The 100899-nt window shown below is 42.2% G+C and carries 111 protein-coding genes, 3 pseudogenes and 1 riboswitch; of the genes and pseudogenes, 25 read left to right on the forward strand and 89 right to left on the reverse strand.

What is annotated here, in order from left to right:
* The first annotated feature begins 157 nt into the window (after positions 1–157).
* Complete coding sequence (locus CU635_RS15865; protein WP_101578363.1) at positions 158–361, forward strand: hypothetical protein; 204 nt, start codon at positions 158–160, stop codon at positions 359–361.
* 153 nt (positions 362–514) lie between these two features.
* Here CU635_RS15865 and CU635_RS15870 read toward each other — a convergent pair whose 3' ends face one another.
* Together CU635_RS15870 and CU635_RS15875 are read right to left on the reverse strand one after the other, a co-directional pair.
* Complete coding sequence (locus CU635_RS15870; protein ID WP_101578364.1) at positions 515–958, reverse strand: DUF6376 family protein; 444 nt, start codon at positions 956–958, stop codon at positions 515–517.
* Positions 959–1112: 154 nt separating this feature from the next.
* Positions 1113–2006, reverse strand: coding sequence for a YitT family protein (locus CU635_RS15875; RefSeq protein ID WP_101578365.1), 894 nt, complete (start codon positions 2004–2006; stop codon positions 1113–1115).
* Between the two features lie 304 nt (positions 2007–2310).
* Between CU635_RS15875 and CU635_RS15880 the strand changes: the two genes are divergently transcribed.
* Together CU635_RS15880 and CU635_RS15885 are read left to right on the forward strand one after the other, a co-directional pair.
* Positions 2311–3375, forward strand: a complete 1065-nt coding sequence (locus CU635_RS15880) for a DUF3900 domain-containing protein (RefSeq protein ID WP_101578366.1) — start codon at positions 2311–2313, stop codon at positions 3373–3375.
* A gap of 41 nt (positions 3376–3416) precedes the next feature.
* Entirely contained in the window at positions 3417–3707 is a 291-nt protein-coding gene (locus CU635_RS15885) for a DUF6509 family protein (protein WP_101578367.1), read from the forward strand.
* Between the two features lie 119 nt (positions 3708–3826).
* On the opposite strand, the gene CU635_RS15890 is transcribed toward CU635_RS15885, so the two are convergent.
* From CU635_RS15890 to cspD (CU635_RS15905), 4 genes are all read right to left on the reverse strand, one after another.
* The gene (locus CU635_RS15890; RefSeq protein ID WP_101578368.1) at positions 3827–4036 is read right to left on the reverse strand and encodes a cold-shock protein; all 210 of its coding nucleotides are present in this window, start codon (positions 4034–4036) and stop codon (positions 3827–3829) included.
* A gap of 340 nt (positions 4037–4376) precedes the next feature.
* Positions 4377–4577 carry a cold-shock protein gene (locus CU635_RS15895; protein WP_101578369.1) on the reverse strand — a complete coding sequence of 67 codons (201 nt, stop codon included), beginning with the start codon at positions 4575–4577 and terminating at the stop codon, positions 4377–4379.
* 99 nt (positions 4578–4676) lie between these two features.
* On the reverse strand, positions 4677–6107 hold the full coding sequence (gene cshA, locus CU635_RS15900; RefSeq protein ID WP_425427544.1) for a degradosome RNA helicase CshA: 1431 nt from the start codon (positions 6105–6107) through the stop codon (positions 4677–4679).
* A 363-nt stretch (positions 6108–6470) separates the two neighbouring features.
* Complete coding sequence (gene cspD, locus CU635_RS15905) at positions 6471–6671, reverse strand: cold-shock protein CspD (RefSeq protein WP_101578371.1); 201 nt, start codon at positions 6669–6671, stop codon at positions 6471–6473.
* A gap of 470 nt (positions 6672–7141) precedes the next feature.
* Between cspD (CU635_RS15905) and CU635_RS23405 the strand changes: the two genes are divergently transcribed.
* On the forward strand, positions 7142–7318 hold the full coding sequence (locus CU635_RS23405) for a hypothetical protein (RefSeq protein ID WP_180956498.1): 177 nt from the start codon (positions 7142–7144) through the stop codon (positions 7316–7318).
* A gap of 53 nt (positions 7319–7371) precedes the next feature.
* Here the strand turns inward: CU635_RS23405 and CU635_RS15910 are convergent, their stop codons facing one another.
* The 5 genes from CU635_RS15910 to ku all read right to left on the reverse strand — a co-directional run bounded on the left by CU635_RS15910 (position 7372) and on the right by ku (position 13382).
* Entirely contained in the window at positions 7372–9051 is a 1680-nt protein-coding gene (locus CU635_RS15910; RefSeq protein WP_101578372.1) for a glycerol-3-phosphate dehydrogenase/oxidase, read from the reverse strand.
* 140 nt (positions 9052–9191) lie between these two features.
* Entirely contained in the window at positions 9192–10682 is a 1491-nt protein-coding gene (glpK, locus tag CU635_RS15915; protein WP_101578373.1) for a glycerol kinase GlpK, read from the reverse strand.
* Between the two features lie 30 nt (positions 10683–10712).
* Entirely contained in the window at positions 10713–11537 is an 825-nt protein-coding gene (locus CU635_RS15920) for an MIP/aquaporin family protein (RefSeq protein ID WP_101578374.1), read from the reverse strand.
* 219 nt (positions 11538–11756) lie between these two features.
* On the reverse strand, positions 11757–12305 hold the full coding sequence (locus CU635_RS15925; protein WP_101578375.1) for a glycerol-3-phosphate responsive antiterminator: 549 nt from the start codon (positions 12303–12305) through the stop codon (positions 11757–11759).
* A 246-nt stretch (positions 12306–12551) separates the two neighbouring features.
* The gene (ku, locus tag CU635_RS15930) at positions 12552–13382 is read right to left on the reverse strand and encodes a non-homologous end joining protein Ku (RefSeq protein WP_101578376.1); all 831 of its coding nucleotides are present in this window, start codon (positions 13380–13382) and stop codon (positions 12552–12554) included.
* Positions 13383–13524: 142 nt separating this feature from the next.
* On the opposite strand from ku, the gene CU635_RS15935 reads away from it, so the two are divergent.
* Entirely contained in the window at positions 13525–15357 is a 1833-nt protein-coding gene (locus tag CU635_RS15935) for a DNA ligase D (RefSeq protein ID WP_101578377.1), read from the forward strand.
* Positions 15358–15399: 42 nt separating this feature from the next.
* Here CU635_RS15935 and dapF read toward each other — a convergent pair whose 3' ends face one another.
* From dapF to CU635_RS15975, 8 genes and pseudogenes are all read right to left on the reverse strand, one after another.
* On the reverse strand, positions 15400–16383 hold the full coding sequence (dapF, locus tag CU635_RS15940; protein ID WP_101578378.1) for a diaminopimelate epimerase: 984 nt from the start codon (positions 16381–16383) through the stop codon (positions 15400–15402).
* A 146-nt stretch (positions 16384–16529) separates the two neighbouring features.
* Complete coding sequence (locus CU635_RS15945) at positions 16530–17786, reverse strand: EAL and HDOD domain-containing protein (RefSeq protein ID WP_101578379.1); 1257 nt, start codon at positions 17784–17786, stop codon at positions 16530–16532.
* 207 nt (positions 17787–17993) lie between these two features.
* Positions 17994–19229: an NCS2 family permease gene (locus CU635_RS15950; protein ID WP_373270859.1), complete on the reverse strand. Its 1236-nt coding sequence runs from the start codon at positions 19227–19229 to the stop codon at positions 17994–17996.
* Between the two features lie 324 nt (positions 19230–19553).
* A complete protein-coding gene (gene ribH, locus CU635_RS15955; RefSeq protein ID WP_101578381.1) occupies positions 19554–20018 on the reverse strand; it encodes a 6,7-dimethyl-8-ribityllumazine synthase in 465 nt (154 codons plus the stop codon).
* 31 nt (positions 20019–20049) lie between these two features.
* Positions 20050–20667: pseudogene (ribB, locus tag CU635_RS15960) on the reverse strand (3,4-dihydroxy-2-butanone-4-phosphate synthase); the annotation flags it as partial.
* Positions 20668–20685: 18 nt separating this feature from the next.
* Positions 20686–21339, reverse strand: coding sequence for a riboflavin synthase (gene ribE / locus CU635_RS15965; RefSeq protein ID WP_101578383.1), 654 nt, complete (start codon positions 21337–21339; stop codon positions 20686–20688).
* 133 nt (positions 21340–21472) lie between these two features.
* Positions 21473–21619, reverse strand: a riboswitch (FMN riboswitch).
* A 179-nt stretch (positions 21620–21798) separates the two neighbouring features.
* Entirely contained in the window at positions 21799–22374 is a 576-nt protein-coding gene (locus CU635_RS15970) for a TlpA disulfide reductase family protein (protein WP_101578384.1), read from the reverse strand.
* 161 nt (positions 22375–22535) lie between these two features.
* The gene (locus CU635_RS15975) at positions 22536–23324 is read right to left on the reverse strand and encodes a hypothetical protein (protein ID WP_101578385.1); all 789 of its coding nucleotides are present in this window, start codon (positions 23322–23324) and stop codon (positions 22536–22538) included.
* A gap of 140 nt (positions 23325–23464) precedes the next feature.
* On the opposite strand from CU635_RS15975, the gene CU635_RS15980 reads away from it, so the two are divergent.
* Positions 23465–23959: a GNAT family N-acetyltransferase gene (locus CU635_RS15980; RefSeq protein WP_101578386.1), complete on the forward strand. Its 495-nt coding sequence runs from the start codon at positions 23465–23467 to the stop codon at positions 23957–23959.
* Positions 23960–24139: 180 nt separating this feature from the next.
* Here CU635_RS15980 and CU635_RS15985 read toward each other — a convergent pair whose 3' ends face one another.
* Positions 24140–24472, reverse strand: coding sequence for a DUF4870 domain-containing protein (locus tag CU635_RS15985; protein ID WP_101578387.1), 333 nt, complete (start codon positions 24470–24472; stop codon positions 24140–24142).
* A gap of 165 nt (positions 24473–24637) precedes the next feature.
* Here CU635_RS15985 and CU635_RS15990 point away from each other — a divergent pair, with 165 nt between their 5' ends.
* The 3 genes from CU635_RS15990 (at position 24638) to CU635_RS16000 (ending at position 27424) form a co-directional block, all read left to right on the forward strand.
* On the forward strand, positions 24638–25420 hold the full coding sequence (locus CU635_RS15990) for an undecaprenyl-diphosphate phosphatase (protein ID WP_101578388.1): 783 nt from the start codon (positions 24638–24640) through the stop codon (positions 25418–25420).
* A gap of 24 nt (positions 25421–25444) precedes the next feature.
* Positions 25445–26569 carry an amidohydrolase gene (locus CU635_RS15995; protein ID WP_101578389.1) on the forward strand — a complete coding sequence of 375 codons (1125 nt, stop codon included), beginning with the start codon at positions 25445–25447 and terminating at the stop codon, positions 26567–26569.
* A 294-nt stretch (positions 26570–26863) separates the two neighbouring features.
* Positions 26864–27424 carry a GNAT family N-acetyltransferase gene (locus CU635_RS16000; RefSeq protein WP_101578390.1) on the forward strand — a complete coding sequence of 187 codons (561 nt, stop codon included), beginning with the start codon at positions 26864–26866 and terminating at the stop codon, positions 27422–27424.
* A 107-nt stretch (positions 27425–27531) separates the two neighbouring features.
* Here the strand turns inward: CU635_RS16000 and CU635_RS16005 are convergent, their stop codons facing one another.
* The gene (locus CU635_RS16005; RefSeq protein ID WP_101578391.1) at positions 27532–27684 is read right to left on the reverse strand and encodes a YflJ family protein; all 153 of its coding nucleotides are present in this window, start codon (positions 27682–27684) and stop codon (positions 27532–27534) included.
* Positions 27685–27896: 212 nt separating this feature from the next.
* Here CU635_RS16005 and CU635_RS16010 point away from each other — a divergent pair, with 212 nt between their 5' ends.
* A complete protein-coding gene (locus CU635_RS16010) occupies positions 27897–29261 on the forward strand; it encodes an MATE family efflux transporter (RefSeq protein WP_101578392.1) in 1365 nt (454 codons plus the stop codon).
* 39 nt (positions 29262–29300) lie between these two features.
* On the opposite strand, the gene CU635_RS16015 is transcribed toward CU635_RS16010, so the two are convergent.
* Complete coding sequence (locus CU635_RS16015) at positions 29301–30077, reverse strand: SDR family oxidoreductase (protein ID WP_101578393.1); 777 nt, start codon at positions 30075–30077, stop codon at positions 29301–29303.
* A gap of 167 nt (positions 30078–30244) precedes the next feature.
* Here CU635_RS16015 and CU635_RS16020 point away from each other — a divergent pair, with 167 nt between their 5' ends.
* Positions 30245–30724: an Hsp20/alpha crystallin family protein gene (locus tag CU635_RS16020; RefSeq protein ID WP_101578394.1), complete on the forward strand. Its 480-nt coding sequence runs from the start codon at positions 30245–30247 to the stop codon at positions 30722–30724.
* 97 nt (positions 30725–30821) lie between these two features.
* On the opposite strand, the gene CU635_RS16025 is transcribed toward CU635_RS16020, so the two are convergent.
* The 3 genes from CU635_RS16025 to CU635_RS16035 form a co-directional block, all read right to left on the reverse strand.
* Entirely contained in the window at positions 30822–31340 is a 519-nt protein-coding gene (locus CU635_RS16025; RefSeq protein WP_308303486.1) for a GNAT family N-acetyltransferase, read from the reverse strand.
* 172 nt (positions 31341–31512) lie between these two features.
* Positions 31513–32295 (reverse strand): CAP domain-containing protein, encoded by a 783-nt coding sequence (locus tag CU635_RS16030; RefSeq protein WP_101578395.1) that lies wholly within the window; start codon positions 32293–32295, stop codon positions 31513–31515.
* Between the two features lie 512 nt (positions 32296–32807).
* A complete protein-coding gene (locus CU635_RS16035; protein ID WP_101578396.1) occupies positions 32808–33083 on the reverse strand; it encodes a hypothetical protein in 276 nt (91 codons plus the stop codon).
* Positions 33084–33184: 101 nt separating this feature from the next.
* Here CU635_RS16035 and CU635_RS23860 point away from each other — a divergent pair, with 101 nt between their 5' ends.
* Positions 33185–33430, forward strand: a complete 246-nt coding sequence (locus CU635_RS23860) for a DNA alkylation repair protein (protein ID WP_101578397.1) — start codon at positions 33185–33187, stop codon at positions 33428–33430.
* A gap of 88 nt (positions 33431–33518) precedes the next feature.
* On the opposite strand, the gene CU635_RS16045 is transcribed toward CU635_RS23860, so the two are convergent.
* From CU635_RS16045 to CU635_RS16075, 8 genes and pseudogenes are all read right to left on the reverse strand, one after another.
* A complete protein-coding gene (locus CU635_RS16045) occupies positions 33519–34343 on the reverse strand; it encodes a hypothetical protein (RefSeq protein WP_101578398.1) in 825 nt (274 codons plus the stop codon).
* A gap of 121 nt (positions 34344–34464) precedes the next feature.
* The gene (locus CU635_RS23410) at positions 34465–34641 is read right to left on the reverse strand and encodes a DUF2188 domain-containing protein (RefSeq protein ID WP_483860571.1); all 177 of its coding nucleotides are present in this window, start codon (positions 34639–34641) and stop codon (positions 34465–34467) included.
* A 110-nt stretch (positions 34642–34751) separates the two neighbouring features.
* Positions 34752–36251 carry a lmo1851 family serine protease gene (locus CU635_RS16050; RefSeq protein ID WP_483860570.1) on the reverse strand — a complete coding sequence of 500 codons (1500 nt, stop codon included), beginning with the start codon at positions 36249–36251 and terminating at the stop codon, positions 34752–34754.
* A gap of 343 nt (positions 36252–36594) precedes the next feature.
* Positions 36595–36742, reverse strand: a pseudogene (locus CU635_RS23865) (PadR family transcriptional regulator); the annotation flags it as partial.
* Between the two features lie 165 nt (positions 36743–36907).
* Positions 36908–37795 (reverse strand): M15 family metallopeptidase, encoded by an 888-nt coding sequence (locus CU635_RS16060; protein ID WP_101578399.1) that lies wholly within the window; start codon positions 37793–37795, stop codon positions 36908–36910.
* A 220-nt stretch (positions 37796–38015) separates the two neighbouring features.
* The gene (gene deoD / locus CU635_RS16065) at positions 38016–38720 is read right to left on the reverse strand and encodes a purine-nucleoside phosphorylase (protein ID WP_101578400.1); all 705 of its coding nucleotides are present in this window, start codon (positions 38718–38720) and stop codon (positions 38016–38018) included.
* Between the two features lie 180 nt (positions 38721–38900).
* Positions 38901–39209 (reverse strand): YodL domain-containing protein, encoded by a 309-nt coding sequence (locus CU635_RS16070; RefSeq protein ID WP_101578401.1) that lies wholly within the window; start codon positions 39207–39209, stop codon positions 38901–38903.
* Positions 39210–39629: 420 nt separating this feature from the next.
* Entirely contained in the window at positions 39630–39803 is a 174-nt protein-coding gene (locus CU635_RS16075; RefSeq protein WP_101578402.1) for a YozD family protein, read from the reverse strand.
* A gap of 169 nt (positions 39804–39972) precedes the next feature.
* Between CU635_RS16075 and CU635_RS23415 the strand changes: the two genes are divergently transcribed.
* Positions 39973–40143, forward strand: coding sequence for a hypothetical protein (locus CU635_RS23415; protein ID WP_180955691.1), 171 nt, complete (start codon positions 39973–39975; stop codon positions 40141–40143).
* Between the two features lie 9 nt (positions 40144–40152).
* Here CU635_RS23415 and CU635_RS16080 read toward each other — a convergent pair whose 3' ends face one another.
* The 10 genes from CU635_RS16080 to CU635_RS16125 all read right to left on the reverse strand — a co-directional run bounded on the left by CU635_RS16080 (position 40153) and on the right by CU635_RS16125 (position 49607).
* Positions 40153–40827: a hypothetical protein gene (locus tag CU635_RS16080; RefSeq protein ID WP_101578403.1), complete on the reverse strand. Its 675-nt coding sequence runs from the start codon at positions 40825–40827 to the stop codon at positions 40153–40155.
* A 106-nt stretch (positions 40828–40933) separates the two neighbouring features.
* The gene (locus tag CU635_RS16085) at positions 40934–41161 is read right to left on the reverse strand and encodes a YozE family protein (protein WP_101578404.1); all 228 of its coding nucleotides are present in this window, start codon (positions 41159–41161) and stop codon (positions 40934–40936) included.
* A 184-nt stretch (positions 41162–41345) separates the two neighbouring features.
* The gene (locus CU635_RS16090; protein ID WP_101578405.1) at positions 41346–41627 is read right to left on the reverse strand and encodes a YokU family protein; all 282 of its coding nucleotides are present in this window, start codon (positions 41625–41627) and stop codon (positions 41346–41348) included.
* On the reverse strand, positions 41627–43081 hold the full coding sequence (gene kamA / locus CU635_RS16095) for a lysine 2,3-aminomutase (protein ID WP_101578406.1): 1455 nt from the start codon (positions 43079–43081) through the stop codon (positions 41627–41629). Before kamA ends, CU635_RS16090 begins: the two co-directional genes overlap by 1 nt.
* A gap of 138 nt (positions 43082–43219) precedes the next feature.
* The gene (locus CU635_RS16100) at positions 43220–44611 is read right to left on the reverse strand and encodes a sigma-54 interaction domain-containing protein (RefSeq protein WP_101578407.1); all 1392 of its coding nucleotides are present in this window, start codon (positions 44609–44611) and stop codon (positions 43220–43222) included.
* A 60-nt stretch (positions 44612–44671) separates the two neighbouring features.
* Positions 44672–45550, reverse strand: a complete 879-nt coding sequence (gene ablB, locus CU635_RS16105; protein ID WP_101578408.1) for a putative beta-lysine N-acetyltransferase — start codon at positions 45548–45550, stop codon at positions 44672–44674.
* Positions 45551–45619: 69 nt separating this feature from the next.
* The gene (locus tag CU635_RS16110) at positions 45620–46891 is read right to left on the reverse strand and encodes a peptidase (RefSeq protein WP_101578409.1); all 1272 of its coding nucleotides are present in this window, start codon (positions 46889–46891) and stop codon (positions 45620–45622) included.
* 38 nt (positions 46892–46929) lie between these two features.
* Complete coding sequence (locus CU635_RS16115; protein WP_101578410.1) at positions 46930–47574, reverse strand: 3-oxoacid CoA-transferase subunit B; 645 nt, start codon at positions 47572–47574, stop codon at positions 46930–46932.
* Entirely contained in the window at positions 47559–48251 is a 693-nt protein-coding gene (locus CU635_RS23420; RefSeq protein WP_101578411.1) for a 3-oxoacid CoA-transferase subunit A, read from the reverse strand. The genes CU635_RS16115 and CU635_RS23420 overlap by 16 nt, the downstream gene beginning before the upstream one ends.
* The gene (locus CU635_RS16125; RefSeq protein WP_101578412.1) at positions 48252–49607 is read right to left on the reverse strand and encodes an aspartate aminotransferase family protein; all 1356 of its coding nucleotides are present in this window, start codon (positions 49605–49607) and stop codon (positions 48252–48254) included. It abuts the gene before it with no gap.
* 428 nt (positions 49608–50035) lie between these two features.
* Between CU635_RS16125 and CU635_RS16130 the strand changes: the two genes are divergently transcribed.
* The gene (locus tag CU635_RS16130) at positions 50036–51472 is read left to right on the forward strand and encodes an LVIVD repeat-containing protein (protein WP_245917494.1); all 1437 of its coding nucleotides are present in this window, start codon (positions 50036–50038) and stop codon (positions 51470–51472) included.
* A gap of 344 nt (positions 51473–51816) precedes the next feature.
* Here the strand turns inward: CU635_RS16130 and CU635_RS16135 are convergent, their stop codons facing one another.
* Positions 51817–53280, reverse strand: coding sequence for an NAD(P)/FAD-dependent oxidoreductase (locus CU635_RS16135; protein ID WP_101578414.1), 1464 nt, complete (start codon positions 53278–53280; stop codon positions 51817–51819).
* Between the two features lie 346 nt (positions 53281–53626).
* A pseudogene (locus CU635_RS24370) lies at positions 53627–53704 on the reverse strand (YjcZ family sporulation protein); the annotation flags it as partial.
* Positions 53705–53982: 278 nt separating this feature from the next.
* On the opposite strand from CU635_RS24370, the gene CU635_RS16145 reads away from it, so the two are divergent.
* A complete protein-coding gene (locus CU635_RS16145; protein ID WP_101578416.1) occupies positions 53983–55071 on the forward strand; it encodes an SGNH/GDSL hydrolase family protein in 1089 nt (362 codons plus the stop codon).
* A 77-nt stretch (positions 55072–55148) separates the two neighbouring features.
* Here the strand turns inward: CU635_RS16145 and CU635_RS16150 are convergent, their stop codons facing one another.
* From CU635_RS16150 to msrA, 3 genes are read right to left on the reverse strand one after another with little or no spacing between them, the layout of a single operon-like run.
* Entirely contained in the window at positions 55149–55646 is a 498-nt protein-coding gene (locus tag CU635_RS16150) for a PTS sugar transporter subunit IIA (RefSeq protein ID WP_101578417.1), read from the reverse strand.
* 27 nt (positions 55647–55673) lie between these two features.
* Positions 55674–56114, reverse strand: a complete 441-nt coding sequence (gene msrB, locus CU635_RS16155) for a peptide-methionine (R)-S-oxide reductase MsrB (RefSeq protein ID WP_101578418.1) — start codon at positions 56112–56114, stop codon at positions 55674–55676.
* Between the two features lies 1 nt (position 56115).
* The gene (gene msrA / locus CU635_RS16160) at positions 56116–56595 is read right to left on the reverse strand and encodes a peptide-methionine (S)-S-oxide reductase MsrA (RefSeq protein ID WP_257985643.1); all 480 of its coding nucleotides are present in this window, start codon (positions 56593–56595) and stop codon (positions 56116–56118) included.
* Between the two features lie 286 nt (positions 56596–56881).
* Here msrA and CU635_RS16165 point away from each other — a divergent pair, with 286 nt between their 5' ends.
* Positions 56882–57631: a DUF4397 domain-containing protein gene (locus CU635_RS16165; RefSeq protein ID WP_101578419.1), complete on the forward strand. Its 750-nt coding sequence runs from the start codon at positions 56882–56884 to the stop codon at positions 57629–57631.
* 62 nt (positions 57632–57693) lie between these two features.
* Here the strand turns inward: CU635_RS16165 and CU635_RS16170 are convergent, their stop codons facing one another.
* From CU635_RS16170 to CU635_RS16190, 5 genes are all read right to left on the reverse strand, one after another.
* Positions 57694–58272, reverse strand: a complete 579-nt coding sequence (locus tag CU635_RS16170) for a YpmS family protein (RefSeq protein ID WP_101578420.1) — start codon at positions 58270–58272, stop codon at positions 57694–57696.
* The gene (locus tag CU635_RS16175; protein WP_101578421.1) at positions 58269–59108 is read right to left on the reverse strand and encodes an SGNH/GDSL hydrolase family protein; all 840 of its coding nucleotides are present in this window, start codon (positions 59106–59108) and stop codon (positions 58269–58271) included. Before CU635_RS16175 ends, CU635_RS16170 begins: the two co-directional genes overlap by 4 nt.
* Positions 59109–59233: 125 nt before the next feature.
* Positions 59234–59812 carry an SCO family protein gene (locus CU635_RS16180; protein ID WP_101578422.1) on the reverse strand — a complete coding sequence of 193 codons (579 nt, stop codon included), beginning with the start codon at positions 59810–59812 and terminating at the stop codon, positions 59234–59236.
* A gap of 117 nt (positions 59813–59929) precedes the next feature.
* On the reverse strand, positions 59930–60904 hold the full coding sequence (locus CU635_RS16185; RefSeq protein ID WP_101578423.1) for a nucleoside hydrolase: 975 nt from the start codon (positions 60902–60904) through the stop codon (positions 59930–59932).
* Between the two features lie 74 nt (positions 60905–60978).
* A complete protein-coding gene (locus tag CU635_RS16190; RefSeq protein ID WP_101578424.1) occupies positions 60979–62607 on the reverse strand; it encodes a sensor histidine kinase in 1629 nt (542 codons plus the stop codon).
* A gap of 201 nt (positions 62608–62808) precedes the next feature.
* Here CU635_RS16190 and CU635_RS16195 point away from each other — a divergent pair, with 201 nt between their 5' ends.
* Positions 62809–63333 (forward strand): PCYCGC motif-containing (lipo)protein, encoded by a 525-nt coding sequence (locus CU635_RS16195; protein WP_101578425.1) that lies wholly within the window; start codon positions 62809–62811, stop codon positions 63331–63333.
* A 45-nt stretch (positions 63334–63378) separates the two neighbouring features.
* On the opposite strand, the gene CU635_RS16200 is transcribed toward CU635_RS16195, so the two are convergent.
* The 5 genes from CU635_RS16200 to ilvA form a co-directional block, all read right to left on the reverse strand.
* Positions 63379–64221 carry a DegV family protein gene (locus CU635_RS16200; RefSeq protein ID WP_101578426.1) on the reverse strand — a complete coding sequence of 281 codons (843 nt, stop codon included), beginning with the start codon at positions 64219–64221 and terminating at the stop codon, positions 63379–63381.
* 138 nt (positions 64222–64359) lie between these two features.
* Positions 64360–64611, reverse strand: a complete 252-nt coding sequence (locus CU635_RS16205) for a DUF2535 family protein (RefSeq protein WP_101578427.1) — start codon at positions 64609–64611, stop codon at positions 64360–64362.
* 235 nt (positions 64612–64846) lie between these two features.
* The gene (gene tatC / locus CU635_RS16210; protein WP_101578428.1) at positions 64847–65596 is read right to left on the reverse strand and encodes a twin-arginine translocase subunit TatC; all 750 of its coding nucleotides are present in this window, start codon (positions 65594–65596) and stop codon (positions 64847–64849) included.
* Positions 65597–65660: 64 nt separating this feature from the next.
* A complete protein-coding gene (locus tag CU635_RS16215; RefSeq protein ID WP_101578429.1) occupies positions 65661–65855 on the reverse strand; it encodes a twin-arginine translocase TatA/TatE family subunit in 195 nt (64 codons plus the stop codon).
* A 167-nt stretch (positions 65856–66022) separates the two neighbouring features.
* Positions 66023–67291 (reverse strand): threonine ammonia-lyase IlvA, encoded by a 1269-nt coding sequence (gene ilvA, locus CU635_RS16220; RefSeq protein WP_101578430.1) that lies wholly within the window; start codon positions 67289–67291, stop codon positions 66023–66025.
* A gap of 168 nt (positions 67292–67459) precedes the next feature.
* Between ilvA and CU635_RS16225 the strand changes: the two genes are divergently transcribed.
* Positions 67460–67702 (forward strand): hypothetical protein, encoded by a 243-nt coding sequence (locus CU635_RS16225; RefSeq protein WP_101578431.1) that lies wholly within the window; start codon positions 67460–67462, stop codon positions 67700–67702.
* A 28-nt stretch (positions 67703–67730) separates the two neighbouring features.
* On the opposite strand, the gene CU635_RS16230 is transcribed toward CU635_RS16225, so the two are convergent.
* The 3 genes from CU635_RS16230 to CU635_RS16240 all read right to left on the reverse strand — a co-directional run bounded on the left by CU635_RS16230 (position 67731) and on the right by CU635_RS16240 (position 69774).
* Positions 67731–68216 carry a dihydrofolate reductase gene (locus CU635_RS16230; RefSeq protein WP_101578432.1) on the reverse strand — a complete coding sequence of 162 codons (486 nt, stop codon included), beginning with the start codon at positions 68214–68216 and terminating at the stop codon, positions 67731–67733.
* Entirely contained in the window at positions 68213–69007 is a 795-nt protein-coding gene (locus CU635_RS16235; RefSeq protein ID WP_101578433.1) for a thymidylate synthase, read from the reverse strand. Before CU635_RS16235 ends, CU635_RS16230 begins: the two co-directional genes overlap by 4 nt.
* Positions 69008–69072: 65 nt before the next feature.
* Positions 69073–69774: an anthrax toxin lethal factor-related metalloendopeptidase gene (locus tag CU635_RS16240; protein ID WP_101578434.1), complete on the reverse strand. Its 702-nt coding sequence runs from the start codon at positions 69772–69774 to the stop codon at positions 69073–69075.
* Between the two features lie 37 nt (positions 69775–69811).
* On the opposite strand from CU635_RS16240, the gene CU635_RS16245 reads away from it, so the two are divergent.
* Both CU635_RS16245 and CU635_RS16250 read left to right on the forward strand, forming a co-directional pair.
* Entirely contained in the window at positions 69812–70201 is a 390-nt protein-coding gene (locus CU635_RS16245; RefSeq protein ID WP_101578435.1) for a GIY-YIG nuclease family protein, read from the forward strand.
* A 235-nt stretch (positions 70202–70436) separates the two neighbouring features.
* Positions 70437–70697 carry a hypothetical protein gene (locus CU635_RS16250; RefSeq protein WP_101578436.1) on the forward strand — a complete coding sequence of 87 codons (261 nt, stop codon included), beginning with the start codon at positions 70437–70439 and terminating at the stop codon, positions 70695–70697.
* 53 nt (positions 70698–70750) lie between these two features.
* Here CU635_RS16250 and CU635_RS16255 read toward each other — a convergent pair whose 3' ends face one another.
* From CU635_RS16255 to CU635_RS16315, 14 genes are all read right to left on the reverse strand, one after another.
* The gene (locus tag CU635_RS16255) at positions 70751–71539 is read right to left on the reverse strand and encodes a TerC family protein (RefSeq protein ID WP_101578437.1); all 789 of its coding nucleotides are present in this window, start codon (positions 71537–71539) and stop codon (positions 70751–70753) included.
* 122 nt (positions 71540–71661) lie between these two features.
* Positions 71662–72264, reverse strand: a complete 603-nt coding sequence (locus CU635_RS16260; RefSeq protein WP_101578438.1) for a YpjP family protein — start codon at positions 72262–72264, stop codon at positions 71662–71664.
* A 573-nt stretch (positions 72265–72837) separates the two neighbouring features.
* A complete protein-coding gene (locus CU635_RS16265) occupies positions 72838–73620 on the reverse strand; it encodes a class I SAM-dependent methyltransferase (protein WP_101578439.1) in 783 nt (260 codons plus the stop codon).
* Between the two features lie 55 nt (positions 73621–73675).
* Positions 73676–74110 (reverse strand): BrxA/BrxB family bacilliredoxin, encoded by a 435-nt coding sequence (locus tag CU635_RS16270; RefSeq protein WP_101578440.1) that lies wholly within the window; start codon positions 74108–74110, stop codon positions 73676–73678.
* Positions 74111–74191: 81 nt separating this feature from the next.
* On the reverse strand, positions 74192–75901 hold the full coding sequence (ilvD, locus tag CU635_RS16275) for a dihydroxy-acid dehydratase (protein ID WP_101578441.1): 1710 nt from the start codon (positions 75899–75901) through the stop codon (positions 74192–74194).
* Between the two features lie 206 nt (positions 75902–76107).
* Positions 76108–77256 (reverse strand): conserved virulence factor C family protein, encoded by a 1149-nt coding sequence (locus CU635_RS16280; RefSeq protein ID WP_101578467.1) that lies wholly within the window; start codon positions 77254–77256, stop codon positions 76108–76110.
* A 133-nt stretch (positions 77257–77389) separates the two neighbouring features.
* Positions 77390–79276 (reverse strand): ABC-F family ATP-binding cassette domain-containing protein, encoded by a 1887-nt coding sequence (locus CU635_RS16285; RefSeq protein WP_101578442.1) that lies wholly within the window; start codon positions 79274–79276, stop codon positions 77390–77392.
* Positions 79273–79917 carry an HD domain-containing protein gene (locus CU635_RS16290; protein WP_180956496.1) on the reverse strand — a complete coding sequence of 215 codons (645 nt, stop codon included), beginning with the start codon at positions 79915–79917 and terminating at the stop codon, positions 79273–79275. The genes CU635_RS16285 and CU635_RS16290 overlap by 4 nt, the downstream gene beginning before the upstream one ends.
* A gap of 233 nt (positions 79918–80150) precedes the next feature.
* Positions 80151–81005 carry an amidohydrolase family protein gene (locus CU635_RS16295; RefSeq protein WP_101578444.1) on the reverse strand — a complete coding sequence of 285 codons (855 nt, stop codon included), beginning with the start codon at positions 81003–81005 and terminating at the stop codon, positions 80151–80153.
* Between the two features lie 10 nt (positions 81006–81015).
* The gene (locus tag CU635_RS23425; RefSeq protein WP_180956495.1) at positions 81016–81162 is read right to left on the reverse strand and encodes a hypothetical protein; all 147 of its coding nucleotides are present in this window, start codon (positions 81160–81162) and stop codon (positions 81016–81018) included.
* Positions 81163–81218: 56 nt separating this feature from the next.
* The gene (locus CU635_RS16300; protein WP_245917495.1) at positions 81219–81377 is read right to left on the reverse strand and encodes a hypothetical protein; all 159 of its coding nucleotides are present in this window, start codon (positions 81375–81377) and stop codon (positions 81219–81221) included.
* 226 nt (positions 81378–81603) lie between these two features.
* Complete coding sequence (locus tag CU635_RS16305) at positions 81604–82080, reverse strand: glutathione peroxidase (RefSeq protein ID WP_101578445.1); 477 nt, start codon at positions 82078–82080, stop codon at positions 81604–81606.
* Between the two features lie 63 nt (positions 82081–82143).
* Positions 82144–82671, reverse strand: a complete 528-nt coding sequence (locus tag CU635_RS16310; protein ID WP_101578446.1) for a hypothetical protein — start codon at positions 82669–82671, stop codon at positions 82144–82146.
* 20 nt (positions 82672–82691) lie between these two features.
* On the reverse strand, positions 82692–84380 hold the full coding sequence (locus tag CU635_RS16315; protein ID WP_101578447.1) for a formate--tetrahydrofolate ligase: 1689 nt from the start codon (positions 84378–84380) through the stop codon (positions 82692–82694).
* A gap of 338 nt (positions 84381–84718) precedes the next feature.
* On the opposite strand from CU635_RS16315, the gene metA reads away from it, so the two are divergent.
* A complete protein-coding gene (gene metA / locus CU635_RS16320; protein WP_101578448.1) occupies positions 84719–85627 on the forward strand; it encodes a homoserine O-acetyltransferase MetA in 909 nt (302 codons plus the stop codon).
* A gap of 47 nt (positions 85628–85674) precedes the next feature.
* Here metA and CU635_RS16325 read toward each other — a convergent pair whose 3' ends face one another.
* Both CU635_RS16325 and CU635_RS16330 read right to left on the reverse strand, forming a co-directional pair.
* Complete coding sequence (locus CU635_RS16325) at positions 85675–86367, reverse strand: AIM24 family protein (protein ID WP_101578449.1); 693 nt, start codon at positions 86365–86367, stop codon at positions 85675–85677.
* A gap of 14 nt (positions 86368–86381) precedes the next feature.
* A complete protein-coding gene (locus tag CU635_RS16330; RefSeq protein WP_101578450.1) occupies positions 86382–87065 on the reverse strand; it encodes a class I SAM-dependent methyltransferase in 684 nt (227 codons plus the stop codon).
* Positions 87066–87369: 304 nt separating this feature from the next.
* Between CU635_RS16330 and CU635_RS16335 the strand changes: the two genes are divergently transcribed.
* The gene (locus CU635_RS16335) at positions 87370–87570 is read left to right on the forward strand and encodes a DUF3892 domain-containing protein (RefSeq protein WP_101578451.1); all 201 of its coding nucleotides are present in this window, start codon (positions 87370–87372) and stop codon (positions 87568–87570) included.
* A 96-nt stretch (positions 87571–87666) separates the two neighbouring features.
* Here CU635_RS16335 and mntR read toward each other — a convergent pair whose 3' ends face one another.
* The 4 genes from mntR to CU635_RS24375 form a co-directional block, all read right to left on the reverse strand.
* Positions 87667–88089 (reverse strand): transcriptional regulator MntR, encoded by a 423-nt coding sequence (mntR, locus tag CU635_RS16340; RefSeq protein ID WP_101578452.1) that lies wholly within the window; start codon positions 88087–88089, stop codon positions 87667–87669.
* Between the two features lie 84 nt (positions 88090–88173).
* A complete protein-coding gene (locus CU635_RS16345) occupies positions 88174–90339 on the reverse strand; it encodes a DNA topoisomerase III (protein WP_101578453.1) in 2166 nt (721 codons plus the stop codon).
* Positions 90340–90484: 145 nt separating this feature from the next.
* Positions 90485–90772, reverse strand: a complete 288-nt coding sequence (locus tag CU635_RS16350; RefSeq protein WP_101578454.1) for a hypothetical protein — start codon at positions 90770–90772, stop codon at positions 90485–90487.
* Positions 90773–90946: 174 nt separating this feature from the next.
* A complete protein-coding gene (locus tag CU635_RS24375; RefSeq protein ID WP_425427545.1) occupies positions 90947–91114 on the reverse strand; it encodes an HD-GYP domain-containing protein in 168 nt (55 codons plus the stop codon).
* A gap of 211 nt (positions 91115–91325) precedes the next feature.
* Between CU635_RS24375 and cspD (CU635_RS16355) the strand changes: the two genes are divergently transcribed.
* Positions 91326–91526: a cold-shock protein CspD gene (gene cspD, locus CU635_RS16355; RefSeq protein ID WP_101578455.1), complete on the forward strand. Its 201-nt coding sequence runs from the start codon at positions 91326–91328 to the stop codon at positions 91524–91526.
* 55 nt (positions 91527–91581) lie between these two features.
* On the opposite strand, the gene CU635_RS16360 is transcribed toward cspD (CU635_RS16355), so the two are convergent.
* Together CU635_RS16360 and CU635_RS16365 are read right to left on the reverse strand one after the other, a co-directional pair.
* Complete coding sequence (locus CU635_RS16360; RefSeq protein WP_101578456.1) at positions 91582–91758, reverse strand: zinc-finger domain-containing protein; 177 nt, start codon at positions 91756–91758, stop codon at positions 91582–91584.
* A 31-nt stretch (positions 91759–91789) separates the two neighbouring features.
* Positions 91790–92446 carry a ribonuclease H family protein gene (locus CU635_RS16365; protein WP_101578457.1) on the reverse strand — a complete coding sequence of 219 codons (657 nt, stop codon included), beginning with the start codon at positions 92444–92446 and terminating at the stop codon, positions 91790–91792.
* A gap of 298 nt (positions 92447–92744) precedes the next feature.
* Between CU635_RS16365 and CU635_RS16370 the strand changes: the two genes are divergently transcribed.
* Together CU635_RS16370 and CU635_RS16375 are read left to right on the forward strand one after the other, a co-directional pair.
* Positions 92745–93146: a reverse transcriptase-like protein gene (locus CU635_RS16370; protein WP_101578458.1), complete on the forward strand. Its 402-nt coding sequence runs from the start codon at positions 92745–92747 to the stop codon at positions 93144–93146.
* Entirely contained in the window at positions 93146–94099 is a 954-nt protein-coding gene (locus tag CU635_RS16375; RefSeq protein ID WP_101578468.1) for a DMT family transporter, read from the forward strand. The genes CU635_RS16370 and CU635_RS16375 overlap by 1 nt, the downstream gene beginning before the upstream one ends.
* 29 nt (positions 94100–94128) lie before the next feature.
* Here the strand turns inward: CU635_RS16375 and CU635_RS16380 are convergent, their stop codons facing one another.
* The 6 genes from CU635_RS16380 to CU635_RS16405 all read right to left on the reverse strand — a co-directional run bounded on the left by CU635_RS16380 (position 94129) and on the right by CU635_RS16405 (position 100756).
* Positions 94129–94410, reverse strand: coding sequence for a DUF6123 family protein (locus CU635_RS16380; protein WP_180955686.1), 282 nt, complete (start codon positions 94408–94410; stop codon positions 94129–94131).
* Between the two features lie 31 nt (positions 94411–94441).
* Positions 94442–94930 (reverse strand): divergent PAP2 family protein, encoded by a 489-nt coding sequence (locus CU635_RS16385; protein WP_101578459.1) that lies wholly within the window; start codon positions 94928–94930, stop codon positions 94442–94444.
* Positions 94931–95144: 214 nt separating this feature from the next.
* On the reverse strand, positions 95145–96029 hold the full coding sequence (locus tag CU635_RS16390; protein ID WP_101578460.1) for a 5'-3' exonuclease: 885 nt from the start codon (positions 96027–96029) through the stop codon (positions 95145–95147).
* Positions 96030–96134: 105 nt separating this feature from the next.
* Positions 96135–96317: a hypothetical protein gene (locus CU635_RS16395; protein WP_101578461.1), complete on the reverse strand. Its 183-nt coding sequence runs from the start codon at positions 96315–96317 to the stop codon at positions 96135–96137.
* Positions 96318–96333: 16 nt separating this feature from the next.
* Positions 96334–97083, reverse strand: a complete 750-nt coding sequence (locus CU635_RS16400) for a nucleotidyltransferase domain-containing protein (protein WP_180956494.1) — start codon at positions 97081–97083, stop codon at positions 96334–96336.
* Positions 97058–100756 (reverse strand): dynamin family protein, encoded by a 3699-nt coding sequence (locus CU635_RS16405; protein WP_101578463.1) that lies wholly within the window; start codon positions 100754–100756, stop codon positions 97058–97060. Before CU635_RS16405 ends, CU635_RS16400 begins: the two co-directional genes overlap by 26 nt.
* Between the last annotated feature and the right edge of the window lie 143 nt (positions 100757–100899).

Genomic DNA, 100899 nt, shown 5'->3' on the forward strand with positions numbered 1-100899 from the left:
GAATCCGCTTACACGTTTTAGGTGGAAATAAATTCCGCCAACAAATGCTTGACTCAAACTAAGTGCCATTTGAACGATTTAAACCTTCCGTTTTATGATATGATAAATAACAATAAGGCTATAATAACTCTAAAATAACTCGACAGGAGAATCACATATGTCTGATGCTAATGAAATAAACCAAGCAGAACCACAAAAAAAGAAAGTGAGTTTGCAGGAAGCGATCAAGCAGCAGCTTGAAGCGAAGAAAAATCAAGCTGCTGACAACAAATTAAATGGCAATAACTCTCAATCGACGAAAAGAATGAAAAGCCAGCAAACTAAAAAAGTCAGCAACACAAGACGAAAAATGGGTGTATAACTAACGGCGCACAAAACATAAAGAGTGACTTCTATTTATTGAAACAAAAATAATAGAAATCACTCTTTTCGTTTTATGTTGAAACGCAATCTGATTTCATTGCCTTCCACTTCAAGTTTCGTCAATAATCACGCAGATCATCATACATACTAATTAAGATCCCAACTGTTCCAACTGCTCAACAACACTGGAAATTTCATTTAATGTCGTTAATATTTGCGAATCCTCCAATGTAGTTAAATCAAGATTTCCTAGTTCGATATTTTCCAGATACGTATCTATGGCCGCTTTTAATTGTTCACTATAATCAGTTAATTGGGCATGGATATCTTCTGCCATTTGTGGTGGTTCAATGGCGATGAAAATTTCTGCATCTTCTTTCATATTAATCAAGCTGTTCTTAAGCTCCTGAACCGATTCATTGTTAGCTATTGCTTCTTCCGCCAATTTCGGCAATTCTTCTCTAAATTGGTTTGCTTCGTTTATATAAGTTGTTGCATCATTGACATATTCGACCGATTGATTTAAATCCTCCATGAACGAACAGCCGCTTAGCAGGATGGCTATCATTCCGACAATGGTTATATTCTTCTTCATTGTTGACTCCCTTCACTAAATTTTTTTATTAAATATAAATACGGTTGAAAGCTATTTAAGTTTCAGATTATCAAAGTCCTTTTATTTACATCGAAGGCCTGTGGATTCAAAGTATATGGACAAAGGCTGGCACGATGCAGCCTTCAGGAATGTATCAATGGATGTCGCGCTTTTTGAATCTTCCGCCACGCACTTCAGATATATTTGCGACGGCGAGAAAAGCGGATGGATCAAGGTCTTCAACGATCATTTTCAGCTTCGCTTCTTCAAGCCGGGTAATCACGCAGAAAATGACCTTTTTGTTATCACCTGTGTAGGCCCCTTCTCCATCTAAATATGTGACTCCCCTGCCAAGCCGGGCAATAATGGCATTGCCAATCTCTTGATGATTGTCAGAGATAATCCAGGCTGATTTTGACTCATCAAGCCCCTGAATGACAATATCAATCGCTTTAAATGCGATAAAATAAGCAATCATCGAATACATCGCACGATCCCAGCCAAATACAAAACCGGCTGTCCCGAAAATAAATAAATTGAAAAACATGATGATTTCACCAACCGAAAAAGGCAACTGCTTATTAGCTAAAATAGCCATTACTTCGGTGCCATCGAGAGAGCCTCCATAGCGGATAACCATTCCGACTCCGACTCCGAGAGTCATTCCGCCAAAAACAGTCGCAAGCAGTAGATCATCGGTAAAGACAGGGACTTCATGCAGCAGAAATGTAGTCACGGAAAGTACCGCGATTCCAAGCAGTGTCGATAGGGCGAAGGTTTTCCCAATTTGCTTATATCCGATGAAAATAAACGGTATATTCAAAAGAAAAATAAAAAGGCCTAATCGCCAGCCTGTCAGATGAGCAAGGATAATCGAAATCCCGACAATTCCCCCGTCCAAAACACGATTTGGAACTAAAAATTCTTCCAGGCCAACCCCCATTAAGATCGCACCAAGAACAATAAAAAATATCCTCTTCGCGAGCTTCGTTTTTGGTAAACCTTTATGTCGAATGCTTTCAAGTGTATGTGGTTCAAATCCGTTCATTATCCACGCCCCTTTCATCATTAAATACCTTGTGCGATTGTATGTTAACTATCGAAATTATTCGAAGAAAACCATCCATACCCTTAGTTTAACATTATGATTAAGGACAGTCCCATAGCACTTAATACTCGTAAGACTATTTTTCCTTATATTCCTTCCTTTGACAAGCAGTATGCTCTCTACTAATTACTTTTCGAATATATATTAGTAAATTCTGTCCGTTTATATTAGTCCTTTTCCATTGACGAAAGACAGCCTGCTTTTCTATACTGAGGAGAGCTGAATTGCAGAAACGGGGAACATCATGGATTTTGAAATCATCTATTTATCCTTTTACGTTATTCAAGTAGAAGGGAAAGGCGAGCAAACAGATAGACGCTATAAACATTTTCAAACGCTAAACCATGAAGATTATGAACAAAGCGCGTTAAAAATCTTTTTGGACGGTGAACTGGCGAAAATTTCAAAAAGAAAAGTTGACCGCCATCCAAAAACAGACCAAGTCCCGACCAAGATCGGTCATTTTATTGTCGAAGCTGGGCATGAGCTTAGTTCAAATCCGAACTATAATCTTTTCCAAAGGGTAAAATCAGCCACATCCAGTCCTGAATTTCAGGAAGCAAACGAACAATTGGTGCAGGCTTACTTGGATACAAGCGCTGTCCGTGGCGGCGCTTTTCTGGTTGCCTCAGCAAAGCTGAGAAAATATTTTGACGAACCTTTTGTGTTTATCATGAAGTGTGACTTTGAACCAAAAGTTGCGTCCATTTCTGATGAGTCAACCTTAATTAATCATGTCGAAATGGCAATAACGACGAAAAATATGAAATCGATCCAATATCCATATATGCCTGAAGAGGGGATCATTGAAGAGGCTGAATTAAAGATCCACCAGGCATCGCATGCACGCTATTTTGAGGACTTCTTGAAGTATGTTGATTACGCTGAGTCAATGCCGGAGATTGTTAAGACACAAGTGATCGGCATGGTTCGTGAGCAGCTTGAAGATCGGTTTGAGCCTGACAGCGACGAAAGAGAACAGTTTGAATCAGCGATAGAAATATGGGCAGCGAGCCCAAAACGGGAGCTGCAAGAGCAATTTTCCACCGCCCAGATTGTCGAAGCTGCTGCCCAATTAGTCGACCATACACCTGAACTCGAGCTAAAAGTGAAGCTTGACCACATTTCCGTTAATGGAATGCTTGCGGATTTCGGCGATCACATCCATATCGGCAAAATGAACGATAAATATGTAATGCTGATTGAATCCGATTCAATCAACTTTGAAAAAGGTTTTTCACCGATTGAGTTTTTAAAACCAGAGAATCTTGAAGAAATAATGGACAGAATAAAAAAGAAACAAGCATAAAGCCGAATGACCTTGAAAAATGTCCGAAGGAGTGCAATACAATGAATATCACGGAGTATACAGTTGAAAAAATCGGAGATCCATTCGGAATTTTAACCGGAGATCGCTATGATTTTTTTCTAAGAGTAGAGGTTCCTGAAGACGACGAATTGTACATGGAAGCAGGACTATCTCTTAAAGTACTGTTTATCGTGACCGAAGAAAGCGAAAAAATCGCCAACTATCATTTCATCGATGATGCAACTGAAAAAATTCTTGAGTTTGAGCTGGAGGAAGATGAGGAAGAAATGGTAGCAGCGTTCTGCAAGGAACATTATAAAGAAGCACTCTGAAATATAAAAACGGGCAATCCATTTGCCCGTTTTTCTTCTATTCGGTTACAATAGCGAAAAATAATAATCCTCTTACTATTTATACTAAAAATTATGGACGGATCCTTAAGTCAATCAGTTCAAGAATGCTTATACTTGGGGCTGCTGTTAACAACAACTTGGAGCAGTTTAATACCCTGCCTCATCTCACAACTACAGATAGGACATAAAGGTGTTTCACTGCTTTTGAAATTATCCCTTACCCAGGCGTTGCAGCCATCAGATGTACATTCCCATACCTTCGTTTCTTCCGTTACTACTTCTATATCTTTCTTTCTACCAAACGCCATAATGTTTTTCCTCCCCGTTTCTATTTTTAACGGACTGGCACCAAACACATTTATTATATGCACCGCGCCGGCAAATCTTGTTAATACTTTTAGCCTAAATAAAGAAGTGCGCTGGAACAAGACGTCAAAAGAGTCCAACCGATTTTCATCATGTTATTAAAATATTTAAAAAAAGAATTCACTGCCATGAACGCAATACCTCCAGGCCCCAAGCTTGCATCTAATATGTGTTGCTTGCCTTAAAAGCCGCTCGATCCTTTACATAACAGTGAATTCTACTGGCATTATTCATTTATAAAATAGCTTTCTTTACACCGAAAACCTTTTATAATGCAAAAAATTAAGCTTTTTGGACGTTGACAGCTTGAGGTCCGCGTTGGCCTTCTTCGACACCAAAAGTCACGCTTTGACCTTCTTCTAACGTCTTAAATCCATCTCCCTGAATAGCAGAAAAATGAACAAACACATCTTCTCCACCATCCGTCTCGATAAATCCAAAGCCTTTCTCTGAATTAAACCATTTTACTTTACCTGTTGCCATTTTTTAATTCCTCCTAAATTAATCAAGCATATGAGTGGTATTTTATGGACTGCCACTATACCTAATAATATGGACAATTTATGCCAAATTAAACCTATATTACTGGAATTTATTCTTGCGAGCCGGACGATTTCTTGTTCTGCTTCTATCATTGCGGCGGTTCCAATCCCGATCAGAGCGGTTTCGATCTCTGCCGGCGTTCGGCTTTTTAGAACGGAGCGGCTCCACTGCCGTTAATCTGACAGGTGTTGCATCCGGCTCTTTTGTTAATAGTTTTAATGCGGAAGCAAGCAATGTCACCGAATCTGTATCCTCCAGCAGTGTTTCGGCAATATGCTTATATTCTGAGAAATTACCTTGTTCCATTACATCGCGAAGCCGCTGCATGGTCGCTTCCTGATGGCCTGCCAAAACTTCTCCCATCGTCGGAATCGGTGTTTTGGACATTTTTTTCTTAGTCATATTTTCAATTGACCGCAAATGGTCTGTTTCCCGCGGCGTTACGAAAGTTATGGCAATACCTTTTTTGCCTGCACGTCCTGTTCGGCCGATCCGGTGTACATAGCTTTCGGGATCCTGTGGAATATCAAAGTTATATACATGGGAAACGCCGCTAATATCAAGGCCACGGGCGGCTACGTCTGTGGCAACCATGATATCAATTGACTGTTCTTTAAAACGGCGGATTACTTGATCCCGTTTCGACTGGGGAACGTCCCCGTGAATTCCTTCTGCCGAGTAACCGCGTTTGATTAAACCTTCAACCAGTTCATCGACCCGTTTTTTTGTCCGTCCAAAAATAATCGCCAGTTCAGGAGATTGGATATCAAGAAAGCCGGATAACACATCAAACTTTTGCTTTTCCTGAACTTCAACATAATGCTGTTCAATGTTCGTGACAGTCATTTCTTTTGCTTTGACTCTGACCAGCTCAGGATTGTCCATAAATTTTTCAGCAAGCGACTGAATTCGCTTTGGCATTGTAGCCGAGAAAAGCAGAGTTTGATATTTCGTCGGTATCTGGCCAAGAATCTTTTCAATATCCTCAATAAAGCCCATATTCAGCATTTCATCTGCCTCATCAAGGACAACAGTATGGATGTTTTGCAAACGGATCGTCCTGCGATCTAAGTGATCCATTAACCTCCCGGGGGTGGCAGCAATAATTTGCGGCCTATTCTTTAAAGCTCTGATTTGACGGCTAATATCCTGCCCGCCATATATTGGCAATGTGCGAATTCCCTTTCCATTGCCGATCTTGTTCAATTCCTCTGCCACCTGTACGGCTAACTCACGCGTTGGTGCGAGAACTAAGCCCTGAATGCCATCTTCAATGACTGCTTTTTCGATCAGCGGAATCCCGAAAGCGGTTGTTTTACCTGTTCCAGTTTGGGCCTGGCCAATTAAATCCCTGCCTGTCAATGCAAGCGGGATCGCCTGTGCTTGAATCGGTGTTGGTTCTTCAAAGCCCATATTCGATACAGCACGTTGAAGTTCTTTGCTTAAATTAAATTGCTCAAATGTTGTCAAACCGTGTATGCCTCCTTCACACCATTGGTGTGGATGCTCATTTATTACCTTGACCTTAAGGTAATGCATCAATATTTTATAAAATGTTTTCTTTCTCCATTCATATTTTACCTATCCGCTGGCAATTAAAACGTTACTTTTACAAAAGTTACAAAAAAGAATCAAGCCCTCTGCTATCATCTTTAACTGCTCCATGACCGGCCAAGCAAAATTAGTTCTGCGGGATGGCTTTTAGGCCCCTGATTCTTTACATCTTCAGTTGGAAAGGATTGTCCTAATTGACAAAATGCAGGTATTTATGAAAAGAGGATATAAGTGGAAAAGGCGGTGCCACCTGAGCACCACCTTAAGATTTTCGAGTTATTAAGCTTTGGTAACGTTAGCCGCTTGTGGTCCGCGGTTTCCTTCAACAACTTCGAAAGTCACGCTTTGGCCTTCGTCTAATGATTTGAAGCCATCACCTTGAATAGCAGAGAAATGAACAAATACATCTTCTCCACCTTCTGCTTCAATGAATCCGAATCCTTTTTCTGCATTAAACCATTTTACTTTACCGTTTTTCATAATGAAAAACCTCCTGAAATTGTTTCACCATAACACTTTTTATAAAATTCGGAAAAAACGAAAGCCGCAGCTTTGCAACGAAATAAGGAATCGGCCTACTTTCATTCCAGTTGCGACTACTTGTATCCATCTAATTATATAACGAGCTTTATAGCGTTACTTTAATAGTAAATTAATAGAGCCGCAAAGTCAACTTTAATTGCCCTTTTCTATCCTGTATCCCCAGTAAGAAAAAAAGTGGGATTCGCTTTTCTTCCAGGCTAATAATGCAAAAGGGATTGCAATAAATCAGTATTTTTAATAGAAAATATGCCGGGCGTAAAGCTGGTCGCTTATCGTCAGAATTGCATGAGAATAAGCAGGTTCGTTACCAAAATTTAACCTGTATCTTTCCTTCAATGTATAAGTGTATATTTCATCTTATTGCAAACGATAATAAACTTACAAATTTAATTTAAAGGGGTTATGAAATGACTGTTGATAATCGATTAACTGGACAGAAAAAAGGTAATGCGTTATATAGCATCGCTTTCGGCGGATTAATCTTAACAACAATTTACACAGCAATATTAGCGTCACAATTAATGAGTACAAAGCGTAAAGTTGATTATATCTATTACAAAACAAAGTTTATTGAAAAAAAATAAATTTGCAAACCTCAGTATTATTTTATAAATTCTTCAATGAAAAAACTCTCCAATTAAATGGAGAGTTTTGTATTTTCTTTATAACCAGGCTGTGCCTCGGCTATTGCCGCTTCTAATTCCTTTATGTGGTTTTGTTTTTCCCCATCTGTCCAGGCGAACTTGTCAGCAAAATAATCAACTACCTGCTCTTTCCATTTTTTAACGAGGGCGATATTAAACAACAGGGCGCCCGTTCTACGATAGAAAAAGTCAAGCGGGGTTGCAGCCATTTCATATTGGACTGCATATTCTAATTGTCCGAATAAAACCTTTGGCAGCTGGTATTTGTTTCTTATGTCGTGATTGGCGTTAATTAATTCAACAACAACCGGGCTGTTCGAACCATAAATGGCTGCAATCTGGGAAGATTCTTCTTTTGTCAACCCTAAAGACATCCCCTGTTTTGTTTGCTGAGCAATATAGCGAGTAAAACCTTCTGATCCACCGACGTCCCCTCCGGAGATCGGCATATGCTTTGTTGAACTTTTCGGGAACTGCTTATTTTTCTCATTACTTAGCTTTTGTGCCACTAAATCGACAATCGTTTCTGCCATTTTCCGATATCCTGTCAGCTTACCGCCTGCGATCGTGATAAGTCCTGATTCAGATTCCCAGATCTCATCCTTCCGTGATATTTCTGATGGTGCCCGTCCTTCTTCATGGATGAGCGGTCTGATCCCGGCCCAGCTGGATTCGACATCCGCTTCGGTAATATTCACAGTTGGAAACATGTAATTGATGGCGTCAATGATATAAGCCCTGTCTTCCTGTGTTACGCCTGGATTCGCTTTGTCCGCATCAAAAAAAGTATCCGTTGTTCCAACGTAAGCCTTTCCTTCGCGTGGAATCGCAAACACCATCCGTCCGTCAGGTGTATCAAAATAAACAGCCTGTTTCAGCGGAAAGCGGCTCTGGTCAATGACAATATGAACGCCTTTGGTAAGCTTTAACGTTTTGCCTTTTTTGGAGCCATCCTTTTCACGGATTGTATCGACCCACGGCCCTGTCGCATTGATCACCTTGTCAGCACGGATTTCAAATACTTCTCCCGTCGTTAAGTCGGTTATTGATGTCCCGACAACCTTTTGATTCTCATACAACAAATTGTCGGCGCGCGCATAGTTTACGGCGGTAGCTCCTTTTTCAACTGCAGCTTTTAACACTTCAATCGTGAGGCGGGCATCGTCTGTCCGATATTCTACATAATAACCGCCGCCTTTTAAGCCGTCTTTTTTGACAAGCGGTTCTTTATTTAAGGTTTCATCAGCACCAAGCATTTTTCGGCGCTCTGTTCTTTTCACACCCGCCAGAAAGTCGTATACCATCAAACCGATCGACGTGCTCGTTTTGCCAAACGTTCCACCTTTATGCATAGGCAGCAGCATCCATTCCGGTGTCGTTACATGTGGACCGTTTTCATAGACAATCGCTCTTTCCTTGCCCACCTCTGCTACCAGCTTCACTTCAAATTGTTTTAAATAGCGAAGGCCTCCATGAACAAGCTTCGTTGAACGGCTGGAGGTTCCAGCTGAAAAATCCTGCATCTCTACGAGCGCAGCTTTCATTCCTCTAGCAGCAGCATCAAGTGCAATTCCAGCGCCTGTAACTCCTCCCCCGATGATAAGAACATCAAAGGATTCAGCTTTCAGCTTATTTACTATTGTTGTTCTGTTCAGGTTCGAAAACTTTTCCATTTTAGTACCCTCCTAATGTAGAAAAAAGACCACAAAGCACACTATCGCTAGATCCAATAGTGTATTTGTGGTCTCTCCCTGTCTCCTGCCGAGTATTAACTTAGTTTAATCATAACATATATTTATGTCTTTGAAAAATATTACTTAAATGCCATTGTCGCATGGACAGCTTTCTTCCAGCCTTGATAGAGCTTGTCGCGGTCGTTTTCACCCATTGTAGGTTCAAAAGATCGATCAATGGACCATTGTTGGGCAATTTCTTCCTGACTTTCCCAGTAACCTACCGCAAGCCCGGCCAGATAGGCTGCGCCAAGTGCAGTCGTTTCATTGATAGTAGGTCTTTCAACAGGAACATTTAAAATGTCGCTTTGGAATTCCATCAAAAAGTTATTTTTAACTGCTCCACCATCAACACGCAATGTCTTCAGTTCAATTCCCGAATCTGCTTCCATTGCGCCGAGAACATCTTTTGTCTGGTAGGCAAGCGATTCAAGTGTCGCCCGGACAAAGTGTTCTTTTGACGTTCCCCGTGTTATGCCAAAGATTGCTCCACGTACATCACTATCCCAATACGGTGTTCCAAGACCAACAAAAGCGGGCACAACATAGACGCCGTCAGTAGATTGAACCTTGCTTGCATATCCTTCACTATCTTTTGCATCCTTTAGCATTCTTAATCCGTCACGAAGCCATTGAATGGCAGAGCCGGCAACAAAGATACTTCCTTCAAGGGCATATTCCACTTTCCCGTTCAATCCCCAGGCAAGAGTTGTTAACAACCCGTGCTCTGAACGAACCGCTTTTTCGCCAGTATTCATGAGCATGAAGCAACCGGTTCCATAAGTGTTTTTCGCCATCCCTTCACCAAAGCAAGCCTGGCCGAAAAGTGCTGCTTGCTGGTCACCTGCTGCACCGGCAATCGGCACTTCTTTACCAAAGAAATGATAGTCGATTGTGTGCGCATATATATCAGAAGACGGGCGAACCTCAGGCAGCATCGACTTTGGTACTGTTAAAATTTCAAGAAGCTCATCATCCCATTTAAGATCATAAATATTGAACATCAGTGTTCTTGACGCGTTTGAGTAATCGGTTACGTGTGCTTTGCCTCCTGATAGCTTCCAGATGAGCCATGTGTCAATCGTTCCAAATAAGAGCTTGCCTTCTTCTGCTTTTTGGCGTGCGCCTTCAACATTATCCAAAATCCATTTTACTTTCGTTCCGGAGAAGTATGCATCAATGAGCAAGCCTGTTTTATTGCGGAATAAATCGTTATGGCCCTGTTTCTTTAGATCATCGCAAATGTCGCTTGTTTGCCGGGATTGCCAGACAATCGCGTTATATACCGGCTGGCCTGTTTCCTTATCCCAGACAACAGTCGTTTCACGCTGGTTGGTAATCCCGATCCCGGCAACTTGTTCAGGCTTCACTCCGGATTCGGATAAACAGCCGGCAATAACCGCCAAAATCGAGCCCCAAATTTCATTTGCATTATGCTCGACCCAGCCCGGCTGTGGAAAATATTGCGTAAATTCCTTTTGGGCAGAATGAACAATTTCTCCTTGTTTGTTAAAAAGAATTGCCCGTGAACTTGTTGTTCCTTGGTCTAAAGATAAAATAAATTTTTCCATGAATGCCTCTCCCCCGAATATGTTATGTTTTTATGCGACAGCCTTTGATTGATCCATTTCACCTGACTGTTTTTTTCCGAATAAATACGCTAATAATAATATTACTATTGTAATAGAGATAACACTCCATGTCATCGCATTCACTTTTCCGTTATACATATATTGATAGAATACGGAGCCTAGTGAACCACCCAGAATCGGACCAACCACCGGAATCCAGGAATACCCCCAGTTGGAGCCACCCTTACCCGGGATCGGAAGCAAAAAGTGAGCAATCCGCGGACCAAGGTCACGAGCCGGATTAATCGCGTAACCGGTTGTTCCACCAAGCGACATCCCGATGACAACAATCAGTAAGCCGACCGCGATTGGGTTCAATCCCTCTGTAAATTGGTTTGCACCAATGAAAAGCAATCCTAGAACAAGAATAAAAGTACCAATAATTTCACTTAAAAGGTTTGAAAATGTGTGAGGAATTGCCGGGCCTGTCGAAAATACACCAAGCTTGGCTGCCGGATCAGGAGTCTCTTTCCAGTGCGGCAAGTAATGTAAAAAGACTACAAAAGAACCTAAAATAGCACCGATCATTTGCGCGAGGATATATGCCGGTACATCCGCCCAGGCAAAATCTCCATTCACTGCCAATCCAATCGTTACCGCAGGATTTAAGTGTGCACCACTGATGGATCCAACCGCAAATACTCCCATTGTTACGGCAAGTCCCCAGGCGATGGTTATGACAATCCATCCCGCATTATTGGCGTAAGATTTTTTCAATGTGTTCCCGGCGCCAATTCCGGCTCCAAAGATAATCAAAATCATGGTGCCGATGACTTCTCCCATAAAAGCAGTCATAAATACTCCCCTTTCTTTTTTGAAAGCGTTTGATTTTTATTTAACAACAAGTTTGATAAGAAAAAGGAGATACACGACAGAATAACCCTCTGAAAGAGGCAATCTGCGTGAATCTCCTTTTCTCCATCACGATTCATTAACTTGTTAATTATCAGTATACTGACCTATGAAAGCGTTGTCAACAAATTAAGATTTTTTTCTTTGTGTATGTTGATCGACCTAGAGGATAAACATATCCCATAGGTCCGTTTTCGACGTGGTAATCGCGACAGCACCTGCTTTTAGGGCATTTTTTACTTCCTCGGGTGAACGGATTAAGCCACCGGCAAATATAGGAGTGTTCAGGCGTTCCTTCACTTCCTTAATCATCCACGGCATTGCACCTGGAAGGACTTCGATGTAATCTGGCTTGGTCTTTTCAACAAGCTTGTAGCTCTTTTCAAGGGCATGGCTGTCAATTAAAAAAATCCGTTGCACGGCTATCACCCCTTTTTGCTTTGCTTTATGGATGACGCTCGACTTTGTTGAAATAAGGCCGTACGGTCGATATTCCTGGCATATGTATTCTGTAGCATAGTCATCGTTTTTAATGCCATGAATCATATCGACGTGATAAATCATTTTTTTATTATGCTGTCGTGCCATCGCATTGACATTTTTTAATTGAGCGATATGCATCTCCAGAAACACACCGATCTGATAGGGACTATCCAAAAATATTTCAAACTCTTTCATACTTGATGACGCTGGCAAGATCTTTTGGTTCACTCTGTTACCTCCATTTGCTGTTCGCAGAATTCAACAATCGCCTCTTTTCAACCGATGGGCAATGCGGGGGCAGTAGTAGCATCACCAACCGCATCACTGCCGGAAAATGGATTACGGGAGGCTGTGCTTTAGCCTGTTTCTCGGATTAATAAAATCATACATGAAGCACATGCAAACTTCCAGATCTCTTTTCATATATGAAAAACAGGGATGGCCATTGTTTTCATGGACAAATCCACTCAACTCCTATGCTTCTTTTCTTGTTTTCGTGGCGGTGCGCTTTTTTCTGGCTGGCGCCTTTTTTGGTTTTGTTTTATCAATAGAAGCTTGCAGGGCAGCCATGAGATCGGTAACATTTGATTTTGGCTCTTTTTCCGTCGGGGTAACCGTCTCTTTACCTGTACGTTTCGCTTCAATTAATTCCAGCAGTTCATTCCGATAGTCATCGGTATATTTTTCCGGCTCAAACTCGGCTGTCAGCTGATCAATTAACATGATCGCCGTATCAAGCTCCTTTTTAGTTACTTTATCTTCGGCAGGAACATTGGGTACATCAATCGCTCCGCGAACTTCGTCCGGATAATGTATCGTTTCCATGACCAGTGTATTTTTATATACCCGCACTACTGCCAGTTGTTCCTTTGATCTAATCACGATTTTGGCGATCCCAACCTTGTCCGACTCATCAAGCGCTTTTCGCAGCAGTGAATATGCCTTGCCTCCTCCATCTCCCGGTGACATATAATAGCTTCTGCTGTAGTAAATCGGATCGATTTCTGTGATCTTGACAAAATCGATAATTTCAACCGCTTTATCTTCATTTTCCTTCTTTAATTTTTCTAAATCATCGTCATCTAGAACCACAAACTTCCCTTTTGTGTACTCAAAAGCTTTTACGATGTCTTCATTTTTTACTTCCTTTTCACAGACCGGGCAAACCTTTTCGTATTTAATTGGTGATTTGCATTCCTTATGCAAAGTGCGGAGCTTCACATCTTTATCTTCAGTTGCTGCATGCAGCTTAATCGGTATATTAACCAGTCCGAAGCTAATGCTGCCCTTCCAAATTGTATGCATTACGGATTCTCCATTCGTTTTTGTTTACTCTTAATTTGTGTGAACAGAGGCAAGAAATTCATTAAAACAACTGGAAACAGATTAGTTTTAATGCCAAAAAGGCAAGCTAATATAAACAAAAGCTCGAAAGGATGAAAGCAGAATGAAACCGATGCTGCCTACCCTTACGTTTGATGTTCCTAAAGGCGAAAATTGGGTTTATGAGGTGAAATATGACGGGTTTAGAGCGATATTAACCTGGGACAATGACATAACTTTAATTAGCCGGAACGGCAAAGAGCTTCTTTCCTTATTTCCGGAAATTGAACAGTTTCTTGTTGAAAATCGCTCCGTCTTCGAACCCTACCTGCCTTTTGTACTCGATGGAGAGCTTGTCTTTCTCGAAAACCGCTTTAAAGCTGGCTTTGATTCCATCCAAGTTCGAGGCAGGATGCGGTCTGAACAAAGAATACATCAGAAGGCCAAAGCTTCCCCATGCAGGCTGCTGATATTTGATATTTTACAGCTGAAGGGCAAATCCTTAAAAGAGAAGAAATTCATCGAGCGCAAGGAAATTTTGCTGAATTTTTTTAAAACGGCAGGCCTTCCCCTCGAACCTGACGAAAAACAGCATAAGCTGGTTCAGATGATTCCTGCGCATAAAGATTTTAAGAAAATTTGGGAGAAGGTTATCCTGTATGATGGCGAAGGAATCGTCGCAAAGCAGGTGAATAGTCACTGGACAGCTGGAACAAGGACGCGGGAATGGATAAAAAATAAAAATTGGAAGTACGTGTCTTGTTTCATTTCAGCTTATGAAAAGACAAATGGCTATTTTTATGCTTCAGTATTTAAGGATGGCCGCCCTGTCCCGATCGGAAATTTCTTATTTGGACTTAAGCCTGAAGAGAAAAATGCGTTATTCCAGATCGTTAAAGAAAATAAAATAGAGGAAGACAGCGAATTTATTTATGTTGAACCTGCTATTTGTGTAGAGCTAAAATATTTGGAAATATACGAACTGCAAATGAGAGAACCCCATTTCGAGCGATTTCGTTTTGACTTGATGCCTGAAGAATGTACATTCGAAAAATTTGTCCAGCAGCAGAAAAACGTTCCTGTTGATGTCGAAATTACCCATCCCGATAAGCCGCTTTGGGAAACGCCGCCCATTAAAAAAATCGATTACATTCATTATTTACGAGAAATCTCCCCTTATTTTCTGCCGTTTTTAAGGGATCGGCTCTTGACTACAATACGCTATCCGCATGGAATATTTGGTGAAGCATTTTTTCAGAAAAACCGGCCCGATTATACACCTGAATTCATTGACACCAGCGAAAGCGATGGGATCTACTACATTGTTTGCAACGATCTGAAAAGCTTGCTGTGGCTTGGCAACCAGCTTGCCTTCGAGTTTCATGTTCCTTTCCAAACGATTCATAGCACTGGCCCGAGTGAAATAGTCTTTGACCTCGATCCGCCCTCAAAGGATGCGTTTCCGCTCGCCATTAAGGCGGCCCGCTTGATTAAGGAAGTGCTGGACCATCTCAAGCTGATCAGTTTTATCAAAACATCCGGGAATAAAGGTCTCCAAATATATTTACCATTGCCGGAAAACCGCTTTTCTTACGAGCAGACCCGCATGTTTACATCGTTTGTCGCCGACTATCTCGTTTCAAAGGACCCTGATTCCTTTACGGTCGAACGAATGAAGAAAAAGCGTGGAAAACGCCTATATGTCGACTATGTCCAGCATGCAGAAGGAAAGACGATCATTGCTCCATATTCTCCGAGAGGAAATAAAAATGCAACGATTGCAGCGCCGCTTTTTTGGGAGGAAGTAAACGAAAAATTAACTATAGACACCTTTCAAATAACCACGATGTTAAAAAGATTAAAAACGCAAGGATGCCCTTTCCAAACATTCTTCCAAACAAAGGAAATACAATCATTTGAACCTGTTTTGGAGTTTCTTACCAATGGGGCTAAATAGCAAAAAGCAGCTACCTGTTATAATGGCGGCTGCTTTTCAAATTTAAATATATTTGCTTAAATAGTCTTTTACATGCTCCTGTAATTTTTCATAATGTGTTGATTCCTCTTTGAAGAATTCCTTCGGGCCTGTTTGGAAATGATCAACGGCGTTCCAATTAAAATTGACCTTCGTTTTGTATACATACGTGGCATTTCCAATTAAGTCAATTGAATAATTTCCGTTTTGTTCGTGGATGATACAGTGAACCTTCCCGCCATTATTATAAACCTCGATCGATTTTTCTTTGTCATTTAATCCGTTCAAGTATGTGACAAGACTTGAAGCAGACATCGCCGTACCGCAGGCATTTGTAAAACCGACGCCTCGTTCAAAGGTCCTCACATAAATTGCCCCGTCCTCAAGCGCTGTAACAAAGCTGACGTTCACACCATCAGGAAACAAATCATTTGGGCCATTTACGCGCTCACTCAAGTGTTTTTGCAAGTCTGAATGAATTTGCTCAGCCTCGACGATCGCGACAAGATGCGGGTTTGGAACAGCCAAAGCCGTAAATCGCAATTGATCGGAAAGAGCGGGTATCTTTTCATGATGCAAGCTTTCTTGGGGAAGATTTAACGGTAAATCTTTTAAAGCAAAAGAAACAGGTGAAATTTCAACCTGATAAGTTGGAACATGAGCAAAAAGATCATCCATTTTATTAACAGACAGATTGACCTTCATGGTTTCGATTACAGCACTGCTCTTTTTTTGCAGTTCACAAACATAACGGGCAACACAGCGCAAGCCATTGCCGCACATCGACGCCTCGGAACCATCTGCATTAAACACACGCATCCGTGCATCAGCATGCTTTGAAGGCATGACATACAATATTCCATCCGCTCCCAGTTCGCTTGAACGTTCACATAATGCTTTGGCAAGTTCTGCCCGTTGCTCTTCCGTAAAGACGTAATCATTTGAAAGCTCATCTATTAGTAAAAAGTCATTGCCGGAACCATGGCATTTTATGATATCAATCTGCAAGGACTAAACCTCCATCATCGTTTTACTGGCTTTAAAAATAGCTATTACAAGAGTGCCACATTTCAGTTTAATATTCAATTAAAGTTATTCCTATTGTGCTTTTCCAAACACAGTTATTTTTTTCGGCAGTATACGAATGAACTCGCCTATATTAACTTGTTTTGGTTACTTGCTTCGTCATTCAGGAGATGATCAGACCAGTTTAACGCTTCAGCATAGATCAAGAACAAGTCCTTTTCCTCAATCTTAAACTCACGGCATTTCTGATTAATCTTAATCCAATCCGCTTTTTCAACTGCGACGACAAGGTCGAGTACTTCCTTATAGCAATTTGGCTCTCCTTTTAGAGCTTCGCAAATCTCGTCTTGCAGCGGCAAGTCTTTGAGGATCTTCTCCATCGAAGTTCCCATCACCGTATCCATTAAAGAAAACATACCTGTCATGAAGAAACTTGAACAAAACGCTGTTTGTTTCTTTAGCCTCGCAACCGATTCACACATTTTAGCTCTGGTCAGGCAAATTTTTATTGTTTCCTTTGATAAACTTTTTGCCATTCCTGTTGTCTCTCTTACTGCCATAACATATATCCACTTTTGGGTTTCGATTAACCCGAGCAAAATAATCGCCTGGCGGATTGAGTTAATTTTATATTTCGGGCGAAATGCCGGTGAATTAATTAGCTTTAACAATTTATAAGAAAGGGATAAATCTCTTTCTATTAGTTCTGAAACCTCATCAATACTTGGTGCAGTCATTGAAAAATTTTGGATCATTTCAAAATAGGACGGGAAGTACGTAGGTATATCATAAGTCGAAACAATGTCAGGCTTTGAAAAGAAATAGCCCTGAAAAAAATCGTAGCCTTTTTCTTTTGCTGTTAGAAACTCTGTTTTCGTTTCAACTTTTTCAGCAAGCAGCTGAATATTCTGCGACTTTGCTGCAGATTCGATCCTTTCCCGGATTTCTGACGATGTTTGTAAAAAATCTACCTTTATGATATCAGCGTAGCTCAGCAACTCAGAAGAATATGGGTTTTGCTCATTTAATGCATAGTCATCAAGAGCTATTTTATAACCGAGCGCTTTCAGTTCCTGGCAAATCTCAATAATTTCTTCACTAGGCTCGACCGACTCCAGTATTTCAACAACAATTTCGCGCGGCCGAAAATAGGTCGGCAGCCGCAATTGAAGAAGATTTTCTGTAAAATTAATGAAGCATGGCTTGCCATTCGCTACATCATCAATTCCGATGTTCAGAAAGCTATTAATAATTACATCGGCGGTTGCCTGATCTCCATTTACATTCGGAAACACATTTACTTGATTGTTTCGATGGAGAAGTTCGTAAGCAAAAACTTCTTCCTTCTTATTAAAAATCGGCTGCCTTGCAACAAAAACTTCCATTCCTGTTAACCTCCGAACCGTCTGCAAATGTCTATTGATCCCACCCTACATTCTAGCGGAAAGATCATTGTAACTTTGTCGAAATTTGTAACTTTCAGAAAACTTTTTACATGATAAGCAATTATCTCCTTTATTTGGACGAAAACAAGCAAGAGATTACAAAAATCGTGAAAACAAAAAGAGACACCATAAGGTGCCCCCTTCTTGTTAACCAATAAAATGAACGACAAAATTCATTAAAAATAAAGCAGAAATGAAATATAATGTTAAAGAAACTTCGCGTGCTTTACCAATAGCAATTTTCAAAATTGGATAAAGAATAAATCCAATCGCAATTCCGTCAGCAATGCTGTAGGTAAATGGAATCATCACAATAATAAACAGAGCCGGAAAACTTTCACTTAAATCCTTCATGTCAAGATTGCAGATATTTTGCAGCATCAACCCGCCAATAATGATTAAAATCGGGGCAATCGCACTGTCAGGAATTAATTTGATCAATGGGATTAAAAATGCCGATACACCAAAGAGCAGGCCTGCGGTGACAGCGGTCAACCCGGTTCTCCCCCCGGCAGCCATGCTTGCTGCACTCTCAACCGTTGAAACGGTCGGACTCGTGCCGAATAAACCAGAAAGCAGTGCAGAAACAGCGTTTGCTTGAAAAGCACGTGTGAATTTCTCGGATCTCCCGATAAAATTCAAATGACCGTGAACAAGGCCGATATTCTCAAAAACAAGTACCATCGTCATTGAGAAAACGGCTACCCAGAAAGTAAAAGAAAGCACTCCATCAAAAGAAAAAGCCGCAAACACAGTCGAGTAATCATGCAAGGTAAACGTTTTTTCTGCCGAGGCAGCCGGGCCAATTAAGCCGAAGGACCAGGAAATGATCGTCCCGGCGATGATACTGATAAAAAAATTGCCGGAAACGTTACGTAAAAACAAAATGATTGCAATCAAAAATGTCAAAATCGTTGCAACCACCTCTGGATTCCCTAGTTCACCAAGTGAAATAATTGAGTTACTGCCCCTTACGATAATCCCGCCTTTTTCAAGTCCGATGAACATGAGAAACAGGCCAAGACCAACCGTAATCGCCTCCTTCAGAGAATGCGGAATCGCCTCACTTAATTTTTTCGCATACTTTGAAAAAGCAACGATGCAAAACATCAGGCCGGAAACAAACACGACTCCTAGTGCTTCCTGCCAGGATAACCCCATTGAGTTGACCATCGTGTAGGAAAATAAAGCATTAATTCCCATCCCGGGCACGAGTAAAATCGGGGCATTTCCCCACAATCCCATTAACAGGCAGCCAGTCACCGAGGTCACAATCGTAGCGATGATCGCCGCTTCCAAAGGAATTCCTGCTTCTGAGAGGATTAGCGAGTTCACCGCAATGATATAGACAATCGTAAAAAAACCGACCGAGCCGGCCAGCATCTCTTGTTTTACCGATGTCTGATTTCTTTCAAGCTGAAAGAATTGATTTAGCCTATTGTGCAATTAAATCATATCCAGTTTTTCATAGCCCTCTCCCTACCCGCTTTGCCTGAAATCTTCAGGTAAGCCACAAGTCAGTATTTTATCAGAAAAGTATTGTTAATTCTACAGAAAGCATTTTGTAAAAGCTTTATACCAAATCTGGATTTCAAATTTTCAACTGCTTTGCATGTAAAAACTAGATGTAAAACTTGATTCCCCAATTGAGTGGATAATCTGACAGCCAGAAAAAAACAAGCCCCACACTGGAGCTTGTTCCGTCTATTATAGCTGCTTGTACAAATTCGCCATTTCAATGGCACTTGTTGCTGCTTCCCAGCCTTTGTTTCCAGCTTTTGTACCGGCCCGTTCAATCGCTTGTTCAATTGTTTCGGTCGTCAATACGCCAAAAATGATTGGGATCCCTGTCTGGAGGCTGCTGCTGGCAACACCCTTTGCCGTCTCGCCGCTAACGTATTCGAAATGGGGTGTCGCCCCTCTTATTACTGTTCCGAGCGTAATGACAGCATCATATTTTCCTGATTCGGCAAGTTTTTTGGCCATCAAAGGAATTTCAAATGCTCCCGGAACCCAGGCAATCGTGACATCTTCTTCCTGGACGCCATGCCGATAAAGCGCATCCTCGGCACCGCTGAGCAGCTTGCTTGTGATAAATTCATTAAAACGGCCGACAACGATCGCCATTTTCAAGCCTGTTCCAATCAAATTTCCTTCGATTACTTTTTTCATCGTGTTTCTCTCCTTATATACAATTTCATCTTTTTTGAACAAGTGAATCATGTTTAAGACTGTATTGAATTAAATCCGCGATTGTAATCATCCTCATATCAAATTTATTGGCAAGCTTCTTCAAGTCAGGAACTCTGGCCATCGTACCGTCTTCATTCATGATTTCACAGATGACCCCGGCTGGCGGCGAGCCGCATAATCTAGCTAAATCAACAGCCGCTTCCGTATGGCCGGCTCTTTCCACGACACCGCCGTTGTTGGCGATAAGCGGAAAAACATGCCCTGGACGTTTAAAATCGCCTCCGGTTGCTTTCTTATCCAGCATTTTTCTGATCGTTAAAGACCGCTCAAACGCACTGATCCCCGTCGTCGTTTCAACATGATCAATGCTGACGGTAAAAGCCGTTCCGTGTGAATCGGTATTGTTTTCGATCATTGGGTCCAATCGTAGTTTCTCGGCCAATTTTTTTGTAATTGGCACGCAAATCAAACCCCTGCCTTCCTTCGCCATAAAATTGATCACTTCCGGGCTGGAAAGTTCAGCGAGGCAGACAAAGTCTCCTTCATTTTCGCGATCTTCATTGTCACAGACAATGACTATTCTTCCCTGTCTTAAATCTTCAAGGGCATCTTCAATTCGGTCAAACATTTAAATTCCACCTTTCAGTTACATGAAGCCGTTTTCCCGTAAGAAATCAGCAGATATCCGGTTGTCTTTTTGCTGGCTGCTCATTTTGTTCTCGATGATGGTATGTAAATATTTTGCAAGCATATCGAATTCAATATTCACAATCTCGCCTGGTTCCTTCAAGCCAAGAACGGTTTCTTTACTTGTGTGGGGAATGAGCGAAACGGTAATGAGATTATTTTCTACCGCAAAAATCGTTAATGACGTCCCATCAATCGCAATCGACCCCTTAAAGACAACATACTCAATCCCGTGTTCGGGAATTTCAATATCAACGTATATGGCGTTATCTTTTGTTCTCTTACGGATGATCGACCCGGTACCATCAACGTGGCCTGTAACAAAGTGACCGCCAAACCTGCCGTTCGCTGCCATCGCCCGTTCGAGGTTCACAGGCGACCCTCTCCGCAAAAGCGACAAGGAAGTCGATCTATACGTCTCCGGCATCACATCGGCAGCAAATGAATTAGCATTGAATTCGGTTACCGTCAGGCAAACTCCATTGATCGAAATGCTATCGCCAAGCTGAATATCTTCAAGCACCTTTTTGGCATAAATATTCAATTTTAACGCTTCACCCTGTTGTGAAATACGCTGCAATGTGCCGATTTCTTCAACGATTCCTGTAAACATTCTTTCTCACCACCTTTATGGATGCCCTTCTGAAAATTTTAATTTGTACAATTAAAAACCCCGTACTAAAAACAGTACGGGGTGAAAGCCATGACAAAATAAACGTTGTAAAAAGCTATTTTCCAACGCATATTTATGCCTTCTCCCATCCAGACTTTTACTGTCGGCTTTGGAATTTCACCAAATCCACCGTTTCCAAAATGTGAAAACGGGTCACGGGCTTAGAGACCGATGCCTCATCACCGCCGGTTGGGAATTGCACCCGACCCCGAAGGCGGCTATAAAATATAGCCATTCTAAAATTAAGTTGTTATTGCTATCGTACATTAACGTATTAATTTATGCAATTTTTAGATTCAGGGTTTTGTACCACAGGATATCTGTTTAAGTGTTTAATCATGTGGATCTTGCTAACAACAGTTACAAAAAAACAGGAGATGCAAACGGCATCTCCTCTTCTTATGGTAATCTTTTCAGTTCATCTTCTAAAAATTCTTTATTTACTCCGCCGATTATTCTGCTGCGAATGATTCCGTCAGAATCAATAAAAAGGCTTGTCGGGTACGTGAGTATTTCGAACCGGGAAGAAACTTCATTCCTCTCATCCATTGGAATTGGAAATGTCAGTCCGTACTTTTTCACAAAATCAACGGCATCCTGCCTGTTTTTTTCTGTAACCGTTGAATTGACGGCAAGTATTTCATAACCATCCTTTTGATATTTCTCATACATTTCTTGCATATAAGGCATTTCTTCTTTGCATGGCGGACACCAGCTTGCCCAGAAATTAAGTAGAAGCTTTTTTCCTCTTAATTCTTCAAGGATGACCTTCTTTCCTTCGATATCCGTTAATTCAAAATTGGGGACCCGATTTCCCGGCTCTATCCCAATCGGAAGCTCGTTTGGATTATTAACTTCCTCGTACTTTTCAATTTTGAGAATCTCTTCACTCGGTTTGTTATCCATTAAAATGAAGGTATCTACTAGATACAAAACAAGGATGGCGGCAGCTGCCATTATCAACAATCTTTTCAAACCTGCTAACCTACTTTCATTCCCCTTTTACGTTTATCGGTCCTAAAAAAGCATTATTATTGTAAATATTTAATAGAAACTAGCCATCGCGGTTGGTTTTATCATACACTATTTACACAACAAGAAAAATTGATTTAGCTTTTAAATTTGAAATTGCTTTCTTAATGGTTCGAGTAGCGATAATACAGTGTCAGAAGTGAAAACATCGCCAACCGTTTTTTTTGCGAATCCTTGCTGTGAAAGGTTAGGACTGGTGTGTTTGGGTCTTTAAACTGTTTGCTCCATTCAAGCGGCATCCAGCCTTTTCTCAAAATAACCTCCGGTGTCCGATCTGTCCAGACATAGCGAATATCTGTAAACGCAGTTGAACCCGTTAAATGAATATTTATTTTTTCACCATTCATATCAATGTGAAAAGATTTCAGTGAGTTGCGCTTGATTCTGACCATTTCTGTTTGATCAGAGTCAGTTACGATAATCTCTTTTTTTTTCAGTTTAATGATTGCTGCAAGTTGATTATTACCATTATAAAATCCGTATTGGGCCGGAATCGACTTATCTAGAAAATAGGGCAGCAGCCATCTCCATTTCCAAAACCGCAGATCCTTGATTTCCCCGGCAAGAATTCCGTCCGGGTTGAATAATAGCATTCTCAACGAAGGAGCAGGAAGAAACGTTAATAGCAGCTGATCTTCGTTTAACGCGTGTTTTCCCTGCTGTGGTTCATCATTGAATGTGAAAGCACTGCTTCTAGACTGTTCCTCAAGTAAAAGGTGTTTTTGATAGGAGAAAAAGCTAAGTAATAGAAATGGAGCAACCAAAGCTAAAATGGGCAGCTGAATATTCAGCCATAACGAAATGCCTAACATTAAACCGGGTGGAATAAGGAATAGGAGGCTGCCATTTAACGAAGTAGCAGCCGAGTGCTTATAGTACTGGTGAATGGTCATTCTTGTGCACCTCGCCTGTTTGAAATCTAGTTCATGTTCAATCATGAATCCTTTTTAATAGTCTATTATTCTTCTTTGTAAAAGATGTTTTTTTTGGAGTGAAAACGCAAGATAAGTTACAGACAGGAAGAGGAATGTAAATGATCAGAGAAATAGCCGCGAAAGACGCCGAAAAATTTCTTGAGCTATTAATGGAAGTTGATGACTCGGGTTTTATGCTTTTCGAGCCCGGGGAACGAACATCGTCTGTTAAAAAAGAGGAGACTAAAATTAGCCAATTTTTAGCAAATCCGCATACAACCATATTCGTAGCGGAAGAAGATAACCGGCTGACCGGCTACATTATTGGCATCGGCAACACCCAAAAGCGCAAACAGCATGCAGCCTATATAGTCATTGATATCCGTTCAGGGTATCGTGGCCATGGAATCGGCACAATGCTGTTTGAGAAATTGTTTGAATGGGCAAAGCAGCGAGGACTGAAAAGGCTTGAATTGACGGTGATTAAAACGAATGCACCAGCCTATCATCTTTATAAAAAGATGGGCTTTAAACTTGAAGGGGAAAAAATCGGCTCCCTGATCATCGACGGGGAAGCAGTCAATGAATATTATATGTATAAATGGCTCGACTGATTGGCGACTACCGTCCGATCTGTTTTTTGAGCGTTATTACAAAATAAGGGCTGACTGAATTGAATTAGCCCCGTATGTTTCAGTAGCTAACAATTATTTCCGGTTCTATATTTTGATAGAAAAACAGACACCTCAAGTGAGATGTCTGTGAGTTTGCCTTCAATATCGCCACCCTGTCTGCTAGAGAATCCGAAATATAAATGGAATTCGGTATTCTTCCCCTTCAAATGCTTTAATTGCTGCGATGATCGTAAACACAACTGTAAGAATTCCAATAATCCAGATCGTGACAAAGCCGATTAAGACGAGCATCAACAAAACGCTTATGATCGAATAAATCGCGTAAGAAATAATAAAGTTAAAATACTCTCTGCCATGATAATCAACAAAAGCGGATTCGTTTTTCTTTATTAGCCAGATGATCAGCGGGCCGATAAACGTGGTAAAAAAACTGCTCACATATATCGCGGTCGCCAGAAGCCTTTCGTCATTAGTCGGTCGTTTTCTATCCATCGCAGGTTCCCCCAAATTAGAATATACTTCTCTCTATTATTTACGTTCCATCATGTGAAAAGTTTCCTCTTTTAAATGACCCGGCACTTGATTATGTTTGATGTTCTTGTTTAGGACAACTTGAATACAAATGATTATAGACAAAGATACAAAGGGTGATAATCAATGTTGTCTAAGCTTGAAGCGCTCGTACTGGGGATGATTCAAGGTTTAACCGAATTCTTGCCTATTTCCAGCACTGGCCATTTGTATTTGGGAAGACACTTTTTTGGGCTTGATGAAGCAGGACTTTTTCTCGATACAATGCTCCACGTTGGTACACTGCTTGCCGTGCTTGTCGTCTATAAGAATGAGCTGCTAAAAATGCTAAAAAATCCGTTTGGGAAACTGGCAATGCTCGTCACAGTAGGGACGATTCCGGCTGTCATTGTCGGGTTTCTGTTCAACGACTTGTTCGATTCTATTTCAAAAACCGGCGCTACGATTGGTTGGGAGTTTCTCGTCACCGGCTTGATCCTCTGGATTGCCGATAGTGTAAAACATGGAGCAAAGAATATCGATAACATAGGCTACGGCGATGCCCTTTTCATCGGTTTTTTTCAGGCAGCTGCCATTTTTCCGGCGTTATCCCGCTCGGGGCTAACGATCGCAGCCGGTTTATTTCGAAAATTGGACCGGGAATCGGCCGCTTATTTTTCTTTTTTGCTGTCGATCCCAGCGATTGCCGGAGGCATTGTTCTCCAGGCTGGCAAGCTGTATTCAGGGCATGTAGAAGCGCTTCCCTTCAGCAGCCTGCTGATTGCGACATTGGCATCTGCTTTGTTCGGATATGCAGCTGTCGTCTGGATGATTCAATTTTTAAAAACAAAATCGCTGAAGATCTTTGCCGTTTATGTTTGGATTCTCGGGTTTACAATACTTGCCCTTCAGATCACTGGTGCTTTTTAAGCATGTTTTAAAGGAAGAAGTCAAATGAAGACTTTATTGAAAAATGCGAAGGTATATCCGATTGCCTCACCACCATTGTTAACCGGTGATGTCTTAGTAGAAGACGGTAAAATTGCCCTGGTTGGGAAAAATCTTGTGACCGGCAGTGACGCGAAAATCATTGACTGCGATCAGTGCTATCTGTTTCCCGGGTTCATTGATGTGCATACCCATCTCGGTCTTTACGACGAAGGAACGGGCTGGGCTGGCAATGACGCCAATGAAACGATTGAAGCAATGAGTCCGCATATCCGGGCCATCGATGGGGTTTATCCTTTAGATCCCGCATTTTCGGATGCGGTCAAATATGGAATTACAACCGTGCATGTTATGCCGGGCAGCGCGAATGTGGTTGGGGGAACGACGTCCGTTATTAAAACTTGTGGGAAAAACATTCAAAAAATGCTTATCCAGGAAACGGCCGGTTTAAAGATTGCCTTTGGCGAAAATCCGAAGCGGATTCACAGTCAGGGAAATAAGGATTCTATTACGAGAATGGGGATTATGGGCATGCTGCGCGAAGCGTTTTACGAAGCAAAAAATACTGACCAACCAGACTCGCTGAGAATGGCCCCGCTAGTAAAAGCATTAAAGAGAGAAATCCCCGTTAGAATCCATGCCCATCGTGCAGACGATATCATCTCGGCAATAAGATTTGCCGAAGAGTTTCGTCTTGATCTCCGCATCGAGCATTGCACGGAAGGGCATCTCATTGCAAACGAGCTGGCAGGGCAAAAATTAAAAGTCTGCGTTGGCCCGACATTAACGAGAAAATCGAAGGTCGAACTAAAGAATAAACACTGGAGAACTTATCGGGAACTGACAGAGCATGGAATCGAAGTTTCGATCACCACTGACCACCCATACACCCCGATACAATACTTAAATGTTTGTGCCGCCATCGCTGTCAGGGAAGGATTATCCGAGCAAAAAGCGCTTGAAGGTATCACCCTGTTAGCAGCGAAAAATTTAAGAATCGACGAAAAGCTGGGGAGCATTAGTGCGGGAAAAGATGCTGATTTAGTGTTATGGAGCCATCATCCTTTCCATTTTTTTGCTAAACCAAAGTGGACGATGATCGACGGAAATTTCGTCTTTACAGACAGTTAATTTTTTGTAGAAAAATGTTAAAATTCCGCTATAAAAATTAACATTTTACCTATTTCTTTTTTGATATTTTTTTAGTATTATACCTTAAGTACGATGTTTTCAAAGCTTTTATAAAAAAGTAAATAACCGTATGCGAGCAATTGGGAAGGCAAATGGTGCGCCACCAGTTTACTGGTTCTAGTGGGTTCGATTCCCACCCCGAAATTTTTTAGCAACATTACAAAAAATTTCGAGGGTGGACCCAGAGTCTATTTAGGTATGGATTCGGACTGTCCTCAGGATGGAGGTAAACACATGCTCAAGAAACGTGATCTTCACGACTGTCACGCCTTGTATGATTTAATGGTTCACCCTGATGTTTTTCCTTTTGTACGCCAAAAAGCTTATTCCTATGATGAGTTTTTATTCATAACAAAACAGACCATTGAAGCTGAAGAACGTGGTGAAATCATTTCGCGAACGATTCTTGACGAATGGGGATGTCCAATCGGGACGATTAACCTGTTTAATATTCAAGATAATGCGGGCTTCTTAGGGACATGGCTTGGCAAGCCATTCCATGGAAAAGGATACAATCAACTAGCGAAAGACGCGTTTTTTGAGGAGCTTTTTTATGAGGCCGGCATTGATACGATTTTCATGCGAATCCGCACTGAAAACGTCCGTTCACGGAAGGCTGCCGAAAAACTGCCTTATGCCATCAAAGCGAATGAAACAAGAAAAACCATATATAATCAATTGAATGCTACAGGAAAAATTTATGATTTATTTGAAATCCCGAAAGATGTCTATACCTTGCAAATTCTCAGGAACGGTGCACAGCAGCAAGACGCTTCACATTTGCTTGAAGCATAGGCTGCCGGCGTCGTTCGAAGATTATTGTCCAATACAACTAACGCTCCGTGCATCGGAGCGTTTTTATTTTGAGCTAAATTTTTCGCATTGACCGCCGTATGCTGATTCTATTTGACTTTTGCTCGGACCATTTCCAAATAGAGATTTCGAATTATATACGTTTTATATAGTTCTAGCTTTCTTCTTTCAACCGGATGCCTTGTAACACCCTCTGCCTTTAATTGTGAAATATACCAGCCTTTTGAACCACGGTACGCCATTAGTCTACCCCTCTTTCATTACGCTTGTCTCGATGACATATATGTATGCACAGGCGTTATAAAAGATGACGGCTCTAATAGACAAACCAAGTTTACATGCATTTACTCGCTTTGTTGCTTTTTACGATCGATGGGAGATATAAAAGCTCATCAACATCTGGTGTATGATATAATTCTTTCCGTTATACGAAAAGAAAACGAGGGCAAAAAACATGGAACGAACAAACAGCAGAAAAGAAAAGCTAAAACAATTATTTGTCATACTCCTTCCCATTTTGGTCACCCAGCTGGCCATGTATGGGATTAACTTCTTTGACATCATGATGTCAGGACATTTCAGCCATTATGATCTAGCTGGAGTTGCGATTGGATCATCGCTTTGGGTACCCGTTTTTACCGGATTAAGCGGCATTTTGCTTGCCGTCACTCCTATTGTTGCCCAACTTGTCGGTGCGAAGGAAAGCAAGGAAGCTTCCTATTCAGTCGTTCAAGGCGTCTATCTTTCAGTGGTCACTGCGATATTTGTCATCGCTGTCGGTTCGCTCATTTTAAATCCTATTCTGAACACCATGCAGCTGGAGACTGAGGTGCGGGAAATTGCCCGAAACTATATTATCGCTTTAAGCTTCGGAATGATCCCACTATTTGTCTACAATGTTCTTCGTTCTTTCATAGATGCATTAGGAAAAACGAGGGTTACAATGATGATCACATTAATGGCTGTTCCGATTAACGTTCTTTTTAACTATTTGTTTATTTTCGGAAAATTCGGCTTCCCGGAGCTGGGTGGTGTCGGTGCCGGTATAGCTTCAGCGATCACATATTGGCTGATCACGTTAATTGCTGTCTTTGTCATTATTAAGTTGGAACCTTTTACACAATTTGGTGTATTTAAAAGCCTTCCAGGACTCTCGTTGTATAAATGGAAGGAGATTTTAATGATTGGTGTTCCAATCGGTTTCGCTATTTTCTTTGAAACCAGTATCTTTTCAGCGGTTACCTTATTGATGAGTACATTTGATACCGCTACAATCGCTGCCCACCAAATTGCAATTAACTTCGCCTCTTTTTTATATATGATTCCGTTAAGCATATCGATGGCATTGACAATCGTTGTTGGCTTTGAGGTTGGTGCAAAAAGATACAGGGATGCAAAGGAATATAGCTGGATTGGCATCGGACTTGCCGTGATATTATCAATTGTGTGCGGCTTTATCCTTTTACAGTTCAGAAAAGATGTCGCCGCGATTTATACCAAGGACCCGGAAGTGTTAAATTTAACGATCGATTTTTTGATTTTCGCCTTATTCTTTCAGCTTTCAGATGCGATACAGGCGCCTGTACAAGGTGCACTGCGCGGATATAAGGATGTAAATATCACATTGATTATGGCTTTATTTTCGTATTGGGTGATTGGCCTTCCATTAGGGTATATTCTTGCTAATTACACAGACTGGAGCGCCTTCGGATATTGGGTTGGACTCATATCAGGCCTGGCCGTCGGAGCGGTCTGTTTGGTAAGCAGACTGATATTCCTTCAAAAAAACAAGCTCAGCCCTTCCCTTTCAGAAGAATAATCAACCGAAACCGGCAGCTCTATTGGCTGCCGGTCTTGTTCATGATTGTTTGTAAGCTTTGCCTAATACGTCCTTTCCACCCGTAACTGGCATAATACTCCCTGTTATAAATGACGAGCTTTCCTCCACTAAAAAACATATCACTCTTGCAATGTCTTCCCCTGTTCCCGGTCTGCCAACCGGTGTTTCCGAATCACGCACTTGCAAAGAATCTGAGATACTTTTTTCTTTCCAATCACCTATAATGTCACCCGGGCATACCATATTTGCGGTTATCCCGTATTCTGCCTCCTCAAGGGCAATTGTCTTCGTCAATGAGGCGAGACCGGTTTTTGCGGCAGCAAATCCTGATCTGTATATCCAGCCCGGCGCCGATTCGACGCGATCAAAGCCAATCGTAATGATTCTTCCCCACCTTGCTTCCCTCATCTTCGGGATCAAAAGTCTTGATAAATAAAAAACTCCATTCAGGTTTCCATTTATAAGATAATTCCATTCTTGCGGAGAATAGTCGGTTAACCGTTTTTTTTCATGGATATAAGGGCCGGCATTATGAATGACAATATCGATAGAAGCGAACAACGAAAAAGCTTCTGACACAACTTTGCTGCATTGCCCTTCGTCTGAAACATCACCCTTCACGGCAATATTTTCGGTTCCATACATTTCAGTCAGGCTGCTGGCTAATTCAACGGCGTCTTCCTTGCTATTTCGGTAATTTATGATTAAATGAACACCATTTTTGGCGAGCTCGATAGCTGTGCTCTTCCCAATCCCCGAGGACCCTCCCGTTATTAAAGCGATTTTCCCTTTCACTTTTAACTACCCCGCTCTTTTATAATTTAGTTTCTTTACCAATATACTAAAAAGTCCACCGCTGATATGCAAACTTTTACGCTTAACGGTAAGGCTTCATCTTGCATATATTGAAAATAGAGTTGATAACGCTGGCGACCCTTTCAGCCTTGAAAGGAGGTTTCACTTTGTTTCCATGGAATCTGTTCCCGATAAATAAAGACATGAAAAATATGATGAAACAGGTTAAACCAGAAGAAATCGAAAAGCATATCGAGGAGATGATGAGTAAAATGTTCCCTCCAAATATGCAAGACATGATAAATCCTAAAGAGTTTGCAAGTGCGGTTAATCCTGTCCCGCACGACGCCAGAAAACAAAGCATCGTTCCTCTAGAAGAAGCTGTTTTTGAGACACATGATTTTGTTTTTGTGCGGATTCCGATCAGAAATCAGGAATGGCTCCATAACATGAAACTGTCTCATACATCCAACCAGATGATTGTTGAACATATTCCCGAAGATGATGACAAGCATACCATTACCCTTCCCGCACTCGTCCGAAAAAAAGGGGCCACTGCGCGTCATAAAGATGGAATGCTTGAAATTAGAATCCCCAAAAGCGTCAATATGCAATTTTCCGAGATCGATATAACAGATGTTCTTTAAGGTTAACATCCTTGCAGGGATTTGGGAGGTATATGAATCGATGTAAACAAATTAGAACAGTGGCGCGGAATAAACATGAGGCCACTTATATACGATGCTATTTCATGCGAGACAGGAATTTATCATAGCAATAAAATGGCTGGTCTCTTTCTGGGAATTTCATCTCACCAACTTTCACAAACTCATTTTTTTCAAATAGAAGCTGCGCTTTCTTATTTAAGGAATATGTATCTGTTTTTAAATAAAATACGCCTTTCTCCAATGCATAGCTTTCGGAAAAGGACATAAGTTTGCTGGCAATTCCTGCTCCTCTCACATCCGGATCTACGGCCAGCCGATGAAAAACAAAAGAATCTTGATCACTTCGCCAGTGTGCTTGTTTGTACTCAGGCGGCTCTTGTCGATCAATCGTGATCGATCCGATCACTCTTCCGTCTTTTTCTGCTACGTACAAACTTCCTGCTTTGCAGTCAGCCAAAAAATCATCCTTATGGGGATATGTATCTGACCATTGGTCATTGCCTTCCTGATTCATTAGCTCAACAGTATGTATGACAAATTCCATTATTCGTTCAATATCTGCGGCTGTTGCGATGCGAATGTTGATGTTAATCACCTTTTTCGTAATGTCTAACCAATATTCTAACCCATTTTTAAATGTTCATGAAAGAATTTGAACTCGATTCATCATTTTTCCGTATAAGCCTTTTACACGTCTTCTGTACACGCCATCGAGAAATGAAAGAAGAACCGCTTCCTTGGGAAACGGTTCTTCTTTCTGTTATTTATTATTTACCAATAAACATTTGTGTCCAGTAGTTGCCTTGCGCAACATGCCCTACTCCAAGGTTCGTATAGCTTGGGTTAAGGATGTTTTTACGGTGGCCTTCACTGTTCATCCAAGCTGTAACAACTTCTTGAGGAGAACGTTGACCCATCGCGATATTTTCACCGGCTGATTTGTAAGAAATGCCGAATTGTTTCATCATATCGAATGGAGATCCGTAAGTTGGGCTATTATGGGAAAAGTACCCTTTAGCTTGCATATCGCGTGATTTTTCACGGGCGACTTTGCTTAATTCAACATCTAATTTAAGCGCTGGAATTCCATGTTTTGCACGTTCTTGGTTTGTTAAGTCAAGCACTTGTTGTTCAAATGCACTAACTTGGGAAGAAGCTGGAGCTGCAGCTTTGGCAGGCTGTTGAGCCGGTGCCTTTTTAGCTGGCTGCTGTGCTGCAGGCTGTTGTACTTGCTGCTTCGGAGCAGGCTGTTTTGTTTGCTGCTTTGGAGCAGGTTGTTGTACTTGTTGCTTTGGAGCAGGTTGTGCAACTGGCTGCTTTTGTACAGGTTGCTGTACTTGAACGTTATTCCATTGAACATTGAAATTGCTCATGTACTTTTTAAGAATGCTATCAATTTGCTCATTTGTTAAATTGCCAGATTGATAAGTATACATTTTAACCTGTGCAGGAGTTGGGCAGTTAGACGCCGCGTCCGCTCTGTCGGTAACTGGATTTGCCATCAGCATTGCTGCTGCAGCTGCAACTGAAAAAAACATTTTTTTCTTCATCTATCAAAGATCCTCCCTAGTTTCGTTGTTTTTTGTCTGTTTGACTTGCAAAATAATCATAACATGCGTTTTTTGTAATAATTGCGGGAGGATATTCCAAGACCGTGCCAAATGAACTAGTTTAGTAGTACATTCTTTTTAAAAATGGGTATAAACCTATGAAGTTATCATCTTTTTACAATATTCTATTGGACAATATTAGATTGGATAAAACCAGTTAACGAGGAAGTGCATTGCCTCACTTGGAAAACATATGATAGGAAATAAGGGTTGACAAGTTTTAGCTAAGCTATTCATTTTTACAAATGTTACTTTAGGATTACAATGTTAACCGTTCTTATAGTTCGAAGTGATCAGAGAAAAAACGGCTTTTTACCAGCCGTTTTAGTGATCCGGGCCCAGATATTTGCCTGGACACCAGTTTCTGATATGCAATTAGGGTTATACAAACTGACTAAATCCTATCGCACTCCTTTTACAAAAGGAATAAATTTAACATTTTCACCATAAGTCTAATTGCTTTCGCGTGCTTTAATCGTCTCCATATTTTTTTTATGAAGTGAAATTAATGCTAATTTATCCTGATCCGGAAGTTCAGAGTCGATGATTCTGCTCACAGCTAAATAAAACTTATCGTATCGTGAGCGACGGGTCCGCGGATGCGAGTTCTCGTCCAATAGCTCACGCAGGACTGCTTCTTCCAGGACGACTTCGCTATTCTGTTTCGATGGCAGCATCCGATGATTCCATATTGATCGGTATTGCTGTAATAAGTAATCATAATCCATTCTGCCTCTCACCTTCCATCAATACACTAGCAATATTTTCACATAATTACTAGCAACTTGGCAAAAAATAAAAGAAATCTATTTTGAAAGGAGCTTGCAAATTGAATACACCATACCGCTGTCCGAGCTGCAGGACCAACAGGAGCCGTTTTAATATAATCGAGCAAGTGCCGCATTCTGTAAAAAAACATCCGCAAACCGGACAAATCCTCGAGGAGTACACAAGCGAGACCCTCTCTCCTTTTCATACGCCATACAAAGGGCCGTTATATAAAGTGCAATGCGCCATATGTGGACTAATTCAAGATGAACAGCCATTTATACAGTTTGGTCAGAACCAGCTTTAGTACTGTTGCATCGGAATGAGCCAACAAGATATATACAATTAACATTGATGGACATTGGCAAATCGTTCACAGACGAAAAAACCGCTTCTCATTCTATGAAGCGGTTTTCCTCAAGGAATTTTTCCGAGTCTACCTTCCAAGGTCCATCAGGGGAGTAGCGGATTAAGTTTATATTCCCTTCAAACTTAACTCTTCCCTCTTCCCTTAAGTACCATTCTATTTCAACCGGTACAGAAACAAAAAGGTCAGTCTGTAATTCGTTTACAGCCGGAACTGAGATTTGGCTTATGTTGACATTTTCAACCTTTTTAAAAACCGGGGTGTAGTTTCTTTTCTCCAGGATAATACAGTTTAGAATTTTTTCATCTTCTTCTTTAAAGCCGGCAATATAGGCATTTATCAGTTCCAATGGACTTGCAGCAGCCAAGTACCCCTCCAGCTGACCGGCTGCTTTAAAAACCATTAACTTATGCGATAAATCCATATGATCGGTACGATGTGTTGTACTCCCAAAAAAATGAATGCAAAAATGTCCGGGAAAATTGTTTGTAATCGCCCCCGCCCCATGGGGCATTCCATGCATGGAGGCTGCGATCCTTTTCCCCTTATGCTCAACGATAATGGCGCGGCGCTTCCAGCTCCATTTGCCGCTGTAGATCTTTTTCATCGTCTTTGTATGCTTTTTTGAAATGGGTTGGACGTCAGCATGGCTGCTTCCGGCCCTTCTTTGTACAGTGAATCTCTTACCTGTTTCCAGGTCTTCAACCCTAAAGGTACTAAATTTAGGAATAAGCTTGTTTACTTCTTCCCATTGGAGCATTTGAACCCTCTCGTCTTTTTTTGCCATTGAATCTGCCGTATTAGCAAATGTCCAAATCAGTAAAAGAGCTATCGCTAAAGTTAATTTTTTCATCTGTCTCACTCAACTTCTGTGTCGGTTTTTGTAAAGTTTCCCCTATTGATATAAAAACATACAAAAACGCCCTCAGAAAGGGCGCGCTCTCAATCAATTCACTGGCAACGTCACGACCAGACTAATGATTGTCTACATATTCCTTTGCTTTATCGATCGCAATTGGGATAGCCCGTCCATCCTCGTAACCATCTTCAAGAAGTGCGTTTGCAATTTCGATGGCCTTTTCCCTGACTTTCGGATCGAGATTCTTCATGGCATCAGGATAATCGTTTTTACTCCAAGGCAAGTTAACCACTCCTTTTCTTTGTTTTGCTATGTTTATACCCTGCAGCAGATCGGCCAAACAAAGAGTTTTTAATTACTTAGGTGAAAAAAAGCTCTCCGCATCAGGAGAGCTTTTTTTGTTTATGAATTAAGCTGCTGTTTCAATACTTCCACTGCTTTTAGGATTTGTGGATCATTGTTTTCAAGTTGTTCGCGCAGTTTCTCCATTAGCCTTACGGTTGATTGGCCACTGAGGACTCCATTTGATTCAAGGCCTTCAGCTTCCTGAAATGCGATAACCGCCTTCTCGGTTCCTTCATCGAAAAAGCCATCTTCTCTGCCAGGTTGATAACCGATTGCCGAGAGCATCTGCTGTGCTGCTTTTACTTGCGCAGAGCTTACGGAACGTTTGAGCTCAAGATCGGGATTGATAAAAGGCAAGGAAGCATACTCTGGAAGCTGGACTTCAAAGTCGGGAACAATTCCTTTTTCATGTATCCAGTTTCGATCAGGTGTCAGCCATTTTTCGGTTGTAAATTTAATGTTTGAGCCATCTTTAAAATTCTGGGCACGCTGCACAGTTCCTTTCCCAAAGGACTTTTCACCGACCAGCGGAACATCCGCCGATTCTTTAACGGCCGCAGCAAGTATTTCTGAAGCGCTCGCGCTTCCTTTATCAATCACGACAACAAGCGGAATATTTGGCCCGTTCTCATGTGTCGATTTAACTTCTTCTCTGCCGCCATTGCGGTCTTCAATTTGGAACAAAATTTCACCTTTTGGAACAAATAGACTGGATATTTTGATCGCCTGGTCTAATAGACCGCCGGGATTTTGCCTCAAATCCAAAACAAGTCCCTTCATTCCCTGTTTCTGTAGCTCGTTAAGCTTATCGACAAGTTCTTTTGAAGTATTTTCTGAGAAACTCGTAATTTGGATATTAGCTATTCCATCCTCCATCATTTTACCATAGACTGTTTCAAGAGGAATTGTATCCCTGATAATCGAAACATCCATTGTTTCACCCATTCCCGGGCGCTGGAGGACTATTTTAACCTCTGTCCCTTTTTCGCCTCTAATAAGTGTAACGGCTTCTGTCGAACTTAGCCCCTGCAGGCTTTTGCCATCCACCGACAAAACAATATCATTCGGCTGCAGGCCCGCTTTCTCGGCCGGGGAGCCTTTCAAAGGAGAGACGATGACGATATTGCCATCCAGCTCCTGAATTTCCGCTCCAATACCCTCGAAGGACGAGGAGATGCTTTGATTAAAGCTTTTTGCTTCTTCCTCATTCATATAGTCCGAATAAGGGTCATCGAGAGCTTCAACCATACCATTAATGGCTCCGTTTATCAGCTCATCTTCATCAACTGATTTATAATACATTTCCTGCAGCGTATCATAGGCAGAATACAGCTTGCTGAATTCCGGTCTTTCCGTTCCAACATTGACCGCTTTTTCGTCACCGAATGCGAGTGCGAATGTTGTAATTCCAGCTGTAATGAAGACGATGAAAAACAACAGCATGACAAATCGGAATTTTTTGATTCTAATATAGCTGGAAGGATTATCTGATGTTTCTTGTCCTTTGTTATCCATTTCGCTTTTCTCTTGATCCAAGTCTTTCACCACTTTCATCATCAAAAAAGTCTTTTTCAGGAGTCAATTTCATAAAGCAATTCTTTAATTGAAAGACGAACAGTTATTTAAAATTTAAGATAGTAACATTCGTTTCCTGCGGCATTCTCTTGTTTATTTAGTCAACCTTCGTTCGTTTTTCGGATTAGCTTATTACATTATGAAATTCACTCTTTTAGACCTTAAAATTTAGGATAACATTTTTTATTAAAAAATAACAAAGAAAAAGTTAAGCTCTAAGGACCATACAGCTTTGCTGTTTCAGCCAAGTATTTCTTTTTTCGCAATTGTTCATGATCCATCTCGTCCCATAATCAAATTGATCGCGTGAACAAATTGACTCCACCGGGTATAGTGTCTCTTCCTTCAATTTGATCGCCGGGCCGCTTCTGGCCTCCATCTCTTTGAAAATCTCGTAACCGTACATATCTTTTTCATTTAAAGTATAGTATTAATAACGATGTGCTTCCTTTTACAAGCTCCCGGTTGAACATCACGCTCACCTGCCCCTAATTGTAGCTGCTATTCCCTATTATACATGAACTATCTCCCGGATATTAATGACCGCAAATAATTTAATTTAAAGAAAAAAAGACAACTTTTTATAACATACAAAAAGAAAAAGCATGATCAGTTTTTATCATGCCATCCAATATATGCTAAATTTTTAAAACAATATTAAAGTATTCTTCAAGAGTCAGTTTTTTTTCATAAATAACAGCTGCATCCCTTTCCCCGACAAAACGGAAATGCCATGGTTCATACTGATAGCCGGTGATCGCTTCTTTTCCTTTCGGGTATCTAAGAATAAACCCAAATCGGTGCGCATTTTCTGCAAGCCATTTTCCCTCAGGCGTTTCCCCAAATTGCTCTGTTAATCCCAATCCTGCACTCTGGCTCGATATATCCATTGCCAGGCCAGTTTGATGTTCACTGTTTCCGGGGACAGCAACGACCTGTTTCGCGTTTTGTTCCCCAACCCGGCTTACTTCAGCATCAAACAACTCTTTTTGTCGGGCATATGACCGATAACCCGATACTGCATAGAGCTTAAGTCCATTTCGGTTGGCCTCAGCAAACAGGTTTTCCAGAGCTGCAGATGCTTCTTGGCGCAAATAGCTTTTCTCGATATCCTGAGCACCGTAGGAAAAAGGTACATTCGGCCTTACCATCGTCTCGGGGAGATAGCCATCGGGCAAGGCAAAATCTTTATTGACCAAAGCCATAATATTAATAGGATTTTGAATGATCGCTCTTCCGTTAAATTCAATTATACTATTAAAATAAGCGGCTTCCAGGGTGGGCGCGCCGGAAGCAGGAGTTTCTGCACCCGAATTGTTTTCTGCTGTCTGGCTATTCTCTGTTGTTGATTGCCCGGTATCATTGTTGTCCAGATTGTCACGAGTGACATTTTCTTGTCGCTTTTCAGCCTGTTCATCGCCTTCCCTATCAGCCTGTTGAAAAGGGAGCTTTTCCATGATTGACTCCACCTGACTGCAGCCGCTTAAAATCAATCCAGCTCCTAAAACTGTCCAAATTTTCCTCATTCATTTCACCTGTTTCATTTTTGTTCAGTTGTTTCCAAACATTATTTCTATTTTAACATGATCCGTCAAGCAATCTAAATACACAGAATTCCTTTATATTTAGACAACTTCATTCGTTTTTCGGTTTAGCTTATTAGTGTGTAACTTACTCATCTATGTATTCAAAAAAAAGATACCCAGTTATTTTAGGTATCTTTATGATTTTTCAATGAAAAGTTGCCTATTCCTGGATGACAGCTTCGAGCGAAACTTCAATCATTTCGTTAAAGGTGGATTGGCGTTCCTCTGAAGTTGTTTCTTCACCTGTTAACAGATGGTCGCTTACAGTCAGAACCGACAATGCCTTGCGATTGAACTTTGCGGCAAGAGTGTAGAGTGCGGCTGTTTCCATTTCAATCGCCAATATTTGATATTGCGCCCATTTTTCATGCTCAGCATGATCATTGTAGAACATATCCGCAGTAAACACATTACCGGTTCTAAGGTTCAAGCCTTTTTTCATACCAGCGTCATACGCTTTTTTAAGCAAATCAAAATCAGCTGTTGGAGCAAAATTAACCGCGCCAAAAATAACTTCGTTCATTTTCGAATCAGTCGAAGCGCTCATGGCGAGAATGACATCGCGAACCTTGACATTCTTTTGAATAGCGCCGCATGTTCCGACCCGGATCAGATTTTGGACATTATAGCTTTGCATCAATTCATTTATGTAAATAGAGATGGACGGAACACCCATTCCCGTTCCCTGAACAGATATTTTTTTTCCTTTATAGGTTCCCGTATAGCCAAACATGTTGCGAACTTCGTTATAGCATTGTGCATTTTCTAAAAATGTTTCAGCAATATATTTAGCCCGAAGAGGATCTCCGGGAAGCAATACCGTTTCGGCAATTTCATTTTCTTTTGCATTGATATGAATACTCATATTATTTACCTCCATTATTTTCTTTAGCTGTTATTTCCTTGCCTATCCCTTCAAACTATAACATATTCTTTTCTCCATGAAAAATCATCCGGGTACCAGCATCTTTTAACAGGGAAATAGGGAAGATACGTTTTTAAAAAGCAGAAAACAACCCTGATTTTCAGCGTTGTTTTCTTCACATTACCTCACCTGAATTCGGTTAATCTTTGTCCAGCCGCCCGCTTTTAGCTGGTAATAATGGTGACCTCTCAAGCCTTCGTCAATTAATACAATATCGCCTGTGCTCATAAACCTGCCTTTATAGTCGGTGGGAATGGTGTCCGGCACATTGAAAAGCTTAAATACCTTATCAAAACAATCCTGATGCCCCTCCGCTTTAATTGCAAGCCGGTACACTTGAGTATAGCCTCTATCCTGCCTAAATTGCGGGGTTTGAAAAATCGTAATATCATAATTTCTCTTCCTTCTGCTTGTTAACTCTTTTAACATGCCGCGTCCCCCTATCAAATTAAACTGTATATGTACTATTAAAGCTATCCTTTGTCGATTCCTTTATCGGAAAGCTTCTACTTTTGTCGATAGTTGGGTTATTTGCATGGAAATTTTATCCTATGTTATCGAATCGATCCGGACGCGGACATTTTTTCGCAAAAAAAGATGAAGCATCGCGCTTCATCAATTAGCAATATTGTTGAATAACGGAATTTATTTTATCCTTCATGTAAAGAATGTCTGAATCGGATACGGTCAGCTTTATTTTGGTTTCGTCCATTTCCAGTGCCTCGGCCAGGACGCCTCCCTGTCAGCTACCGAGCGTCTTGACACTTACTCGGGTTGGACTTTCACCAACTAGCAATTAACGGCTTGCTGGGCACGCTCACATAAAAATGACGGGCAGCAGCCCGTCATTTAGTCGATATCAGTATTCTCATCAATAATGCTCTTTTCAACAAGATATTCAAAAGTTATATCAGCCATTTCATTCAATTCCTCATTGGTGGGAACGTATCCCCTTTTTAAAAGCTCATGAAAGAAAAATTCGGCAATCTCCTCTGTATCAATAATAACTTCGATTTCTTTCATAGCATCGCCCCCTTTTTACAGAATGTATGTTGCATTTGCTATTTTCATAACCTGATCTGTTAAAAGGCTTTTCATATAGTTCGTCTTTTTAAAAGAAATTTCAATTCAAGACATGTTTATATTGGACAAGCATACACATTAGTAACAGCTAATATTTAGGAGTGATTGGATGATGGTGATCTGTAAGTGGATCGAAGTGTTTAAAGAAGATGTAAATAAAGAAAATAGTTTGTTCATAGATACTTGCAGGAAGATTACTGAGTTTGTTTATAAAATACTGCTCGTTTTTGGTGCACCTTATTTAATTTATCTGCTATACCAATTTACTGTTAATTTCTAAGTATTTTTTTCATATACTTTTAAGCTTTTCGAGAACAACACGCATAACTTGTTCGTATTCCCAATCGTTAAACATCTCATGTAAAATCTTGTAATCATTATATATATCAAGGAGACCGTCAATCAGTTCCTGTTGGTCATCTTTCTTTCTCACCATATCACGCTCGGTCTGGCGGTAGCCGCGTTTATTGAGTTTCATTTCTTTTTCAAAGGGATTTTGCGGTTTGTTCACTGAAAACAGCAACCCTAATTTTTGAATGAACGTTTCGGCATTAGCAGCTTCTGCAACAATTGTCAGCTCTTCTTCTCCTGCTTCAAGCCATTCGCCGTCGCTAATTCTCGACAGCTCATAAATAACGTCTTCCCAGGCATTTTCCTTATAGCGCCAAATTTCAGTCCGAAAACCAATTACTTTGAACAGGTCTGCTCCATACCCTTTGACTTGAACCAAATCACCGAAAAAAAATTTATATTCAATGTCAATATGTTCTTGCTCAACAACATTTCCTTCGTATTCTGACAACAATTGCAGGCTTGCTTCCATATACAGTCCTTCGCTTTTATTCACTTCATACACATGCATGCCGTCAAGCCACTTAACATCCGTAATTTTCCCCACCGTGCCATACATTGTGATCACGACTGTATCACCGATTTTGTATTTCGGTTTTTTTCGTTTTTCCATTTCCTCCATCCTCTCAGGTGGTGAGCCGTGAATAATTAATTACGATAGTATATGCACTGGCTTTTAAACGGTCTCTTTTCGAAAACAATGAAAAAAAGAAAGGTTATCAGCCCTTCCCTTCAGTTGCTTCATATATTTCCCACGCTTCATCAAAGGTAGTCATGCTTTCTAAATATTGGCCATTCAGCTCCAGATACAAGCTTATCTCCTGATAATCCTCCGACCGTTTTGGAAAACTGTGGTCATCATAGGCATGATTCGCAAACTTGCTAATTGAATCCTTCGGCTCCGGATGCCGGTATTTCATTAAAAAATGGTAGAACGATTTTCGCATACATAACACCTTTCCAGTTCTTTTTCTTAAAGGAGCCTTTGAGCGTTCCATCTCCATGTTATTATCTTACGTTTACTATAATTCATCCCTGACCCGGCGTCCACAGCAGACCCCTATGCCCTGAAACATCGCAGGAAAGAAAAAACCGCCCGATCTCCGTTTGGGCGGTTGTGTTATAGCTGCATTATGAAAAATCAAAGTAATTTTTTTTCAATAGTTTGGGAAGATTCATCAGTCCTTCAAAAGCAATCGTTTTTGCGATTGATTTCGTATCAACGATAAAAAGCTGGTCCTCAATCGTTTTGACGATTTCATCAGTCTGGTAAACGATGTGACAGTCATGGCACACAACTGAAGGGACATCGGTAATCTCAATCGCCCTCGTTCCGTCCGGGAGCTCCCAATACACTGTTTCTTTCCCTGTTTCGATTTGTTCGCTGCTGCACCATGAGCATGATCGCTCCATCACTTTTCCTCCTGACTATTGGCTGCAATGATCGCCTCTGCCCCTTCAGTTTGTCGAGCAGTTTGTCCGGGCTCTTTCATTTGCTGGGCATAAAATTTCTTTTCCTTTAATACGTCACGCTTTTCGCGTTTGTCCTTTAGCGAACTATGGACAGGATCCTGCTCATATTGTTTGCGCCGCGTTAACCGGGCCAGGCCTTCCGGCACTAAATTGAGCTGGGCATCGTTCATAAGCGAAGCGATTCCTGCCGCCGACCGTTTCTGTTCCATTTCTGGATATATTTCTTTAAAATAATCTTCTGCACGGCCGGGCACATAGTTTTCCGGTTCAGGGTATGTCGTAATCACACCTTCGAAATTGCGAAGAACAACTTTGTCGGGACTTTGTGAAATCATGTAATTAGGCTGAAGTGAAATTTTTCCGCCTCCACCTGGTGCATCGACAACAAATGTAGGTACGGCGTATCCCGATGTGTGCCCCCTTAATCCCTCAATGATTTCAAGCCCTTTTGTAACCGGTGCCCGGAAATGGCCGATTCCTTCTGATAAATCACACTGGTAAATGTAATACGGTCTTACCCGGATTTTGACAAGATCGTGCATCAGCTTTTTCATAATTGGAACACTGTCATTAATTCCAGCAAGAATAACCGATTGGTTTCCAACTGGTACACCAGCATCGGCCAATTTCTCACATGCCAGCTTTGACTCCCCGGTTATTTCAATCGATGTATTAAAGTGGGTATTAAGCCAGACCGGGTGATATTTCCGCAAAATATTGCAGAGATTATCGGTAATTCGCTGCGGAAAAACAACCGGTGCACGCGTGCCAATCCGGATGATTTCGACGTGATCAATCGACCGCAAATTTTTTAAAATATATTCGAGAATATTATCATTGATTAACAATCCATCCCCGCCAGAAAGAAGCACATCCCTTACTTCAGGTGTCTCGCCGATATATTGCATCGCGGCATCAAGCTGTTTTTTCGGAACTCCCATGCCTATTTGCCCGGAAAAGCGGCGGCGTGTACAGTATCGGCAATACATCGAGCATTGATTGGTAACGAGAAACAATACCCTATCAGGATAGCGATGCGTTAAACCGGGAACAGGTGAGTCTTCATCCTCGTGAAGCGGGTCTTCAAGATCGTATTTCGTTTTGTGCATTTCCTGAGAGATCGGAACCGACTGCATGCGGATCGGACAGCGGGGATCATCTGGATTCATGAGGGATGCATAGTAGGGTGTAATATTTAATGGGATCGTTTTTGTTGATATCCTGACGCCTTCTTCTTCAGCAGGGGTGAGGTTGATCACTTTTCGTAAATCCTCCAATGTTCGGATTGTGTTTGTCAGCTGCCAAATCCAATCGTTCCATTGCTCTTCATCGACATCCTTCCATAATTCAATCTCATGCCAGTGTCTGGCTGGTTTATATAATGTCATCTTCATTACCATTCCTCCCTGTCACTTTAACGGTAAATGATGCAAGTTCCGTGCCAAAAATGGATGCTTTTCCATTAAGGTTGTGAAGAAAGGAAACAGCGGTAAAGATCATCGTTTCAGGTTTGCAGAAAACAGAAATGCTGATTATTCGGCACCAGGCAAATTCTTTTGGAGTTTATACTGAAGTGTCTGCCTTGGAATGCCAAGCAGTACAGAAGCCTGTTTGATGTTCCCTTTTGTGATCTGGAGCGCGTCACGGATCAGTCTTATTTCCAGTTCTTTTAAATTTTCACGGAGCGATAGGGATGGTGATCGTTCCTTTTTCATATACTGCCGTTTCTTTTGCTTAAGAATGATCGGCAAATCTGCTTCTGAAAGCATTTCTTCCTCGCAAACATTCATCATATATTCGATCGCATGCTTTAACTCACGAACATTACCCGGCCAGCTGTAAGTATGGAAATACTCCTTTAAACCATCTTCCAAAGAGGCAACCTTCTTATTTAAGCTTTTATTAAAGGAATGAATAAAAGAGGATGTCAATAAATCAATGTCTTCCGGTCTTTCCCGCAATGGGATCAACTCAAAAGTCAGTACGTTCAGGCGGTAAAACAAATCAGGCCTTAATGTTCCCTGTTCAAGCGCTGTCCGCGGATCGATATTCATAGCCGAAATCACCCTTGTATTGACCGGAATTTCCTTTACCGACCCTACTCGTCGAACCGACCCTTCCTCAAGGACGCGAAGAAGTTTGGCTTGAAGGACAATCGGCATTGTATGAAGCTCATCAAGAAAGAGGGTTCCGCCGTCAGCCAGTTCAAATAGGCCCGGCCGGTCGACAGCTCCAGTATAGCTTCCCTTCGAGGTTCCGAATAAAATGCTTTCCAAAAGCGTTTCAGGGATTGCTGCACAGTTTTGCGCAACAAACGGTGCTTGAGACCTCCTTGATGCATGGTGGATTCCCTGAACGAATAATTCTTTTCCCGAGCCACTTTCTCCAAAAACTAAAATCGGTGCATCTGTTTGCGCGAGCTTCCTTGCTTTTTCTTTCATAGCTAAGAAATCATGATTGACTGTCAGCAAATCGTTTAACGTATATTTTACGCTTTCCTGCTTCCATGCTTTTGGTTGTTTGCTTTTTTGGAAATGAAGCAATCGTTCGGAAAGGAGCTTCATCCGCGAATAATCCTTTGCGATCTCGACGGCTCCGATCACCCGACCGCCGACGAGGATCGGCAAGGTTGTGTTGACGGTTTCAATTGTTTTGCCATAAATGTTTACATACGTCTGTGTTTGGTTAATAATCGGCTGTCTCGTTTTTGCGACTTTCAGCAATGTACTCGTCCGCTCATTTAAAGATGGAAAAACGGAAAGCAGCGGCCTGCCGAGCACTTCAGAAATTTTCAAGCCGTCATGGCGGGCGGCAACCTCATTATAAAAGATCGTATACCCGGCAGTATCAACTGCATGTATTCCTTCATCGATGCTTTTTAAAATGGCTGTCAGGACTTCATTTGTCATTTCATCCTTTCCCATCCGCCTCTCCTCCCTTTTGCCTCCTTATCTATATATGGGCGGGGTGCCGAAGAATTGTCATCAATGTGCCGGTTTTTCAGCAAATGTTTTTTTCGTTAAATTCTTTGTCCACACATTCATATCCTCAAGCTTGTTATAGATGAAGCAATTTTTCAGCATTCTGCCCGTATACGAGTATCCGAGCTGTTTAAAGGCCGCATTCATTCCAAATGACAACGCTCTTGCCATCGTAAACACATGGAAAATTCCATCTTTAACCAACTCTTCTTCCAGCTTCAAAAGCAAAATCTTCATTAAGCCATGCTTGCGATGCTCTTTTAATGTGGCACAGTCAGTCATTTCGGCATTTTTATAGAAGTGGTTAACCTCTGCGGACGCTGCACTGACTATTTCCCCTTCATGGTACAAAGCAAAATATACCGTCCCTTCGCTGATCGTTTTCTTTACATATTCGGGTTCATGGAGCGGGGTGGGGTAAACTGCAAAGACTTGCCGATAAAGGGAAGCTAACGATTCAGCGGTCGAGGCGCCAGCTTTTTTTAACGTATACCCATCTGGAAGTGCAGGGGGTTCACGAGTAAGGCTAATTTTAGAAAGACCCTCCATGATCTGGTCTTCTTTTAACCAATCGTCCGCGGCCATTCGTTCGTCACGAAAAAATTTTGCGAATAAATAAGCGTCCGATCCAAGGAAATAACGGTCAATGAAAGCCTCCAAAATATAGCAGTTGTTCAGAAGCCGTTTACAGTCTTCTTTTCTGCTCTTTAATATCAACTTTTCAGCATTGGATTCCACTGCGAGTTGTTCCGCTTCATTCATGACCTCCGTAAAATCCCCTAGATAATCATCAATTCTTACTCGCTTGTTAAAAGGATCGATAAACGCGTCGATAAAGAAATTTTCTCCTACATGCCTTTTAAAATAGGAATTGCTGTTCATGTACGACTGCTCCCTTTTTAAAAAAACCTGGCTCTAAACACCAGGTTTTATCGTTTATTAACCTTATAGTTAATTAGTATGAAGCCCACACCATTTGATAATCGTAAAGGCGATGATTTCTGCTGCTGCAAATAAGTCTTCAAGAATGATATATTCATTGGTATCATGGGCAGCCTCGGTTACTCCCGGCCCAAAAACGACCACCGGTGTTCCCCCGACATTCGATAAAATACCGCCATCTGTTCCCCATGGAGATGCCTCAATAACAGGTTTTTCTTTTTTTACTTCAACAAAGGCTTCGGATAACGCTGTTAGGAGCGGATGGTCGATGTCGAGGTTTCCGGGCTGCCACCTGCCCCCGAACCAGTCAATTTTCAGCGGATGCAGTTGGAACCACGGGTCTGCTTCGTTCAGCTGCTTAAGACAAGCTTCCATTTCCTGTTCGGCAGCATTCATCGTTTCATCCGGAGAAACGCCCATTCTTCCTTCAATCACAGCCGAATCAGGAACGGACGAAGGCCATTCTCCACTGTTGATTTTGCCAATATTAATCGGAATCGGAATTGGCGTTTTGGCATAGAGGGGATCATTAACCCGCGTATTTCGCTGCTCTTCCAAATTTTGCAGTGCTGTTAACACGACCATTGCCTTCTCTATTGCACTTACCCCTTCATATCTCGTTCCGCCATGGGCAGACCTGCCTTTCACGGAAATTCTGAACCACATCGAGCCTTGCTGCTTTGGAAACAACCTCATGTTTGTCGGCTCGGGAATGATCGCACCATCCGCTTTATAGCCTCTTAGGACAGCAGCCAGCGTTCCCGCTCCGCCGCTTTCCTCTTCAATCACGCTTTGAAAAATAACATCGCCGTTTAAGCTCAGTCCGCAGGAAACAATCGCTTCTATCGCGAGAAGAAGGGCGACAGATCCTCCCTTCATATCTGTTGCTCCCCGCCCAAACAGTTTCCCGCCATCAATAGTGCCGCTAAAAGGATCATGAAGCCAATCATTTCTGTCCCCCGGGGGGACAACATCTATATGTCCATTTAAGATCAGTGATCGTCCTCCGCCTGCTCCTTTAAGGACACCCACGACGTTTGGGTTGCCGCTAAAATCCTTCCTGTCCGAGCAAAATGCCTCATGGCCTGTGACGGATTGTTCACCAATTTCCCATATATCAAGTTCAAGGCCGAGTCGTCTGCATTTCTCAATAATAATCGCCTGCGCTTTGCTTTCATGGCCTCGGATACTGCCTTCCTGGACAAGCTTTTGCAGCAGGCGTGCTCCTCTCGCCCGATTCTCTTTAATCCACGTCCCGATTTTTTCCATTTCTGTCTCCATTCCGCACTCATACCTCCCCTGAAAAGTCACATACCGGATTATACCTTTATGATAAAAGCGGAAGCGGTTTTTGCTTCGATCGCTTTTAAAGTGAAGGGCTCAAACACCTCGATAAGGAACAATTGGTCGTTTGTAATCTGGAAAACACCCATTTCCGTAATGATCATATCGACACATTTCGCTGAAGTTAACGGCAGGGTGCATTCGTCAACGATTTTCGGGGTGCCATTTTTATCTGTATGGTTCATTAACACAATTACTTTTCCGGCCTTTTGGGCGAGCTCCATTGCGCCACCCATCCCGGGAACTTTTTTACCGGGAACAATCCAATTGGCAAGATCGCCGCTGCCGCTTACTTGAAGAGCACCAAGGATCGTTACATCCACCTTCCCGGTCCGTATCATCCCGAATGCGACAGCACTGTCGCAATAACTGGCACCGTCGATCACCGTTACAGGAAAACCGCCTGCATTGCATAGATTCTCATCTTCACTGCCTTTCTTTGGAGTCGGTCCCATGCCGACAATTCCGTTTTCCGCCTGGAACATGACATGGATGTTTTCAGGCAAATAGTTCGGAACTAAGGAAGGGATGCCTATCCCAAGATTCACAACCATCCCGGGCTTGATTTCCAAAGCTGCCCGTTTTGCGATCTTAGCGCGAATATCTATTCCCAAACCCATTTCCAATTCACTCCTCCCGAAGCAATGATATAATCAACGAACACACCGGGTGTCACGATTTTTTCAGGATTCAGGCTGCCAAGCGGGACAATTTCTTCGACCTCTGCAATCGTGGTTTTTCCGGCCATAGCAACAAGTGGATTTGTGTTTCTGGCACTTTTGTCGAAAACTAAATTTCCGTATGGATCCGCTTTTTTTGCATATACGACTGACATTTCCGCGCTTAAAGCGGTTTCGATTAAATAATCCTTCCCGTTAATATTGGTTTTCGGCTTGTTTTCCGACACAAGCTGATTATCGATGCCGATATCGGTTAGAATTCCTCCCAGTCCAACTCCGCCGGCGCGGATTCGCTCTGCTAAAGTTCCCTGCGGCGAGAATTCGACTTCCAGCTCACCAGCTGTCATCATTCGTCCGGCAGCGGAATTCGAGCCGATATGGGAAGCAATTACTTTCTTCGCTCTCCCAAGGCTGACAATTTTCCCGATGCCAATATGGGGAAATCCTGTGTCATTGCCGATTAAAGTCAGATCTTTTATTCCCTTCTCCAAAATGCCATCAATAAGATCCGGCGGGGAACCGATCCCGCCAAAACCTCCGAACATGATCGTCATTCCATCATAAAACAAGTCCATAACATCCTTAATCGTTGTGATTTTCCCGAACGGATTTTCCATTTATTCCACTCCATCCCTTTTTAGGACAAGCTTTCTTTCAAACTGGATGAATGATTGATTGAGAAGCCTTACTAATTCATCGATTTCTCTTTTTGTAATTGTTAGCGGCGGAGCGATCAGGACGGCATCGCCGCTCATGCCTGTATCACCCGCTCCGGCCGGGTAAAGAAGCAAGCCTTGTTGCTGGGCTATTTTGACCAATTCACCAGTTACATTAACAGTTCGTGAAAACGAACGTTTTTCCGCTCTGTCTTCAACAAATTCAAGACCGATTAATAATCCTTTGCCGCGCAGATCTCCGATAAAAGTGTATTTTTGCTGCAGTTTTTTCAGCTGGTTCAGCAAGTATACGCCTTTCGCTTCGACTTCCGAAATGACGCTCTGTTTATCCAAATAGTCGAGCACTGCCAGAGAAACAGCACACGCCTGAGGATTTGCACTCAGTGTGTGGCCGCTCATGATACTTTTTGAGCCTGATAAAATCGGCTCAATGATTCTATCGCTTACGAGCGCCGCGGCAATCGGTGTATATCCTGCCCCCATGCCTTTACCGAGCACGACAATATCAGGGATGATCCCCCAGTGTTCACAAGCAAGCATTTTTCCTGTCCGCCCGAATCCAGACATCACTTCATCAGCTATAAATAAAATGTTGTTTCTCGTGCAAATATCTTTAATGATCCGGTAGTATTCCTCCGGGGGTGTAATGGCTGCGCCGGCGGCACCGACGATCGGTTCAGCGATAAAGGCGGCGATATTGTCAGGGCCTATCCGTGCAATTGCCGTTTCCAGCTCATGGGCACATAAATATCCGCACTCCGGCATTGCAAGTTTAAAGGGACAGCGGTAGCAATATGGAGGATGAATGACCGGTAAGTCTTCCAGCAAAGGAGTGAACCGCGCCCGTCTCCCCGGATGGCCGGACATTGAAAGGGCTCCGAGCGTTATCCCGTGATAGCTGAGCCACCTTGACAGCACTTTTGTTTTCGTAGGAATCCCTTTTTCCTGCCAGTATTGAATCGCGATTTTCATCGCTGTTTCGGTTGCTTCAGAGCCGCTGTTGACGAAAAAGCTCCAATTTAAATCTCCGGGAGTATGCTCGGCAATTTTTTTTGCTAATTTCTCGGCAGCATCACTTGTAAATTGAGACCGATAGACGAAAGATACTTTTTTCGCCTGTTCATGCATCGCTTCCACAATTTCCTCAACACCATGGCCGATATTGGCGGTGACGGCACCGGAACACGCATCCAAATACTTCTTCCCGTCTGTATCATAAAGAAAAACGCCTTTGCCATACTCAACCGTCGGATAAACAGCATCGAGAAAAGGCTTTATTAAAAACGACTGTTCCATAGTCTCCCTCCACTCCACCTGCTGGGACAATATATTAAATTGTATGAGACTGCCCGGGAAATCTTTCTTAAAGAATCCATTACATGTAAGGAATTGCCGCTTTGATTTTTCAGGTTGACAGATTTATTTGTGGACTCGTGGATGGATGGTTGGTTTTCCGAAGATTTTTAGAAATATAATGACTAATTAGGCCGTGTTTGTTGAGAAATCCAGAATAAAAAACTAAAGTATTGGCTAACTATTAATCAACTCTATTTTTTCTCATCGTTGTAGTCGAAGATAGGTATAATAACCCATTACAAATAAAAATTTAGGAATAATAAACTGAATTTGCTGAATTTAATGAAAATTATTTGTGAGTTTTTCTAGCCCTCTGCTATATTAAAGGAGATTTCGTATCATAAAATTCAATGGCAGGAGGTTTTAGGTTGAAAAAATTAAAGAGGACGTTTTTGTTTAGTGCTATTTTGTCAGCAGCGTTAGTGATATCATCTGTTCCAATTAGTGGTCTTGCCCATGATGATCTAGGGAGTGACATTATTGAGAAAGGACAGGGCGCCGGTTATGGAAAGAATGATACCCTGATTCTTGAAGGGAAATTTAGAAACCTCACTGAAGTTGCACCTGAAATGAAAGTTATCCGGGCGGATGGAAAGCAAAACAGCTTTGGCGATGTATATGCCCATAAGGGTTTTGCTTACATTGGAACGCATACGAATAATGGCGGGAACGGAGGAGTAAGGGTTTTTGATTTAAAGGATCCGGCTAATCCCAAGGAAGTGGCTGTTTTTGCACACAATGATGTTCCGGGTACATGGCAGGAAAAAGTAATCGTAAAATCAGTAAGAACTCCATACTTCAAAGGGGACCTGGCAGTTGTCAGTGTCCAGCAATTGAATCGTAATAATCCAGACTCACAGGGAGGATTCCTTCTTTATGATGTAACGAAGCCCTATAACCCTAAAAAGTTAGGATTCTGGAAGGTAACTAAAAAAACAAACGGGACGCATGAACTGTATTTGACTGTTCAGGGTAACCGTGTGTTGGTTCTTGCAGCGAATCCGTATGCGGATTATTACAGCCATGGTGAAGAAAAAGACTTCCAAATTGTTGATGTTTCCAATCCAGTTAATCCGAGCACAATCTGGCAGTTTGACCCCAGGACGCTTGAAGAAATACCAGACGATTTTAATGGCTATCACTGGAATGCACCTGATGGAAAGACTCGTCCTGTTTTTAACCACAGTACAATGGTAGATGATACTGGAAAATTTGCATACGTGTCGATGTGGGATTTAGGCACTGCCATTTTTGATATTAGAAATCCAGAGAATCCGATTTACCTTGGCAGGACACAGTATGCTCCCCACCAGCAAGGTTCTGCACATTCAGCCGCACTTGCAAAAGGCGGGAGAATCCTGATCGAAACGCGTGAAGTGTATAACCCGAGCAAAGCGGGTTATGAACAGGCATACGGATATACAAGGATTTTTGATATTAAGGATAAAACCAATCCAAAGCTCCTGAGCGAGTTTAAGACAGAATTGGTTGATGATATTGAGGATGGAGTAACCTTTGCGAATACCGTACATGATCCAAAAGTAGTAGGGAAGATTCTTTTCTTGTCGCACTATGCAGGTGGTGTGCGTGCTGTCGATATATCCAATCCGGCAAATCCGGTGGAAATCGGCAAATATGTTCCTATAGATTCAAACGTATGGGGAGTTTTTGTGGAGCGTAATTACATCCTTGCATCGGATATCGGCACCGGGTTAAAAGTTTTATATAAAAAGGATGCGCACGACGATAACGAAGATGCGGAAGAACCAGAGAATGACGGAGATAATGATGATAATGAAAATTAAATAAAACTTTTTTATGACACACAAATAGGCAGGCTGATTTGGTTCAGTCTGCCGTATTTTTATATTCTACTGCGACGATTCCCTCCTTGATACTGAACTATCAGTTGTCTGTCAAGCTCAGGAACGAATTGGCTGCGAAGACATTGGTGCGTCGATTTTCAACTAAGCTTAAATGCGTCCGCTATACACAGTGCGTCAATCTTGAAATTTATTGTAACGCGCAAGTACGAATCGTACCCACCCCCACACTAACTACAATCTTGTCTTTTCAAACACTAATCATATTCTTCGCCAGCTCAGCTACTTAGCTTAGATGTCACCCTCATTTTCTATTTATTCGCTAGTCACACAATTGCAGTTTCAAGCATCGCACCGGATATGTTCTTGATAATATCCCGGGCAATCCAAACACCGCAAGCACTCGCCTGTGCCAGTCCCCTTGTAATACCGGCTCCGTCACCGCCAACATATAATCCCGAAATTTCTGTCTCAAACCGATCTGTTAATTTAGGCCGTGCCGAATAAAATTTTGCTTCCACTCCATAGAAAAGAGTATGCTCTGAAGCCAATCCAGGTGTCACATGATTGAGAGCCTCAGTCATTTCGATTAAGCTTCTCAACGTGTTATATGGGAGCGCAAGACCTAGATCACCAGGAACGGCCTCTTTTAGTGTCGGCTCAATGAAGCCTTCTTTAATTCTTTTTTCTGTCGATCTTCTTCCTTTTAAAATATCGCCGTATTTCTGGACAATCAAGCCGCCGTTTGAAAGGCTGTTGGCCAGCCGCGATACTTCATGCGCATATTCATTCGGTTTGTCGAAAGGATCCGAAAAAGTGTGCGATACTAATAAAGCAAAATTAGTATTCGGGCTGCCAAGCTTCGGGTCTTTATAAGCGTGGCCATTTGCAAGCATGATCCCTGAGTGGTTTTCGACAACCACATGCCCGGAAGGATTGCTGCAAAATGTCCGGACTTTTGTGCCGACTGACGTGTTAAAGACAAATTTGCCTTCATATAAATGTTCATTGATCTCTTCCATGACAATATTCGATGTTTCGACACGGACACCGATATCAACCTGATTGCTGATCATTTGCAATCGCCGCGATTTCATGATTTGGCTCAGCCATTTAGACCCGTCACGTCCCGGGGAGACGACGACTTTATCAGCTCTGATCTCTTCCCCATTCTTAAGGAGAATTCCGTTCACCAACCAGCCATCAGGCTTCTTTTCGGTCAAAAGATCCTCCACTTCCGTTTTAAAGGCCATATCAATCTTTTCTCTTAAATACTCAAAAATACTCATTAAAATTTGCAGGTTCTGCTCTGTTCCCAAGTGGCGTACGTTCGCCCGCAGTAGCTTTAAGCCGGCTGCATAACCGCGCCGTTCAATGTCCCTGACTTTATCCGTGAGCGGATCGGTAATCGAACTCGTAGCACCATGGCTTAAATTAATTTCATCAACATACTTAATCAGTTCGATGACTTCGGAATCGGAAAGGTAATCGGTCATCCAGCCGCCAAATTCACTTGTAATGTTAAATTTGCCATCGGAATAGGCGCCTGCACCGCCGAAACCATTCGTGATTGAACAGGCTGGCAAGCAGCCTGCGAAGTCTTTCTTACCGGCTGGTGGCGGACACTTCTCAATTTTCTTTTGTAAAATTGGACAATTCCTCTTATAGATATCATGGCCTTTATCAATTAATAAAACCTTTGCACCAGGCATTTTTAATGTCATTTCATAGCAGGTAAAAATACCAGCCGGACCGGCTCCAACGACGATTACATCATAATTTGCTTTCACCGAAAATCCCCCAGTCATCTAATTCGCTTTACCATTAACCGAGTATATTTCACAATGGAACAAGCTAAACCGAAAAACGAATGAAGTTGTCTAAATTAACAGGAGTATGGCGTAGGAAACGAATAATACTGTCTTAACTATAAATAACCGTTTTTCAGTTAAAGAATGCTTTTATGAAATTCACTCACCATACGTAAATATAACAAAGACCTATCCTATAGTCAAGTTTTTCACGAACTATAATTACGTTTATAGTGTTTAATGTTCGTGTTTTTGAAAGATATTATAAGAGGCACCCCTGCCAATGCTGGGAGTGCCTCAGAGCTCGCGTATCAAGTTTATGCATTTACCAATTCCCGTAGCTTGCCCCGATAATAATCAATAAAATAAACAATACTACTATCAAAGCAAAGCCGCCATTATATCCGTAGTCTGCGGCAGGATAAGCATATCCGTAATGACAGCTGTCACATCCGTATGCCATGGACATTCACTCCTTTTTATTTATATCTTTTGCAGTACACATTATGTAATGGGTACTTGACCCGCATGTGTGTTTGCCCAAATTTCTAAAATAAATTTGAAGCAACAGTTTTTAGCAAGCAGACATTTATTTCGGGAATTACAAAAATATTTCTTTTCCTTGACAACAAATTACGTTACTATTGTGTAAGAATTTACATCAGGAGGCTTCCTGCATAGATGGAAAGAAAAGTCATTTTCACAGTTTTATTGTTTTCCGGTTTATATTATATGTTTTATCTGGCCGGTTCAGATACGAAAGCAGATGATAAAGATAACAGTTCAATATATGAAAAAATTGCTGCCGGAAAAGATTATCAGTATTTGGTCGTTGGTGATAGCATCGGGCGCGGGGCAGGTGCAGAGAATCAAGAGTTAACGTGGTTTTCGCAGCTTGAGGAATTGATCAGAAACGAATTTGGCGGCAAGGGAACGCGGCATGCTGTTGTCCAGAGCGGTGCTACTGCATTTGAAGGGATTTTTAAGCTGCAGAATACGCGTATGCCGGACAGAATCGATGCAGCGTTTATTGTTTTTGGGGAAAATGATCGGAAATACATGGATGCGGGCACGTTCTCAGCCCATTATGAAAAGATCGTTCGCCATCTGATCATGCATTATCCGTCAGCACAAATATTTACGATTACCGAGAACAGCCTTGATCAAGAAGAGTTTGCCGGGGAGATCAGTAAAATTACTGAATATTACGGGGCTGTCAACATTGATATGCGTGTGCCTTTTCGCGATTCAGGCCTAACTGTTCAGCAATTAACAACCGATCTCGTCCATCCGAATGGAAAAGGCTATCGGCTTTATGCAGAGCAGCTGTTCAAAGTAATGAGCAGTGTCCAGCAAAAAACAGGGCAGCAGGCTGAACTAATTAAACCCCTCAATCCGCTTCCTGACATTCAACTTACTGAACAGTCTAATTATAAAGAGAAAAAAGGTTTTACCTTCTACAACGGTCTGCATGTAAGTACAAAGCAGGGGGATTTCATTGAATACGAATTTACTGGCCCGGAATTAGGAGTTACTGTACTGCGGAGTGAATTTGGTGGATTAATGGATGTCTATATCGATGATGCCTATCATGGTTCCATTTCAACGTGGTGGCCAATCGATAAGCAGAGGAATCTTTATATCGCCAGCGGGCTTGGTGATCGATCGCACACAGTGAAATTCGTTGTAAAAGATGAGCGATCTGAAAGTAATATAACCAATCGTGCAGACATTGCAATCTCTTCGATTATCATTGCAGAAAAACAATAAGGAAGCCTTTGATGGCTTCCTTATTTCTGTAAAGGTGATCAGACTTTATGAATGGGTCGAGTGTGACCAGGGCTTGTTCAATCGAATGTTACCTCTAAAACCGGCGATGTTCCCCGCTCGACAGGTCCAGCTGCTTTCTTCTCGATCGCTGCTGCATTGTCCGTATTGGTAATGATGATCGGGGTAACCGTACTTTTTGCTTTCTCCTTGACAAGCTCAAGATCAAAGCTTACTAACCGGTCTCCGACCGAAACTTTATCCCCGACACTGATATGGGCTTCAAAGCCTTCGCCATTCATAGAAACCGTTTCAAGGCCAATATGAATCAGAATCTCTGCTCCATTTTGCGCCCTGATCCCGATCGCATGTTTCGTAGGAAATACCTGGACGATTTCTCCATCAACCGGTGAAACCACTTCCCCCTCTGAAGGCTCGACTGCAATGCCATCACCCATCATTCTTTCAGAGAAAACCGGATCAGGCACCTGCTCCAAATTAATTGCTGTTCCGGTTACCGGAGCAAATATCTGCACGGTTTTAATTGCTTCTTTCTTTCCAAATAGCTTCTTGAACATGCTGTTCATCCTTTCCAAAGTAGCGGTTTACTCGTTGTTTTCAAAGAGTACAACGAACTCCTTGTACCCTTCTTCTTGCAGTTTGTCTTTCGGGATAAATCTCATCGCTGCTGAATTCATGCAATACCTTAAGCCGGAAGGCCCTGGGCCATCATTAAATACATGGCCCAAATGGGAATCGGATGATTTGCTTCTGACTTCTATACGGATCATACCGTGACTGTAATCAGACTTTTCAGCGACATCTTCTTCTTTAATAGGCTTTGTAAAACTGGGCCAGCCGCAGCCGGCATCATACTTATCCTTTGATGTGAAAAGCGGTTTTCCTGAAATGATATCGACATATATACCGTCGCGAAATTCGTTCCAATATTCATTTCGGAACGGCGGTTCGGTGCCATTATTCTTTGTCACCTCATATTGCAACGGTGTCAGTTGTTTTTTCAACGGTTTATGATCTTTTTCCAACTTACTCCCCCCAATGGCTTCGGATAAAAGCTGCCCGGCCGGAGCCTTCCTGGTACGCTTCATATCGAGCCCGATTCTTTTTGTAATAGTCCTGATGATACTGTTCTGCGGGGTAAAAGGTTTTAGCAGGTATAATTTTTACAGCAATCGGCTTATTAAAGCGGCCGCTTTTTTCAAGGTTCTCTTTTGACTGTTCGGCCAGCTGCTTCTGTTTTTCATTATGATAGAAAATCGCTGTTTGATACGAGCTTCCCCTGTCAAAGAACTGACCTCCGGGATCTGTCGGATCAATTTGCTGCCAATAAAGTTCCAATAATCTTTCATATGGAAAAATTTCCGGATCAAACGTAATTTGGACTGCTTCGTAATGGCCGGTTGTCTCAGAGCAAACTTCCTCGTACGTCGGGTTTTCCTTCGTGCCCCCGGTATAACCTGAAACCACTTGTAAGATCCCGGGCTGCTGATCAAATGGCTTGACCATGCACCAAAAACAACCGCCTGCGAACGTCGCCAATTGACTTGTGTTCTCGCTCAAATAAAGCACCTCTTTTCTCATGCTCATCGTCACTATACTTATTCCCCAACAGGACGATTTTACGCTCCATTATAAGATTATATGAAAAGCTTGCTACATGCAAAGGATAGAATTTAAAAATAGCAACAGGGCCGAAAAGCACCTCAAGTGCAAGCCAATAATTTACTTGCACAAACCGAAAAAATCGAGCATATGTTAAATGACGTAAACTACCCGGATTGGAGCGAAAATTATGCCCGACCAGAATTATTTCGAAAAGGCGTCCATGTACGACATGCTGGCAAAATACTATAAATATTTAAATCCGCGCATGCATGTTCATTATTATTTTAAGCACTTGAAGTATATCGGAAAAGCGGTGCACTCATTGCGGACTGCGGGAGCTCCGGACAACAGCATGATGCGGCCGGCACAAGTGCGCGTGCTCCATGCTTCCCCGAACGGACCAGACGTGGACATTTATGTAAACGGTAACCCCATTCTGAAAAACTTCTCTTATAAGCGAGGCAGTAATTATGTATCCTTGCCTCCGGGAAGACACCAAGTCGATATTTATCCGGCTGGAGACATGGTCTCGACGGTTCTCAGCAAGAGAGTGACGATTGCGTCTGGCCAATATTATACTTTGGCTGCAGCGGGCCCCATCGAAAAACTGCGCCTTTTTGTATTTGAAGATAAACCAGGTGTTCCAGAAAATGAAACAAAAATGCGATTCATTCACCTTTCCTCTGATGCACCGGCAATAGATATCGCGGTGAAAAATGGAGATGTCATTTTTCCAAACGTTTCATATAAACAAGAAACAAGCTATCTTGGCTTATCTGCGATGAGAGTCGATCTTGAGGCAAGAGTAGCTGGTACAGATAAGACTGCTTTGCCCCTGTCCGGACTAACCTTAAAAGCAAATGAAACCTATACGATAGCAATGGTCGGCTTTTTAAACGATGATCCGGGCCTCGACACGGTTATACTAAATCAATAAAGCGGCCGGAGGGCGGGTCTCCTGCCGCTTTCATTTTGTATTGTTTGGCGCATGCGCCGCCACTAATTGACTGGCACACTCAACGTAAACTGAATATTGTCGTTCTTTAAATCAAATTCATTAACTTTTACCTTTATATTGCTTTTGAGCTTCATATTTTGCAGGCTGACATACACAAGCTCTTCATTTGGGCTGATTTCCACCCATTCAGGCAGCTCATAACGGTCATTGATAAATTTTAAGACATAAGAAACAGGAAGCGGCAGCTGACCGACCGAGATTGATTCTTGCCTTAAAAGTAAATCACCGTTTTCAAGGGCTTCCGGCTCAAAGGTTAATTTCATGTTTATTTCATCTGTAAACACTGGAAGCGTCCCGTATAACACAACCTCATCCTGCAAGATGACTTGATAATTGGCAGGTCCTGTTAATCCTTCCGATTCGAGATAATGATTAATGACTCTGTTCAAATCGTGTTTATTCGTTTTAATATTAAATTTAACGTCATCCTGATCCGCAGTTTCAGGCAAGCTGCCTGGTCTATCCCCCGCTGGTGAGTTGATCATGAACAATAAAACCGCGATAACGGCAATATTCACCCCTGCCAGCAGGAGAAATAAAGTTCTCCATTTATTCTTCATCGATTTTGTGTCTCCTCTTTTTGGCTTATATAAGAACCTCCGGAATTTTCCGCTAAAGCCCCGTCGCTAAGTTCTTTATATACCCGTTCGCCAATCAGCTCATAGCCGCGGTCATTAGGATGAAAATAATCCGTAAATAAAATATCCTCTTCCGGGTTTTCAAAAATGTCCATAATTTCGACGAAATAGGCATTTTCATACTGGGTAACCGTTGATTGACTTATTAAGTTCCATTCAGAAACAATCATATTTAGTTCGTCAATATTGGAGAACCACTTCACAAACGGGTTGTAAAGGCCTACAAGAACAATTGCAGTATCCTTATTATAGCTCTTCACCGTATTTAAAATTTCTTGGAGCCGTTCCTCATATCTTTCTTTTTCGTAAGCGAAAACATCCAGCTTTAAATGGGAAATATTTTCGCGGACGACCTTCATCATATCATTTCCGCCGATTGTGATCACCGTTATGTCTGCTTGTTCGATTGCCGCTCTCACCTCGGGATCTTCAAGCCTGCGAATTAAATCGGTTGTCCGGTTGCCTTTCACGCCATAATTTTGAAAGTCAGCCCCCTTTATCCCTTTATCGGCTTCAAGCTTTTCTCGTAAATAGGGGATATAGCCGCCTCGCTCCGTGCTGTCTCCAACACCCTCTGTTAATGAATCGCCGACTGATACGACGCTTATTTCTCTTGGAATATAGTTATCGGGAATGTCTTGCTTCACTACGAGTCCCAGTTGTTTTTGTGGATGGGCCATTTCTGTTTCAGAGGAAATAAAGTCACACGAAGAAAGAAGGATCGTACAAAGTAAAAGGGAGATGAATGTCTTTTTCATATCATCACCTGCTTTCATTCTATTATAATATTATATCATGTTCACATCTGCCCTGAACAAAATCTTGTTTCATATATACCCGCGGAAGGTTACAGGAAAAACTAAAAAATAGGCCCATTTCAGGCCTATTGCAGCGTTTTAATATCGCTGATCATTTGTTCAAAGGGAATTCCATTAAGTCCGGTATACGATTGCACAACCGTTCCTTCCTGATCAACGAGGAAGAAATCAGTACCGTGGATAACCTGATCATCATTTTCCGGTTTTTGCACCCATGTTTTAAATACATCAACCGCAAATGTCTGGATCTCATCCTGGGTATAGCCTGTCAAGAAATTCCAATTCGCAAAATCGACGTTAAAATTCTCCGCAAAGGTTTTTAACGTCGCTCCGTTATCCACTTGCGGATCAACGGTAAAAGAGACAAACTCGATGTTTTTAATTCCTTCATCTTTAGCCATCTTTTGCAGCTTTGCCATATGATGAGTCATTGGAATGCATACATCATCACAGCTTGTAAAAATAAAATCAGCTACCCAGACTTTACCTTTCAAATCTTCAAGGCCAAATGCTTCACCTTGTTGGTTTGTGTATGTAAAATCACTTACAGGCCAGTCTTTGGCATTTTCAATCCCTTTTTGACCGCAAGCGGTGAGAACGACTGCTGCAAACAGAATGAACAACATTAAAAAGTTCTTTTTCATTATATTTCACCTGCATTCCTTTTTCCTGTCGAACATTATTCTAACAAAGGTTTTAGAAAGAAGGAAGGAAAACGTTTTTCCAAACTTGGTGAACAGAATGAAAAAAACATCCGAAAGTCAGAATGTTCTTCCGTGATGATTTCTCATTGTTTCATAAAAAGTATTAACAAATAAAGAATAATTAAAGCAATGGGCTATCTTGTGAACCTTAAAGCGTGCTTTATCAGCGGATTTGCGAAGATCGGCAATGCTTTTGCCAAATGCTTCCCCTCGATCAACAACGATTTTTACCGGTTCTTGTATATAATCCATCTCAGCCGCGTCAGTCAACGCCCAGAGTGTTAACACATCATGCATCGGGCTTCCGGGAATATCAGGATTCTTATTTTTATAAAAATTATAGTAGTAATCAACCAAGGGCTTAACGAGCATTCCTGCCTGGCTGTTGACCGCGCAATAATAAGTGTGGAGCTTATCGATCATATCAGGGGTAATAATCGCCGCCGATGTTACATCAAGCGGAATAATATGAATCATTTTAGGAGCCATATTAATGACGATATTTGCAGCATAGGGATCCCCGAAAAAGTTCGCTTCAGCTACGGGAGTGACATTGCCGGGAACAACAAAAGCGCCTCCCATAATATAAAATTCTTTCACCTGCTTCATTAACGACGGGTATAAAATAAATGCTGCTGCCAGGGAAGACAATCTCCCCACATTGACAATATATATATCATGCTTGTATTTTGCGATAATCTTGTTTATGTCATGAAAGTTTTCAAGATTGATATTGAAACAATCAAATTTGGGGCTAATCGGGCCGAGACCCTCGAGGCCATGAATTTCCGGATAATAGATCGGGTGATCACCTGTCAACGGCAATTCTGCACCACCAATGACCGGGATATCCGTAAAACCTGTAATTGCTTGTAAAAACACGGCATTACGAACTGCGAAATCTTTAGGAACATTTCCATAATCACCGACGACACCGACTATATTTATTTCATCGTTAAAATAAGCGTAAATCGCTGAGACAAAATCATCAACGCCAAAATCACTAAAAAACAATACATTCTTTTTTGCCATTTCACACCTCCCATTTATAAGATACTGATTGAGGAGGATAAAAATGGCAGTAAAATATTCACGCTGCAAAAGTACTATTCTTGTTCTTTTGCCGAGAACAATGGCACATAAATTCTAAAGGTCGTGCCTTCCCCTTCTTTGCTTTCTACTTCGATTTTTCCTTTCATTCGTTCAATGATTTGGTAACAGACCATCAAACCGATTCCTGTTCCTTTTTCCTTCAATGAATAAAAGGCAGTGCCAAGCCTTTTAAGAGCCTCCTCTGACATGCCTATGCCCGTATCACTGATGATAAATACGCCATAGTCACCTTCCTCTTTGAGCGTCAGCGTCAGCTTGCCGCCTTCTTTCATTGCTTCGATGCCATTTTTTAAAATGTTGATCAGGACTTGATTTAATTCACTCTTATTTCCTCTGACCATAATCGGTTCGCTAATATGGATGGCCATGTCAATATTTTTTGACATCATGGCATAAGAATTCATCAAATCGACAACTTTACTGGCCAGCTCAGCTCCGTCGACTTGTTCAATCTGCTTCAAATCTGGCTTGGCAAGCGATAAATAATCGTTGATAATCGTCTCAGCCCGGTTCATTTCCTCAATCATCAATTTGATGTACATTCGCTCCTCATCGCTCATTGATTCCTTTGCCAAAAAAATCTGCAAAAATCCTTTTACAACGGTCATTGGATTACGAATTTCATGTGCAACCGACGCAGCAAGCTGGCCAATCGCATTCATTTTCTCGGCCCGTTGAAGCTCCTGCTGAAATTTTGTCTTTTGAAAAATATTTTCCATCTCATCCAGTGCAGCCTCCCATTGCATCGGATCCTGCCTTTTAGGGGGCGGACCCAACTGCTGGGAAGTGGCAGACAGCCTGTCAAATAGTATGGACAGCTGTCTCGTCATCATGTTAAACCGTTCAGCAAGCTTTTTTAAATCGGAAAACTCTTCAATTTGGAGGCGGACATTAAAATTGCCGCTGCTTACTTCATTGATCCCGTAAATGATTTCGTTAATTGGCTCAATAACCTTCTTTAAACCCCAGCTTAAAAGAAAGTAAACGATGATCGTAATAATTAAAAAAGAATAAATCAAAATGGCGGTAATCTTTTTTTCATCTGCTCCAACAAAGGAAGCCTCTGCATCGACTCCAAGCAAAGCAATGACATTTCCCCGCTCGTCTTTAATCGGGGAAAAAGCCGTGATCCATGTCCCATATTGGTCTTTATAAACTCCAGTTGATGACGCCCTGTCTTCGTTAATCACCGTTTTAAACGTTTTTGTAAATTCTTCGCCGCCTTTATAATAAGACATATTCTCTAACCCTAAATCATTGTAATGCTTGGAGGCTGCCAGTACATAAAAGCTGCTGTTTTCATGAATCTCGGGATCCAGGATATAGGCTTCTACGAAAGCGGCATTTCGTTCATTTATTAAGGAAACATTTTTGACGAGGCGGCCTAACGCCGGGTTATCGAGGTCCTGAAACTCTTTTACAGAAAAAATATCCTCCGTGTTAATCGTCGTGCTCCATAATGACGATAATCCTTCGACCCGCTCCTCTATTTGGTCCTCCAGCAGCTTTGAGTGCAAAATAAAACTGATTCCGGCAGTTGACACGGCAACAAGGAAGGTAATTAAAAAGGAAAACAGCAACACTTTTCTAAATAGCGGCAGTTTTTTAATTTTCTGCATCATTCTCATATCCTTCAATGTTCGAATATCTTTTTGATGTCATATTCGACGTTTGCTTGAAAAAATCCTTTAAATGCCAGTCACAAATGCCAAAACACTCAAATTTTCCAGATGATGTGAAAATCATCACAAATATATTTATGATTTCATGATAGAATCAATTTAACCATACTCAAAATTATCAATGAAGCGCAGGTGCCGATAATGAAAAAGAGTTTAATTGGATATTTAATTTTTCTCACCACAGCCTTGATATTAATTGCTGGCTGCTCGTCAGCCACAGTTGAAGAAGATAACGCGAAAAGCAGCGACGGCAAAGATTCCCATACCTATCATGCTGAAAATGGAGATTTGCGCGAGTCAACCGCCTCTGCCGAAGAGCTGCCGGTTTTTGTCCACGACAAACATAAACAAGTGAAAATCGTATATGGAGAAGCTGCAAAGCATAAGGAGCTTCTTGAATGGATTCCTTGCTATTGCGGCTGTGCCGAGTCCGGAAACCATCAAAACGTCTATGATTGCTTCGTTTATGAAAATCGTGAAAATGGCGAAGTTGTATGGGATGACCATGGTACAAAATGTGGAACGTGCCTCGATACCGCAGCCGAAAGTATCCAGCAATATAATGACGGCAAAACCATCAAGCAAATTCGCGATTATATTGACGACAAATACCAGGATAGTTATGGAGAACCGACACCGACCGATACGCCAGAAAACGAAGTTTAACAGCGAAAAAAGCAACTCCGCCTTATTCCAGCAGAGTTGTTTTTTTCATTCAATATAATACATGAACCCGATCGCGCCCACCCCAGTATGGGTACTGATAATTGGTGTCGTCTCTTCAATGTCAATTTTATTGTAGCCGGTCAACTCATCGATAGCGGCCTTTAATTTATGTGCCAGTTCACTGCCTTCTGCGTGGACAAGCCCGACACCTTTAATTGTCTTTCCTTTCACATCATCAGCAAACTTCCTGGCAAGATATTTGACTGCCTGTGAATGGCTTCTCACTTTCGCAACAGGAGTGTAGACACCATGATCGAGGGATGCAATCGGTTTGATATTGAGCAATGAACCGATCATCGCCCTCCCTTTGCCAATTCGTCCGCCTTTGACAAGATTTTCAAGTGTATCGACGACAACGAATAAGCGTGTTTGCTCGCGGACTTCATTAAGTCTGTCCAATATTTTGTCGACACTTTTGCCTGCCTGCGCCATTTCAGCTGCCTCGACTACCTGGAAAGCGAGTGCTTTCGAGATAAAGCGCGAATCCACCACTGTAACATTTGCCTCGGTCATTTGCGCTGCACTCTCGGCTGACTGGACAGTCCCGCTCATCCCGCCGGTCATATGTATCGAGATGATTTGAAAACCCTCTCTTCCCAGCCTGTCATAAACCTCAAGGAACGCGCCTGCCGGAGGCTGTGAACTCTTTGGCAGCTCGGCTGCTTCCTTCATTTTTTTCATAAATTCGGCCGGGGTTATTTCAACGCGGTCTATATATGTCTTTCCATCTATCGTAATTGATAAGGGGACCACTTCTACATCATATTTATTTACGATTTCTTCAGACAAATCCACAGTCGAATCTGTAACGATTTTAACTTTATTCATCTATTCACTCCCTAATACACACTTAGTACGTATTATACATGTTCCGTGGATATTAATAAAATAAATACTTAAATTGACCCGCTATTATTTTTTGCGGCATAAAAAGAGTATGAGCCTCTGCCCATACTCTTCAATCAATTATGCATTATTTTTTAGTGCAGCCGTTTTAAAAATCTGTTCATAATCCGGCCATTTGAGAACTCTTTTTAAATAATCTTTAAATGAATAAGTTTTACTTGCCATTTTGTCTCGATAAAGGGCAGTAATAAATGTTTGCAAACGGACTTGGATCATAAAATAATAACGGCTATCTTCCTCCAATACAGGAATCTCCAAGACTTTTACCTTCTGTCCAACAATATTTTTGAACTCCAGGCTTTTGAATAGCAAAATATCAATCCTCTTTTTCACCCGTTTGACTATATTATACCCTAAATCAGCGTCGAAGTGTTGTTTGAATATGCTCTTCACAAAAATATTTTATTGAGAATTTATCGGGAATGCCCCCGAATGCTATATCATTACTGCCCTCCCGGCAGACTGAGATATTAGCCTCTGAATGCAGCACGCATTAGCTCGGACAAAAAAAGAAACCGGCAGAATAAAAATCCTGTCGGGTCCTTTGTTATTTCATTATTTCCCCGTTTTCCTCAGCCCATTGCTGTTCTTTTTTAAGCTTTCGCCGATAAACTATTTTAGAGAGGTTAATGCTTACTTCATACAAGAGCAACAGCGGAATCGTGACGAGAATATCTGACATAAGATCCGGAGGTGATATGATTACAGAAATCACGACGAGTACAAAGTATGCATATTTGCGAACTTTTTGCATTACGTACGGGTTAATGATACCGAGAGACGTTAAGAACATTGCCACTACAGGCAATTCAAATAATACGCCAAATGGCAAGGTCATATTCATCACAAACCGAAAATATTTATCAGCTGTAAAATTGGTTACGACCATTTCCCCGCTCAGTTCAACAAGGAAGTTCAACACTGTCGGAAAAATGACAAAATAGCCAAAACACAGTCCGACAAGAAATAAGGCAAACAGGGCCGGGATATAAGCGAGTGAAATCCTTCGTTCAATCGGCTTCAACGCGGGCTTAACAAACAGCCAGGCCTGCAAGGCCAGGACCGGAATTGTCGCGGCCACCGCAATGACGGTCGCTATCATAAAATAAACCCAAACAATATCGCTCGGACCGAGCACCACCAATTTCACATCAAGATCACGCACAAACCAGTCATATATATCTTTTACATACATAAAGCCAATGACGAAAAAGATAATGAATGCTGATACGGTGATGATCAGCCGCTTTCGCAGTTCGTCCAAGTGATCGATTACATTTAGTTCTTTATCTTCCATTTCATTCCCCTGCCAATCGCTTGATGCTCTAGAAATAGGAAAAGCGCAGAAAAAATTTCTGCACCTATTTTACCTCTTTCTTCTTGTCTTCTTCGAATTCATCCATGACATCGCTCGTTAGCTCACGCGTCGATTTTTTAAATTCGCGAAGCGTCTGGCCAAAGGCACGGCCGATTTCAGGAAGCTTCTTCGGTCCGAAGATAATTAAAGCCAGAACTAGAATTAATATTAATCCGGGTACCCCGATATTTGAAAACATGTAGAATACATCCCCTTTAAAGTTTCATGTTGTGAATCTACTTAGATTATATAACGTTTTAAAGATTTATGCGGGAAAAGAATTAAAATGTTCATAAGAAATTCACATAATCATGAAAAAATCTCGTAAAAGTGATCTTTCTTATGTCTTCGTCAGATTATTTGTGTTTAAATAAGCAAATGAAAAAGGTTACTGTCTTTATTTACCTCTTGATAGGAAAAACCTTTTTTCTTCATTCGTGCAATTAAATCTTCATAGTCTTCCTTCTGTTTTAACTCGATCCCAACAAGAGCCGGTCCATTGTCGCGATTATTTTTTTTCGTATATTCGAACCTGGAAATATCATCTGTCGGCCCGAGCACTTCATCCAAAAATTCTCTTAGTGCACCGGCACGCTGCGGGAAATTGACGATAAAATAGTATAACAAACCTTCATAGAGCAGAGATCGTTCCTTGATCTCCTGCATCCGGCCAATGTCATTATTTCCTCCGCTTATCACACAAACGACTGTTTTCCCCTTAATTTCTTCCCGATACAGGTCCAATGCGGCGATTGGCATTGCTCCTGCCGGTTCAGCGACAATCGCATGCTCATTATATAGCTCAAGAATGCTTGTACAGACCTTGCCTTCCGGAACAAGCAAAATATCATCAATATTTTCACTGCAAATATCAAATGTTTTCGCACCAACACATTTAACCGCTGCGCCATCGACGAACTTGTCAATGTCGGCAAGGGGAGTCCGTTGGTTTAGTGCCAGTGATTCCGTCATTGATGCGGCGCCGGCCGGTTCAACCCCGATCATTTTTGTATTTGGCGAGATACTTTTCATATATGTGCTTAAACCCGCGATTAAGCCTCCGCCACCAATACTTGCAAACATAAAATCGATCGGCTCTTCACAATCATTAAGAATTTCGACTGCAACCGTTCCCTGGCCTGCAATGACCATTTCATCATCGAAAGGATGAATAAATTGCCTGTTTTCCTGTTCCGAACAAATAGCTGCTTCTTCAAAGGAATCATCGAACGTATCGCCGATTAGGATAATTTCCACTGAATCCTTGCCGAACATTTCAACCTGACTTACCTTTTGCCTAGGCGTCGTCGCCAGCATATATATCTTACCATGTACTCCAAGCTGGCGACAGGCATAAGCCACACCTTGGGCGTGATTGCCAGCGCTTGCGCACACAACACCGTTTTCAAGTGCATCCTTTGGTAGTGAGTTCATTAAATAATAAGCACCTCTTAATTTAAAAGAGCGGACGTGCTGCAGATCTTCCCGTTTTAAGTAAATGTTGCATTCATATTTTTCTGAGAGCCGCTCGTTTTTCTGCAACGGGGTATGGGCAACGACATCTTTTAACTGCTGGTAGGCGATTACAATGTCTTCAAGCTGTACCCATTTTTTATTCAGTACTTTCTGTTCCATGTGTCACCCTCGTTTCTGCAAGTTTTATAATTCGTACATTATAACATGAAACTTTTAAGAACTTACAGATATTTAATTAAAAATTATTATTTTTCTGGCAACTATTCTGAATAAAAAATTTGGCCGATATTATAATAAAACCAAATCAATCATAAAGGGGATGGTAAAATGGAATTTTCACTTTGCAGCCTGGATAGTGCTTTGCCCGTTGAAGTGGTTCTTGACGAGGATAACGGCCGCTATATGATCCGTAAAAGTGATACAAGCGGGGAGGTTTTTAACAGCCCGAACGAACTGATTAACTGGGTTAGAGCAAATTTTTCCGAAGGGGAATTTTGCGACCCTCACGAATTTAGAAACATGCTTGAACTACTTACGCAATATCAAACAAACCCAGATCTGCTTGATTAACAAAAAAAAACAGCTATTGGCTGTTTTTTTACTTCCGATGATATATTAGAAACTCGTAATCATAAGGATTTTTTTCGTTTTTTAATCCTGGCTCTTTTGAAACGAGCTCCCACTCGTTTAAATCTAAGTCCGGAAAATATGTATCTCCGTCAAATTCTGCGTGAATTTGTGTTAAGTAGAGGCGGTCTGCAGCTGTAAAAATTTCTTTGAAAATTTCTGAGCCGCCAATCACAAAAAACTCTTCTTCTTGCCCGTTCGCATATTCTACAAAGTCAGCGATCGAATAAAATAAAGTCGCCCCAGTCACTTGATAATCACGATTTCTCGTAATAATGATATTTTCCCGGCCCGGCAGCAAGCGGCCTATTGATTCATACGTTTTCCGGCCCATCACAACAGGATGGCCCATCGTCACTCTTTTAAAAAACTTCAAGTCTTCCGGCAGATGCCACGGCAGCCGGTTGTCCCTGCCGATGACGCGATTTTCATCCATCGCCCAGATTAATGAGATCATACGCTGACAACCCCTTTAATATGCGGATGTGGATCATATTCTTCAAGAATAAAATCTTCAAACCGATAGTCAAAAATATCGTTCACATCGCGTTCAATCTTCACTTTTGGCAATGGACGCGGCTCTCTCGTCAGTTGCAGGTTAACCTGGTCAAGATGATTTTGGTAGATATGGACATCACCGAAAGTATGAATAAATTCTCCTGGCTCAAGGTCACACACCTTTGCAATCATCAACGTTAGCAATGCATATGAAGCAATATTAAAAGGGACTCCAAGAAAGACATCGGCAGAACGCTGATAGAGTTGGCATGAAAGCTTTCCATCCGCCACATAAAACTGGAACATGCAATGGCATGGCGGTAAAGCCATCTTGTCAATTTCAGCAACATTCCAGGCATTGATAATTAATCTTCTTGAATCCGGATTGTGTTTTATTTGCCTGATCAGTTCGCTGATCTGGTCAATCGTTTGTCCGTCTGCACCTGTCCATGATCGCCACTGGTGTCCGTAGACAGGACCCAACTCGCCATTTTCGTCAGCCCATTCATTCCAGATGCGCACACCATTTTCCTGCAAATATTGAACGTTTGTATCCCCTTTTAAAAACCAGAGAAGCTCATGGATAATCGAGCGTAAATGAAGTTTTTTTGTTGTCAGCAACGGAAAACCTTCCTGCAGGTTAAAGCGCATTTGGTAGCCAAAGGTACTGATCGTTCCTGTTCCCGTCCGATCTTCTTTCTTAACGCCGTTTTCCAGCACATGTTTGCAAAGCTGTAAATATTGTTTCATTTTTTCACGTCCTTCGACAAATCTGTAATCTATTCTATCAGAAATGACAGTCAGTCGCGAAAAAATTATTTTAACGCTTTAATAAACTCATACGACCTGGGGGCGCGTTCTTGCAATAACTCTCTGCTCTCTCCACCTAAATAGTACATCGCAAAAATTTCCGCAAAATATTCTTCGGGAAAGTTTAGATAATAATCAATCCCTGGAAACAATGTGATTTGCTCTTCTTTCCAAATCTGCAAAAAATATGGGTTATAACGGATCTGGTTAAATACGTAGCGGTCAAGCGAATGAGCCAATTCGTGGAGTTCAAGATTGACCGAGCCATGCCCCATTCCCTTTTCACTCGCACCTATTTTCACTAATACCTTTTTTGATCCGCCAATACCCGGAACATCGTCCCAAACTTTCTTACTTTCGTACCCGCGGGGAACAATCCCTGATAAGTGGCTTGCAGATGGATTTTCGGTCAGTTTTCCCTGGAACAGGATAAGCAGGATTCCTTCCCTGTTCATTTTCTGCAACAATGGTTCAGGTAGTTGTCCAATGCGTGCTATCATAAAAGCAGCTTCTTGTTCATCGAAATCACCTTGCGGGACGACGATCATCTCACCGAGCAACTCACGTGAATCGGTCGTTAAATACTGATGAAGTTCAGATGACTCCGGCAGATTGGTTAATTTGATGCCTTGAATGGGTGCGGGGGAATTTCCCAACAATAATAAAGAAACGGTCCCGACAATGACCATAAGGAAAATTTTGCGCATATAAATCACCCTTTTGCTATTCATGGAGGTTAATAAGATGGAAGATTCAATTAATCAGTTACACACTCTCTATGCTGTTTATTTAAAGGTTGAACAAGAAGGAACCATTCATATAGGCAGGCTTGGAAGGTTTTATTTCCAGGAAGGAACCTATATTTACGTAGGAAGCGCCAAAAGAAATATTGCGAGCAGAATTTCTCGGCACTTGAAGGTAGACAAGAAAAAGAGATGGCATTTTGATTATTTGAGACCCCTTGGAAAAGTTATTAAAATTATAACATATGAAGCTACTATCGGAGAATGCGCGCTTGTTGAGAAATTAAGGAAGGAAACGGCTGGTATGTATCCTGTGAAAGGGTTCGGTTCGTCTGATTGCCGCTGTTTTTCCCATTTGATCTATTGCCCATCCCCCCTCGATTTCAGATGAATTTTGTTTCTTTCCGAGGAGAGTGAACCATTGCAAAAAAAGCTGCTTTTCGCAGCTTTTATCATTAATGGCGATGATTGCCGTCATATGATATGGGCGACACGATGACGAAAACGAGTTGCCAATACATAAGACCAGCTGCCTGAAAAGATTTCGTGTTCAGTTAACTGTGGTGTCTCACCTTTCTTCTTGTCCTCGCATATAGTTGAGTACAAAATTAAGAAGGTGAATTGCAATGAGATTTTTAATCAGGAAATCCCCGACCGAAAATATACAAGTAGAATTACAGGCGGTTCAAACCGTGATGGTATCCAGCTACTTCGTTATGGCTGATTTGTTTTTTTATGCGCTATTGTTTACATTGATGCTCACACCTATGCTGCCCTCAATATTTACTGCTGTTTTATTCTTTATCAGTGTATATGGCAGCTTCGGAGCTCTGTATATTTTTCTAAAAAAATCGCTGGTCTGCCCGGATAAGGATACGTGTCTATGAAAATTACTTTATAAACAGGGGACCTGCACAATCGTCAGATCCCTTGTTGTTCGTTATTGCTGCATATGCTCTTCTTTATTGACGCTTGCTTTTTTCTTATTGTTATAGTGAACTGCAAATGTCACTGCAAATGTTATTAGAATGATGAGAAAGAAGTAAATATGGTCCAGATGGAATCCCCAAACACTTGCGAACATTTTCGTAGCAATGAGCAGGATTAAAATATAGGCAGCTGTTTCAAGCTCGGGAATTTTGAGAATCAGCTTCAAGAATACCCCTGCAACACCACGCATCATCAGAACGCCAAGCATTCCGCCAAGTAGGAGAACCCAGACCTGATCGCTGACCCCAAAGGCTGCAAGAACACTGTCTACCGAGAATGCAACATCCATGAATTCTACTGAAATGACCGTGCCCCAGAATGTACCAAACAACCTGATCAGCAAGCCGCTTTGATTGATTCCCTCCAGTTCTCCTTCTTCTTCTCCTGTATTTTTTCGTTTATCAAGAAAATATTTAATAGACAGCCATGCCAAGTACGCTGCACCAAGAACTTTTACCCACCATAATTTAATCAGGAACAGCCCTAAACCGATAGCGATAAACCGGAAAAGATAGGCACCAAGAAGCCCATAAAAAAGAGCTTTACGGCGCTGTTTTTCTGGTAGATGCTTTACCATGACTGCAAGTACAAGCGCGTTATCAGCTGATAATAGTCCTTCCAAAATCACCAGTGTTCCGATATAGCCCCAACTGACTGGATCCGTTAAAACATTGACCCACATGTCCCAGTTAAAAAACTGGGAATAAGTATGAATAATACCTTCTAATATTTCTGACATTCTAGCAGTTCCTCCTGAATACATTAAATTATTCTTTAGAAGGACCGAGTCTTTTTTCTAAAGAATAAAAGTTTAAAACCGTCTATCCATTTTTTCATAAACCATGGCGTTTTTCAATTACATTAACTCATCCATTTAGGAGGAGTGTTTTTATCCCAATAGATTGTGCCAAGATCGTGATGGGCCTGGAATTGGTCATGATGGGTATGATAATGAAAATTGAACCAAAATCCTGCCTGCGGAGGATGATCTCTCCTCACGTGAAAGCGGAGAATATCTTTTTTCGTAATACGGTCGAAAATATGAAAAATCTTTTCTGATTTCCCGTTTCCAGGTGCTTCCGTAATCGCAAGATTCATTAAGTCTTCTTCAGGATGCCCGGAAATCACCTGATCGATTGCTTTCTCCATTTCAGGCAAAATGATTTCTTGAAATTCATCTTCAATGCACGGTTTAATTTTCGAACCGAATTTAAGCATCGATTGTTCCTTTGCCTCTTTCATGATTTGCTCGACAACTACTTCCCTGTCTGATAAAGGCTGCCTGATATCTTCGGAAAACTGAAAATCAGCTGCAGTTTGAGCCGGATTTGATTCAAAGCTATCCCGCTTTGTCGATTTGCCAGAATGGGTTCCATCATAAAGGAACACCTGGGACGGCGTAACCATTCCGAACGTTAAAATAGTGACGAGAATAACAAAGGATTTCCTGACCCATTTTGGCATGAAACTCTTTCCCTTCGAAGCAATTGTTCTGAAAGTCTTTGAAAATACATTTTAAGACTGTTAACAAACTGCTGAGATTGCCATTCATAAAATTTATTATACTTGTTTTTACGAATAAAACGAAAATTGGTTTCAAATATTTTTCAATGGTTAATAGAATAATATCTTTATTAATTTGGTTAGGTTGTTTTATATTGGAGATAGTAAAACAAAGGGGGAGGGCTGGCTGATGGATTGGTCAATTGCATTTGTAATCGGGAGCCTGTTGTTGATGGCTTATTTTGTGTACCTTGCTATCGCCGATTAACTGAAAAATAAGAAAAGCGCAAGCGCCTTGTTCAGCCCCGACAAGCGCTGGCCGACTAAGAGCGCCCCGTCCTGTGGCAACGTCGGCACTAGTACGTCCTGTACGTCGAAGGGGCTGACGGTGAAGTCGTTCTTTGACTTCATTGGCAGGACCGAAGCGACTCGAGGGGCTAGGCGCTGGAGCTGGACATGGAAACGCCCCATAAAGTATCGAAAATTATATACTTTCCTTAACTACAAAGGGTAGGTAAAAGGCTGACTCACGAGTTAGCCTTTTTCCTTTTCCATCACCCCGAAATGAAATTTTGCTGTTTTTCTTCGCTGAACCTTAAAACCGAATTCTGCAAATCGGCTGCTGCGAAAATGATCTTTTAACACCACACGATGCCTTGCCACTCTGCGGGCATGATCGATCATTTCTTTTGTAACCGGTTCATATAAGGCGAACTTCGCAAGAGATTTTATACCATCGGACTCAAGAATCGTTTCTTCAAACATCGGATCAAGATATACACAATCATAGCTGTTATCCCCGATTTGGCGTAAATAATCAGTTGCATTAGCATGAACAACATCAATTCCGCGCATTGCCTCATTTATTTCAGTAAAACCCGAATCCCACTCTTTCAAACCTTGATTGACAATGTATGCTATGTATGAATTCCCCTCAATCCCGGTTATCTTTCCTTCATTGCCTACAGCAAAGCTTGCAACAATGCTGTCGGAAGCCAATCCAAGCGTGAGGTCAAGAACACTCATTCCTTTTTGCAAACCGGCAGCATCCAGAAAAGGATCATCCCCGCCTTTCATAAGCCGTTTGATTCTGAACATTGCAGAATTCGGATGAAAGAAAAATGGTTCAGCCGTTCCATACAAATATAACTCCAAGCGGTCTTTCCCGATGATCAAACAATCATCCTTCACCAGTTCCTGTATCGCAGCAATCGATCTTTTTCTGCGCTCTACATAACTGGCACCAAGAACAGCCGCTGTCGTTCTCGCTATTTTTACCATGCTGTCATTTGTCCGTCCTGCTGTTGTTATAATCATACACTTCACCTGTTTTGCGGCTTAAACGAAAAAAGGACGTCAGGAGACATCCTATTTAACAATGGGCTTCAAATGCTGCTGTAAGATTTTCCATAATCGCTTCCATCGAATGGTCCTCAATATCATGACGCGGGATAAAATGGACAACCTTTGTTCCTTTTAATAGCGCCATGGAAGGAGACGAAGGCTCGATCCCTTCGAAATACTCGCGCATTTTCGCCGTTGCTTCTTTATCCTGCCCGGCAAAAACGGTGACAAGCTGATCAGGTTTTTTGTCCGATCTTAACAGCGCCTGGGTTACCGCCGGCCTGGCAAGTCCTGCTGCACAACCGCAAACAGAATTAACAACTACTAAAGACGTTCCGTCTGTGTTTTCCATGAATGCTTCAACTTCATCTGCTGTTGACAACTCTTCAAATCCTGCACGAACGAGCTCTTCCCGCATTGGTATTACCATTTGTCGCATATATTCTTCGTATGCCATTGACATGTGTAAATCCCTCCCGAAAAAGTTTGCAATGCAAGCATACTATAAGCGATGCTTGCATTGCAATTTTGCGGAATTGCTGATTTATATCTTTAACGGTTGTTTCACTTCAGTTTCCTCAAATGAATCGGTAACAGCTCCTTTTGATGCACAGGAGACGAGTCTTGCGTATTTTGCAAGAGCTCCTCTGCTGATCAGTGGCGGAGCAGACCATGTGCGTTTTCTTTCTGCCAATTCATCCTCATCAAGCGCGACAGAGAGCACCTGGCTCTCAGTATCAATCGTAACCACATCACCGGTCTTAATCAGAGCAATCGGACCGCCAACCTGTGCCTCCGGCGCAATATGGCCGACAACAAGACCATGGGTTCCGCCTGAAAAACGACCGTCCGTTAACAGCGCTACGCTTTCGCCAAGACCTTTTCCAACGAGGATCCCAGAAATCGAAAGCATTTCTGGCATTCCAGGCCCACCCTTTGGACCTTCATAGCGGATCACCAGGACATCACCGGCTTGAATCTCCCCATTCATGACTGCTTCTGTCGCTGAAGGTTCATCATCAAATACTTTCGCTGGACCAGTTAATTGCTTTACTTTTAAGCCAGACACTTTTGCTACAGCTCCAGAGGGGGCAAGGTTTCCAGATAAAACGACTAATGGACCTGCAGGCTTCAGCGGCTCGCTAACCGGATATATCACTTTTTGGCCGTCTGCCAAGTCCGGGGCATCCGCGAGGTTCTCGGCAAGAGTCTTGCCGGTTACCGTTAAACAACTGCCGTCAAGCAGCCCTTCTTTTAACAACATTTTCATCACTGCTGATACACCGCCTGCATTATGCAAATCCTGCATGACGTATTTACCGCTCGGCTTTAAATCAGCAAGATGCGGAACCTTTTTCTGGATCCGGTTAAAATCGTCCAATGATAGATCGACTTCTGCAGCATGGGCAATGGCCATTAAGTGCAAGATCGCATTTGTTGAACCACCAAGTACCATTACTACGGTAATCGCATTTTCAAATGCTGCTTTTGTTAAAATATCACGCGGACGAATGTCCTGTTCAAGCAACTGGTAGACTGCCTGTCCAGCAACAAACGCATCAGTGCGTTTCTCGTCCGTTTCAGCAGGATTGGAGGAGCTTCCGGGAAGGCTCATCCCCAATGCTTCAATCGCACTTGCCATCGTATTAGCTGTGTACATTCCACCGCATGATCCAGCCCCCGGACAAGCATTGCATTCGATTTTGTGAAGTTCTTCGCGGTCAATCGATCCTGCATTGTATTGACCGACCCCTTCAAACGCCGACACGATATCGATATCTTCGCCGTGCAATTTCCCCGGTTTAATCGTTCCTCCATACAAAAATACGGACGGAAGATTCATGCGGGCAATCGCCATCAGGCAGCCAGGCATATTCTTATCACAGCCACCAATCGCAACAAAGCCATCAAGGCTTTCTCCCCCAACAACCGTTTCGATTGAATCGGCAATCAGGTCACGGCTCGGCAGCGAGTACCGCATTCCTTCCGTGCCCATCGAAATCCCGTCAGAAACCGTGATCGTATTAAACACAAGCGGCGCACCGCCCGCTTCCCTGGCCCCGTCCTTAGCTTGAAATGCCAAATCATTAATATGTATATTGCACGGAGTCACTTCGCTCCATGTGCTTGCAATGCCGATCATCGGCTTTTTAAAGTCCTCGTCAGAAAAACCGACTGCACGCAACATTGCCCGATTCGGTGCCCTTTTTTCATCATCACTGATTACATGACTTTTGATTCTTAAATCTCTCACTGCTATCTCCACCTTGTAAAAATAGTTTCTTTCAAATATAGCCCCTTTCTATGCTAATTTCAACAATTTTCATAAAATTTTAATATATCAGTTTTACGGAAAACGCTTCCAGATAAATCTTTTTTGAGTCTGAGCGCACTAAAAAAACCGAATGCTGGATATGTAACCAACACTCGGCTTTCGGCTCAAAAATGCAATCACTCTGATTATGCGTGCTCTTCTCCCTGCTTTCTTGCTTCAGTCATCTGCTTCCAGACAGATCCCTTCGCCGCTTCTCCGCCTTCGATCCGGGCAATCGCGAGCTTAATCTGCATGCTTACTTCAAACTCGGGATCATCTTGAGCTGCCCGTAATGCAGGGAGGACGCTTTCATCACCAACTTCATATAAAAACATGGCGGCGCGCCAGCGGACAAGCTTGCTGCTGTCTTGCAATGCGTCAGCCATTTTGTTCATGGCCTGTTCGAAACCTAAGTCCGATAAGCAGTCCCCTGCCGTGCGCCGCACCGTCACCGATTTATCTTCAAGCGCTTTATAAAGCAGTGGCAAAACCTGGGGATCCTCGATCATTCCAAGATAAACGACAGCAAGTCTGCGAATCGATGCTTTTTCATCACCGAGTGCTTTTTCAAGCAACGGTAAATCCGCCAGTTCAGGGTCTTCCATTTGTTCAAAAATCTGATAACGCTTCCGCCAGTCCGGATCATTTAAACTGTCTGCAGTTAATTTTAATTTCTTTCGCCTCTGCGCAGCAACCTGGCAGGTTTTATCTGGATTAGCCGCCTGTTTGACCAAATCATTCAAGCGTTCCTCCGGATACGAAGCAATTAGTTCTTCAACAACTTCCTGGCCGACTTGATCAAAATCGCCATAGCGTATCCCGAAATCATGCCATTTTCGTTCCATGACGACATTATCGGAGGGGTTCTGGACATTTGCCAAAGCTTTTAAAAATACTTCAGGGAGGCCAAATCGCTTTTCTTCGGCTCCATCCGTTAACTTCACTTGCATCGGGATTCCTTTGAATATTTGCACCTGCACTTTTATTTCACCATAATGCTCATTCATAACCGGATTTTTTTCATTGTCACTGCTTGATTCTTCCCCAAAAGCTTTCCTAACCTGCGGAAGGATCTGTTTCCAATCGTACTTGGCATTTCTTTCTACAGCCAAAAAATCAGCGACGTGATAAACACCTTTAACACCTTCGACATTCAGGATCGATTTGATTAAATCCGGTGCACCTTCAACATGGTCTTTTTTATAGTTATTGCTTTGGCCCATTGGAAGCTCCCGGTCTAAAATAATCTTCATTGTATTCGGGCTTGGAGTCGGCTCTATCGCTAATATTTTCATTTTTATTTTCACCCTTTGCATCTTGATTACGTTTATATCTTGCAAGAATTTTAACATAATCTTGCCTGTGTATTCACCTTTGGAGATCCAAAAAGATCAACCCGGTAAATACAATCACCGGGTTTGTCCTTGTTCACTCGTTCTCGACTATTTCTGAGAGGTAGCTCCAACGTTCAATTAAATGTTCAAGGCGCTCATTGAGCTCCGCTTCCTCTTGCGTTAATGTATGAGCTTTTTCAAAATCGCTGCCTGTAGTTGCCATTTCCGCTGCGATCTCGTTCAGTCTTTTTTCTGCAGCTTCGATATTGCCGTCAATTTCTTCCCATTCCTTTTTTTCCTTGAACGTCAACCGCTTCTTTTTCGTTTTGTCGATTGGATTCGTTATTTGCTCCTCAACTGCAGTTTCTTTTAGAAGCGGCTTTTCTGTTTCTTTTTCTAAAAATTCGCTATAGTTTCCGTAAAAAGATGCGACTCGCCCTTGTCCTTCCATTATGAGCAGCTGCCTGGCGACCTTATCGAGAAAATAGCGGTCATGGGAAACGGTTAAGACGACTCCTGGGAAATCATCAAGATAATCCTCGAGTATTGTCAATGTCTGGGTATCGAGATCATTTGTCGGCTCGTCAAGAAGCAAAACATTTGGTGCTTCCATCAGTAATTTCAATAAATAAAGGCGGCGTTTCTCGCCCCCGGATAGTTTTCGAATCGGCGTACCGTGCGTATTCATCGGAAAAAGGAAGCGCTCAAGCATTTGCGCTGCCGAAATGGTTTTTCCGTCGGACGTTTCGATGACTTGGGCCGTTTCCTTTAAATATTCGATCATCCTCTTGCTTTCATCCATATCCTCGTTTTCTTGGGTATAATAAGCAACCTTCACTGTCTGGCCGATGTCCAGCAGTCCGGAATCCAATTCGGTTGTCCCGGCGAGCAGGTTAAGCAATGTCGATTTGCCTGTTCCATTTCGGCCGATGATTCCGATTCGATCACCAGGCTTCACGAGCAAATCAAAACCGCTCAAAATGATACGATCGCCGTATGACTTTGTCGCATCCTTCAGTTCAAAGACCTGTTTGCCGAGCCTGCTTCCGCCGAGGGAAATATCGAGCTTGTCTACCGACTGGACTGAGGATAATTGTTCGTCAAGCTGATCAAACCGTTGAATCCTTGCCTTTTGCTTCGTCGTTCTCGCCTTGGCCCCTCGTCTTATCCACTCAAGCTCGCGGCGAAAAAGATTTTTTCTTTTTTCGAGTGTCGCCGCTTCATTTTCTTCACGGATCGCTTTTGCTTCGAGGAATGCTGCATAATTGCCTTTATAGCTGAAAAGACGACCGCCATCGAGCTCAAAGATCCGATTTGTAACCCGGTCAAGAAAATATCGGTCATGCGTTACAAGCAAAAGCGCCCCGTTATATCTTCCGAGATAATCCTCAAGCCATTTTACAGAATCATAATCAAGATGGTTTGTCGGTTCATCAAGAATCAATAAATCCGGCTTCTTGATTAAAACTTGTGCGAGGGCGACCCGTTTCTTCTGTCCACCGGAAAGCTCGCCAACTTTTCTTGTAAAATCGTCAATGCCTAGCTTTGTCAGAATTGTTTTTGCACTTGTACTTAAATCCCAGGCATTGTGTGCATCCATTTTCTTCTGATGGCCAAAAAGTGTCTCCTGCAAGTGCTGATCGTCTGGATTTTTCGTTAATAGACTAAGCGTTTGTTCATATTGTCTCAGTATGACAAAAATGGGTGCCTCCCCTTCAAAGACCTGATCCAATACGGACAATTCGGCTAAAAGTTCAGGATTCTGGGATAGGTAGGAAATTGTATAGTCTTTTCCTTTGATAACTTCACCCGAATCGGTGAAATCGATTCCAGCGATAATTTTGAGGAGGGACGATTTTCCAGTTCCGTTCACGCCGATTAACCCGACGCGGTCTTTGTCTGAAATAGTGAAGGATAATTCGTCAAAAAGCTGTTTTTCCCCGTAAGTTTTAGACACATTTTCAATTGAAATCATCTTCATGCCTCACCATTCCATTCACTATGAAATTCCTTTAAAAATTGTTCCATAAACTCGTGGCGTGACTCAGCCAGCTGTTTGGCTGCATCAGTATTAAGGCGGTCTTTTAACTTCAGCAACTTCTCATAAAAATGATGGATTGAAGAAGTTTTGCCATTTCGATACTCTTCCACAGTCATTTTCTCTCTAATTTGGATATGTGGATCATATATCGGCTGTCCCTTACTCCCCCCATATGCAAAGGTTCGGGCAATGCCAATCGCGCCAATTGCATCAAGGCGGTCTGCATCCTGGACAATTTCCGCTTCAATTGAAGCTAACTCCTGGTTGTTTCCGCCTTTAAATGAAATAGAAAAAATAATATCCAAAATATGCTCCTTAATCGCTTTTCCTAAATTAAGGGTATGGATAAAAGCAAGAAGCTTTATCTTTCCTGCTTCGCTGCTTACATTTAGCTTTTCGTCCGCTATATCATGGAGCAGGGCAGCCATTTCAATGACAAACAGTTCGCCTCGCTGCTCCCTATCTGCTATATTCAAGGCATTTTTCCGGACCCTGTCAATATGATGCCAGTCATGCCCCGTCACATCATTCTTTAAGCTTTCTTTCACAAATTGCTCAGATAATTTAATAATCTGGTTCATCAATGCACCTGCTTTCTACCCGTTTTTTATTTTAACACGAACCGTTAAAATTCGAGAATAAAACGAAATTGGTATCCGTTGCGAAGGGCATTTACGAGCGGAACTTGCGATTTACGAGCGGAGCTCAGGATTTACTGGTGAAACGAAGGATTTACGAGCGGAGCTCGCAATTCACGCGCAAATCTCGACAAATGCAAAAAAGCTACCCTTCATTTAAAAGGATAGCGACGCATCTATTTTAAAAACGGCTTGATTTTCGGAAAAACATTTATGGACGTATCATAAAAAACTGCCTGATGGTGTTGTTCGGGTATCAGTTTTTTTATGAATTCAACATAGGGAGCAACCGGAATAAGCGGCCAGTCGGTGCCGAACAACAGCTTATCATACGAATCTGCAAATTCGAGGGCATGGCGCAAATGGTCAAGGAACCGCCCCTGCAGACGTTTCATCAGATCCTTCTCTGTTCCAACGATCAACCCTGATAAATCTGCAAACACATTTGGGTTTTTATAGATGAGTTCTGCTCCTGTCAATGTCCACGGATCGCCGAAATGGGCCATCATAAAAGTAACGTCCCGATATTTAACTGCTACTTCGTCAATCGCAAGCGGATGCGAGTATTTGAGCAGCCCGCGTTCCGAATAAGTATCTCCGGTATGAAATACGACAGGCAGACGATATTGGGCGGCGATTTTATATACCGGTTCATATACTTCATCATAAGCATAGAAAGGATAGTAGCCCAAATAAATTTTAATACCGACAACCTCTCGTTTTTGCACCTCGGCTTCCAGCCTTTTAAGCGCCTGTTCCCCGCAGTCAAACGGATTGATTCCGGCGCAATAGACAATATTTCCGGGAAGGCTTTCGCTTAAATCAAGACCCATTGGTGTGGAGGCAGCATCGTCGGGAAACCCCATGTCGCCTGTTTCTGTCAATCCCATACCAATCCCGAGGACGACATTCGCTTGCTTGTATTCAGTTAAAATGCCATCGAAAGAGTAATCAACAAACGAAAGTCGCCGGGCTGTTTCATGGAACGAGTTAATTTTCGAAAAATGCATATGTGCGTCAATAATCTTCATGTCTACTCCTTCAATCAAGCTGGAACCTGATCCTGTTTAGCTGACGAAGCACTGAGCCCGTTAATTGCCGCTCATCAAAAACGATAAACATCGGCGCAGTTTTTAATTCACTGCTCAGCTTTTGCTTGCTGACGACTTGTAAAGCTTGTTTATTCATGTAAGCTCCAGTATCCGATCACTTCTTCTCCTTCAACTGCAAGATATAGAGCGATATTACCGGAGTTCGCTTCCTTCTGGATGACTTGCGCCGGGTGTTGTCACACGAGTATCTCCGCCCCAGCGGTCACGGCTCATATACCACATTTTTGCAATTCCGGCTGCAAGGCCTTCATGATACTCGACAATCTGGATCGCTTTCGTTAAATGATTCATCTTTATGCCCTCCTAGCACTAGGATCCTTTATCTCTTTCTTTCTTACAAATTTTTAAATTTGCTTTGCTTTGCATCTCAGGTCTCCTCCTTCTATAGAATTAGCGGGAATGTTTTCCATACCTTCTTTAATCCTATTGCCTGCCCTGCCAATTGTAAAGAGTATTTAGAATTTTTCGGACAACAAAAAAGCTTCCTCCAATAAGGAGAAGCTTTTTTGTTTGAGGCTTATAGTAGCTGTTCGATGTCACCCGACATTTCCCGGGGATTTGTGCTCGGGGCATAGCGAGTGACCGGATTGCCTGAGCGGTCAACAAGGAATTTCGTGAAGTTCCATTTTACACCTTTCGTTCCTAATGCCCCAGGTGCTTTTTCTGTTAAGTATTGAAAGAGTGGATGAGCATTCTGGCCATTCACGTCGATTTTCGCAAACATCGGAAAATTGACGCCGTAATTTAACACACAAAAGGATTGAATATCCTCTTCGCTGCCAGGCTCCTGGCCCATAAATTGATTGCAAGGAAAACCAAGTATCACCAAGCCTCTATCTTTGTATGTGTCATACATCTCCTGCAATTCTTTATATTGGGGTGTGAAACCGCATTTGCTGGCTGTATTGACGATCAGGAGTACATTCCCTGCATAACGGTCCAGAGAAATTTCTTCCCCGGTAATGGTTTTCGCGCTAAATTGGTAAACTGACATATTAGCCACCTCCTGCCCTTATCTTACTGTTAGCTGCTGATAAAGGCGAGTAGGAAGCATCAATCAGAGCACACTCGTTTGCAGGCTTTTGATCGTTTTTTCCATATAATCAATCATCGCGACTAAATCATCGATCTGCTCTTCAAATATAGGTCGATTGAAGCTGACGATTGTCTCGTTCGTAACATTATCTTCCGACTCATGGCCGAAGGTCCACCTTTGAGTGATGATCCTCTCTATACCCCAAATTTCTCTGACCTTTTCCTGAATAATCCCGGAGATCGCTAAATCCTTTTTATGGGTCGTATTAAAGACAATCAAAATGGTACAGCCGGCTTCCTGTCCGCTCCCGCTTTCTAGAAGCAGCTCGGCAGCAAGGTTTTTCAGGCTTGCCTGTAAAATTAACGTGCAGGAAGGATCTCCAGGCAATGACCCGGGATTTGTGAACGAAACCGAGTATTCCCGCGACAGCTTTGCCGTATTGATCAGATCATTGCGGTCAATCACCTTTAATTCTCCTGCTAAATCCTTATCATAAATGGCGCCTTCAATCACTACCTTCATATTCTCAAATGCGGTCGGATCAAACAAGGCTCGCATACCCCATTTCTTTAAAACAAGCCAACTGCCTGTCCGTTTTCATCGACATCCATTTTTAAAGCTGCCGGCTGTTTTGGCAAGCCCGGCATTGTCATGACATCTCCGGTGAGGGCGACGATAAAACCAGCTCCTACCGACGGCTTCAGCTCACGGACCAGCACCGTAAAATCCGCTGGTCTCCCAAGCTTTGCTGGATCATCCGACAATGAATATTGGGTTTTCGCCATACAGATCGGGAAATGTCCCCAGCCAAAATCATCGAACTCTTCTAATTGTTTTTTCGCTTTTGGTGAAAATTCAACATCACTTGCTCCATAAACCTTTTGAACGATTGTCCGTATTTTCACATCGAGCGGATCCGAAAGATCGTATAATGGCTGATATTCGGTCTCGTTCGTGTCAATAGCCTTCAAAACTTTCTCTGCGAGCTCGACACCGCCTGCTCCGCCTTTTTCCCAAACCTCCGTTAAAGCGACTGGGATGTTTTCCTGCCGGCAAAGCTCAAGAAGCGCCAACACTTCGGCTTCTGTGTCCGTAATAAACCGATTAATTGCGACTACAAATGGCAGGCCAAAGCTCTCGATCGTTTCGATGTGCTTCTTAAGATTCGCGAAACCGGCTGTTAGTGCGGCTACACTTTCGTTTTTTAACTCAGATTTAATCATGCCGCCATGCATCTTCAAGGCACGGACAGTCGCGACGATAACAACGGCTTCCGGTTTGATGCCGGCACTGCGCCCTTTAATATGCAAGAACTTTTCTGCGCCCAAGTCTGCACCAAACCCTGCCTCAGTGATCACAAAGTCGGCCAGCTTTGCGGCCGCCGTCGTTGCGATCACACTGTTGCAGCCATGGGCAATGTTGGCGAATGGGCCGCCGTGAATCAGCGCTGGTGTATGTTCTATCGTTTGCACAAGATTTGGTTTTACGGCATCTTTCAACAACAAAGTTAAAGCACCTTCAACATCTAAATCGGCTACTGTTACCGGCTCCCGGTTAATGTTATAAGCGATTACCATCCGGCCAAGCCGAGCTTTTAAGTCGTTAAGGTCAGCGGCAAGGCATAGGACTGCCATGATTTCCGAAGCAACCGTGATATCAAAACCGTCCTCACGCGGCACTCCCTGTACGGGTCCGCCAAGGCCGATGACAATCTTCCTTAACGCCCGGTCATTGAGGTCGAGCGCCCGCTTCCAGACAATCCTTCTTTGATCAATCTGCAGCTCATTGCCTTGCTGGAGGTGATTGTCAAGCAGTGCAGCGAGAGCGTTATTCGCTGTTGTGATCGCATGCAGATCACCGGTAAAATGAAGATTGATGTCTTCCATCGGCAGCACTTGGGAATATCCTCCCCCTGTTGCCCCGCCCTTTATTCCCATTGTTGGCCCAAGTGACGGCTCGCGCATCGCAATCATTGTTTTCTTCCCTAAGCTCGTAAATGCATCGGCCAATCCAACCGTAACGGTCGATTTCCCTTCTCCGGCAGGCGTCGGGTTGATGGAAGTCACGAGAATAATTTTCCCGCTCTCTTTCGTTTGCAATTTTTTCAGTGTATCGGCTGACAGCTTGGCCTTATATTTTCCGAAAAGTTCGATATCATCGTCCGAGAGCCCAACAGTTGCTGCAATCTCAACAATCGGCTTCATTTGTGACTCTCTGGCAATTTCAATATCGGATTTTACCTCTGTTTTTAAGTTCATGTTGATCCCCCTGATTGATTGAAATAATATGAAAACTCTCTTCTATATTTTAACACTGCGAGATATATTCTAAAGAACAATATTTAAAAATTTTTAGCCTTTTCAATGAACAAACAATTGTCTCGCGCTAATCAGCTATTTATAATGTAGTTAATGGTATAAATTTCATAAATCAATTCATTAAGTGAAAAACGAGTTTTTTTAAATTAAGATAGTATTAAAGTTAGTCTAACGGCATCCCCCTGTCTTTAAGACAGCTACATTCGTTTTTCGGTTTAGCTTATTACATTGTGAAATTTACTCAGGTAAGCAATATTTTTTTATTTGGAGGTGCTGTTTTGCCGATTAAAATACCGAAGCTCCTGCCCGCCCGTGAGGTTCTTGAATCCGAGAAAATATTTATTATGGATGAGGACCGTGCCAACAGACAGGACATTCGCCCGCTAAATATTCTGATCTTAAACCTGATGCCGGAAAAAGAGAAAACAGAAACGCAGCTGCTGAGGCTGCTCGGGAACAGCCCGCTTCAGATTAATATCACTTTTCTAAAAACAGCTACCCACGAATCAAAAACAACAAGCCCGTTGCATTTAGAGCAATTTTACACAACATTTGCAAACATTAAAGAGCGAAAGTTCGATGGGATGATTATTACCGGAGCACCTATTGAATTACTGCCTTTCGAAGAAGTTTCCTACTGGCAGGAAATCACGGAGATCATGGAATGGACATCGGATAATGTAACTTCATGCCTGCATATATGCTGGGGAGCACAGGCGGCTTTGTTCTACCATTACGGGATTGGGAAGCATGAACTGCCAGCAAAATGTTCAGGGGTGTATCTTCATCAAATCTGTGACAGGCGTGAAAAGTTGCTGCAAGGCTTCGATGATGTTTTTGCCGCTCCCCACTCCCGAAACACGGGGATTGATCTGCACGAGATAGTGGACAACAAAGACTTAAAGCTTCTGGCTCTATCGGAGGAAGCCGGACCGTTTATGATCAGTTCACGAGACGGCAAACGCATTATGATTACCGGCCATTTAGAGTATGATGCAAATACACTCGCGGAGGAATATAAGCGCGACAGAGAAAAAGGACTGGACATCCACATGCCGGAAAACTATTTTCCTAACGATAATCCGCAAATGCTGCCGGTTAACCGCTGGCGTTCCCACGCCCATTTGTTGTTTTCGAACTGGTTAAACTATTATGTATATCAAGAAACGCCGTATGAGTGGAAGTGATTTTTTATAATTGAAAGAGGCATCCTTGGAGGACGCCTCTTTTTTTGTTAGGACTGCTGTGAATAATACACTTCTTCATACGGCTGGACGACGACAAATCCGTTTCCGGAAAACTTCATTTGAATCGATTCACCGCTCCCCCTGCCTAAAAACGTCTTCAAGGAAATGTCGGTTACAAACTCTGGTTCAAGCGTACCGGCCCACGCAACAGTAGCGTTCGGATCTGTAAAGACAGGATTATCTGGAGTGACCAGCAATGTCACCGGTTCATAATGGGAGGTGATCGCGACCATTCCCGATCCTTCAAGCCTGACGTTGAACAGCCCGCCGGCCATCATTCCGGCAACCCTCCGCATTAGCTTGATATCCCAATCGATTGAAGATTCGAACGACAGCAGGTCATTTCCGTTCACAAAAATGGATTCCCCTTGCAAATTCAGGATCGACACTTTTTTGCCCTGATCTGCAACGTAAAGCTTGCCATTTCCTGTAGCCTTCATTAAGGATGCCCCTTCACCTGAAAGAGCTTTTTTAAACATTTTACCGATTCCGTGTTCAAAAATTCCTTCCCGCTCGTATTTAATATTGCCGCGGTAGGAAACCATCGCACCTGCTTTCGCCCACACCTGGCCATTGAGGTTTATTTCGAGAAGCCTTGGTGTTTCCAGTTCAAAAAGTCCTTCACCTTTATCCTGCTGCTTTGTTGAATTGACAAATTCATTAACTGAATATCTGCTCATGATAAACTCCCTTTCTACTTCGTATTCTCCAGCATAAATACCCACATAAACGCAAGCGACTGTTTTAATTCAAGCGGTAATGATTTGATTTGCAAAGCTTCTGTCCCTCTTTTGTATACCCCAAATTCATCGATTTTCCTCCAGCCGTTTTCCAAAGCAAGCTTTTCGAATTCCCATGGCATCATCGTATTGCAGATCACTTTTTCGCCATATAGGCGGCGGTAGCTGTGTTCCCGCGGCATTGCTGTTGGCCCGAGGATTGCAATGACCGCTAAACCATCGCTTTTCACGATTCGTTTTGCTTCGCAAAGAACAGCTAATGGATTTTCCGTCCACTCCAATGAATTAATCGCAACAGCAGCTGTAAAAGAGCTATCAGCATAGGGCAGGCGTGAAATGTCTGCTTTTAAAAATTCCGCTGATGTTCCGTTTGCGTTAGTTTCCGCGGTTTCAACCATTTCCGCGGAAACGTCTACTCCGGTCACTGTAAAACCAGCTTTGGCAAGCTTGATTGCACCATAACCGTCGCCACAGCCAAGATCACAAACGGTGCTACCCGGTTCAAGATGCTTTTCGATAAATGGGACGATATCTTTTCGGCTGCCATGATCCCACATCTCGCTGCTGCGCGAATTCCAAAACCCCGCTCTCTTGTCCCATTGTTTTTCAGCTTCACTTGTCCAATCGAATGAACCCAAATGATCACCTGCTTTAAAATATTTGTGAATGAAATTTCATAAAGCAATTCTTTAATTCAAAAACGAACAGTTATTTAAAATTAAGATAGTAGTTCATACTGCTGTTTCTTTAGATAACTTCATTCGTTTTTCGGTTGAGCTTATTACATTGTGAAATTTACTTAATTTACGTTCGTATCTACTAAAAAGTTTCCTCTCTTGTGGAATGGTCATAATCTTGTTCGCTATTTGAGTCGTTAGGTCCTTTATTTGGTTTATTTTTTTATAAAAACTGACAGACTGATGAGGAGAAAGGAGCGAGAAGATGCCTGAAGAAAAACTTGTTGGTGTCCATAAAAACCGCGACGGTGAAATCATAAACTTCCACACTTCGACCGGGAGGATTATTTCTTACCGCAAGGCTGTGCTGGAAATCGAAGCCGGTATTTTGTCCGGGTTTGAACTTGCTGATGATGGGATTCCACAAGGAACATCAGTTTTTGATGAATTACCGGAATTATTTTAAGGTGGGAAAATCTCTTTATCTCAGTACTTTTCAAATAAAGTAAAAGAGCCTTGCTGGAATGTTCCGACAAGGCTGCTGCTTTATGTATGAACTCTTCTATTCGACTTCATTTCGATTCTGGATTTCCTTCAGTGCGTTCAAGCGGCTCTGATCCTCTTCAAAAAACTGGACGAGGTCGCCGATCCGGTCGATTGCATCCCAGCTGAGGTGGTGTTCGATACCTTCAACGTCGGCATATATATTTTCGTCTTTTACCCCGATCATTTTCAACAGCTGCTCGAGCAGCTCGTGACGATAGACAAGCCGTTTGCCAATTTTCTTGCCTTTCGGAGTTAAAATGAGACCGCGGTATTTTTCATAAACAAGATACTCATCCTTATCAAGCTTTTGAACCATTTTTGTTACTGAGGAGGGATGGACAGACAACGCTTCTGCTATATCGGAAACGCGCGCATATCCTTTATCTTCAATCAATATAAAAATTTGTTCAATATAATCTTCCATACTAGGTGTTGGCATCCCGTACCCTCCCAAAAATCATTAACATTAAAAGTTTACTATACATGAAAGACAGTGGCAAGATAGCACTGCCATCCATGTCTTCTACACACCTGAAGGGCTTTTCTCAAACAAGAAAACAATCTTTTCATTGTTGGCATCCCAAGTCAACTTCGCGTTAAAAAGCTTGTCTTTCCCTTTAAAACCCTCGATCGTATCTGTTGTGCCTTGTTCGAGAAGGGTCTTTGCGAGCTTTTGGGTGATCGTTTTGCCGGCGATTTTTTTGGACAGCGTGAATTTGCAGCCTGTTTTATTGTAGTTCGTACAGCCGAAAAAGCTGCCCTTATCGATGACTTGTCCATCGCATTTTCGGCATTTACCAAGCTTGGTTACGCGCTTCTGCTTTGGGCTGCGCGGAATAAAGCCTTCCGTTTCTTCGCTCTTGAATGTCCAATTTGCCGCTTCCTCTACCGTTGCAGAAATAAGATAGGCAACCATTTTGCCGGTCTGGTCCATAAACTGCTTTGGTGATGCCTTGCCTTCTGAGATCTCCTTCAGCCTTTGCTCCCACTTCGCTGTCATTTCAGGTGAAGCAAGCACTTGCTCCCCGATTGCCCCGATCAAAATTTTTGCTTTTGCGGTCGCATACACAAGGTTTTTTGTGATTTCGATATAATTCCGGTCCTTTAACATCGTGATGATTCCGGCGCGGGTTGCCTCTGTTCCAAGGCCTTCCGTTTTCATCAGCACTTTTTCGAGCTCTTTGTCCTCAATATGCTTCCCGGCGGTTTTCATCAAAGTGATCAGTTGCCCTTCTGTATACCGTTTTGGCGGCTGCGTTTTGCTTTCTTTTACATCAGCCTTGAAGACTGTTCCCTTTTCCCCGGCGTGGAGGGATGGTAGCAGCGGCTCTTCTTCTTTTTCCTTTTGCGGCAGCACTTTTCGCCAGCCTTCTTCAAGCTGAACCTTTCCTTTTGAAATAAATTCAGCGCGCCCATCGACAACAGTTTGAACGGTTGTATATTCTGTTACAGCCTGTGGATAATGGGCGGCGACAAGGCTTCTCGCCACCAGGTCATACAATTTCTGCTCATCACCGCTCAGCTTATCGATATTCTGAACCTGGTCTGTTGGAATAATCGCGTAGTGGTCTGTCACTTTTTTATCATTCACATAACGCTTGTTTGTTGCAATTGACGAATGGGGCAGCGGAAATAAGTCTGCATATCCGGGCAGTTTCTCAATCTTGTTTAAGATGCCCGGGAAGGTTTCTGCCTCGCCTTTCGTAACATGGCGCGAATCGGAACGGGGATAGGAGACGATTCCTCTTTGATACAGCTTCTGGAGAACGTCCAATGTCTTCTTAGGCGAAAATTTAAACCTTCTGTTGGCATCCGCCTGGAGAGCTGAAAGATTATACAAGAGCGGCGGCAAAAATTCTTTCTTTTCCGACTGCACATCGGCAACTTCGGCAGGCTTCTCCTGGCAGAAGGCGGCTATTTTTTCGGCAAGCTCCTTCGTTTTGATCCTTGTCTCGCCATCCTTTTCCCACTTTCCTTCATACTTTTTACCTTCTATATTAAATTTTGCCTGAACCTCCCAAAATGGTTCAGACACAAAGGAGTCAATTTCATGCTCTCTTTGAACGATTAAAGCAAGCGTCGGGGTTTGCACGCGGCCAACTGAAAACACATCAGAAAAGCCATTTTTCTGGAGCAGCAAGCTGTACAGCCTTGAGGCGTTCATTCCGACCACCCAGTCCGCACAAGCGCGCGTATATGCCTCATAATATAGGTTTCTCGTGTCCTCTTCACTTAACAGCGAATGAAATCCATCTTTGATCGAATTTGGCGTCAGCGAGGAAATCCACAATCGCTTCATTGGCTTTCTACACTTAGTGAGCCGCAATATATTGCGGACAATCAACTCACCTTCCCGCCCGGCATCGCCCGCATGAATAATTTCGGAAACTTCCGGTTTGGAGATCAGGTTTTTGATGACAGCAAATTGCTTTCCTTTGTCTTTCGTTACTTCATAATTAAATTGATCAGGTACGATCGGCAATGTTTGCAAACTCCACTTTTTCCACTCCGGTTTGTATGTTTCAGGTGCGGAAAGCTGGCAGAGGTGGCCGATTGCCCATGTCACATAAGCCCCTTTTATAAAGATGTCATTTGGAAAAATTTCAATAAAGCCACTGTGCTTTTTCATTTTAAAAACAGAGGCCAAAGTCGCCCCCTGATCCGGCTTCTCGGCAATGATTAATTTCATGTTGATTACTCCCTCATATCATTCCTTCTACTAAAATATTAACATTATTGCTAAGTTCAGTGAAATTTTTTTCCAAGCGAATACGTGTCTGTCTAATGAGTGATCGGCCCTATGTAAAAAACCGGCCAAAAAAACCGGCCGGATTCTAATTCATATATTTCTTTAAAGTGCGACTTTTAATTTCAAACCATTTCTCTCTTGGAACAATGCTGGAAATAGTTAAAATAAAAGAAGGGAGTTTCTCAACGTTAAATACGATTAGGCCTATCTTCTCATTGAAGATGACAAATGCATCACCATGCGGAAAAGCAGGAAGTTTACTCCCCAGAAGAGCGAGGGATCTAACAATGATATCCTTTATTTCTTGTTCGATTGCAACTGCCGGAGAAAACCTTAAAATCCACTCTTCATTATCAATGGTAAACCGGTACATGCTCTCACCCTCTATAAGCCGCATTTACTTACAGGATATGAGGAAAGTAAACTTTTATGATTTTGTTAAGCATCAATCTTTGAGAACTGTTAAGCCGTACGGATACCCCCCACCCGCCATCCTCTCGTTCATGATGCTGTATAGCTACAAGAGCGGCCCGTCGGTCTAATTGGTCTATATCGTAAGCAGCTCATAGCCGTGAACAGTGTGCTGCTTCATAACCTGATACTCATCATTTGTCAGCTTTCCCGGCTTATTCAGGATTTCTTCGGGCACTTTTGCTTTCCCGATATCATAAAGGGTTGCTGCAATTGTTAACGATACTAAGAAGAGAAAGCTGATATAAGTGCTAAAATTTTTAAAATTTTATAAAAAATCCTCTTTTTTTCATAAAATAATGTGCGTATTGGTTGACTAACATAGGTTAATCGTGTATGATATAAGCATCATTAAGTTGGATTGTTTACCGTTTATGGTATTAATTCGCTTCATGGTTAATATTTAACTTTGACACTATAAATAGTGTCGTGGATGGCTTAGGAGGAAATTATTCATGCAAAATGGTAAAGTAAAATGGTTTAACAATGAAAAAGGCTTTGGATTTATCGAAGTTGAAGGCGGAGAAGACGTTTTCGTACATTTCAGCGCGATCCAAGGTGACGGATTCAAGAGTTTAGAGGAAGGCCAGGAAGTTTCTTTTGAAATCGTTGAAGGAAACCGTGGACCTCAAGCTGCTAACGTAGTAAAGCTTTAATCCTTTCGATATATTATAAGGCCGGCGATATATTGCCGGCCTTTTTATTTTATGCTTATGTGAGCTTGTTCCCATAAGCTTTTATTTTCTCTCCTACTGTACATTGGGTAATGCAGAATCGGTGGGCGTATTTTTTTCCTTGTTCTTTTCTGTGTTGCTTGTGCAGAAAGCAGCCGTCACAATAATGACTCATCAACTCTCCCATTTCATGGAGCAAGTCTTTTCGTTTCATTGGTTCACTTCCTTAATCAATTCAGCGTGCATTATAATAGTTGCATTTTACTGGTTATCATTTTTCCGTCAAGAGCCTGGCTGGCGAGCTTATCAGCTTCGGTATTGTCTTTTCGGGAAATCGGAGTATACTTTGCCATGATTGCAAGCTCTTCCAGTTTGTTTTCAATTCGATCAAGCCATCTATTCAATACTTCTTCATAGCATGACCATTCCCCTTCCAACTGTTTTAAAACAACTTGGGAATCGCCTTTAAATTCGCAAGAAATATGATGGACACCAAGCTCCTCAAGTATATTTAAAGCATAAAATAACGCAGCATATTCCGCTTCGTTATTTGTCTCGATTTCATCAACAAGTTCGTTCGCACGAATCCGGTATTTCTTTTTCCCTTGCTTGTAATAAATTACTGCACCAAGTCCCGCCTGGAAAGTTTCCTTGTGAAATCCTCCATCAAAATAAACAATCACATCATGGGGTTCGGTTTCTACTTCAGATAGAAGCTTTTTAAGCTCTTTCAATGTCCAAGATACATCGCCTTCATCATAAAAGGCAAGTGCGGCAGCCTTTCCAGAGCTTTCAATTTCTTCCCCTGCCCGCAATGCCTGCTCCCCACTCAGCCAATCTGAAATGAATAACACCGTTTCTTTTCCCTTTAATTTATATTTCCACTCCAATTTATAATTCATTTTCTTCAGCCCTTTTTATGCTTTTGCACTATTTTTAATTTTAACATTTTTTTCAGATCGAAGATGGAAATACGATTCAGGCTATAATCGTTTTTTTACAATTTTATTAATGCGGCCTGCATCCCAACCACCTATTTGGTCAGCCAATTTACTGATGTCTATATCTTTTCCTATCTTTGCTCACTCTATATGCTTTAGCAGTCCTGCCGATTATGATAAAATTAAAAACAGCGCTTTTAAAAACTGTTTAGAATATAGGGAACAACTTTATATATAAAATCGTTTGGAGGATCTAACTTTGCTTGAAATATATATTGACGGAGCAAGTGCCGGAAATCCCGGGCCAAGCGGCGCAGGAGTCTTCATTAAAGGCAATGGTATTGTTGAAAGATATTCGATTCCCCTCGGTATTATGACCAATCATGAAGCGGAGTATCATGCCCTGATAAAAGGTCTGGAAATCTGCATTGAAAAGGGGTACAAGACGGTTTCATTCCGCACTGATTCCGAGCTGGTTAACAGGGCGGTCGAAAAGGAGTTTGCCAAAAATAAAGACTATGCACCGCTTCTCGAAAAAGCTCTTGCTTTAGCGGATCAATTGGAGTTGTTTTTTATGAAATGGATACCTGGAAGCGAGAACAAAACGGCTGACGAGCTTGCCCGATATGCAATAAGAAAAAACAGCGGGGCTAAATCATGATGAAAAAGCAGCTTTTCGCTGATTTCAGCCTGCTTCTTATTGCGTTTGTCTGGGGTTCAACTTTTGTTCTTGTTCAAAACGCAATCGCTTTTCTTGACCCTTTTTCCTTTAATGGAATCCGATTTTTTTTAGCGGCGATTTTGCTTGGCGGCTGGCTTTTTTTATTTGAGCGTAAACAGCTGCGCCATCTCAATAAAAAAATCGTGATGTCCGGTTTGTTTCTCGGCTTTTTGCTTTTTATCGGCTACGCCTTTCAAACAGCTGGACTCCTCTACACGACTTCATCGAAAGCGGGGTTTATTACGGGATTAAGCGTTGTGATGGTACCGATTTTTGCGATTTACTTATTGAACGAGCGGCCCGGAAGAAACGCGGTGATTGGCATTATTGGTGCAACAGCGGGGTTGTATTTGCTGACAATGGCAGGTACTTCAGGACTGACAACAGGTGATGGATTAGTGTTTGTTTGTGCGATTGGTTTTGCCATGCACATTTTGATGACAGGCAAATATGCAGGGCAATTTCCGGCCCTATTGTTAACCATGATTCAAGTTTCAACTGTCGCGTTGCTTTCAGCCATTTCTGCTTTTCTTTTTGAAGATTGGCAGTCTGTTGCTAAACATGATATTTTGTTATCCCGAGATGTTGCAGCAGCATTGTTGATCACAGCCGTATTCGCTACTGCGCTTGCTTTTCTCGCGCAAACGAGCTTTCAAAAGTTCACGACGCCAACTAGAGTTGCGTTAATTTTTGCGATGGAACCGGTGTTTGCTGCTGTAACAGCATATGTTTGGGCTGGTGAACGATTAAGTTTCAGTGCAGTGCTCGGCTGTATGCTGATATTTGCAGGAATGGTTTTTGCCGAGCTTCCGCGAAAACCTGCTGCTTCTTTGTTAAAACAGAAACACGAATTGGTTCATGAAGCAACTTCCAATCACGTAAAACAAAAATAACAGACAAGAAGGCAGCTTCTTGTCTTTCGTTATATGGCAAGAAGCTGTTTTTCCCTGATAAACCGGATCGCTTCCTGCCTTGTTTCAATCTTATTTACAGATAGCGTTTCAAGCAATGAAACGAAAAAGCTTCCATCAAACTTTTTTTGCACTTTAAGCGTTAGTTCGATTGCCGTGTTTGTGAGCTCATCATTGGCGTTTGTGTAGTTTTTCCCAAAATAGATGAACCCTACAGCGTCTTCCCGAAAATGAAAGCCTTTGCTTTGCAACTCGTGCAAATACTCTTCCACTGTTCGCACTGACTTAACCATTCCTCTCCCTGACTGCTATTGTTTCCCTCCTTTATCTTACCTTAGTACATGTCTTTTTTCTATCATTTTTCGACAAAAAATAACCCGCTGCACCGGCTAAAACCCCTAGGACCGCTCCGCCAAGAACTTCTTCCGGTTGATGGCCGAGCATTTCTTTCAGTTTTTTTGGGGTTTTCTCTTCAAATTCTACCCGTTCTTCCTTATGAATTTTATCGATTAGTTCTCCGAGATCGTTAACTTTCAATGTCAGCTCTCCAGCCTGACGGCGGATTCCTTGTGCATCATACATAACGATCAACCCATACACGAGGGAAAGGGCAAAATCAATCGTCGGTACCCCTCTTTTTAGGGCAATATACGTCGTCAAAGACGATACACCTGCAGAGTGGGAGCTCGGCATGCCGCCAGTCTGAAAAAACAATTCAGGGCGCCACTCCTTTTTTCTCACATAATGAATTGGGATCTTTAATCCCTGTGCTGCTCCGATACTTAATAATGCGATCATTACCCCTTTATTCATAACCGTTCACCTCTTTTGTTATTTTGAGGAAGCATGTGGCTGATTATTCCTTTCATATGAAAGGAAAGCGTAATACCGCAGTCTGCTGCCGTGTTCCATTTACTGCACAGCTTAGATATACAACGATTCCCACTTTTCAAGGCGTTAAACATTAGCGTATCTGCTCAACTTGAATTTTAGCGAAAAAAGGAACTGCACGAATGCAGTTCCTTCTTTACGCATATTCCTTTTCTGATTGAAGAAATTTATGCAGGCCTTTAAATTCCATGTCAACAAATTTCTCGAGCACTTTTTCACGGTTTACCCGATATGCCGCCTGATCAAGGGTGCAGGCAATCGGGACATCACATTTAATTTCGGCGAGCTGCCGACTTAAATGGAGCATTTCAAGATCCTGCTCAATCTTCAATCGATGGGCGTTGGAAAGCCGATCAAGATTGGCAACAATTCCTGCCACATTTTCATATTCCTTCAGCAACTTGAGAGCTGTCTTTTCGCCGATCCCTTTGACGCCTGGATAATTATCGCTTGGATCACCCATTAACGCTTTTAAATCGATCATCTGTGCAGGCAAAATTCCCTTTTCTTCAAAAAAAGTATCCCTCGTATGAACGAGGTAATTGCCGTAGCCTTTTTTCAAAAGAATAACGGAAATATGATCATCAATTAACTGTAAAATATCCTGGTCACCGGTTAATATCATTACATTTGCATCAACGCTGCTTTGCCTTGCTATCGTTCCAATACAGTCATCCGCTTCAAAGCCTTCCAGCCCGATACTCGGTACATCAAAAGCGTCGACCATTTCTTTAACGAGATTAAATTGGGGAATCAATTCAACCGGCGGCTCGCCCCGGTTTGCTTTGTAACCATCGTAAAGCTCAGTCCTGAACGTTTTGCTTCCCATATCCCAGCATACGGCGACGTGCGAAGGGTTAAAGGAGGAAACGGCAGTGAAAAAATGCTTTACAAAGCCGTAAACAGCATTTGTCGGCAGTCCTTTTGAATTGACCATAAATTGGCCTGTAACGGCAGTGGCATAAAAAGCGCGAAACAATAGGGCCATTCCGTCGACAAGCATAAATGTGGGCTTGTTCATATTCTTAAAAATCTTCCCTTCCGGCAAATGTTTTTTTTCAATAAAATCTATTATAACACGGACAGAGGTGAAACTACTTAACGGTGTTGCCAGCCGAAACAGCGTTCAATTTCCCTGTTCCCGTTTCTCGATCAATTTTTTCACATGTTCTTTTGGGCTCCAGCAGTTAAACCGATAGTCCGGCCTCGTTTCATATCCGAGCCGCCCGCAAAAATAATTCATCGCCTTATCGGTCCTGACCGCCTGAAAGTGAATGCATGTTGCGCAGGCATGAAATGAGCTTTCCATATAACCCTTCCTTCGCTTATAGTTCCAGCAGTTCCCAAAGCCAGTCGTTAAGTTCTGCCGTTGAAATTTTGCTGCGGATGAGATTTTCCCGGCGTTCTGATAACAGTGCCCTTTGCTTTTCCAGTTCAACAAAGACAAATTGAAGCGCTTCTGCGGGCGGTGAGATTCCATTTTTTTTCGAATTGATAAGAAGCATGTAATTTTTTATAAGTTCTGTGTCAGGATTTTCATAGATTGCTTCCAGTATCCTGTATGGCGACGAAATTTCATTTGTTGTAGCTAAATAGTCGGCAATAAAAAAACTTCTGCCCGCCTGGATCAATTGTTTTACCTGCTTGGCCGCAACTCTTTGTTTCCCTGTTACCTCCTTTAAATTTCTTGCCATCAGGCTCCCATAATGCATAAACAGCGAATAAGGAGAAAAAACTGATTCAGCCATGTTCCTTAAGCGCTGTCCAAAGCCTGTGGCGTCCCGGTAAACTAAAGGAGTGAAGGCCCATTCGTAAAGGCTTGCATTTGACTTTCCGGCCAGCTGCAATGCTTTTCTGACATCCCAGCCCTGTGCGTCAAAAGGTTGCGTGATGTCGATCACGGCTGGTCGCGGATTCAGAGCAATATAGCTTTTCAAGTCTTTGTATTTAAAAATAAACCGGATATCAAAGTCAGATTGTTTCGAATCTGTATTCCATACCCGGCTCCCTGCCTCACACGCATACAGAACCGTTATTCGATACTGTTCTTCAAGCTCCTCCAGCCAGTTTTCCATTTTCTTCATCCTTTACGCGAAAGAATTCAATTTCTTCAGCTTTTTTCTTCAGTGCGTCTACAGGATAACCATCATTTAACGCAGCCAGAATTCCATCATAGAAATCCTCTGTTTGTCTCGTAATGCTCGCTAACATCGTTGTAAACAGATCTGAAAGCAATCGGGAATAATGTTCTTTTAATCTGGCACCCTGCAATTTTATATAGTGATCAGCTGGCTGGTGCAGCGCTCTTTCCAGTTCTTCGCTCATCAACCGTTTTTCATTTTTTTCAAAGAATGCTTTCGGATTTTTAAAATAAGCTGTCGCCTTTTTAAACAATTGCCGGTCGATATCCTTGAATGCAGACTGAAATTCAATGCTCTCAAACTCGAAAGCGTCGAGCGTTGAATAGCTTAAACCGCGATTAGCGCTTGCCAGTTCAGTTGTAAAAGCGCTATAAAACCCGGACGTGATGTTGCGGATGTAGGCTTCAATCCGCAACCCGGTCGCCCTCATTTCTTGGGCGAAATCAAAGCCGAGACTGTCCAGCAAGTCTTCGAGCGCCGTATCTACTGCTTTTTTCAAGTTCCTTCCATCATCCTTGAGAAGGGATGGGTTAAAAGCTTCCTTAAAAAAATCATTGAATCGGAAAAATACGCGCTGTTTTATATAAAAGGCAAGCTCATCTGTTTCCTGGTTTAGCCTGTTCAATAAAACTTCAGCACTTTGCGACCGAATCCTGTCAAGAAGCTTCCTTTTTTCGCTGCTGATCGCGATTCGCTGCTGATTTTTTGCTTCTTTGTCTGCCAATGAAGCTGAGATCAGCTTTGTAAGGATATTTTTTGTTCTGTTCAAGTCTGCTTCTGCTGCTGTTTCCGCCATTTCCGTTAAATCGTTGGCGATAAAAGAATAAAATGCTTGTTCAAAAATGGGCATCCGAGAATTTGCGCCTGGCTCCTCCTGCTGTTTTTCCCGCAAAGCAAGCAGGCTGGATAGAGCGAACAGATTCGGCTGTCTGATCCCATGTTGAATCAGCTGCTCATTGACATATCCAATCACATCGTCCATTTCCGCTTCATTAGCTGCAAGATCGATCGCATTGACAGCAAAAAACATTTTATCGAGCTGGAACGTTTCCTTTACCCGCCCCAATTGGATCAAAAATTCGCGATCCGCTTTGGAAAACGCGTGGTTATAGTAGGTAACGAACAAAATGACATCCGAGTTTTTAATATAATCAAAAGCAACTCCGGTATGGCGGGCATTGATCGAATCAGCGCCTGGCGTATCAACGAGTGTAATTCCTGCTCTTGTCAGCGGGCAATCATAAAACACGTCTACCCACTCAACGAGACATGATTTCTGTTCAATTGCGACAAAATCGCGAAATTCGTGTAAATCGGTCTTAATCACAGTACCGAGCTGATCTGCATATTCGTTAAAGCCTTTATAAAAAGAAGTTAAAAAGGCCAGATGCGTTTTTTCGGCAGCCTCATTAAATGTTTCCTTCGTTAGCAGCCTGCCAATCAATAAAAGAGCGTCTTCGAAATCGGCTGCTTTCATGTCAAAGAAATGTAGTGACCGGTTCACATCATCAAATAACGCTTCAGCATCCTTGAGTTTGACATTTACGATTCCATGCACTTCGTCTGTTGTAACAGGCTTAATTTTGTTGATCGCTGCTGTTGTCGGATTAGGAGAAACAGGAAGGATGCTTTCCCCCAGCAAAGCGTTCGCAAACGATGACTTACCGGCGCTAAATGCACCGAAAAGTGCGACAGTAAAATTTTTGTTTTCAAGACGGAAGGCCTTTTCCATCAGGTCTTCACTGAGCTTTAATAAGCCCGGAACATCGGTTATTTGTGCAGAGGCATGCCTTAAAGCTGATGTGAGACGGCTGCGCCGGTCCGATGCTGCTGCTATGTCCTTCTCAGGAAGCAAAACGGCTCCGTGCGGACGCTCCTTTCGGCTTTTCGTTTTTTCCGGACATCCCTGCTTGTCTGAGTTGCGAATGATCTTTGGAATATCCGCGTCAGGAGAAAGCAGCTCCTTTATCCGGGCAGAAATAGGCTGACTGTCAAAATCATCACCAGACAGAAGCTTTTCTAAGTTAAACTTGATACTCGTCTGGCTTTTAAAAATAGCCTCGCGCTTTGTGGCGGCTTCAAGATAAGCTTCCAATTCTTTATGTTCCGCCTGTAAAACGGCTTTATTGGCAGCTGATTTTTGCTGTAGAACGAGAACGATTTGCTCTTTCATTTTCAGCACTTGATCTCTGGCAAGCTTTTTCAATGCATTGGCAAGATCTTCTGTATAATTTAAAAGGTAATCACCTGTAACCCCGGCACCCGGTTTCACCGTTTCCCCAAGCAGCTTTTCGTCAAATTGGATCGAAATAGTTTGCGCTGCATGCTCAAGCTCTGGATCATGAATCGATTTTTCCTTGATCATTTTCAGGAGCATCTCTTTTAAATGCCATTCAAGCTGGGATTTAACTTTTTCCTGAAGATCGTTGAAGAAAGCGGACAGCCGCTCCGCCCTCGCCTGTTCCGTTTTTTGCCGCGAAAACAAAATGCCTATTTTAAAATCAGATTGCCGCGACTGTAAGTAGCATTCTGCCAGTTCTCTTGTCTGGAAAGGCATGAGGTAGGCATTTTTCAAAATCGCTTCTGTTTCATTCACTATTTTTGCGGCCGCTAGCTCGATCGAACTATCAAGCAGCTCAATCTCCTGAAGAAGGTCTGCTGTCTTTTGCAAAAGCGTCGCGGAATTTTCCTCCGGCACTGACAAGAGCAGCCGGTCTAATTCCTCCAATTGTTCTTCATCCTCGGCAGCCATCAACTGAAAATGGTCTTCTGCAAGCTTCTTTAACGACTCAAAAATTGTCCCGGGAAGAAGTTTGTCCCGCTTGGATATTTTTTCAAATAAAAAATGCTGCAATTCTGAAAACTGATTATGCGGCTCGCTGTCATTTTTTAACGACGTGAAAAAGATTTTCGCCGGTGTTACCCCCCATGAAGCAAAGGCAGTGTGTACAGATTGTGAAAATTCAGAAAAGGCAAGCTCGGTTTCCTGGTGCTTATCGATTTGATTAATAACCAAATACACTTGTTTACCCGCGTCAGTTAATTGTTTTGTAAACATGAAGTTTACTTCTGACTGGACGTGATTATAATCCATAACATAAAAAACAATATCGGCAAGATGAAGTGCCGATTCTGTCGCAATTCGATGGGCATCATCCGTAGAGTCTATTCCCGGGGTGTCCATGATCACAGCCTCCTGCGGGAAAGGAGCTTTTGATGAGCTGAACTCAATCGATTCGATTTGATCTCCGTCCTTACAGTAGCTTTTCACCTGCTCGTAGTCATACGGTGCGGGGTAAAGATGGGGATGATCGAATTTAAAGTATACTTTAGCAAAATCTTCACCGGCTTTAATTTTTACTAAATTAGCACTCGTCGGGATCGGGCTTGACGGCAGCAGCTCCTCACCGATGAGCCGGTTAATCATCGTCGATTTCCCGGCAGAAAAATGCCCGCAAAAGGAGATTGAAAATTCCTGTTTATGAAGCTTCCAGGCTAACTGGCGTGCTTTTTCAGCCGTTTTTTCGTCATTATTTTCTATGAAGTAGCTATATAATGCAGCGATTTTGCTAAACAATTCCTGTTCCTGATTGACAATCTGTACCATGAAATGCTCTACCCCTTGTTTGCATTGTTAAAACTAACTCCCATTTTAAACGATTTTTCAAACTTTTTATAGTAGCATGCAAAATAGAGTAGGCGCATGAACAATTTCATGCGCCTCTCACAGATCCGTACGTGCGGGTCATC

The organism is Bacillus canaveralius (assembly GCF_002860125.1).
Classification (GTDB): domain Bacteria; phylum Bacillota; class Bacilli; order Bacillales; family Cytobacillaceae; genus Bacillus_BJ; species Bacillus_BJ canaveralius.

What these genes read in the sequence shown, in the direction of transcription:
- cspD (WP_101578371.1), bottom strand. Translation starts at nt 6,671, where the DNA reads ATGAAAAACGGTAAAGTAAAATGGTTTAATGCAGAAAAAGGATTCGGA.
- CU635_RS16195 (WP_101578425.1), top strand. Translation starts at nt 62,809, where the DNA reads ATGAAAAAGAGTTTAATTGGATATTTAATTTTTCTCACCACAGCCTTG.
- CU635_RS16005 (WP_101578391.1), bottom strand. Translation starts at nt 27,684, where the DNA reads ATGGCGTACCGTGGTTCAAAAGGCTGGTATATTTCACAATTAAAGGCA.
- tatC (WP_101578428.1), bottom strand. Translation starts at nt 65,596, where the DNA reads ATGGAAGATAAAGAACTAAATGTAATCGATCACTTGGACGAACTGCGA.
- kamA (WP_101578406.1), bottom strand. Translation starts at nt 43,081, where the DNA reads ATGAAGATGACATTATATAAACCAGCCAGACACTGGCATGAGATTGAA.
- CU635_RS16360 (WP_101578456.1), bottom strand. Translation starts at nt 91,758, where the DNA reads ATGAAACGAAAAGACTTGCTCCATGAAATGGGAGAGTTGATGAGTCAT.
- CU635_RS16270 (WP_101578440.1), bottom strand. Translation starts at nt 74,110, where the DNA reads ATGTCAATGGCATACGAAGAATATATGCGACAAATGGTAATACCAATG.
- CU635_RS16080 (WP_101578403.1), bottom strand. Translation starts at nt 40,827, where the DNA reads ATGGAAAAACGAAAAAAACCGAAATACAAAATCGGTGATACAGTCGTG.
- CU635_RS16100 (WP_101578407.1), bottom strand. Translation starts at nt 44,611, where the DNA reads ATGGGAAAGGATGAAATGACAAATGAAGTCCTGACAGCCATTTTAAAA.
- CU635_RS16180 (WP_101578422.1), bottom strand. Translation starts at nt 59,812, where the DNA reads ATGAAAAAGAACTTTTTAATGTTGTTCATTCTGTTTGCAGCAGTCGTT.
- CU635_RS16050 (WP_483860570.1), bottom strand. Translation starts at nt 36,251, where the DNA reads ATGATGAAAGTGGTGAAAGACTTGGATCAAGAGAAAAGCGAAATGGAT.
- CU635_RS15975 (WP_101578385.1), bottom strand. Translation starts at nt 23,324, where the DNA reads ATGACCATTCACCAGTACTATAAGCACTCGGCTGCTACTTCGTTAAAT.
- ilvA (WP_101578430.1), bottom strand. Translation starts at nt 67,291, where the DNA reads ATGGAACAGAAAGTACTGAATAAAAAATGGGTACAGCTTGAAGACATT.
- CU635_RS15920 (WP_101578374.1), bottom strand. Translation starts at nt 11,537, where the DNA reads ATGACTGCTTTTATGGGAGAAGTCATCGGCACCATGATTTTGATTATC.
- CU635_RS16280 (WP_101578467.1), bottom strand. Translation starts at nt 77,256, where the DNA reads ATGAAAATATTAGCGATAGAGCCGACTCCAAGCCCGAATACAATGAAG.
- glpK (WP_101578373.1), bottom strand. Translation starts at nt 10,682, where the DNA reads ATGGAAAAATTTATTTTATCTTTAGACCAAGGAACAACAAGTTCACGG.
- CU635_RS16325 (WP_101578449.1), bottom strand. Translation starts at nt 86,367, where the DNA reads ATGAGCAGATATTCAGTTAATGAATTTGTCAATTCAACAAAGCAGCAG.
- CU635_RS15945 (WP_101578379.1), bottom strand. Translation starts at nt 17,786, where the DNA reads ATGGAAGTTTTTGTTGCAAGGCAGCCGATTTTTAATAAGAAGGAAGAA.
- CU635_RS23415 (WP_180955691.1), top strand. Translation starts at nt 39,973, where the DNA reads ATGATGGTGATCTGTAAGTGGATCGAAGTGTTTAAAGAAGATGTAAAT.
- CU635_RS15875 (WP_101578365.1), bottom strand. Translation starts at nt 2,006, where the DNA reads ATGAACGGATTTGAACCACATACACTTGAAAGCATTCGACATAAAGGT.
- CU635_RS16175 (WP_101578421.1), bottom strand. Translation starts at nt 59,108, where the DNA reads ATGAAAAAGACATTCATCTCCCTTTTACTTTGTACGATCCTTCTTTCT.
- CU635_RS16260 (WP_101578438.1), bottom strand. Translation starts at nt 72,264, where the DNA reads ATGCCAAAATGGGTCAGGAAATCCTTTGTTATTCTCGTCACTATTTTA.
- CU635_RS16315 (WP_101578447.1), bottom strand. Translation starts at nt 84,380, where the DNA reads ATGAACTTAAAAACAGAGGTAAAATCCGATATTGAAATTGCCAGAGAG.
- CU635_RS16250 (WP_101578436.1), top strand. Translation starts at nt 70,437, where the DNA reads ATGAGATTTTTAATCAGGAAATCCCCGACCGAAAATATACAAGTAGAA.
- CU635_RS23405 (WP_180956498.1), top strand. Translation starts at nt 7,142, where the DNA reads ATGACTGTTGATAATCGATTAACTGGACAGAAAAAAGGTAATGCGTTA.
- CU635_RS16185 (WP_101578423.1), bottom strand. Translation starts at nt 60,904, where the DNA reads ATGGCAAAAAAGAATGTATTGTTTTTTAGTGATTTTGGCGTTGATGAT.
- CU635_RS16405 (WP_101578463.1), bottom strand. Translation starts at nt 100,756, where the DNA reads ATGGTACAGATTGTCAATCAGGAACAGGAATTGTTTAGCAAAATCGCT.
- CU635_RS15895 (WP_101578369.1), bottom strand. Translation starts at nt 4,577, where the DNA reads ATGGCAACAGGTAAAGTAAAATGGTTTAATTCAGAGAAAGGCTTTGGA.
- CU635_RS16390 (WP_101578460.1), bottom strand. Translation starts at nt 96,029, where the DNA reads ATGAACAAGCCCACATTTATGCTTGTCGACGGAATGGCCCTATTGTTT.
- cspD (WP_101578455.1), top strand. Translation starts at nt 91,326, where the DNA reads ATGCAAAATGGTAAAGTAAAATGGTTTAACAATGAAAAAGGCTTTGGA.
- CU635_RS15910 (WP_101578372.1), bottom strand. Translation starts at nt 9,051, where the DNA reads ATGGAAAAGTTTTCGAACCTGAACAGAACAACAATAGTAAATAAGCTG.
- CU635_RS16305 (WP_101578445.1), bottom strand. Translation starts at nt 82,080, where the DNA reads ATGTCAGTTTACCAATTTAGCGCGAAAACCATTACCGGGGAAGAAATT.
- CU635_RS15980 (WP_101578386.1), top strand. Translation starts at nt 23,465, where the DNA reads ATGATCAGAGAAATAGCCGCGAAAGACGCCGAAAAATTTCTTGAGCTA.
- CU635_RS16190 (WP_101578424.1), bottom strand. Translation starts at nt 62,607, where the DNA reads ATGATGCAGAAAATTAAAAAACTGCCGCTATTTAGAAAAGTGTTGCTG.
- CU635_RS15995 (WP_101578389.1), top strand. Translation starts at nt 25,445, where the DNA reads ATGAAGACTTTATTGAAAAATGCGAAGGTATATCCGATTGCCTCACCA.
- CU635_RS16170 (WP_101578420.1), bottom strand. Translation starts at nt 58,272, where the DNA reads ATGAAGAATAAATGGAGAACTTTATTTCTCCTGCTGGCAGGGGTGAAT.
- CU635_RS16035 (WP_101578396.1), bottom strand. Translation starts at nt 33,083, where the DNA reads ATGGATTATGATTACTTATTACAGCAATACCGATCAATATGGAATCAT.
- CU635_RS16165 (WP_101578419.1), top strand. Translation starts at nt 56,882, where the DNA reads ATGCCCGACCAGAATTATTTCGAAAAGGCGTCCATGTACGACATGCTG.
- CU635_RS16030 (WP_101578395.1), bottom strand. Translation starts at nt 32,295, where the DNA reads ATGAAGAAAAAAATGTTTTTTTCAGTTGCAGCTGCAGCAGCAATGCTG.
- CU635_RS16395 (WP_101578461.1), bottom strand. Translation starts at nt 96,317, where the DNA reads ATGGAAAGCTCATTTCATGCCTGCGCAACATGCATTCACTTTCAGGCG.
- CU635_RS23420 (WP_101578411.1), bottom strand. Translation starts at nt 48,251, where the DNA reads ATGGAAAATCCGTTCGGGAAAATCACAACGATTAAGGATGTTATGGAC.
- CU635_RS16075 (WP_101578402.1), bottom strand. Translation starts at nt 39,803, where the DNA reads ATGAAAGAAATCGAAGTTATTATTGATACAGAGGAGATTGCCGAATTT.
- CU635_RS16225 (WP_101578431.1), top strand. Translation starts at nt 67,460, where the DNA reads ATGGAATTTTCACTTTGCAGCCTGGATAGTGCTTTGCCCGTTGAAGTG.
- CU635_RS15950 (WP_373270859.1), bottom strand. Translation starts at nt 19,229, where the DNA reads ATGCTGGCCGGCTCGGTCGGTTTTTTTACGATTGTCTATATCATTGCG.
- CU635_RS16145 (WP_101578416.1), top strand. Translation starts at nt 53,983, where the DNA reads ATGGAAAGAAAAGTCATTTTCACAGTTTTATTGTTTTCCGGTTTATAT.
- CU635_RS16255 (WP_101578437.1), bottom strand. Translation starts at nt 71,539, where the DNA reads ATGTCAGAAATATTAGAAGGTATTATTCATACTTATTCCCAGTTTTTT.
- CU635_RS23425 (WP_180956495.1), bottom strand. Translation starts at nt 81,162, where the DNA reads ATGAATAAACAAGCTTTACAAGTCGTCAGCAAGCAAAAGCTGAGCAGT.
- CU635_RS16350 (WP_101578454.1), bottom strand. Translation starts at nt 90,772, where the DNA reads ATGTACCGGTTTACCATTGATAATGAAGAGTGGATTTTAAGGTTTTCT.
- CU635_RS15935 (WP_101578377.1), top strand. Translation starts at nt 13,525, where the DNA reads ATGAAACCGATGCTGCCTACCCTTACGTTTGATGTTCCTAAAGGCGAA.
- CU635_RS16365 (WP_101578457.1), bottom strand. Translation starts at nt 92,446, where the DNA reads ATGAATTATAAATTGGAGTGGAAATATAAATTAAAGGGAAAAGAAACG.
- CU635_RS16115 (WP_101578410.1), bottom strand. Translation starts at nt 47,574, where the DNA reads ATGGGTTTGGGAATAGATATTCGCGCTAAGATCGCAAAACGGGCAGCT.
- msrA (WP_257985643.1), bottom strand. Translation starts at nt 56,595, where the DNA reads ATGGTCAAGCCATTTGATCAGCAGCCCGGGATCTTACAAGTGGTTTCA.
- CU635_RS16085 (WP_101578404.1), bottom strand. Translation starts at nt 41,161, where the DNA reads ATGCGAAAATCGTTCTACCATTTTTTAATGAAATACCGGCATCCGGAG.
- CU635_RS15890 (WP_101578368.1), bottom strand. Translation starts at nt 4,036, where the DNA reads ATGGCGTTTGGTAGAAAGAAAGATATAGAAGTAGTAACGGAAGAAACG.
- CU635_RS16380 (WP_180955686.1), bottom strand. Translation starts at nt 94,410, where the DNA reads ATGGTTAAGTCAGTGCGAACAGTGGAAGAGTATTTGCACGAGTTGCAA.
- CU635_RS16240 (WP_101578434.1), bottom strand. Translation starts at nt 69,774, where the DNA reads ATGCGCAAAATTTTCCTTATGGTCATTGTCGGGACCGTTTCTTTATTA.
- CU635_RS16200 (WP_101578426.1), bottom strand. Translation starts at nt 64,221, where the DNA reads ATGAATAAAGTTAAAATCGTTACAGATTCGACTGTGGATTTGTCTGAA.
- CU635_RS16150 (WP_101578417.1), bottom strand. Translation starts at nt 55,646, where the DNA reads ATGTTCAAGAAGCTATTTGGAAAGAAAGAAGCAATTAAAACCGTGCAG.
- CU635_RS16045 (WP_101578398.1), bottom strand. Translation starts at nt 34,343, where the DNA reads ATGAAAAAATTAACTTTAGCGATAGCTCTTTTACTGATTTGGACATTT.
- mntR (WP_101578452.1), bottom strand. Translation starts at nt 88,089, where the DNA reads ATGCCAACACCTAGTATGGAAGATTATATTGAACAAATTTTTATATTG.
- CU635_RS16000 (WP_101578390.1), top strand. Translation starts at nt 26,864, where the DNA reads ATGCTCAAGAAACGTGATCTTCACGACTGTCACGCCTTGTATGATTTA.
- CU635_RS16215 (WP_101578429.1), bottom strand. Translation starts at nt 65,855, where the DNA reads ATGTTTTCAAATATCGGGGTACCCGGATTAATATTAATTCTAGTTCTG.
- deoD (WP_101578400.1), bottom strand. Translation starts at nt 38,720, where the DNA reads ATGAGTATTCATATCAATGCAAAAGAAAATGAAATTGCCGAAACGGTA.
- CU635_RS16400 (WP_180956494.1), bottom strand. Translation starts at nt 97,083, where the DNA reads ATGGAAAACTGGCTGGAGGAGCTTGAAGAACAGTATCGAATAACGGTT.
- CU635_RS16290 (WP_180956496.1), bottom strand. Translation starts at nt 79,917, where the DNA reads ATGAACCAGATTATTAAATTATCTGAGCAATTTGTGAAAGAAAGCTTA.
- ribE (WP_101578383.1), bottom strand. Translation starts at nt 21,339, where the DNA reads ATGTTTACAGGAATCGTTGAAGAAATCGGCACATTGCAGCGTATTTCA.
- CU635_RS16265 (WP_101578439.1), bottom strand. Translation starts at nt 73,620, where the DNA reads ATGATTATAACAACAGCAGGACGGACAAATGACAGCATGGTAAAAATA.
- CU635_RS16070 (WP_101578401.1), bottom strand. Translation starts at nt 39,209, where the DNA reads ATGTTAAAAGAGTTAACAAGCAGAAGGAAGAGAAATTATGATATTACG.
- CU635_RS16345 (WP_101578453.1), bottom strand. Translation starts at nt 90,339, where the DNA reads ATGAAATTAATCATTGCCGAGAAGCCGGATCAGGGGGCGACTTTGGCC.
- CU635_RS15870 (WP_101578364.1), bottom strand. Translation starts at nt 958, where the DNA reads ATGAAGAAGAATATAACCATTGTCGGAATGATAGCCATCCTGCTAAGC.
- CU635_RS15865 (WP_101578363.1), top strand. Translation starts at nt 158, where the DNA reads ATGTCTGATGCTAATGAAATAAACCAAGCAGAACCACAAAAAAAGAAA.
- CU635_RS15985 (WP_101578387.1), bottom strand. Translation starts at nt 24,472, where the DNA reads ATGGATAGAAAACGACCGACTAATGACGAAAGGCTTCTGGCGACCGCG.
- CU635_RS16230 (WP_101578432.1), bottom strand. Translation starts at nt 68,216, where the DNA reads ATGATCTCATTAATCTGGGCGATGGATGAAAATCGCGTCATCGGCAGG.
- CU635_RS15990 (WP_101578388.1), top strand. Translation starts at nt 24,638, where the DNA reads ATGTTGTCTAAGCTTGAAGCGCTCGTACTGGGGATGATTCAAGGTTTA.
- CU635_RS16285 (WP_101578442.1), bottom strand. Translation starts at nt 79,276, where the DNA reads ATGAAGATGATTTCAATTGAAAATGTGTCTAAAACTTACGGGGAAAAA.
- CU635_RS16060 (WP_101578399.1), bottom strand. Translation starts at nt 37,795, where the DNA reads ATGAGGAAAATTTGGACAGTTTTAGGAGCTGGATTGATTTTAAGCGGC.
- ribH (WP_101578381.1), bottom strand. Translation starts at nt 20,018, where the DNA reads ATGAAAAAAGTAATCGAAGGAAATTTGATTGGAACAGGCTTGAAAATG.
- ablB (WP_101578408.1), bottom strand. Translation starts at nt 45,550, where the DNA reads ATGAACAGCAATTCCTATTTTAAAAGGCATGTAGGAGAAAATTTCTTT.
- CU635_RS16010 (WP_101578392.1), top strand. Translation starts at nt 27,897, where the DNA reads ATGGAACGAACAAACAGCAGAAAAGAAAAGCTAAAACAATTATTTGTC.
- CU635_RS16110 (WP_101578409.1), bottom strand. Translation starts at nt 46,891, where the DNA reads ATGGAGACAGAAATGGAAAAAATCGGGACGTGGATTAAAGAGAATCGG.
- CU635_RS16125 (WP_101578412.1), bottom strand. Translation starts at nt 49,607, where the DNA reads ATGGAACAGTCGTTTTTAATAAAGCCTTTTCTCGATGCTGTTTATCCG.
- CU635_RS16300 (WP_245917495.1), bottom strand. Translation starts at nt 81,377, where the DNA reads ATGAATCATTTAACGAAAGCGATCCAGATTGTCGAGTATCATGAAGGC.
- CU635_RS16245 (WP_101578435.1), top strand. Translation starts at nt 69,812, where the DNA reads ATGGAAGATTCAATTAATCAGTTACACACTCTCTATGCTGTTTATTTA.
- CU635_RS16090 (WP_101578405.1), bottom strand. Translation starts at nt 41,627, where the DNA reads ATGGAGCGATCATGCTCATGGTGCAGCAGCGAACAAATCGAAACAGGG.
- CU635_RS15885 (WP_101578367.1), top strand. Translation starts at nt 3,417, where the DNA reads ATGAATATCACGGAGTATACAGTTGAAAAAATCGGAGATCCATTCGGA.
- CU635_RS16335 (WP_101578451.1), top strand. Translation starts at nt 87,370, where the DNA reads ATGCCTGAAGAAAAACTTGTTGGTGTCCATAAAAACCGCGACGGTGAA.
- ku (WP_101578376.1), bottom strand. Translation starts at nt 13,382, where the DNA reads ATGCATACAATTTGGAAGGGCAGCATTAGCTTCGGACTGGTTAATATA.
- CU635_RS15880 (WP_101578366.1), top strand. Translation starts at nt 2,311, where the DNA reads ATGGATTTTGAAATCATCTATTTATCCTTTTACGTTATTCAAGTAGAA.
- CU635_RS16295 (WP_101578444.1), bottom strand. Translation starts at nt 81,005, where the DNA reads ATGAAGATTATTGACGCACATATGCATTTTTCGAAAATTAACTCGTTC.
- CU635_RS16235 (WP_101578433.1), bottom strand. Translation starts at nt 69,007, where the DNA reads ATGAAACAATATTTACAGCTTTGCAAACATGTGCTGGAAAACGGCGTT.
- CU635_RS16385 (WP_101578459.1), bottom strand. Translation starts at nt 94,930, where the DNA reads ATGAATAAAGGGGTAATGATCGCATTATTAAGTATCGGAGCAGCACAG.
- CU635_RS16375 (WP_101578468.1), top strand. Translation starts at nt 93,146, where the DNA reads ATGAAAAAGCAGCTTTTCGCTGATTTCAGCCTGCTTCTTATTGCGTTT.